General features: G+C 70.5%; 99 protein-coding genes, 1 tRNA gene, 1 other RNA gene and 3 pseudogenes (2 of these 104 cut by a window edge). 41 read left to right on the top strand and 63 right to left on the bottom strand.

The genetic code is table 11. The annotated features are described in order from the left end of the window. The 5 genes from IPI43_16240 to IPI43_16220 all read left to right on the top strand — a co-directional run. Positions 1 to 752 carry the 3' portion of an MCE family protein gene (locus IPI43_16240; protein MBK7775655.1) on the top strand. The gene continues 253 nt to the left of window position 1, outside the view, so only the last 752 of its 1,005 coding nucleotides appear in the window; its start codon lies beyond the left edge, outside the window; it ends in the stop codon at positions 750 to 752. Between the two features lie 125 nt (positions 753 to 877). After that, on the top strand, positions 878 to 1,633 hold the full coding sequence (locus IPI43_16235) for a hypothetical protein (GenBank protein ID MBK7775654.1): 756 nt from the start codon (positions 878 to 880) through the stop codon (positions 1,631 to 1,633). A gap of 13 nt (positions 1,634 to 1,646) precedes the next feature. Continuing rightward, positions 1,647 to 2,393 (top strand): orotidine-5'-phosphate decarboxylase, encoded by a 747-nt coding sequence (pyrF, locus tag IPI43_16230; protein ID MBK7775653.1) that lies wholly within the window; start codon positions 1,647 to 1,649, stop codon positions 2,391 to 2,393. Next, positions 2,390 to 3,121 (top strand): 23S rRNA (guanosine(2251)-2'-O)-methyltransferase RlmB, encoded by a 732-nt coding sequence (rlmB, locus tag IPI43_16225; GenBank protein MBK7775652.1) that lies wholly within the window; start codon positions 2,390 to 2,392, stop codon positions 3,119 to 3,121. Before pyrF ends, rlmB begins: the two co-directional genes overlap by 4 nt. 32 nt (positions 3,122 to 3,153) lie before the next feature. Beyond that, complete coding sequence (locus IPI43_16220; GenBank protein MBK7775651.1) at positions 3,154 to 3,378, top strand: hypothetical protein; 225 nt, start codon at positions 3,154 to 3,156, stop codon at positions 3,376 to 3,378. 6 nt (positions 3,379 to 3,384) lie between these two features. Here IPI43_16220 and IPI43_16215 read toward each other — a convergent pair whose 3' ends face one another. Next, positions 3,385 to 4,128 (bottom strand): competence/damage-inducible protein A, encoded by a 744-nt coding sequence (locus IPI43_16215; protein MBK7775650.1) that lies wholly within the window; start codon positions 4,126 to 4,128, stop codon positions 3,385 to 3,387. A gap of 39 nt (positions 4,129 to 4,167) precedes the next feature. On the opposite strand from IPI43_16215, the gene IPI43_16210 reads away from it, so the two are divergent. After that, entirely contained in the window at positions 4,168 to 4,890 is a 723-nt protein-coding gene (locus IPI43_16210; protein ID MBK7775649.1) for a hypothetical protein, read from the top strand. Positions 4,891 to 5,131: 241 nt separating this feature from the next. On the opposite strand, the gene IPI43_16205 is transcribed toward IPI43_16210, so the two are convergent. From IPI43_16205 to argE, 3 genes are read right to left on the bottom strand one after another with little or no spacing between them, the layout of a single operon-like run. Further along, a complete protein-coding gene (locus IPI43_16205) occupies positions 5,132 to 5,515 on the bottom strand; it encodes a PEGA domain-containing protein (GenBank protein ID MBK7775648.1) in 384 nt (127 codons plus the stop codon). After that, a complete protein-coding gene (guaA, locus tag IPI43_16200) occupies positions 5,515 to 7,059 on the bottom strand; it encodes a glutamine-hydrolyzing GMP synthase (protein MBK7775647.1) in 1,545 nt (514 codons plus the stop codon). The genes IPI43_16205 and guaA overlap by 1 nt, the downstream gene beginning before the upstream one ends. Before the next feature lie 15 nt (positions 7,060 to 7,074). Further along, positions 7,075 to 8,235 (bottom strand): acetylornithine deacetylase, encoded by a 1,161-nt coding sequence (gene argE / locus IPI43_16195; protein ID MBK7775646.1) that lies wholly within the window; start codon positions 8,233 to 8,235, stop codon positions 7,075 to 7,077. 44 nt (positions 8,236 to 8,279) lie between these two features. On the opposite strand from argE, the pseudogene IPI43_16190 reads away from it, so the two are divergent. The 5 genes and pseudogenes from IPI43_16190 to IPI43_16170 all read left to right on the top strand — a co-directional run bounded on the left by IPI43_16190 (position 8,280) and on the right by IPI43_16170 (position 13,609). Beyond that, positions 8,280 to 8,753, top strand: a pseudogene (locus IPI43_16190) (NYN domain-containing protein). 603 nt (positions 8,754 to 9,356) lie between these two features. Beyond that, positions 9,357 to 10,007, top strand: coding sequence for an ATP-dependent Clp endopeptidase proteolytic subunit ClpP (clpP, locus tag IPI43_16185; GenBank protein MBK7775645.1), 651 nt, complete (start codon positions 9,357 to 9,359; stop codon positions 10,005 to 10,007). Next, positions 10,004 to 10,207: pseudogene (locus IPI43_16180) on the top strand (histidine phosphatase family protein). The gene clpP and the pseudogene IPI43_16180 overlap by 4 nt, the downstream one beginning before the upstream one ends. An 864-nt stretch (positions 10,208 to 11,071) precedes the next feature. Further along, entirely contained in the window at positions 11,072 to 11,911 is an 840-nt protein-coding gene (locus IPI43_16175) for a hypothetical protein (GenBank protein ID MBK7775644.1), read from the top strand. Positions 11,912 to 11,953: 42 nt separating this feature from the next. Then, the gene (locus IPI43_16170; protein ID MBK7775643.1) at positions 11,954 to 13,609 is read left to right on the top strand and encodes a sigma 54-interacting transcriptional regulator; all 1,656 of its coding nucleotides are present in this window, start codon (positions 11,954 to 11,956) and stop codon (positions 13,607 to 13,609) included. Here IPI43_16170 and IPI43_16165 read toward each other — a convergent pair. Continuing rightward, positions 13,602 to 14,438, bottom strand: a complete 837-nt coding sequence (locus tag IPI43_16165) for a hypothetical protein (GenBank protein ID MBK7775642.1) — start codon at positions 14,436 to 14,438, stop codon at positions 13,602 to 13,604. The two genes, IPI43_16170 and IPI43_16165, sit on opposite strands and share 8 nt — an antisense overlap. A gap of 187 nt (positions 14,439 to 14,625) precedes the next feature. Here IPI43_16165 and ssrA point away from each other — a divergent pair. Continuing rightward, positions 14,626 to 14,985, top strand: a transfer-messenger RNA (tmRNA) gene (gene ssrA / locus IPI43_16160). A 1,132-nt stretch (positions 14,986 to 16,117) separates the two neighbouring features. On the opposite strand, the pseudogene IPI43_16155 reads toward ssrA, so the two are convergent. Together IPI43_16155 and IPI43_16150 are read right to left on the bottom strand one after the other, a co-directional pair. Then, a pseudogene (locus IPI43_16155) lies at positions 16,118 to 17,389 on the bottom strand (type II toxin-antitoxin system HipA family toxin). Continuing rightward, the gene (locus tag IPI43_16150; protein MBK7775641.1) at positions 17,386 to 17,754 is read right to left on the bottom strand and encodes a helix-turn-helix transcriptional regulator; all 369 of its coding nucleotides are present in this window, start codon (positions 17,752 to 17,754) and stop codon (positions 17,386 to 17,388) included. Before IPI43_16150 ends, IPI43_16155 begins: the two are co-directional and overlap by 4 nt. 331 nt (positions 17,755 to 18,085) lie before the next feature. Between IPI43_16150 and IPI43_16145 the strand changes: the two genes are divergently transcribed. Beyond that, positions 18,086 to 19,360, top strand: coding sequence for a transposase (locus tag IPI43_16145; GenBank protein ID MBK7775640.1), 1,275 nt, complete (start codon positions 18,086 to 18,088; stop codon positions 19,358 to 19,360). Between the two features lie 289 nt (positions 19,361 to 19,649). Here IPI43_16145 and IPI43_16140 read toward each other — a convergent pair whose 3' ends face one another. The 5 genes from IPI43_16140 to IPI43_16120 all read right to left on the bottom strand — a co-directional run bounded on the left by IPI43_16140 (position 19,650) and on the right by IPI43_16120 (position 24,589). Then, a complete protein-coding gene (locus IPI43_16140; protein MBK7775639.1) occupies positions 19,650 to 19,793 on the bottom strand; it encodes a hypothetical protein in 144 nt (47 codons plus the stop codon). Next, positions 19,784 to 20,179 carry a hypothetical protein gene (locus IPI43_16135; GenBank protein MBK7775638.1) on the bottom strand — a complete coding sequence of 132 codons (396 nt, stop codon included), beginning with the start codon at positions 20,177 to 20,179 and terminating at the stop codon, positions 19,784 to 19,786. Before IPI43_16135 ends, IPI43_16140 begins: the two co-directional genes overlap by 10 nt. Then, positions 20,176 to 20,673: a hypothetical protein gene (locus IPI43_16130; protein MBK7775637.1), complete on the bottom strand. Its 498-nt coding sequence runs from the start codon at positions 20,671 to 20,673 to the stop codon at positions 20,176 to 20,178. Before IPI43_16130 ends, IPI43_16135 begins: the two co-directional genes overlap by 4 nt. A gap of 170 nt (positions 20,674 to 20,843) precedes the next feature. After that, positions 20,844 to 21,284, bottom strand: a complete 441-nt coding sequence (locus IPI43_16125; GenBank protein MBK7775636.1) for a hypothetical protein — start codon at positions 21,282 to 21,284, stop codon at positions 20,844 to 20,846. Next, a complete protein-coding gene (locus IPI43_16120; GenBank protein ID MBK7775635.1) occupies positions 21,281 to 24,589 on the bottom strand; it encodes a hypothetical protein in 3,309 nt (1,102 codons plus the stop codon). Before IPI43_16120 ends, IPI43_16125 begins: the two co-directional genes overlap by 4 nt. Positions 24,590 to 24,689: 100 nt before the next feature. Between IPI43_16120 and IPI43_16115 the strand changes: the two genes are divergently transcribed. Further along, the gene (locus IPI43_16115) at positions 24,690 to 26,696 is read left to right on the top strand and encodes a DUF559 domain-containing protein (GenBank protein MBK7775634.1); all 2,007 of its coding nucleotides are present in this window, start codon (positions 24,690 to 24,692) and stop codon (positions 26,694 to 26,696) included. A 43-nt stretch (positions 26,697 to 26,739) separates the two neighbouring features. On the opposite strand, the gene IPI43_16110 is transcribed toward IPI43_16115, so the two are convergent. The 4 genes from IPI43_16110 to IPI43_16095 all read right to left on the bottom strand — a co-directional run bounded on the left by IPI43_16110 (position 26,740) and on the right by IPI43_16095 (position 31,206). Continuing rightward, positions 26,740 to 27,279 carry a hypothetical protein gene (locus IPI43_16110; GenBank protein MBK7775633.1) on the bottom strand — a complete coding sequence of 180 codons (540 nt, stop codon included), beginning with the start codon at positions 27,277 to 27,279 and terminating at the stop codon, positions 26,740 to 26,742. A gap of 95 nt (positions 27,280 to 27,374) precedes the next feature. After that, positions 27,375 to 28,664, bottom strand: a complete 1,290-nt coding sequence (locus tag IPI43_16105) for an NAD-binding protein (GenBank protein MBK7775632.1) — start codon at positions 28,662 to 28,664, stop codon at positions 27,375 to 27,377. Positions 28,665 to 28,876: 212 nt separating this feature from the next. Continuing rightward, positions 28,877 to 29,959 carry a hypothetical protein gene (locus tag IPI43_16100; protein ID MBK7775631.1) on the bottom strand — a complete coding sequence of 361 codons (1,083 nt, stop codon included), beginning with the start codon at positions 29,957 to 29,959 and terminating at the stop codon, positions 28,877 to 28,879. Positions 29,960 to 29,982: 23 nt separating this feature from the next. Further along, positions 29,983 to 31,206, bottom strand: a complete 1,224-nt coding sequence (locus IPI43_16095) for an FAD-binding protein (protein ID MBK7775630.1) — start codon at positions 31,204 to 31,206, stop codon at positions 29,983 to 29,985. 148 nt (positions 31,207 to 31,354) lie between these two features. Here IPI43_16095 and IPI43_16090 point away from each other — a divergent pair, with 148 nt between their 5' ends. Beyond that, entirely contained in the window at positions 31,355 to 31,873 is a 519-nt protein-coding gene (locus tag IPI43_16090; GenBank protein MBK7775629.1) for a hypothetical protein, read from the top strand. 5 nt (positions 31,874 to 31,878) lie between these two features. On the opposite strand, the gene IPI43_16085 is transcribed toward IPI43_16090, so the two are convergent. After that, positions 31,879 to 32,412, bottom strand: a complete 534-nt coding sequence (locus IPI43_16085) for a TetR/AcrR family transcriptional regulator (protein MBK7775628.1) — start codon at positions 32,410 to 32,412, stop codon at positions 31,879 to 31,881. 72 nt (positions 32,413 to 32,484) lie between these two features. Here IPI43_16085 and IPI43_16080 point away from each other — a divergent pair, with 72 nt between their 5' ends. Beyond that, complete coding sequence (locus tag IPI43_16080; GenBank protein MBK7775627.1) at positions 32,485 to 33,885, top strand: cytochrome P450; 1,401 nt, start codon at positions 32,485 to 32,487, stop codon at positions 33,883 to 33,885. On the opposite strand, the gene IPI43_16075 is transcribed toward IPI43_16080, so the two are convergent. Genes IPI43_16075 through IPI43_16060 form a run of 4 tightly spaced genes read right to left on the bottom strand, consistent with a single transcriptional unit; the run spans position 33,865 to position 40,348 of the window. Then, positions 33,865 to 35,394: a hypothetical protein gene (locus IPI43_16075; GenBank protein MBK7775626.1), complete on the bottom strand. Its 1,530-nt coding sequence runs from the start codon at positions 35,392 to 35,394 to the stop codon at positions 33,865 to 33,867. The genes IPI43_16080 and IPI43_16075 overlap by 21 nt on opposite strands. Before the next feature lie 20 nt (positions 35,395 to 35,414). Continuing rightward, complete coding sequence (locus IPI43_16070) at positions 35,415 to 36,725, bottom strand: Stp1/IreP family PP2C-type Ser/Thr phosphatase (GenBank protein MBK7775625.1); 1,311 nt, start codon at positions 36,723 to 36,725, stop codon at positions 35,415 to 35,417. 33 nt (positions 36,726 to 36,758) lie between these two features. Further along, positions 36,759 to 39,401: a hypothetical protein gene (locus IPI43_16065; GenBank protein MBK7775624.1), complete on the bottom strand. Its 2,643-nt coding sequence runs from the start codon at positions 39,399 to 39,401 to the stop codon at positions 36,759 to 36,761. A 5-nt stretch (positions 39,402 to 39,406) separates the two neighbouring features. After that, the gene (locus IPI43_16060) at positions 39,407 to 40,348 is read right to left on the bottom strand and encodes a hypothetical protein (GenBank protein MBK7775623.1); all 942 of its coding nucleotides are present in this window, start codon (positions 40,346 to 40,348) and stop codon (positions 39,407 to 39,409) included. Positions 40,349 to 40,454: 106 nt separating this feature from the next. On the opposite strand from IPI43_16060, the gene IPI43_16055 reads away from it, so the two are divergent. Genes IPI43_16055 through IPI43_16045 form a run of 3 tightly spaced genes read left to right on the top strand, consistent with a single transcriptional unit; the run spans position 40,455 to position 42,431 of the window. Then, complete coding sequence (locus tag IPI43_16055) at positions 40,455 to 40,871, top strand: hypothetical protein (protein MBK7775622.1); 417 nt, start codon at positions 40,455 to 40,457, stop codon at positions 40,869 to 40,871. After that, entirely contained in the window at positions 40,861 to 41,481 is a 621-nt protein-coding gene (locus IPI43_16050; protein MBK7775621.1) for a hypothetical protein, read from the top strand. The genes IPI43_16055 and IPI43_16050 overlap by 11 nt, the downstream gene beginning before the upstream one ends. Further along, on the top strand, positions 41,478 to 42,431 hold the full coding sequence (locus IPI43_16045; GenBank protein MBK7775620.1) for a site-2 protease family protein: 954 nt from the start codon (positions 41,478 to 41,480) through the stop codon (positions 42,429 to 42,431). The genes IPI43_16050 and IPI43_16045 overlap by 4 nt, the downstream gene beginning before the upstream one ends. On the opposite strand, the gene IPI43_16040 is transcribed toward IPI43_16045, so the two are convergent. From IPI43_16040 to IPI43_16030, 3 genes are all read right to left on the bottom strand, one after another. Next, complete coding sequence (locus IPI43_16040; protein MBK7775619.1) at positions 42,403 to 44,148, bottom strand: hypothetical protein; 1,746 nt, start codon at positions 44,146 to 44,148, stop codon at positions 42,403 to 42,405. The two genes, IPI43_16045 and IPI43_16040, sit on opposite strands and share 29 nt — an antisense overlap. A gap of 65 nt (positions 44,149 to 44,213) precedes the next feature. Further along, positions 44,214 to 46,217 carry an OmpA family protein gene (locus tag IPI43_16035; GenBank protein ID MBK7775618.1) on the bottom strand — a complete coding sequence of 668 codons (2,004 nt, stop codon included), beginning with the start codon at positions 46,215 to 46,217 and terminating at the stop codon, positions 44,214 to 44,216. 136 nt (positions 46,218 to 46,353) lie between these two features. Then, positions 46,354 to 48,030: an FHA domain-containing protein gene (locus tag IPI43_16030; GenBank protein MBK7775617.1), complete on the bottom strand. Its 1,677-nt coding sequence runs from the start codon at positions 48,028 to 48,030 to the stop codon at positions 46,354 to 46,356. A 229-nt stretch (positions 48,031 to 48,259) separates the two neighbouring features. Between IPI43_16030 and IPI43_16025 the strand changes: the two genes are divergently transcribed. The 6 genes from IPI43_16025 to IPI43_16000 all read left to right on the top strand — a co-directional run bounded on the left by IPI43_16025 (position 48,260) and on the right by IPI43_16000 (position 54,644). Then, on the top strand, positions 48,260 to 49,663 hold the full coding sequence (locus IPI43_16025; protein MBK7775616.1) for a hypothetical protein: 1,404 nt from the start codon (positions 48,260 to 48,262) through the stop codon (positions 49,661 to 49,663). Next, the gene (locus IPI43_16020; protein ID MBK7775615.1) at positions 49,660 to 50,058 is read left to right on the top strand and encodes a PDZ domain-containing protein; all 399 of its coding nucleotides are present in this window, start codon (positions 49,660 to 49,662) and stop codon (positions 50,056 to 50,058) included. The genes IPI43_16025 and IPI43_16020 overlap by 4 nt, the downstream gene beginning before the upstream one ends. Before the next feature lie 57 nt (positions 50,059 to 50,115). Then, positions 50,116 to 50,973 (top strand): S-methyl-5'-thioadenosine phosphorylase, encoded by an 858-nt coding sequence (gene mtnP, locus IPI43_16015; GenBank protein ID MBK7775614.1) that lies wholly within the window; start codon positions 50,116 to 50,118, stop codon positions 50,971 to 50,973. A 40-nt stretch (positions 50,974 to 51,013) separates the two neighbouring features. Then, the gene (locus IPI43_16010) at positions 51,014 to 51,916 is read left to right on the top strand and encodes a sugar kinase (GenBank protein ID MBK7775613.1); all 903 of its coding nucleotides are present in this window, start codon (positions 51,014 to 51,016) and stop codon (positions 51,914 to 51,916) included. A gap of 309 nt (positions 51,917 to 52,225) precedes the next feature. Beyond that, complete coding sequence (locus tag IPI43_16005) at positions 52,226 to 53,824, top strand: hypothetical protein (protein MBK7775612.1); 1,599 nt, start codon at positions 52,226 to 52,228, stop codon at positions 53,822 to 53,824. 583 nt (positions 53,825 to 54,407) lie between these two features. After that, positions 54,408 to 54,644 carry a hypothetical protein gene (locus IPI43_16000; protein ID MBK7775611.1) on the top strand — a complete coding sequence of 79 codons (237 nt, stop codon included), beginning with the start codon at positions 54,408 to 54,410 and terminating at the stop codon, positions 54,642 to 54,644. Positions 54,645 to 54,715: 71 nt separating this feature from the next. Here the strand turns inward: IPI43_16000 and IPI43_15995 are convergent. The 5 genes from IPI43_15995 to IPI43_15975 all read right to left on the bottom strand — a co-directional run bounded on the left by IPI43_15995 (position 54,716) and on the right by IPI43_15975 (position 59,640). After that, positions 54,716 to 54,798, bottom strand: a tRNA-Leu gene (locus IPI43_15995). 13 nt (positions 54,799 to 54,811) lie between these two features. Further along, positions 54,812 to 55,219 carry an aspartate 1-decarboxylase gene (locus IPI43_15990; GenBank protein MBK7775610.1) on the bottom strand — a complete coding sequence of 136 codons (408 nt, stop codon included), beginning with the start codon at positions 55,217 to 55,219 and terminating at the stop codon, positions 54,812 to 54,814. 92 nt (positions 55,220 to 55,311) lie between these two features. Continuing rightward, complete coding sequence (locus tag IPI43_15985; GenBank protein ID MBK7775609.1) at positions 55,312 to 57,546, bottom strand: tetratricopeptide repeat protein; 2,235 nt, start codon at positions 57,544 to 57,546, stop codon at positions 55,312 to 55,314. A gap of 124 nt (positions 57,547 to 57,670) precedes the next feature. Further along, a complete protein-coding gene (locus tag IPI43_15980) occupies positions 57,671 to 58,750 on the bottom strand; it encodes a hypothetical protein (protein ID MBK7775608.1) in 1,080 nt (359 codons plus the stop codon). After that, positions 58,747 to 59,640 carry a hypothetical protein gene (locus IPI43_15975; GenBank protein ID MBK7775607.1) on the bottom strand — a complete coding sequence of 298 codons (894 nt, stop codon included), beginning with the start codon at positions 59,638 to 59,640 and terminating at the stop codon, positions 58,747 to 58,749. Before IPI43_15975 ends, IPI43_15980 begins: the two co-directional genes overlap by 4 nt. A gap of 72 nt (positions 59,641 to 59,712) precedes the next feature. On the opposite strand from IPI43_15975, the gene IPI43_15970 reads away from it, so the two are divergent. Further along, positions 59,713 to 59,973, top strand: coding sequence for a hypothetical protein (locus IPI43_15970; GenBank protein MBK7775606.1), 261 nt, complete (start codon positions 59,713 to 59,715; stop codon positions 59,971 to 59,973). Between the two features lie 22 nt (positions 59,974 to 59,995). On the opposite strand, the gene aroC is transcribed toward IPI43_15970, so the two are convergent. From aroC to IPI43_15945, 5 genes are all read right to left on the bottom strand, one after another. Further along, entirely contained in the window at positions 59,996 to 61,102 is a 1,107-nt protein-coding gene (gene aroC, locus IPI43_15965; protein ID MBK7775605.1) for a chorismate synthase, read from the bottom strand. Next, positions 61,103 to 61,933 carry a chlorite dismutase family protein gene (locus IPI43_15960; GenBank protein MBK7775604.1) on the bottom strand — a complete coding sequence of 277 codons (831 nt, stop codon included), beginning with the start codon at positions 61,931 to 61,933 and terminating at the stop codon, positions 61,103 to 61,105. Between the two features lie 42 nt (positions 61,934 to 61,975). Beyond that, complete coding sequence (locus IPI43_15955; GenBank protein MBK7775603.1) at positions 61,976 to 62,224, bottom strand: hypothetical protein; 249 nt, start codon at positions 62,222 to 62,224, stop codon at positions 61,976 to 61,978. Between the two features lie 25 nt (positions 62,225 to 62,249). Further along, positions 62,250 to 62,915: a hypothetical protein gene (locus tag IPI43_15950; GenBank protein ID MBK7775602.1), complete on the bottom strand. Its 666-nt coding sequence runs from the start codon at positions 62,913 to 62,915 to the stop codon at positions 62,250 to 62,252. Between the two features lie 72 nt (positions 62,916 to 62,987). Continuing rightward, positions 62,988 to 63,773 (bottom strand): hypothetical protein, encoded by a 786-nt coding sequence (locus IPI43_15945; protein MBK7775601.1) that lies wholly within the window; start codon positions 63,771 to 63,773, stop codon positions 62,988 to 62,990. A gap of 57 nt (positions 63,774 to 63,830) precedes the next feature. Here IPI43_15945 and IPI43_15940 point away from each other — a divergent pair, with 57 nt between their 5' ends. From IPI43_15940 to IPI43_15930, 3 genes are all read left to right on the top strand, one after another. Beyond that, on the top strand, positions 63,831 to 64,502 hold the full coding sequence (locus tag IPI43_15940; protein ID MBK7775600.1) for an SDR family oxidoreductase: 672 nt from the start codon (positions 63,831 to 63,833) through the stop codon (positions 64,500 to 64,502). After that, positions 64,496 to 65,491: a fatty acid desaturase gene (locus tag IPI43_15935; protein ID MBK7775599.1), complete on the top strand. Its 996-nt coding sequence runs from the start codon at positions 64,496 to 64,498 to the stop codon at positions 65,489 to 65,491. The genes IPI43_15940 and IPI43_15935 overlap by 7 nt, the downstream gene beginning before the upstream one ends. A 128-nt stretch (positions 65,492 to 65,619) precedes the next feature. Then, positions 65,620 to 67,947 carry a hypothetical protein gene (locus tag IPI43_15930; GenBank protein ID MBK7775598.1) on the top strand — a complete coding sequence of 776 codons (2,328 nt, stop codon included), beginning with the start codon at positions 65,620 to 65,622 and terminating at the stop codon, positions 67,945 to 67,947. Positions 67,948 to 67,963: 16 nt separating this feature from the next. Here the strand turns inward: IPI43_15930 and recR are convergent, their stop codons facing one another. The 13 genes from recR to IPI43_15865 form a co-directional block, all read right to left on the bottom strand. Then, a complete protein-coding gene (gene recR / locus IPI43_15925) occupies positions 67,964 to 68,560 on the bottom strand; it encodes a recombination protein RecR (protein ID MBK7775597.1) in 597 nt (198 codons plus the stop codon). A gap of 7 nt (positions 68,561 to 68,567) precedes the next feature. Then, a complete protein-coding gene (locus IPI43_15920; protein ID MBK7775596.1) occupies positions 68,568 to 68,888 on the bottom strand; it encodes a YbaB/EbfC family nucleoid-associated protein in 321 nt (106 codons plus the stop codon). A gap of 64 nt (positions 68,889 to 68,952) precedes the next feature. After that, positions 68,953 to 71,079, bottom strand: a complete 2,127-nt coding sequence (gene dnaX, locus IPI43_15915) for a DNA polymerase III subunit gamma/tau (protein MBK7775595.1) — start codon at positions 71,077 to 71,079, stop codon at positions 68,953 to 68,955. A 41-nt stretch (positions 71,080 to 71,120) separates the two neighbouring features. After that, entirely contained in the window at positions 71,121 to 72,371 is a 1,251-nt protein-coding gene (locus IPI43_15910) for an HlyC/CorC family transporter (protein ID MBK7775594.1), read from the bottom strand. Positions 72,372 to 72,521: 150 nt separating this feature from the next. Continuing rightward, positions 72,522 to 73,556, bottom strand: a complete 1,035-nt coding sequence (locus IPI43_15905) for a hypothetical protein (GenBank protein ID MBK7775593.1) — start codon at positions 73,554 to 73,556, stop codon at positions 72,522 to 72,524. 31 nt (positions 73,557 to 73,587) lie between these two features. Then, positions 73,588 to 75,420 (bottom strand): molecular chaperone DnaK, encoded by a 1,833-nt coding sequence (gene dnaK, locus IPI43_15900; GenBank protein ID MBK7775592.1) that lies wholly within the window; start codon positions 75,418 to 75,420, stop codon positions 73,588 to 73,590. A 40-nt stretch (positions 75,421 to 75,460) separates the two neighbouring features. Continuing rightward, positions 75,461 to 77,185, bottom strand: coding sequence for a DnaJ domain-containing protein (locus IPI43_15895; protein ID MBK7775591.1), 1,725 nt, complete (start codon positions 77,183 to 77,185; stop codon positions 75,461 to 75,463). A 17-nt stretch (positions 77,186 to 77,202) separates the two neighbouring features. Continuing rightward, positions 77,203 to 78,117 (bottom strand): ornithine carbamoyltransferase, encoded by a 915-nt coding sequence (gene argF / locus IPI43_15890; GenBank protein MBK7775590.1) that lies wholly within the window; start codon positions 78,115 to 78,117, stop codon positions 77,203 to 77,205. Then, positions 78,114 to 79,256, bottom strand: a complete 1,143-nt coding sequence (locus tag IPI43_15885; protein MBK7775589.1) for an acetylornithine transaminase — start codon at positions 79,254 to 79,256, stop codon at positions 78,114 to 78,116. The genes argF and IPI43_15885 overlap by 4 nt, the downstream gene beginning before the upstream one ends. A gap of 776 nt (positions 79,257 to 80,032) precedes the next feature. Continuing rightward, positions 80,033 to 80,902 (bottom strand): acetylglutamate kinase, encoded by an 870-nt coding sequence (gene argB, locus IPI43_15880; protein ID MBK7775588.1) that lies wholly within the window; start codon positions 80,900 to 80,902, stop codon positions 80,033 to 80,035. Positions 80,903 to 80,924: 22 nt separating this feature from the next. Continuing rightward, complete coding sequence (gene hslU / locus IPI43_15875; GenBank protein ID MBK7775587.1) at positions 80,925 to 82,373, bottom strand: ATP-dependent protease ATPase subunit HslU; 1,449 nt, start codon at positions 82,371 to 82,373, stop codon at positions 80,925 to 80,927. Continuing rightward, a complete protein-coding gene (hslV, locus tag IPI43_15870) occupies positions 82,370 to 82,930 on the bottom strand; it encodes an ATP-dependent protease subunit HslV (protein MBK7775586.1) in 561 nt (186 codons plus the stop codon). Before hslV ends, hslU begins: the two co-directional genes overlap by 4 nt. 34 nt (positions 82,931 to 82,964) lie before the next feature. After that, a complete protein-coding gene (locus IPI43_15865; GenBank protein ID MBK7775585.1) occupies positions 82,965 to 84,239 on the bottom strand; it encodes a hypothetical protein in 1,275 nt (424 codons plus the stop codon). Positions 84,240 to 84,312: 73 nt separating this feature from the next. On the opposite strand from IPI43_15865, the gene IPI43_15860 reads away from it, so the two are divergent. Both IPI43_15860 and IPI43_15855 read left to right on the top strand, forming a co-directional pair. Then, positions 84,313 to 85,299, top strand: a complete 987-nt coding sequence (locus IPI43_15860; GenBank protein MBK7775584.1) for a tyrosine recombinase XerC — start codon at positions 84,313 to 84,315, stop codon at positions 85,297 to 85,299. A 12-nt stretch (positions 85,300 to 85,311) separates the two neighbouring features. Beyond that, positions 85,312 to 86,472 carry a metallophosphoesterase gene (locus IPI43_15855; protein MBK7775583.1) on the top strand — a complete coding sequence of 387 codons (1,161 nt, stop codon included), beginning with the start codon at positions 85,312 to 85,314 and terminating at the stop codon, positions 86,470 to 86,472. On the opposite strand, the gene trmFO is transcribed toward IPI43_15855, so the two are convergent. From trmFO to IPI43_15840, 3 genes are read right to left on the bottom strand one after another with little or no spacing between them, the layout of a single operon-like run. Next, the gene (gene trmFO, locus IPI43_15850) at positions 86,444 to 87,814 is read right to left on the bottom strand and encodes a methylenetetrahydrofolate--tRNA-(uracil(54)-C(5))-methyltransferase (FADH(2)-oxidizing) TrmFO (GenBank protein MBK7775582.1); all 1,371 of its coding nucleotides are present in this window, start codon (positions 87,812 to 87,814) and stop codon (positions 86,444 to 86,446) included. The genes IPI43_15855 and trmFO overlap by 29 nt on opposite strands. Continuing rightward, complete coding sequence (topA, locus tag IPI43_15845; protein MBK7775581.1) at positions 87,814 to 90,345, bottom strand: type I DNA topoisomerase; 2,532 nt, start codon at positions 90,343 to 90,345, stop codon at positions 87,814 to 87,816. The genes trmFO and topA overlap by 1 nt, the downstream gene beginning before the upstream one ends. A gap of 11 nt (positions 90,346 to 90,356) precedes the next feature. Further along, complete coding sequence (locus tag IPI43_15840; GenBank protein MBK7775580.1) at positions 90,357 to 91,271, bottom strand: DNA-processing protein DprA; 915 nt, start codon at positions 91,269 to 91,271, stop codon at positions 90,357 to 90,359. On the opposite strand from IPI43_15840, the gene IPI43_15835 reads away from it, so the two are divergent. After that, on the top strand, positions 91,270 to 92,262 hold the full coding sequence (locus tag IPI43_15835; GenBank protein MBK7775579.1) for an acyl-CoA thioesterase: 993 nt from the start codon (positions 91,270 to 91,272) through the stop codon (positions 92,260 to 92,262). The genes IPI43_15840 and IPI43_15835 overlap by 2 nt on opposite strands. On the opposite strand, the gene IPI43_15830 is transcribed toward IPI43_15835, so the two are convergent. Both IPI43_15830 and IPI43_15825 read right to left on the bottom strand, forming a co-directional pair. Beyond that, positions 92,241 to 92,906 (bottom strand): DJ-1/PfpI family protein, encoded by a 666-nt coding sequence (locus IPI43_15830; protein MBK7775578.1) that lies wholly within the window; start codon positions 92,904 to 92,906, stop codon positions 92,241 to 92,243. The genes IPI43_15835 and IPI43_15830 overlap by 22 nt on opposite strands. Position 92,907: 1 nt before the next feature. Beyond that, entirely contained in the window at positions 92,908 to 93,888 is a 981-nt protein-coding gene (locus IPI43_15825) for a DJ-1/PfpI family protein (protein MBK7775577.1), read from the bottom strand. A gap of 1,027 nt (positions 93,889 to 94,915) precedes the next feature. Here IPI43_15825 and IPI43_15820 point away from each other — a divergent pair. The 3 genes from IPI43_15820 (at position 94,916) to IPI43_15810 (ending at position 97,240) form a co-directional block, all read left to right on the top strand. Further along, on the top strand, positions 94,916 to 95,482 hold the full coding sequence (locus IPI43_15820; GenBank protein ID MBK7775576.1) for a hypothetical protein: 567 nt from the start codon (positions 94,916 to 94,918) through the stop codon (positions 95,480 to 95,482). A 14-nt stretch (positions 95,483 to 95,496) separates the two neighbouring features. Continuing rightward, entirely contained in the window at positions 95,497 to 96,081 is a 585-nt protein-coding gene (locus IPI43_15815) for an SRPBCC family protein (protein MBK7775575.1), read from the top strand. Between the two features lie 217 nt (positions 96,082 to 96,298). Then, positions 96,299 to 97,240, top strand: a complete 942-nt coding sequence (locus IPI43_15810) for a putative metal-binding motif-containing protein (protein ID MBK7775574.1) — start codon at positions 96,299 to 96,301, stop codon at positions 97,238 to 97,240. 51 nt (positions 97,241 to 97,291) lie between these two features. Here the strand turns inward: IPI43_15810 and IPI43_15805 are convergent, their stop codons facing one another. Then, entirely contained in the window at positions 97,292 to 98,188 is an 897-nt protein-coding gene (locus tag IPI43_15805) for a 1,4-dihydroxy-2-naphthoyl-CoA synthase (GenBank protein MBK7775573.1), read from the bottom strand. 25 nt (positions 98,189 to 98,213) lie between these two features. After that, on the bottom strand, positions 98,214 to 99,581 hold the full coding sequence (gene purB / locus IPI43_15800) for an adenylosuccinate lyase (GenBank protein MBK7775572.1): 1,368 nt from the start codon (positions 99,579 to 99,581) through the stop codon (positions 98,214 to 98,216). 109 nt (positions 99,582 to 99,690) lie between these two features. Between purB and IPI43_15795 the strand changes: the two genes are divergently transcribed. From IPI43_15795 to IPI43_15785, 3 genes are read left to right on the top strand one after another with little or no spacing between them, the layout of a single operon-like run. After that, on the top strand, positions 99,691 to 100,146 hold the full coding sequence (locus tag IPI43_15795) for a MaoC family dehydratase (GenBank protein ID MBK7775571.1): 456 nt from the start codon (positions 99,691 to 99,693) through the stop codon (positions 100,144 to 100,146). Then, a complete protein-coding gene (locus IPI43_15790; GenBank protein MBK7775570.1) occupies positions 100,146 to 100,877 on the top strand; it encodes a hypothetical protein in 732 nt (243 codons plus the stop codon). The genes IPI43_15795 and IPI43_15790 overlap by 1 nt, the downstream gene beginning before the upstream one ends. A 42-nt stretch (positions 100,878 to 100,919) precedes the next feature. Next, positions 100,920 to 102,215 carry a sel1 repeat family protein gene (locus IPI43_15785; GenBank protein MBK7775569.1) on the top strand — a complete coding sequence of 432 codons (1,296 nt, stop codon included), beginning with the start codon at positions 100,920 to 100,922 and terminating at the stop codon, positions 102,213 to 102,215. On the opposite strand, the gene IPI43_15780 is transcribed toward IPI43_15785, so the two are convergent. From IPI43_15780 to IPI43_15770, 3 genes are all read right to left on the bottom strand, one after another. Next, positions 102,179 to 102,988 carry an ABC transporter substrate-binding protein gene (locus IPI43_15780; GenBank protein ID MBK7775568.1) on the bottom strand — a complete coding sequence of 270 codons (810 nt, stop codon included), beginning with the start codon at positions 102,986 to 102,988 and terminating at the stop codon, positions 102,179 to 102,181. The two genes, IPI43_15785 and IPI43_15780, sit on opposite strands and share 37 nt — an antisense overlap. Before the next feature lie 15 nt (positions 102,989 to 103,003). Further along, on the bottom strand, positions 103,004 to 103,774 hold the full coding sequence (locus IPI43_15775; protein MBK7775567.1) for an EAL domain-containing protein: 771 nt from the start codon (positions 103,772 to 103,774) through the stop codon (positions 103,004 to 103,006). Positions 103,775 to 103,841: 67 nt separating this feature from the next. Then, a complete protein-coding gene (locus IPI43_15770) occupies positions 103,842 to 106,559 on the bottom strand; it encodes a 1-acyl-sn-glycerol-3-phosphate acyltransferase (protein ID MBK7775566.1) in 2,718 nt (905 codons plus the stop codon). 241 nt (positions 106,560 to 106,800) lie between these two features. On the opposite strand from IPI43_15770, the gene rplM reads away from it, so the two are divergent. Both rplM and rpsI read left to right on the top strand, forming a co-directional pair. Beyond that, positions 106,801 to 107,229, top strand: coding sequence for a 50S ribosomal protein L13 (gene rplM / locus IPI43_15765; protein ID MBK7775565.1), 429 nt, complete (start codon positions 106,801 to 106,803; stop codon positions 107,227 to 107,229). Positions 107,230 to 107,272: 43 nt separating this feature from the next. Next, complete coding sequence (rpsI, locus tag IPI43_15760) at positions 107,273 to 107,665, top strand: 30S ribosomal protein S9 (GenBank protein MBK7775564.1); 393 nt, start codon at positions 107,273 to 107,275, stop codon at positions 107,663 to 107,665. 771 nt (positions 107,666 to 108,436) lie between these two features. Here rpsI and IPI43_15755 read toward each other — a convergent pair. The 6 genes from IPI43_15755 to IPI43_15730 form a co-directional block, all read right to left on the bottom strand. Continuing rightward, entirely contained in the window at positions 108,437 to 108,877 is a 441-nt protein-coding gene (locus IPI43_15755; GenBank protein ID MBK7775563.1) for a 23S rRNA (pseudouridine(1915)-N(3))-methyltransferase RlmH, read from the bottom strand. 12 nt (positions 108,878 to 108,889) lie between these two features. Further along, positions 108,890 to 109,288, bottom strand: coding sequence for a ribosome silencing factor (gene rsfS, locus IPI43_15750; GenBank protein MBK7775562.1), 399 nt, complete (start codon positions 109,286 to 109,288; stop codon positions 108,890 to 108,892). A 116-nt stretch (positions 109,289 to 109,404) separates the two neighbouring features. After that, on the bottom strand, positions 109,405 to 110,673 hold the full coding sequence (locus IPI43_15745; GenBank protein ID MBK7775561.1) for a glutamate-5-semialdehyde dehydrogenase: 1,269 nt from the start codon (positions 110,671 to 110,673) through the stop codon (positions 109,405 to 109,407). Positions 110,674 to 110,733: 60 nt separating this feature from the next. Further along, the gene (locus IPI43_15740; GenBank protein MBK7775560.1) at positions 110,734 to 111,648 is read right to left on the bottom strand and encodes an OmpA family protein; all 915 of its coding nucleotides are present in this window, start codon (positions 111,646 to 111,648) and stop codon (positions 110,734 to 110,736) included. Between the two features lie 37 nt (positions 111,649 to 111,685). Then, on the bottom strand, positions 111,686 to 112,828 hold the full coding sequence (gene proB / locus IPI43_15735) for a glutamate 5-kinase (protein ID MBK7775559.1): 1,143 nt from the start codon (positions 112,826 to 112,828) through the stop codon (positions 111,686 to 111,688). Then, positions 112,828 to 113,574, bottom strand: a complete 747-nt coding sequence (locus IPI43_15730; GenBank protein ID MBK7775558.1) for a hypothetical protein — start codon at positions 113,572 to 113,574, stop codon at positions 112,828 to 112,830. The genes proB and IPI43_15730 overlap by 1 nt, the downstream gene beginning before the upstream one ends. An 83-nt stretch (positions 113,575 to 113,657) precedes the next feature. Between IPI43_15730 and IPI43_15725 the strand changes: the two genes are divergently transcribed. Further along, a protein-coding gene (locus tag IPI43_15725) for a prepilin peptidase (GenBank protein MBK7775557.1) crosses the window boundary here: on the top strand, positions 113,658 to 114,094 show its beginning. Its footprint extends 598 nt past the window's final position; 437 of the gene's 1,035 nt are visible here — the first part of the coding sequence; the start codon lies at positions 113,658 to 113,660; its stop codon lies off the right edge, out of view.

Here is a 114,094-nt window from a genome sequence, read left to right as displayed (position 1 = left end):
GGCTCGAGATCCAGGCCTCGTACTTCGACAGCATCCACGAGGACGCACGCGTGTACGTGACCTCCACCAGCATCGTGGGTGAGAGCCTCATCGCCATCGATCCCGGCAGCCAGGACCGGCCCGTGGTGGCGGACGGTCACATCCTCGTGGGCATCGACCCTCCGCGCATGGACCAGGCGTTCGCCATGATGTTCGAGCTGCTCGAGAACATCCACGGCCTGTTGCGCGACAACCGCGAGGAGCTGGACTCGCTGCTCTCGGCGGCCGCCAACATGGTGCGCTCGCTGGACGGCATCTTCACGCGTCACGGCGACCGCATCGACCGCATCATGCAGAACATCGAGACGGCCACCGACCAGACCAACGACCTGCTGGGCAACGCCAACGAGCTCATCACCGGGCCCCGCGTGCAGCGCACCCTGCGCAACGTGGACGGCATCACCAGCAGCATCAACCGCGAGATCGACCCGCTGCTGGCCGACGCGCGCAGCATCGCCACCAAGGTGGACGACCTGCTGGACATGCTGGGCGAAGAGCAGCAGACCCAGATCCAGAGCACCATCCGCGACGTGTCGGACATCGCTCACCGCGGCACGGGCATCACCGAGGACGCCGAGGAGATCGTCACCCACATCCGCCAGGGCCGCGGCACCGTCGGCGCCATGCTCATGGACGAGGAGATCTACGACGACGTGCAGGAGATGCTGCGCGACCTGAAGCACAACCCCTGGAAGCTCTTCTGGCGAGAGTGACCTGGCCCCGCCTCTGGCCACAGCCGCGGCCGGCAGCGCCCGAACGGGCGTTGACATCACGCATCCCCCCCTGCTAACTAATTGAACGGGTCGACGCGATCTCGACCCACGGAGCAGCACCACCGATGTCCGATCAGAAGGAATCCTCCGTCCTATTCAACCTCAAGGAGCTCATGAACCTTGAGGAGGACCGCATCCATTCGGAGGCTGAAGCGGCTCAAAAGGCAGCTGAGGCCGAGCGGGCGCGCATTGCCGCCGAGGTGGCGGCGCGCAAGGCCGCGGAAGAAGCCCGTATCCGTGCCGAGCAGGAGGCCGCCGCGGCCGCCGAGCGTGCTCAGCGCGAAGAAGAAGAGCGCCTGCGTCGTGAGGCCGAAGAGGGTGCGCTGCGTGTGCGCCTCGAAGCCGAAGCGGCCGCGCGCGCCGAAGAGCAGTCTCGCCTGCTGGCCCACGAGCAGAAGCTGGCCACCATCGAGGCCGAGAAGAAGAAGGGCGTGCACCCGGGCATCATCGTGGGGCTCATCCTCCTGGTGGTGGGCGGCGGTGTCGGCGCCTACTTCGGCTTCGTGAAGCCGCAGCTGGACGAGCGCGACCAGGCGGCGCGCGTCGCAGCCGAGCAGGCCGAGCACGAGCGCCTGGCCCGTGAGGCCGAGCGCACCCGCCTCAACGCAGAGGCCGAGACGGCTCAGGCCGAGGCCCGCGCCGCTCGCGAGGCAGCCGCAGCCGCCCAAGCCGCCGCTGCAGCCGCCGCGGCTAGCATGAGCACGGGTGGCAGCACGGGTGGTGGCGGTCGTCGCCCGCGTCCGGGCACGTCGTCGCCCGGGTCGGACACCAGCACCATGATGGGCGGCAGCAGCAACCCGCTCAGCGGCCTCGACTTCTGAGCGGAGGCCGAGCATGAGCCAAGTCCATGGCAGCCCTCACGCGCCGAGCGCGCGTGAGCGGCTGGTGCTTCCTCTCGATGTCACGGACTTGCTCACCGCCCGTCGCTGGATAGACCAGCTGGCAGGCGAAGTTGGCGTCTTCAAGGTGGGCCTCGAGCTGTTCACGGCGGCGGGGCCCGACGCCGTGCGCGCTGTGCACGACGCTGGGGCCGCCTGCTTCCTGGACCTCAAGCTGCACGACATCCCCGCCACCATGGCGAAGGCCACGGCGTCTGCGGCGCGGTTGGGTGTGCGCTTCCTCACGGTGCACGCGGTGGCTGGGCCGGCGGCGCTCCGCGCCGTGGCCGCCGAGGCGGGGGACACCACCTTGCTGGCCGTCACGGTGCTCACCAGCATGGACGACGACGAGCTGGAGACCGTGGGCCTCGCGGGCCCTGCCGACCGTGCTGTCGAGCGCCTGGGCGGGCTGAGCGTGGCGGCCGGTGTGGGAGGCCTGGTGTGCTCGCCGCTGGAGGTGGCCATGCTGCGTGAGCGGCTGGGCACGGCGCCCACCCTGATGGTGCCGGGTGTGCGGCCAGCAGGGGCGGCGCACGGTGACCAGAAGCGCATCGCCACGCCCGGCAGCGCCATCGAAGCCGGCGCAGACTTCCTGGTGGTGGGGCGCCCCATCCGCGACGCCGCAGACCCCGTGGCCGCCGCGCGCGCCGTGGTGGACGAGATGCAGGGCGCGCTCGCGCGGCGCAGCCAGGCCTTCGCGTGAAACGCATCCTCACGGGGCCGCGCTTCGTGGCCGAGGCGCTGCGCGGTGGCGCCCGGCAAGACGTGCACGTGGTCTACGTGCACGAGGGCGACAGCGAGTCGCTGCGCGAGGTGCGCGAGCTGGCCGAGCGCGCCAAGGTGCGCGTGGAAGAGCGCTCGCGCGAGGCGCTGGACGGCCTGTCCAAGGGCGTGAAGCACCAGGGCGTGGTCGCCATCACGGGCGAGTACCCCTACGTGGAGGTCGCCGAGCTGCTGGCCAGCGGGGGCCCCTGCCCGCTGTTCGTCGCGCTCGACAGCCTGACCGACCCGCACAACTTCGGCGCCATCGTGCGCAGCGCAGTGGCTTTCGGGGCGCATGGCATCCTGGTGCCCAAGCACAACGCGGTGGGCGTCACGCCCGTGGTGGTGCGCGTCTCGGCCGGCGCCACCGAGCGCGCGCGCATCGCCCGCGTGACCAACCTGCAGCGCACCCTCATGACCCTGGCCGACGCGGGCATGCAGGTGGTGGGCCTCGACGGTGACGGCGACACCGACATCTACGCCCTGCCCGAAGCGCCGCAGGGCCGCGTGGTGGTCATCGGCTCCGAGGGCGAGGGCATGCGCCGCATGGTGCGCGAGCGCTGTACGCTGATAGCGAAGATCCCCATCTCGGACGAGGCCGAGTCGCTCAACGCGTCGGTCGCTGCTGGCATTGCGCTGTCCCAGGCGCGCCGCCAGATGTCCGCCTGAACAACTCACCTCTCGAACGAACGGATGCGACGATGGAAACGTGGATGATCATTCAGGGTGCGGGCGGTGTGGGCGCGCTGCTGTGCTTGGTCGGCGCCGTGCTGGCGTGGAAGCGCGGCAAGAAGCCCCTCGCCGTGCTGGCCGTGCTGCTGGCGGGCGTGTGCGGGTTCTTCGTGGTGAACGCCACCGCGTTCGTGACCACCGACGCCGAGGCCGAGATCGAGGCCCAGATCGACGACTTCGACGCGCCCCTCTGACGCCGCTCAATCAGCGACGGGGGTGCGCCGCACCAGCTTGTCGGTTGGGAGCGCGGCGGCGAACGCGTCGGCAGCCGCTCGGCTCGCCGCGGCCTCCACACAGTCGAACGTGACGCGCACGCGGTAGCCGGGGTCGCTCAGCACCAGGTAGCTGCCGATGGTCACCGTGGGGTGCGCAAACGTGAGCTCCGTGAGCAGCGCGGCGATCTCGCCCTCGTCGCAGTGCGTGTACACCGTCTGGTTGAAGAAGCGCTGCCCCTCGTCCAGGCGCTCGCGCAGGGCGTCCAGCTTGCGCTCGAAGATCTCGGGCACTCCCGGCAGGATGTACACGTTGCCGCACAGCACCGTGGGCCAGCCGCTCTTGGCGTTGCGCACCAGCTCGGCGCCCTCCGGCATGTTGGCCATCCGCAGGTGCGCGGGGGTCACGATGTCGCCGAAGTGCGCGCGGATCATGGCGGCGATCTCGGGCGACTCCACCACGGGGCGCCCGAACGCGGCGGCCACCGCATCGATGGTGATGTCGTCGTGCGTGGGCCCCACGCCGCCGCTGGTGAACACGATGTCGTGTCCGGCGCGCAGCTGGTTCAGCTCGCGAACGATGATGTCCATCTCATCGGGGCAGACCACCACCTGCCGCAGCGCGATGCCCAGCTCGAACAGCCGCTTCGCCAGGTAGCGCGTGTTGGTGTCTTCGATCTTGCCCGTGAGGATCTCGTTCCCGACCATCAGGGCGGCGGCTGTCTTTGGCACGCCGCGAGAATAGCGTGTAGCGTGGCCGCGAGGAACATCATGGAAACGACGGCAAACGGGTGGAAGGTGCTGGACCGCGCGGCAGGGGTGCTCATCTACGAGTACAGCTTCGCCAAGCAGGGCTACGCGAACACGTTCGTGGCGCGCATGGCCAACGACAAGCTGCTGGTGGTGAGCCCCGCCACGCGCATCAGCGACGCGGCTCTCGATGACCTGCGCGAGTTCGGCGAAGTGGGCGCCGTCATCGCACCGAACGGGTTCCATCACCTGGGCGTGGCGGAGTGGCGCACGAAGTTCCCCAGCGCGCGCTTCTTCGCGGCGCCCGAGACCGTGCTGCGCGTGCGGCAGAAGAACCCCGGCGCGGGCGCCTTCGAGCCCATCAGCCTGGTGCCGCTCGTGGCTGGCCCGCGCATCGGCATCGGCGAGGTGGAGAACACCAAGTGCGGCGAGACCTGGGTCTGGGTGCAGGTGGACAGCGGCCACATCTGGTTCGTGTCGGACATCCTGGCCAACATCCCCAAGCTGCCCAGCAACCCCGTGGCCAAGCTGTTGTTCTGGCTCAGCAAGAGCGCCCCCGGCTACAGGGTGTTCCACTTGGCCATGAGGTTCATGGTGAAGGACAAGCGCGCCACGTTGCGCGCGTTGTCGGACGAGATGAAGCAGCGCCCACCCAGCATGGTGGTGCCTGCGCACGGCGTGCCGCTCGAGGGGGCCGACGTGGCGGAGAAGACTCAGGCGCTGCTGGCCGCGAACATGGGGTGAGAGCGGGCGACCGCAATGGCTCGAGTCTGCTGCAAGCGACAATGGGCACCCCCGGCTGGAAGCCGGGGGCAGCAGACCAGGCCTCGGCCTACCGAAAGTCCGCCCTTGGGCGGACTACGTGATCGACAACAGGGTGTGTTCTACCAGGGTGGCCGGACGCCGTGTCTGAGTACCTTGGGTAGGGCAAACCCTGCTGGCAGCCACGTAGTCCGCCGCCGAAAGGCGGGGGACTTTATGCCCATCAGCCACCTGGTTTGCTGCCCCCGGCTTCCAGCCGGGGGTGCCCATTGGACCTTGCAACAAGGCGAAACCGTTGCCGCGAAGGGCTACCGCGGGATGGGCCGGAGCGTGATGCGCAGCGTGGTGGTGCCCGGCGGAGGTCCAGCTCCACGTCGTGGGGGAAGTAGCCGTCGGCCTCCACGCTCACTTGGTGGCGCCCGGCGGTCAGGCGTGGCGGCCGCGCGGCCAGCACCCTTGCGCTGCCCGCGTCGCGGTCATCGATGCGCACGCGCGCGTTGTCGGGCTCGGCCACCACCATGAGGCGCGTGGGCTCACCCGGGTGCTGCTGAGCACCGCAGGCAGCGAGCGCGCCCACCAGGAGCGTGCCGAGGACCAGCCGCACCATCACTCCCACTCGATGGTGGAGGGCGGCTTCGACGAGATGTCGTAGCAGACGCGGTTGGCGCCGCGCACCTCGTTGATGATGCGCGTGGAGGTCTTGGCCAGCACCTCGTGGTCGATGCGCGCCCAGTCGGCCGTCATGCCGTCGCGCGAGGTCACGGCGCGCAGCGCGATGACGTACTCGTAGGTGCGCTCGTCGCCCATGACGCCCACGGTCTTGACCGGCAGGATGACCGCGAAGCTCTGCCAGATCTTCTCGTACAGGCCCGCCGCGCGGATCTCCTGCTCGAAGATGGCGTCGGCCTCGCGCAGGATGTCGAGCTTCTCGCGCTCGATGGTGCCGGGGCAGCGCACCGCCAGGCCGGGCCCCGGGAACGGCTGACGCTGCAGCACGTCGTGCGGCATGCCCATGGCCTTGCCCACCTCGCGTACCTCGTCCTTGAACAGCAGGCGCAGCGGCTCCACCAGCGACAGGTTCATGCGCTCGGGCAGGCCGCCCACGTTGTGGTGGCTCTTGATGACGGCGCTCGGGCCCTTGAACGAGACGCTCTCGATGACGTCCGGGTAGAGCGTGCCCTGCACCAGGTGCTTCGCGTCCTTGATCTTCTTGGCCTCGCGGTCGAAGACGTCGATGAACACCTTGCCGATGATCTTGCGCTTGGTCTCGGGGTCACTCACGCCCGCGAGCGCGCCCAGGAATTCTTCAGACGCGTCCACGTGCACCACCTTGAGGTGCAGGTTGTCCGCGAACATCTCCATGACCTTCTTGCCCTCGTCCTTGCGCAGCAGGCCGTTGTCCACGAAGATGCAGGTGAGCCGGTCGCCGATGGCCTTGTGCACCAGCATGGCGGCCACCGACGAGTCCACGCCGCCGGACAGGCCACAGATGGCGGCGCCCTCCCCCACCTGCTGGCGGATGGCGGCCACGCTCTGCTCCACGAAGTTGCCGGGCGTCCAGTCGGCCACCACGCCGGCCGTGTCCACCAAGAACGCGCGCAGCATGTCCACGCCGCGCGGGGTGTGCACCACCTCGGGGTGGAACTGCACGCCATAGATGCGGCGCGCCTCGTTGGCCACGGCGGCGAAAGGGCTGTTGCCCGAGGTGGCCACCACCTCGAAGCCCTCGGGGAGCGCAGCCACGCGGTCGCCGTGGCTCATCCACACGTCCACGTCTTCGCCCTCGCTGAACGCCGCCAAGAGGCCCACGGCCTTGTGGATGCGGATCTGCGCGGGCCCGTACTCACGCTCGGTGGCGGCCTCCACGCGCCCGCCCAGCAGGTGGCTGGTGAGCTGCATGCCGTAGCAGATGCCCAGCACCGGCACGCCCAGCTCGAAGACGCCCTTGTCCACCGTGGGGGCTCCGGGGGCGAACACGCTGGCGGGCCCGCCGGACAAGATGACCGCCGCCGGAGACAGCGCGCGCAGCGCGTCGAGGGTCATCGTGCAGGGCTGGATCTCGCAGTAGATCTGCAGCTCGCGCACCCGACGCGCGATGAGCTGGGTGTACTGAGAGCCGAAGTCGAGGATGATAACGGGGGACCGCGCCATGATGGCCGAGGCGTATCACGCAGAGCAGAGGCGCGCGAGCAGCTGCGTGTAGAGCCCTGTGGCGTGCTCGAGGTCTTGCACGCGCAGGGTCTCGTCGGGCTGATGGGCCACCGAGATGCTGCCTGGCCCCATGACCACCGTCTCCATGCCCAACTCGGTGAGGTACGGCGCCTCGGTGCCGAACATGACGGCGATGGACGCTGCCCCGGTGACCTCTTCGCAGGCGTGCACGAAGGGCGAGTCCGCCGGGGTCTCGAAGGGCGGCACGCCGTCCACAAGCGCCCCGCACTCGGCGCTCAGGCCCAGGCCCACGATGGCCTCCTGCACGGCGCGCGAGAGCTCCGCGCGGATGGCCTCGGGCAGCATGCCCGGCAGTGGGCGCACGTCGTAGTACAGCTCGCAGCGCGCGCAGATGCGGTTGGGGCTGTCGCCGCCGAACACCTTGCCCAGGTTGAGCGTGGGGCTCGGCACGCTGAAGCTCGCGTCGTGGTAGCGCGCCGCGAAGTCCGTGCGCACACGGCCCAGCGCTTCGATCACGCGGCCCATGCCCTCGATGGCGTTGCGGCCGAGCGAAGGGTCGCTCGAGTGCCCCGCGCTGCCCTCCAGCAGCACGCGCTCCATCATGACGCCCTTGTGCTTGCGCACGGGCCGCATGCCGGTGGGCTCACCGATGATGGCGTGCCGCCCGAGGCGCCGCCCCTCGCTCACCAGCTGCTGCGCGCCCCACATGGTGCTCTCTTCGTCGGCGGTGGCCACCAGCACCACCGGCTTCCGCAGCGCTCCCGCGCCCAGCGTGCGAACGGCGTGCAGCGCACAGGGGAAGAAGCCCTTCATGTCCGCCACGCCCAGGCCATAGAGCGAACCGTCGTCGCGCTGCGTGAGGGTGAACGGGTCCGTGTGCCACTGGTCCCGGTCATAGGGCACCGTGTCGGTGTGCCCCGAGAACACCAGGCCCCCCGGCTGGTCGGCAGGGCCCAGCGTGGCGATCAGGTTGGCCTTGTGGGGCGAGCGCTCGAGCGGCACCACCTCGACGCGGAAGCCCAGCTGCTCGCAGAGCTCGGCCAGGTGGTCCACCACGGCGCGGTTGCTCTGGTCAAAGCTCGGGTCGGGCGAGCTGACCGAGGGCGTGCCCACCAGGGTGCGCAGGATGTCCACGTGAGAGGGCAGCGTCGGCATGCTCGGCATCGTACTCCTCATCGCACTGGTGTAGGCTGCGCGCCATGAGTGACCCCTCCTCCGTCATCAACCTGGCGGTCTTCTGCGATTTCGAGAACGTCGCCCTCGGCGTGAGGGACGCCCGCTACGACGCGTTCGACATCCAGCTGGTGCTGGCCCGCGTGCTCGACAAGGGCAAGGTCGTTGTCAAGAAGGCCTACGCCGACTGGGACCGCTACAAGGCGGCCAAGCGCCCCATGCACGAGGCGGCGTTCGAGCTCATCGAGATCCCGCACGCGCGCATCAGCGGCAAGAACTCGGCCGACATCCGCATGGTGGTGGACGCGCTCGACCTCTCGTACACCAAGACGCACGTGGACGGCTTCGTGCTCATCACGGGGGACAGCGACTTTTCGCCGCTGGTGAGCAAGCTGCGCGAGAACGACAAGGTCGTCATCGGCGTGGGCGTGAAGAACAGCACCAGCGACCTGCTGGTGGATAACTGCGACGAGTTCATCTACTACGACGACCTGGTGCGCGCGCAGCAGGGCCGCAGCATTCGCACGGTGGCCAGCCGTGGACGCGGGAAGAAGGGCAGCAGCCCCAACAACGCGGCGAGCGCTCCCGGGCCCACGCCCAGCACGCCGCCGGCCGCCGCCGCAGGCGCCGCAGCCTCCACGGGCACCGCGCGCAAGTCGGACCCGGGCGCCAAGGACGCGCCAAAGGACGCCCCGAAGGACAAGGACGCGGCCAAGCCCGGCAAAGAGGCCAAAGACGCCAAAGACGCGGCGCGCGTGGCACAGCCCACCCCCGAGGCCCCCGGCACGCCCGAAGAGGCGCTCGAGATCGTGCTCGAGACCGTGGAGTCGCTGTTCGCCGACCGCGACGGCAACCTGTACGCGTCCATGGTGAAGCAGGTGCTCAAGCGCAAGCGCCCCAACTTCTCGGAGGCCTACCACGGCTACCGCACGTTCAATCAGCTCATCGAGGACGCGGGCGCCCGCGGGCTGCTGGAGATCCAGAAGGACGAGCGCTCGGGCGGCTACGTCATCCTGAGCTTCGGCCCGGAAGCCTGAGCAGGCCCGCACGGCCTCGACCACGGTGGGGTTGTTGCGCGGCCCGGGGAGCGTTACAAGAGCCCCATGACCGCCTTCCTCGACCCTTCGCTCCGCCCCCAGGCCATCGGGATTCCCTCCATCGTCGAGACGACGCACCGCGGCGAGCGCGTGTGGGACATCTGGAGCCGTCTGCTCAAGGACCGCATCATCTTCCTGGGCACGCCCATCGACGACCACGTGGCCAACCTGGTCATCGCGCAGCTGCTGTTCCTCGAGAGCGATGATCCGGACAAGGACATCACCATCTACATCAACAGCCCGGGCGGCATCGTCACGGCCGGCCTCGCCATCTACGACACCATGCAGTACGTGCGCTGCCCGGTGGCCACGGTGTGCATCGGCCAGGCGGCGTCCATGGCGGCCCTGCTGCTGGCGGCCGGCTCGAAGGGCATGCGGCGCGGGCTGCCGCACAGCCGCGTCATGATCCACCAGCCGCTGGGCGGCTACCAGGGCCAGGCCACGGACATCGAGATCCACGCCAAGGAGATCCTGTCGCTCAAGCGCCGGCTCAACGAGATCATGGCCGCGCACACCGGCAAGAGCTTCGAGCAGGTCACGCACGACACGGAGCGCGACAACTTCCTCAACGCCGACGAGGCGCAGGCGTACGGCATCCTCGACGAAGTGATCAACACCCGGAAGTCGGGCGTGGAGAAAAAGAAGAAGAGCAAGTGAGCGAGCGCGCGCCCATCGAGCTGACCCTGGTTCGCCACGGCGAGTCGACCTACAACGTCACCGGTCGCTGGCAGGGTCAGGGCGATGCGCCGCTCAGCGAGCTGGGCAAGCAGCAGGCAGCCCGCGTGGGCGCCCGCCTGGCCGGCGAGACGTTCGACAAGGTGGTCAGCTCGGACCTCACGCGCGCGCACCACACGGCGCTCGCCACGGGCCACCCGGTGGACGTGCGCCGCGAGTGGCGCGAGATCGACGTGGGCCGCTGGGAGGGGCTCACGCGCGAAGAGGTGGCCGAGCGCTACCCCGATGAAGTGCACGGCGCGTTCTCGGGCGAAGACGTGAAGATTGGCGGGGCAGAGTCCTGGGCCGACCTGAGCGCGCGCGTGGACCAGGCCATGCTCACCCTGCTGCGCGAGCTGCAGCCCGGTGCGCGCGCCGCGGTGGTGGCGCACGGTGGCGTCATCGCCAGCCTGCTGTCGGGCATCTTGGGGCTCACCGAGCACCGCCCGCGGCCCATTGGGCGCATCTCCAACACCGCCATCAGCCGCCTGCACATCTGGATGGACGCCGCGCACCAGGCCCCCGCGCACGCGCGCCTGGTGGGCTTCAACGACGCCACGCACGCCTTCACCGTGCCGGCCTGGGCTGCCGAGATGCAAAAGACCGGGCACGTGCTCACCACGCTGGTGGCCGACGGTGCAGCGCCCCCGCTGCACGCCTTCCCGCGCGTGGACGAGGCCGCCGCCGAGCACGTGAGCCGCGTGGCCGGCGCAGGCGACGTGGCCCGCGGCCTGGCCGACGCGCTGGGTGTGCCCTTCGAGCCCATCACGCTTACCGCCGGCGCCGAGCGCGCCATGGCCGCGCTGCCCATCGCGCCAGGGCGCCGCGTGGTGGTGCTGCCCCCCGCCGACATCGCGCGCCTGGCGGGCGAGCGCATGCGGCACGCGCCAGACGGTCCGTCGTCGGTGGCCCTGCCCCAGCCGGGCAGCAGCACCAACGTGGTGGTCACGAGCAAGGGCCTCACCTTCGCCGACTACAGCGCCGTCCCGCACGAGGGCTGAGCGAGCATGCCGGCGCCCCCCGCGCACACGGCCCCGGAGCGGCTCCCCGCCAGCTGGCGCGCGCTGCTGGGGGCGCTCCTGCTGAGCAGCGCGCTCTTCGCGCTGAGCGTGCCGCTCGCGCCGCGCTTGCCCGTGTCCACGCTGCTGGGCGCGCTGCTGGCGTTCTGCCTGGTGTCGCTGGTCATCACGGCCGTGGCGGTGCTCACGCCCACCGCCAGCGTGCGTCAGCTGGTGGGCCTGCTGGTGCCGCCGCTCGTGCTGGCCGGCCTGGTGCTGGCGCGCCCGGCCCTGCCCACGGCGGTGGAGGCCTGCGCCATCAACGTGGCGCTGCTCGGCTTCGGGGCCTTGCTGGGCGGCGCCGTGGGGGGCCGCGTGGACCACGCCGGGCACCTGGTGCTGCTGGCCTGGGTGGCCTCCGTGGTGGACGTGCTGAGCGTGTTCGCGCCCGAGGGCCCCACCGCCCAGATGGTGCAGAGCCCCGAGGTGGCCCTGCCGCTGGTCACGCTGAGCTGGCCCATCTTCGGGACCGCCAGCGTCGAGCCCTTGATTGGCGTGGGCGACGTGACCATCGCCACGCTGTACGCGGCCGCAGCGCGCGCCACGCACCTGCCGCGGGTGCGCGTGATGCTGGGGCTGCTGCTGGGCTTCGCGCTCACCTTCGCCGCCCTGGTGGTGTTCGAGCGCGCCCTGCCCGCCCTGCCCATGCTGAGCTTCGCCGTGGTGCTGGCGCTGGCCCCGCACTCACTGCGCGTGCCCCCCGCCGACCGCAACAAGGGCTTCGCCTTTGCGGCGCTGGTCACGGTGCTGGCGGTGGCCCGTTTGGGCGCCTGGGCGGCCACCCCATAAATCCATAGACCGGCGGGCGCACCAGGGTCATAGTCTGCGGCGATGGGTGCTTCTGAGCGTGCACAGCCGGCCGAAGAGCTGACTCCCTTCGTGGTCGTCAGCACCGCCGAAGGCCTGCGTGTGGTCGAGCTGGAGGCCGGCCGCATGCTGCGGGTGGGCAGCTCCCCCAGCGCCGACATCGTGGCCACCGGCCAGGGCGTGCTCCCCGAGCACCTCACCCTGTTCTGGCTGGATGACGGCGTGTCCTTGGCTTGCGCACCGGGCGCCGAGGTGTTCATCGGCGGTAAGCCGGCCGAGCCCACGCAGGCCCTCGAGCCCGGCGAAGACGTGGTGGTGGGTGACACGCAGCTGGTGCTGGGCATCCCGTCGCCGCTGGACGCGGTGCGGCGCCGCACGCTCACCCACCAAGAGTTCCGCGAGCGCCTCTACGAAGAGCTGGCGCGCGCTGGGCGGCAGTCCCGCCCCACCACGCTCATCATGGTCCACGCGCCCTCGGGCGGCGGCAACCTGGTGGCGGAGCGCGCCCTCGAGAGCTTTCGCGCCGGCGACGTGGTGGGCATCTACGCTCAGGACGAGCTCGAGTTCCTGCTGCCGGACACCGCTCTCGGCACCGCCAGCACCGTGGTGGAGCGGCTGCTCGAGGGCCTCGAGGGTGTCAGCGTGGGCTTGGCCGTGGCCCCGCACGACGCCGACCAGCCCGAGCGCCTGATGTGGTCGGCCCGCAGCGCCCTCGAGCGCGACGCGGCCCGCAACCGAGTGACGCGCGCGGGTGACCTGGCCGCCGAGGGGCCGGACGACCTGTCGCTCGAAGAGGCCACCGAGACGCTGCGCGGCGCGCTGGACGCCGTGCCTGGCGACGACAGCTGGCTGCTGCTGGCGGGCGAGATCAGCACCGGCAAGGGCCTGGCCGCGCGCATCCTGCACGAGCGCGGCCCCACGCCCAACGGCCCGTTCGTGACGCTCTACTGCTCGGAGCTGTTCGACGCGGACCGCGTGCGCATGGCCCTGGGGGACGACGAAGCCCCCGAAGAGAGCGCCCGCATCGACGCGGCGCGGGGTGGCACGCTGCTGTTGGACGAGCTGGGCGACCTGCCGCGCGACGCCCACGTGGCCATGCGCAAGGCCCTGCTGGCGCGCCGCAGCGCCTTCCGCGTGATTGGCACCACCCAGCGGGCCATCGCGGGCCTGGTGGCGCGCGGTGCCTTCGACGCCGAGCTGTTCTCGCTGTTCTCGGGCCCGCCCGTGGAGCTGCCGCCCCTGCGCACGCGCACGGCGGACATCCTGCCTCTCGCCACGCGCTTTGCGCTCGAGGCCGGCTCGCCCGCGCCCGTGCGCTGGTCTCCGGGCGCCGTGGCGCGCCTGCGCAGCTACCCCTGGCCCGGCAACGTGCTGGAGCTCAAGAACGCCATGCACCGCGCGGTGCGCATCGCCGGCACCGGCGAGCTGCTGGGGGAGCACCTGCCCAACGAGCCCATGCCCATCGCCTCCAACCGCGGCCGCCTGCGCGAGCACGTGGACGGCATGGAGCGCGACGCCATCATCAAGACGCTGGCGGACTGCAACCACAACCAGACCCACGCCGCCAAGGCGCTGGGCATCTCGCGCCGCGCCCTCATCTACAAGATGGAGAAGTTCGGCCTGAAGCCGCCTCCACGCAGCGGGCGCCGCATCACCACGCGGCCCGACGCAGCTACTTGATCAAGCGCAGGTGAGAGCCGCGCGGCCCAGGAGCCGAGGGCTCGGGGTCTTCGTCGCCGTCGGTGTCGGCCGCCTGTGCGGGCTCGTCCACGGCCTTGTCCGAGGCCTTGTCGGCCGCCTGACTGGCGCTGTCGGCGCGGCCCTCGCTGCTGGAGTCGCGCAGCTCGCCGGTGCCCTCCACCAGCTCGAGCGTGTCGCGCTCGCGCACGAACTCTTCGGCCTTGGCCGGTGCCAGCGCGGGGGCCAGGGCAGGAGCCAGCGCGGGTGACCCGTGCGGCGGGGCGTCGGTGTTGCTGCGCTTGCCGGCGGTGCTGAGGCCACCCTGCAGGGCGCTCAGCTTGGGCTGCAGGCGGATGACGTTGCCCGGGCGGCCCTTGCCGTTCTTGGCCGGCACGTCGTCGTAATCGTCTTCTTCGTCGTCGTAGTCGTCGTCATCGGGCAGGTCCGCCACCGCCGTGAGCCCCACGGGCCCGCGCCGGCCGGCCTCGCGCTCCACCTCGGCCAGGATCTCGGGCGGCATGGACTCGGGCCACACCATGCCGCGCCCGTCGTCGCCGCTGAGCGCGAAGATGGCGTCCCAGCCCACGATGCACGTGAACGGGCTGCGATTGAACGACAGCGTGCCGTACACCCCGTCGCGGTCGATGCGCAGGTCCACGATGGGCACCACCATGTCGAGCCCCAGCTGCAACACCAGCTGCGGCTGCTTGCGCAGCCACGGGGGCACCACCACGCCCTCCACCCGTGGGTCGAGGTGCACGAACATGCTTCCCCGAAGCAGGAGCGAGCGAGCGACCTCGCGTTTGTCGGGCGGCGCATCCTTCGACATCAGGCTGCCCTCTTACCTCAGACGCCCCGGCCGGGCCACCCGGGGGTGCTATCCACCAAGGTGACACGCGGCCCTTGCGCCTGCCCACTCGCGTCCGCATAGTCGGCGTGACCTTTGACAACACGAGTTTCCCCTCGCGCGGCTGCACCGCCTCGCGAGCGCTCGTACCCTTGGTCCACAGACCTCAGGGGGCGATCGGTTTCGACGGGGACGCAGAAGGATTGGTTGCGTGACCGTCGGCCTGAGCACGACGTAAATACGTTCAGGAACCCATAACAGCCAACGATAACGCTGTTGCTCTTGCGGCCTGAAAACCCTTGAGCCGTCGAAACCGCGAGCCCGTCAGCGCTTTCGGAATAGACGTCATTTGAGCTGACTGGCTTCCCCGGGCGTGACCCGACGGGGAGGTGAGACAAAGGGACACTAGCGGTTGGGCGAGCCTGTTCGTGGGCGCAAGCTTCTGCGAAATCTCAAATCACGAAATACGCACGTAGATGCCTCTCTGGAACGTTCTCGGACGCGGGTTCAATTCCCGCCGCCTCCACCACTGACGTCGGCTTTCGAGCCGTCACCCGACAGAGAGCCGCAGCACGCACCCGCGTTCTGCGGCTCTGCTGTTTGCGGGGGACGCGCTGCCACGAGCGCCCGGAGGCGACGACCGCCAGCCCTCGCGGCCCGGGGCGGCCGGGGCCCCCCCCCCCGCGCGGGGGGGGGGGGGGGGGGGGGGCGTCCGTGTGGCCCCTCCGCGCCCCCCGCCCCCGCCAGCGCCGCGCCGGGGGCGCTCCGCGCGCCGGCCGGGGGCGCGGCCCGGGGCCGGCGGGCGGGGCCGGCCCCCGGCCCCGCGCCCCCGGCGGCCGCGGCGGCGCCCGCCGGGGGGCCCGGGGGGGGGGCCGCGCGGGCGCGCCCGGCGCGCCCCGCCCCGCCCGCGGCGAGCCCCAGAACGCCAGCACCCGTCGCCCGCCGCGCAGCCCACGCCCCCGCGCCCTTCGCCCGCCCGCCCCCCCCCGCGCGCCGCCGCGCGCCCCCCCGCCGCGCCCGGGGGCCCTCTCGCCCCGCGCCCCCGGGGGCCGGCCGCGGGGTCCCCGCCGGCGGCGCCCCGCCCGCCCCGCGGCGGGGGGCCCGGCGGGGCGCCCGCGGCGCCCGGGCGCGCGGGGGGGGGCCCGGCGGGGTCCGCGCCGGGCGCCGCCCCCCCCCCCCCCCCCGCCCCCGCGGCGGGGCCGGGCCCCTTCGCGCTGGTGCGGGTGGGGGTCGTCGGGGGGCGGGGCGGGCTCGTTGGGGTCGGGGGGGGCTCGGGGTTCGCTCCTGCTGTGGGGTGCTGCGGGCCTTCCTGGGGCTGGGCGCCCCCGGCCCCTCTGCCCGCGGCCGCGCGCCCCCGGCGCGCGCCCCCCCCCCCCGTCGCGTGGGGCCGCTGTCGCCTGGCTCGGTGGGCTCCCCCCCCCCCCCCGCGCCCCCCCCGCCGCCCCGCGGCCGCGCGGGGGCCGCGCCGGGGGGGCGCGGCCCCCCCCCCGCGCGCCCCCCGCCGGCGGCCCCCCGGGGCGCCGCGTGCCGGCCCGCGGCGCCCGGGCGGCGGGGGGGGGGGGGGGGGGGGGGGGGGGGCCGGGGGGGCCGGGGCGGCCGGCCCCGCCGGCCCGGCGCGGCCCCGCCCCCCCGCCGTCAGTCCGCGCTCGCCAGCCACGCCGCGCGGCGTCCATCTGCTCGTGCTCGAAGGCCGCGGCAAAGTCCACGAGCTCGTGGCGCAGCAACCCCACCTCGGGGCTCTGCGCCACCTCTCGCCATGCCAGCACCGCACGGTGAACCTCGGCCAGCACGGCGCGCGCCTCACCTGCGGACAGCGAGAAGTACGCCCTTCGGTCCATGAGCACACCCACGTCCGTGATGGGACCGTCCTCCTCCGACAGCCACGTCTTCGACTCCCGCTCCTTGTCGGGAAACGGGTTGAGGTCGAACGCCGGTGCCAAGCGCCAGAGGCCATGCTCCACGTGCAGGAGCCCGTGGTTCTGGAGGTGGTCGTCCACGTTCGTGATCAGCAGGTTGAAGAGCATGCGCCGGAAGAGCTGCTGCACATCCCGCTTCGGTTCGTGTCCGTGCGCGCGAATCGCATCGGCGATCTCCGTGTAGGCGCGCTCTTCCTCTCTCGATGCCTCGAGCAACGAAGCGGCGGAGATGTAGGGGATCCGACCGTGCGCGACGTCGCGATCGAAGCGCTGGATGACGGCGACCGGCACCCCTTCCAGGTCGACGATGCGGGCTTCTGCAGCATCGATGCCTGCGCGACGGGCGAGCCGGAGCGCCAGCACCTCACCGCGGGTCACGGCGCGCGTGTCGCCCACGCTCGGGAACTTGCCGATGGCCAGCCGCCCGTCTTCGTCCAGCACCGTGCACTTGGGGCGCATGCCACCGAGAGACGTGCCCTTCCCTTGCAGGTAGCGCAGGTCCGCCGCGCTCTCTTGGCCCAGCTCCACGGCTCGGCTGGCTTCGTACACACGGCGGAGCGCGACGAGCGGCGGCGTACGGCGCCTGCCCTCTTCCACGGTGCGGGAGTACGGCTGATCGGCGACCGAGAAGCGCAGCGCCCCCACGCGGCTGAAGTCGTCGACGGCGAGGAGGTAGTCCATCTCTGTCAGCGGCTCGAGGGGCGTTCCTCGGCTGCGGCGCTTGGCGTGGTCGCGTGCGATCACCCGTCGCCCCCAGGCGTCAGGTGCCGTGTCGGCGATGGCCCCATGGAACACGGAGTCGTGGGGCGAGGCCGCCTTTCGCGTGCGATAGCCCGCCGTCAGCGAGAGCTCGGGGGAGACGGCAAAGCGGTCGGGGCTGGCCAACCAGCCCTCGGAGTACGCGAACGCAGTGTTCTCACGGCGCCCCTGCTTCACGTAGACCAGCGTTCCGATGGCCGCGTCCGAGGTGCCGAGGTGGACCTGTGCCTCTCGACGAGTGGCTGCGCCTGGCTTCATCGAGCCCCCGTCGCCCCCGGCTTGCTGCGCACCCGCTGGGGCAGCTGTTCATCCATGAGCGTCAGGCCGATGTCGTCGCGCGGCGTGTCCAGCAGGTCGGCGAGCGCCGCCAGCTCGCCGAACACGTAGAGCGCGCGCGCGTAGAAGTGGATGGGCACGCGTGGGTCGCCCTTCTCCATGCGCCGCACCGTCGAGAGTGACGCGCCGGTTCTCTCTGCGAGCGAAGCCTGCGAGAAGTGCCGGCGGCGACGCGCGAGCGAGAGGTCGTTGCCCAGCTTGCGGATGGCGCGTTCCACGGGGAGGGGGAGCGGGAGTGGCTCTTTGTCGTCCCCAATGGCACCTTTATTCAGCCTACCCGTTCCCATGGGGACTATAATGATGCACCGCAGGTTTCCGCACAAGGCCCCTTGCGGCATGCACCCACGCGCGGCCCAAACCAGGAGAGACCCAGTGCCGCGTCGTAGAAGCGCGCGCCCACGCTCACCAGACCGGTGTTCGAGTCCGTCTCGTGGCCCGAGAACACGCTCCGATTGTGGGTGGTGCCCAGCTGCTGCCGAATGCCACCGAACAGGTCCAGCCGAGACGACACCGCCGCGGCGACTGCCGACTCGAATCTCAATGATCCCAGACCGACATCACCACACGCCGCGCGTGCCCATGACGACAGCCCGCCGAACCTACGATCATCGGCTCCGCGTGGCCATCGCGGAGGCCGGTGACCCGCTGCTTTTCGGGGAGACGAACATCCCCTCGTCCACCCGCCGCTCCTGGGTCACTCGCCCTGTGCCAAACGTGGTGGCCCTCCACCCCGAGGACCGAGAATTGGTCCAGCTCCAGGTCGCCCTCGCCCAGGCGCGGCAAGCGAACGCCAAGCTGCGAGCCGTGCTCCGTCTGCTGCTCGCACTCGTGGCGACCCTCGGTGGCCGCCTGACAGAAGCGCGCGTCCCGAGCGCGAGGCACAAGGCTCGACTCCTCGCTGCCCTCCGCCGTAGCGGGAAGGTCCTCGGCCGGCCAGCGGCCCTGCGGGTCCTGGGCCTCACCGCCGCCCGCGTGCGCGACTGGGAGCGCAGGTCCGTGACCTGCACCCTCGCCGACGCACCCTCGTGCCCCAAGCACACACCCCAGCAGCTCACGCTCGCTGAGCGCCGCACCCTTCGCGACTTCGTGCAGGACGTTGCGCTGCGCCACCTCTCCATCGCGAGCCTCGCGCTGCTCGCCGCTCGTCGCCACCTCGTCGTCGCCAGCGCCGCCACCGGGTGGCGTGAGATCCGTCGTCAGCGCCTCTCTCGCCCGCGCACTCGCCTCTATCCCGCGAGACCCAAAGTTGGCATCCGCGCCGCGCGGCCCAACGAGCTCTGGCACATCGACGCCACCCGCATCCGCCTCATGGATGGAACCGCGAAATGGATCCACGGCGTCATCGACAACCACTCCCGCAAGCTCCTCGCTTGGACCGTCGGCGACTCCTGCCGCGCCGCTGCCACCGAGATCTTGCTCCGCGAGGCCGTCCCCCTCATCGCGCCGGGCACTGAGCCCGTCACCGTGCTGACCGATGGCGGCTCCGAGAACGTGCCCGTCGAAGCGGACGAGTTCGGCGCCCTGCTCCGCCGGGTGCGCGCCCAGGTGGACGTCCTCTACTCGAACTCCATGATCGAGTCGTTCTGGTCCCAGCTCAAGCACCGCTGGCTGTTCCTCCACCCGCTCGACACGGAGGCCACGCTGGTGCGCCTCGTCGCCGAGTTCGTGCAAGACCACAACGCCCTGATCCCCCGCGCCGCCCTCGGTGGACGCACCCCCGATGAGGTGTTCCTCGGTGAGGGACTCGATGTGCCCGAGACGCTCACGGCCGCTACCGCGAGCGCACGAGCCGAGCGTGTCGCGGCAAATCGCGCGCTTGCTGGCTGTGGCGGTTGCGGTGGCGTCAGGGGTGTTCACGTCGAGAGCCTTGTGGACAGCAGCAGCGTGCGGTGACAGGGTCGAAATCGCGCTCCGGCACTTGCCTGGAGCGGTTCGCGCACTTGCGCGCTTTCCGTGAGGGGAGGTTGTGAGACGACGCAGGGCGGTTGTAGCCGCGCTCGCCGCCGAGCTCGAACTCGTACCGCGTCTCCTGCACCGCGCTCGGCGCGGGGTTCGTGCCCGTCTCCCGGCGGTGTAGCCGCATCCGGTCGAGCGCGTCGTACGCGTAGACGTTGCGCTCCGTGGAGGCGCCCTCCGTCACCGTCTCGAGCGCGTGCGGTTCCCGTTGTGGTCGTAGGCGTACTCAGCCCAGGAACGCCGTCCCGCCGCGTGTGCTCGGAGCCCCGTGAGCCGCCGCGGCCGCGTCGTACCCGAACGCCACGCTCGTCCTGTTCGGGTTCGTGACGCTCGACACCAGGTCCTCGTGCGTCACGTAGCTCACGTCCACGCGGTCCCGTCCAGCTCCGCCCAGTCGATGCGCCCCAGCTCGTCGTACTGGTACAGCGTGCTCCCGTTGCTGCTCGCCTGCGCCATCTGCCGCAGGTCGTCGTTGTAGGTGTACGTCACGTCGCGCCCGCGCTGCCCGTGCCGCGTCAGCCGACCGAACGCGTCGTGGTCCCACTCGAGCACCTCCTCGAACGTGGCCCCCGCACCGGACGGCGCGCGCGTCTCCGTGACGCTCGTCACGTAGTCCCCGCCGTCGTACCCGTGTGCGTGGGACACCAGCCGCGCCAGGCCCTCCGACACGTCCCCGCTACGCTGCGGGTACGTCGCGTCCGTCAGGCGCCCGAGGTCGTCGTAGGCCAGCGTGGTCTCCCTGACCCAGCGGGTCACGCATCCTGCGCGTTGCCCTCCCCGTCGTAGTCCAGGTACGCCGTCACCAGCGTGGGCTCGCCGTCGCCCATGTGCTGGATCATCTGCGTGACCCGACCCAGCGTGTCGTACGTGGCCTCCGTGTGCCGCCCCTCCGGGTCGTACGTGTGCCGCAGCAGGTCGCCCGCGTCGTACGTGTAGCGCGTGGTCAACCCCGCCTCGGTGACTTCGGAGAGGCGGTTCAGCGCGTCGTACTCGAACGTGCGCGTCTGTCCCGCGTGCAGCCCACCTGCTTGCTGCTCCGGCCGCGTCAGCTCGGCCGTGAGCCCCGCCGCGTTGCGGCGCACCGTGGTGGTCTCGCCACCGAACGTCACCGTCTGCGTCCGCTGCGCGTCGTTGTACGCGATGGTGGTCACGCCGCCCGGCGCTGTGATCTGCGTCGGCCGCCCCACCCCGTCGTACACCGTGGTGGTCTGCCGGCCGTCTTGCTGCGTCTCCAGCCGCGGCAGGTGCATGGCATGCCCGTCGACTCGTGATCGCGGTCAGACAGCACTTTCACGAGGGTCGGTCGACGCTTCGACCGCCCTCTGCGCCTTGCTTCCTTATTCGATTCTCAATGAGCCCAGACCGACGTCACCGCACGCGATGCGTGCCCATGACAACAGCCCGCCGAACAGAGCGCCACCTATTGTCGCCCTCCAAGTGTCCTTGCCCATTCGGACAGGAGTCCGACAGCAACGAGACGGTCGGGACGGCCATTCTCGATTCTTCCGACATACAAGCCTCCCAGCTGAAGCTCCACCGTGAGATTCAGAGCTGCGGTGAACGCACTCAGCTGTTCAACCACATGTCTCACCGAGTCCAAATCTTCGGCGTCTTCCTGCGCTGAGACCCCCACTCGCGGGTCCCGCAGGGGCACGGTGCCACCAACAGTTCGAATCGGCGAATCCTCAGGTCGTGTGCAGGACGATTCGTCAAGATCGTCAACGAATTCGGGCTTGCCTGCTGGCCAGCGCCCCTTCTTGCTCAGGTGCTGAACGAACAAGAGCACACGCATGACCACGTCTTCCGTGAACTCCCCGACGAGATAGAAGTCAAGTGCGTAGTGGTGTTGCCGTTCGGTCATCCGGAAGTTCCAGGTCCGCCGGGGTTGTTTCGGAAACCGCCTGGCATGTGAGCGTCGAGGTGCCTCGACTCAGGTAGCGGGACGTTGATGGGGCTACCGTCGATATGGTGAATGGGGATCGGCTCACCGCGCAAGGCTTCGTCACCCGGGAACCATTCGATCCACGCGTCATCTACCGTGGGTGTCCGTCCGGCAGCGATGTCTGCCCTATTCCTCGGGCTCAGGATGGTCTCGTGCCCGGTCTCGTCCCAGAGATCGCGCCAACGCCGCCATTCGCGAGGGTTGTTGCGGACGATCCCGCGACGAGTCGTGCCAGAGGCGCGCGGTGATGCCCCGGGAGAGCGCTGCCAACGATTCGGCCCCGTACCACCGTTCGACGGGAGCAGGGCCTCGACGACGTTGTCACCGCGGACACGAATGGGCGTGTGAGGTCCGACAGTTCCGCCACCGAGGGGCTCGCCGACGCTCGACGGCACCTCGTCGGCGCCCCGCGCCACTACCTCGGCAACGTCATCGCTGAGACTCACTGCCATGTCCCCGGTTGCGTCCACTGCCTCGGTCGCCATCCGCGCGCCGCGCGTGGCCATGGTCGCGGACCCCGCCACCATGGTACCCACCGCCACCGTTACTTGGACGGTCGTCACAACGGTGCGGAAGTCGCCACTCGCGAGCTTGTCGCCATAGTTCGTGATTCCTCTCGCGATCACATCCATGTCGTCGAGGTCGCCCTGTAGCGCCCCACCAACCACCGAAGCGCCGCTGGACACGGCGGTCACCACAGCAGCACCCGACTTCTGGTGCTGACTCATCCGTGCGCTCGCGATCGCGGCGAAGTGATCAGCGGTACGGTCGTCGCCGGCGGCGAGCGCAATTCCGTGCGCCACCATCATCGAGCCCGTCTCGACCCCCTCGCCCAATAGACCGATCGTAGCGACGCCGCCCATCACGGTCTCCTGCAGGGCACCAAGAAACACCTGGTGCGCCGCGCCGAGGTAGTCACCCGAAGCGCGGGCCTCATTGTAGTCGTGCTCCGTGACGGCCATCGATCGCTCAGCTCGGGCCCGCGCACGCGATGCCCAGTTCGCCACCGAGGCACCCAGGCCGCTCGTCGGAGCCCCTGGAATCAGGCGGGAGTCCGCCCTGCTCTCATTCGCGTTGTAGCGTTCTGCTGGTGTCTCCGGGCCCGAGATCACGCTGAATGTGCCGCGCGGGCTGGGCGGAGCTCGGCGCGGCTGCACGGCCGGTGTGATGGGCGCCCCAGGTGAAGGTGATGACCCCCCAACTATCGTCATTCCTTCGAGTTCAGTCGGCCGAGTCGGCTCCAAGTCGGCGAGGCGCGGACCTTCACGCTGTGGTTCGGATGCCTCGCTGGCCACGCCCCCACTGCAGAGGATGTCACCTCCACCCTGCATGCACGCGGGCGCATGCCCCGTCGGGTCCCAGTAGGTCGCCGGGTTCCCGAGCGCATACGCATACCGGTTCTGCGTGCCCGGGTCGCCGCCCCTGCCCATCCACGAGTCCTGCGTCACGAAGCGACCCGTCTCCGGGTCGTAGTGACGGGCGTTCATGTAGATCAGACCCGTCTCCGTGTCGGTCTCATGCCCCGTGTACAGCTGCCGGTTCACGGGGTCGCTGCCGCTGCGCACCGCGCCGAAGGGGTCCAGGCGGTAGCTCGTGAGCAGGTCACCCGGTGCGTCCGCGCCGCCGCTGCCAGCGGTGAGCGCGCCGGTGTTGCCGCGGCCGTCTAGGTGGTAGTAACGCTCTTCGCCGCCGCCTTCGTCGAGCCGCGCGAGGCCCAGCGCGTAGTGGTAGTGCGCCAGGGGCGTGCCTGCGCCTCCGCCCGTGATGTCGTGCTCGTCGAGCGTGGACAGCCCGTCGTAGACGGTCTCCACGTCCCCGCGCGTGGTGCCGCGCTGGCGCACGCGGCGGCCCGTGGCGTCGTACTCGTACTGCCCGCGGCTCACCTCCGCGCCGGGGGCGCCGTGCAGCACCTCGGTCAGCTGGTCGAGCGCGGTGTAGCGGTAGAGCGTGTGCTCGCCGCCCTCCGCGCTGTCCGCGCGGCTGAGGCGGTTGCCGTTCGCGTCGTGCTCGTAGCTCACGGTGCGCGCAGCCGTGCCCGTCTCGCTCAGCTCCGTGAGGCGGTTCGCGCCGTCGTAGTCGTACACGCGGCGGGCCTGCTCGTTGGCGCCCCCGTCCTGCACCACCTCCACGCGGCGGTTGTAGCCGCGCTCGCCGCCCAGCTCGAACTCGTACCGCGTCTCCTGCACCGCGCTCGGCGCGGGGTTCACGCCCGTCTCCCGGCGGTGCAGCCGCATCCGGTCGAGCGCGTCGTACGCGTAGACGTTGCGCTCCGTGGACGCGCCCTCCGTCACCGTCTCGAGCGTGCGGTTCCCGTTGTGGTCGTAGGCGTACTCGTAGCCCAGGAACGCCGTCCCGCCGCGCGTGTGCTCGAGCCCCGTGAGCCGCCGCGTGGCCGCGTCGTACTCGAACGCCACGCTCGTCCCGTTCGGGTTCGTGACGCTCGACACCAGGTCCTCGTGCGTCACGTAGCTCACGTCCACGCGGTCCCCGTCCAGCTCCGCCCAGTCGATGCGCCCCAGCTCGTCGTACTGGTACAGCGTGCTCCCGCCGCTGCTCGCCTGCGCCATCTGCCGCAGGTCGTCGTTGTAGGTGTACGTCACGTCGCGCCCGCGCTGCCCGTGCCGCGTCAGCCGACCGAACGCGTCGTGGTCCCACTCGAGCACCTCCTCGAACGTGGCCCCCGCGCCAAACGGCGCCCGCGTCTCCGTGACGCTCGTCACGTAGTCCCCGCCGTCGTACTCCGTGTGCGTGGACACCAGCCGCGCCAGGCCCTCCGACACGTCGCCGCTGCGCTGCGGGTACGTCGCGTCCGTCAGGCGCCCGAGGTCGTCGTAGGCCAGCGTGGTCTCTTGGCCCAGCGGGTCACGCACGCGCCGCGCGTTGCCCTCGCCGTCGTAGTCCAGGTACGCCGTCACCAGCGTGGGCTCGCCGTCGCCCATGTGCTGGATCATCTGCGTGACCCGACCCAGCGTGTCGTACGTGGCCTCCGTGTGCCGCCCTTCCGGGTCGTACGTGTGCCGCAGCAGGTCGCCCGCGTCGTACGTGTAGCGCGTGGTCAGCCCCGCCTCGGTCACCTCGGACAGGCGGTTCAGGGCGTCGTACTCGAACGTGCGCGTCTGTCCCGCGTGCTGCCCGCCCGCTTGCTGCTCCGGCCGCGTCAGCTCCGCCGTCAGCCCCGCCGCGTTGCGCCGCACCGTGGTGGTCTCCCGCGGCTCCGCGTGCACGCGAGTCGTAGTCGTACTCCCCGAGGTCCGCCTCGGCGCCTTTCCGGCCACTCCGGCGAGCCGTCGCGAATTGCGCGGGATGAGACGCTACACTCCACCCATGCCGGTCAAGGCGAGTAGCGCGACCCGACTACGCAAGAGCGGGTCTCTTGCCGGGCGACACCCTGACATCGCGCGTGAGTGGGACGAAGCGCGCAACGGCATCCCGGCCTCTATGATCACGCCAGCTTCGAGTAGCCGCGCGCACTGGACGTGCCAGACGTGCGGACACGAATGGCAGGCAACGGTGGCGAACCGGACTGGACGGGGTTCGGGGTGCCCGCCGTGCGCACGAGCGGGACGCGGCGAGCGATACCGGCAAGCCGTCATCGACAAGCGCGGGCATCTCGCCGAGTGCCATCCTGAAATCGCCGCTGAGTGGGACCGCCAGGGCAACCCCGGCGGTCCGGAGGACGTCTCGCCAGGCTCGGACCGGAAGGTGGCCTGGACCTGCCGCAGATGCGACCACCGTTGGACGGCAACCGTGAGCAGCCGCGTGCACGGGAGCGGGTGCCCTGCATGCGCGCCGGCTGCTCGCTCCAAGCGTCGCCGAGACACGTTGGTGCGGAAGGGTGGCAGCCTCGCCGACCACCATCCCGCACTCGCCGCAGAGTGGGACGCGGTTCGGAATCCCCAACGCGCGTCGGAGGTCACGCTGGGCTCCTCGGTTCGAGGGCACTGGATGTGCTCCGCGTGCGGCCGTCGCTGGCAGGCGACCGTCGCGTCTCGAGTTGAGCGCGGGGGCCACTGCCCCACGTGCAACCGGCGTCAGGGAGCCGAGCGCCGCGTCAACGACCTGTTGCGGGACCGCGAGAGCCTCGCCCAGGCACATCCGCACATCGCCGCCGAGCTCGATGACCCAGAGGTCGACGCCAGCCGACTTCTCGTGCACTCGGAGGAGCTGCTGCGTTGGCGCTGCGCGACATGTTCCCACCAGTGGACGGCCTCGGTGGCCTCTCGGACGCGGACTCGGACCCACTACTGCCCAGCCTGCTCGCGGACAGGGACATCCTATGTGGAGACCCTCCTGCTCGTAGAGTCCTGGCGAATCTGGGGCCGGTCGCGCGTGAGACACCAGTCTACTGTCGAGGGGTTCGAGGTGGACATCGCGGTGCCACACCTGCATCTCGCGATCGAAGTCGATGGCTACTGGCACGCCAAAGAGGGCAAGGTTGCGGTCGACGTCCGTAAGGGCGAAGCGCTGAAGCGCGCCGGGTGGACGGTGGTGCGCCTCAGAATGGGCGATCTGCCGAGGGTCGACGATGGAAGCCATGCGTTCGCAGTGAGTCGAAATCCGGACGACACGGAGCTGATTGGGTTCCTGCGCTGGCTCGCCGACATCACGGGGGACGTGCGAGCGCGCACCCAGGTCGCGGGGCCGCTGCTGGCAGGCCACTCCGAGGCGCGGGCCCTACTGCGAGAGCACCGATTCCATACGCACGCGCGCCTCACCGCGGCCCAGGTACTGGATGTGCGAACACGCTTTGCGGAAGGGGGCATCGCGCTGAATCAGCTGGCCGCTGAGCACGGGTGTTCCGCCGCCACCATCCAGCACGCCGTCCGCGGCCAGACCTACAAGACTGCCGGAGGGCCGATCGCTGGGCGTGACTACGACCCCAGCGAGCTCGAGCGTACCGTGCCCCGCAATGCGGTGTTCAAGTCCGAAGACGTGCTCGCGCTGCGGCAATCATACTCACTCGGCCAAACCACCATGAACGGGATAGCGGTGCGCTACGGCGTGTCGACAGGCGTCGTCGAGAGGACGCTGAAGGGCCGATCGCATGCCGAAGCCGGAGGACCCATCCTGGGACGCGACTACTCGAATCGCGACGTGACGATGCGGCGTCGTAGTGGCGGCATCGCCGTTCGCGGAGCCACTCAACTCACGGCGGAGGAGGCCGTGGCCATCCGGGACGCCTTCGCTCAGGAACGCGCCAGCTACGCTGCTCTGGCCGGACGCTTTGGCACAACGCCCTCCAACATTCGCTCCATCGTGACCGGAACGTCGTGGAGGCACGCCGGCGGCCCGACGTCCGCCTCGAGGCGTGGACGCCGCCCGTCCGAGTAGCCTCGTCGAAGCAACCACCTGACTTTGTCCGAACCGTGCGCGTCTAGGGTTGCTGAAAGTTCCACTCCGGGCTGAGCGGCGCCTCGCGTAGGTCGCAGAAGTAGAAGTTGTCTTTCACGGTGCAGCGTTCGCCGCACGCGTCGCAGCGACGGAAGGGCACGGAGACGGTGAACCCCTCGGGCGCCACCGCGCCTGCCACGCGAAGCGCGCGTAGGACTGCCGGGAGACACGCCACGTCGGGGCAGTAGCCAGACGAGTTGTTGCTGAGGAACTGCACCTCACCGTCCTCACCGTCCAAAGCGAACTCCACTTCACCGGCAGCCAACACGCTCTCCCCACCCGCGCAGGCGACGTGCTCAGTGCGGCGGTGGGCCAGCCGAAGCGTGCCCCCGAGGTCCACCACGTAGGTCGCCCAGCCGGGAGAGTCGTCGTCGTGATGGTGGGCTGTATGCAGCCACGCAAGCAGGTCGCCGCGACACCGTATGGGAGCACCAGCCGGTGCATCCCGAACGGCTTCGAGAATGTGGGCAGGGCCCACGTAGGCGTAGCTGCGGGCGGCAGCAGGATGGTAGGTGGCGCTCATCAGGAACTCTGCGGAGGGGGCGCCGGCTTCCTTTGGTCAGCCGCAGCTTCGTCAACGGGGTGAGCCGCAGTTCCGCTGGCGCGCGCCAGTCCCCCTCACCCGCGGAACGTCTGCTCCAGCTTCGCCCGCAGTAGCTCCGCCACGCTGTGCACCGTGATCCCTCTCAGGCCCTGCTCGCCCTCGTGCAGCGGGTTGGTCATGCGCAGCACAATCTCGATCTGCTCGCCTCCCGCGGCCCGCAGCAACGCCGCGCAGCGCAGGTTCAGCGAGTCGTCGTCGGTGCAGAAGAACACCAGCGTGGGCAGCGCGGTGAGGGCCCCCGCGGTCCACGCCTCGGCGTCGCGCTGCGCGGACACGGTGAGCTTCCAGCCGGCCGCTTCGGCGTCGCGACCAGCATGCGGCGCGCGAGAGGTGCCCAGGCGGTCGATGACCTCCACGGTGCGCGCAGCCGCGCCAGTCACCGGGTGCTCGCACACCGGCGCGGCCAGCAGGGCGCGGAACACGGCGCGCCCGAAGCGACCGAAGCCCACGATGGCCACGTGCATGCCCCGCTGGTCGCAGCGGCTCAGCATGGCGGCCACGTCGGGGAGGCGCATCAGGTGCTCGGCGGCCGAGTCGAACTGCCGGAAGGCCTCGATGCCGCGGTCGCCCAGGCACTGCAGCAAGAGCTCCTCGGCCAGGTCGTCGTCCACCATGGGCACCAGGGCGCGGGTGCCCGGGCGGTCCGGGGGCACGCTCTCGCGCGCCACCACGGCCGCCTTCAGGTTGGTGAGCGGGTCGCCCGCGGTGAACCAGATGGCCTCCGCGCGCTCGCAGCCGGCCGCCCTCAAGATGGATGCGGACGTCATGTCGCCCACGATGACGGGCAGCTTGCGCCCCTCCACCACGATGGCCTCCACGTCGGGGACGTTGCGCTCCACCACCACCACGTCGCGCCCGGCGCGCACGGCGTACTCGGCCACGATGCGGCCGTGCGTCCCGAAGCCGCACACCACCACCGGGGCATCCATGGCCGCGATGCGCGTGTCGGCCGACTGCACCATGCGCCAGAAGCGCAGCAGCACCTCGAACACGGCGCCGAGCGTGAGCGCCGGGTCGGCGAACAGCACGAACCACACGAGCGCATTCTCGAGGTCCACGCTGGAGCGCGGGAAGAAGCCCTCGCCGTCGAGCGCGAAGAAGCGGAACGCGTAGTACAGCGCCTGCGCGCGCGGCAGGCCCTGCGGCGCCGCCAGCGTGGGCACCTGCACCAGCGCGTACACCGTGAGGCCGTACAGCACCGCCAGCGGCAGCAGGCGCGCCCAGAACCCCCAGCGCTTGGTCACGCCCACCACGGAGAGCACACGGCGCTGCCAGCGAGGGCGAATGATCCGAGCGGTGGACATGCGCCTCGCAGGTACCGCGGCGGACCGAGCGCCGTCAACCCCCCCTCCGGGGCGGGTGGGCGGCGGTGGGGGCCCCGGCTCTGGCCCCCCTCCGCCCTCCCTCCCGCCCCGGCCCGCTTCGCCCGTCTTGCATCTACCCTCCCGCGGTTCTCCCCACCCCCCCCCGCCCGCAATGCCGCCGGGTGAGCAGCGCCGCGGACAGCCGTCGCGGGTCACAGCCCCAGGTGGGTCTTCCAGTAGTCGGTCAGGAACACGTTGCCCGGGTCCATTCGCTCGCGCGCGGCGCGCCACGCGTCCCACTTGGGGTAGCGCGCCATGAGCGTGGCCGGCGCCAGCTGGTCGGGGCGCGGCAGGAACTTGCCCCAGTGCAGGCGGTACTCGAGGCCTTCGAGCGCTTTCCAGAAGCGCGGGTAGAACTCGTCCACCGGGCTGCCGCCGTTGTAGCCGAACCAGAACACGTCCACGCGGAACACGTCCTTGTCGCCGTAGGCCGGGTCCAGGAAGAAGGTCTGCCCCGCCTTGGTGGCGTAGAGCTCGATGCTGAAGGGCCCCGTGGCCGCGTAGCAGCCCTCGGCCGTGCCGTCGGCGTCGAACAGCTTGCGCAGCGCCGCGATGGCCTGCTGCACCTCGCCGCCGGCCTCGGTGAAGGGGATCCAGATCTCGGTGAAGTAGGTGGGCATGAGCAGGTCGTCCATGCCGTTGTCCATGGGCAGGCCCAGGTACCAGCTGTCCTGGAAGTGCTGGGTGGCGGGCGCGCCGTCCTTCCCCAGCGCCACGAAGGGCGACAAGATGGTGTCGATCAGGTGCGGCGCAGCCCAGCCCAGCAGCTTGGCCAGCGGCTCGAACAGCTCGCTCGAGAGCGCGCCGGCCACGAGCGTGTCCAGCATGTGGGCCAGCACCTCGGCCACGCGCACCCACGCCGAGCCCAGCGTGATGGCGGGGTGCCGGTTGCCCAGCACGGCCTCGGCCAGCGAGGCCAGCCACGGGTGCTCCTCCTGCGGCACCACGGGGAAGCTCGGGTCGGGCGGCGGCGCGCTGCGAATGGCCTCCACCAGCGCGCGCGCGGCCGCGCCGAAGTCGTGGCCCAGCTGCTCCATGCGCTGCACCTGATCGGCGATGCGCGAGGGGTCGTCGATGTTGCCCAGCACGGTGTACAGCAGCGACGCCGCGGTCTGCTTGATGACCGACCAGCTGCCCACCTCTTCATACGGCTTCGGCACGAAGTCGGGCGTGGGGGCCACGCGCGCGGCCTGCCACACCACCAGGCGGTCGAAGTTGCGCTGCGGCCACCACATGAGGCGCGCGTAGTCGGTCTGCTTCAGGAAGCCTGCCAGCGACGGCCGCTGCGCGTCCCCGGGCCGTAGAAGTCGAGATCCGGCGCGCCGGTGGCCAGGCTCACGGTCTCGCGCCCCACGATGTTGTAGCGCGGCACCGTGCGCAGCGTGACGCTCACCACCACGCCCAGGAGGCCGATGCCCGCGCCCACGCTCGCGAACGCGTCGGGGTCCGGACCATCCGCCGTGAGCGTGCGCACGTTGCCCTGCCCGTCCACCACGCGCAGCGCCACGATGGCGTCCAGGAACGACCACTTGCAGGTGCCGCCCGCCGAGCCGGTGGACAGGAAGCCACCCACGGCCTGGTGCGTGATGCCGCCCAGGTCGGGCAGCGCGAGGCCGCGCTGGTCCAGCGTGTAGTTGAGGCTGTGCTCCCAGTCGGTGTTGCGCGTGACGTTGGGCGTGCGCGGGTCACGCGAGGCCGTGGGCGACAGCGGGTTGGCAATGGGGTGGCGCGGCGACTCACCGAGCGCGCAGCCCGCCTCCACCTCCACCAGCGTCACGCTCGGGTCCTTGGGGTCCGGGCGGAAGCCCAGCACGCGGTTCATGCGGTCCAGCATCATCAGGCGCTCGTTGGTGTCGGCGTCCGGGTCGAAGCCCTCCGGGATGATGGCCTCCCACACCGAGTGACCGCTACCCACGGCGCGCACCTTGCCACCGAGCGCGTGCGCCTTGCGCACCAGCGACACCACCTCGGCCTCGCTCTGCGGGTGATAGCAGCCGTCCTTGCCCAGCATGGGCACCTGCACGCCCGGGTCGCGCTCGAGCGGCTTGCCGCCCCCGAGGAACAGCGCCACGGCCCACTCGTAGGCGGTGTGCAGCGGCGGGTAGATCTGCGACAGCCCGCCCACCGTGTCCCAGTAGTCGTACTGATAGTAGACCTTCCCCTCGCGCGCGATGAACAGCGTGGCCGTGGGCGTGGGCATCGGGTTCCCCACCGCGATCTCGATCGTCATCGTGTAGAACAGCGCGAACGACGCGTCGTCGCCGATGCACTTGAAGTCGGTGAACGTGAACGCCTTGTACGTCTTGAACGCGGCCTCCCAGCTGCCCTGGAAGGCGTGGATGCCGTCGCGCTCCTCGATGGGGCTCACGAACTGCACGTCGTCCGTGTAGAGCTCGGGCAGCTGCCGGAGCGCGGCCTCGTGGTCGACGTTCAGCTGCTCGTAGAAGGCCTGCATGCGCTCGGGCAAGGACTTGGTGCTCATCGGTGCTCCCTCGGAAGGTGGAGCGGCGACGCTACTCGAAGCGCGTGCAGCTCGAATAGTTCGCCAATCGGCACCGCAGGGAACCGTGTTCGGAGTCAGACAAAGCGCCTATATGGAAGCCCGTTCGCTTCGACTATGGTCCGCGACCATGGTGAGTGATCCCCCCGTCATCACATACGCGGACGAGGCCTGCATGATGGCCACTTGGCGCTCCGTGGTGTTCCCCGTCATGGGTCATCGTCCCAGCACGGTGGTGGCCACCATGACCCAGGCGCGCGGCATCGAGTCGCACGGGCGCGCCGTGGGCCGTGGCAAATTGATCGAGGTCAGCATCGTGGACCGCGAGGGCGGCATCCCCGACGCCGAGGTGCGCGCGGCGCTCGACAGCATGGCCCCGGTGGTGGCGCCGTACTACGCGGCGGTGGCCTGCTTGTTCGAGGGCGAGGGCTTCCGCGCCGCCATGATCCGCGGAGTCATCTCGTCGTTCCAGCTGCTGAGCCGCGCCAAGTATCCGCAGAAGGTCTTCTCGAACACCGACGAGTGCGCCGCCTGGCTGGCGCCGAAGGCCCCCGAAGCGGGCATGCGGCTCCGGGGCACCGACGAGCTCGCGGAGGCCATCGCGTTCGTGCGCGGCGAGGCCATCCGCCGCGGCATCCTCACCGCGTAGAGCCGTCAGCCGAGCACGGTGTCCAGCACGCGCTCGAGGTTGGCCTCGAACACCTTCTGTGCGCGCGCGGGCGTGCCGTCGGCGTGGCTCATGGTGATGGCGCCCAGCGTGAAGCTCATGAGCAGGTGATACGACTGCTGCGCCTGTCGCGGAGTCTGCCCCGCGGCCACCAGCTGCGTGAGCAGCGCCTCCATGACGCCGAGTGAGGCCTTGCCGCGCGTCTCCGGCTGACCCAGCAGCGCGATGATGCCCGGGTGGTCGTGCAGCCCTTGGTACATGGTGCGAAACGTCTTCTGGACGCGCGCGCGCAGCGTGCCGCCCTGCCCCGGGTGCACGTCGTACTGGTCCACCACGTGGTCCACGAGCTCGGCCACCACGGCCGCCTTGCTGGGGAAGTGCCAGTAGATGGCCATGGGCGACACACCCAGCGCGGTGGCCAGCAGGCGCACCGTCAGGCGCTCGATGCCGTCGCGGTCGGCCAGCGTGAGCGCGCTCGCCAGCACCTTGTCGCGGTCCAGCGGGGGACGCTTGCCTGCCATGCGCGGGAGTATGGCGTGCGTGGCCGCGGGCGCCTACTTGTACTTAGTACAGTTAGGATCCACAGTGAGCTCATGCCACGCACCGAACAGGACTTCCGTCGCAAGGCCGCGCGCCTTGCCGTGCGCTCCATCGCGCGCGTCCAGTCGCTGTCTGCCGAAGACATGCTGCCCCACCTGCCGGCCCCGCTGCGGGCGCGCCTCGCGCCGTGGCTCACGCCCACGCGGCCTGCGGGCATCGACGGCTTCGATGCGTTCGCGCCCGAGACGCTGCGCGACCCGTACGCGTTCTACGACACGCTCCGCCGCAAGGCCCCGGTCTACAAGGTGCCGGGCGCCGACTACTACTGCGTGAGCACCTATGACTTGGTGCGCGAGGTGGCGCTCGACACCAGCACCTACTCGTCCAACTTGGTGGCCATCCTGCTGGCCAGCGGGAAGCGGGGCGCCAAGACGTGGCAGCTGCCCAGCGGTCAGGGCCCCGTGGACGTGCTCGCCATCGAGGACCCGCCGGTGCACACGCGCCACCGCAAGCTGGCCACGGCGGCGCTGTCGTCGCGCTTCCAGAAGAGCCTGGACGACGACATCCGCGCCATGGTGGACGAGCTGCTCGCGCCCGCGCTGGCACGCGGCACCTGCGAGTGGATGCACGACGTGGCCAACGTGGTGCCCATGCGCATCGCGCTCCGCTTGGTGGGCTTCCCCGAGGAGGACCACCGCCGCGTGAAGTTCCTGTGCGACCACGCCGTGGCGCTCCTGAGCGGCGTGAACACGCCCGCGCAGCTGGCCGAGCACGTGGACTTCGGGATCGAGCTCTTCGCCTATGTGCAGCGTGAGTTCCAGCGGCACGTGCGCGCTCCGCAGGACAACCTCACCGGCAGCCTGGTGCAGGCCATCCACGCGCAGGGCGACGACGCGCTGAGCGAGGCCGAGGCGCTGAGCATCCTCCTGCAGATCCTGATCGCGGGCAGCGACTCGTCCGCCAGCGCCCTCGGCAGCTGCGTGGCGCGCCTGGCCCGTGAGCCCGAGCTCCAGGCTCGCCTGCGCCGCGACCCGGACGGCATCCCCGCCTTCGTGGAGGAGATGCTGCGGCTCGAGGCGCCGTTCCAGGGCCACTTCCGCGTGACCACTCGGCCGGTCTCGCTAGGGGGCGTGTCGCTCCCCAAGGGCGCGCGCCTGATGCTGCTCTGGGCCAGCGCCAACCGCGACGCCGCGCGCTTCGAGGAACCCACGGAGCTGCGCACGGACCGGCCCGGGCTGCGCCAGCACATGACCTTTGGCTATGGCGCGCACCTGTGCCTCGGGGCGCACCTGGCGCGGCGCGAGATCCAGATCGCGCTCGCACAGCTGCTCGCGCAGACCGAGGCTTTCGGGCCCGGCGTGGGTGGCGCTGCGCACCGGCCCAGCGTCTTCACGCGCACGCTCACGCAGCTCCCGCTGCAGCTCACGCCGGCTTCAGCTGCCGCGGCGTCGTAGCGGAACCAAGATGGCCACAGCGGCCAGCACGAAGGCACCCAGCGGCCACTCGCCAGACGGGCTGCGGGGCACCTCGCAGGCGCCACCGATCAGCTCGAGGGGCCCGTTGGCGCTCTGGCAGTCCATGCGGCAGCGCTCCGGTGTGTCGTCCGAGTTGAACGGACCGTCGTCGCAGAACTCGCCCGTGTCCACCACGCGGTCGCCGCAGCGGGGCAGCTTGCAGTCGTCGCGGCACGCGTCCGCCGAGCCGGCCGAGTTGTTGGCGCCGTCGTCGCACTCTTCGCCGGTGTCGATGACGTCGTCCCCGCAGCCAGCGGCCTGGCAGTCGGCGCGGCAGGCGTCCACGGCGGTGTCCGAGTTGGCGGCGCCGCTGTCGCACTCTTCACCGAACACCCGCACTCCGTCGCCACAGATGGCGAACGTGCAGCTGGTGCGGCACGCGCCCAGCGTGGTGTCGGAGTTCATGGCGCCCATGTCGCAGATCTCGCCCGTGTCCAACACGCCGTCGCCGCAGCCTGCGTCGTCGCAGTCGAGGCGGCACCGGTCCACCACGGTGTTGGAGTTGGACGCCCCCAGGTCGCACTCTTCGGTGCTGTCTTCGATGCCGTCGCCGCAGGTGGGCGCGATGCAGCCTGGCCGGCAAGCATCCGGAACGACGGCGCTCATGTTGGGGCCGTCGTCGCAGGCCTCGCCCGGGTCGCGCCAGCCGTTGCCACAGCCCACGGGGCGCACCAGCTCGTTCTCTTCGGAGGTGACCTCCACGTCCGCCAGGCTGAGGGTGCCCATGCCCGACATGCTGCTGAGGTCCAGGGTGGCCAGCGCCACCTCGCCCAGCGTGGCGCCGATGAGCGCCACGTGGTTGGCCTCGAGTGAGCTGTCCGTGATGGTCACCGAGCCCGCCACGACGCGCAGGTCCCCCGTGAGCGTGATGCCGGCATCCGAGATGACCAGGGAGCCGCCCGGGCCGGCCAAGAAGCCGAGGTGCGCGGGCGCCGTGTTGGGCAGGTCTTCACTGGCGATGGGCGGCACCTGGAAGCGGTCGCCCGAGGACGCGCGCACGTAGTCGGCCGTGGTCAGCACCAGGTCTCCCGTCACCGTGAAGACGCCGCCTTCGGTGACCGCGAGGCCGGCGGGGCTGGCGATGATGAGCGACGCATCGGCGATGCCGAGCGTGACGGTGCCGCCGAACTGAGCCGTTGCGCCTCCCGTGACGCGCACGACCACATGCTCCACGTTGGCCGGGCCGTTGATGGTGAGCGTCTCGTCCACGCCCACGACGAGCGTGGTGAAGGACAGGTAGAGCGTGTCGCCCACCACGCTGCCGTGGCTGGCGCTCACCACGTAGTCGGGCCCCGTGATGGTGGCCATGGCGCCGAGGGTGTCGTCCACCACCACATCGGCGTGGGCCGTGCGGACCATGGTCAGCGAGGCCGCCGAGAGCAGGATGAACGGGAGGAGCGAAGGCCAGGCCGAACGGAGCCGGGCGCGTGTCGAGAGCGCGAGCAACATGGCGCGAAGATACACCTTTTCTACCCCTCGGTCGGCGTCTTGGGAGGCGGCGTGGGGGGGGGCACGCTGGCCCGTGCCACCAGCACACGGTGCAGTTCGTCACGCGTCTCACCCAGCTCGCGGCTGGTGGTGCGCAGGCGCTGGTTGAGCACGCCCAGGAAGCTCCACAGCAGCTTCACCGCGATGTCGTGGTTCTTGCGCACCAGGTCGAAGAAGCCGCGGCGCCCGATGATGAGCAGGCGGCTCTCTTCTTCGGCCGTGACGCTGGCGCTGCGCGGCGCCTTGTCGATGAGCGACATCTCGCCCAGGTGCTGGCCGGGCCCGAGGTGCGCGATGAGCGTCTCGCCGGTGTGGATGCGCACCTTGCCGGAGAGCACCAGGAACATCTCCTCGCCCTCGTCGCCCTCGGTGACCACCGTCTCGCCCGCCGCGAAGGTCTTCACGTCGGTGATGTTCACCACGCGGACCAGCTCTTGGTACGTGACGAAGCGGAAGAGCGGCATCTTGTGCAGCATCTCCAGCTTGAGGTTGACCTCGCGCACCAGCTTGTCCACGCCGCTGGTGTCTTCCGGGACGCGCACCACCAGGGCGGTGATGTTGTCCTTGCCGCCGCCGTCGTTGGCGAGCTGCACCAGGCGCTGTGAGAGCTCGTCCTCCGGGATCTCGTCGAACATGCGCGCGAGCACGCTCTCTTCGAGGTAGTCGTGGAGCCCGTCGCTGCAGAGCAGGTAGCGGTCGCCCGGCAGCACGTCGAAGTCGAACACGTCGGCGTCCACGCTCTCGTAGACACCCACCGCGCGGGTGACCGCGTTCTTGTAGTTCATCTTCCCGATCTGCTCGCGGGTCAGACGACCTCGCTTGAGCAGCTCGTTGATGAGCGAGTGGTCCTCGGTGAGCTGGTGGACGGCACCCTGCCGGTACAGGTAGATGCGCGAGTCGCCCACGTGGCAGATGAAGCCGCGGTTGCCGATGATGGTGAGCGCCACCAGGGTGGTGCCCATGCCGCGCTTGCTCTCATCGCGCACACCCTCTTGGTGCACGGCCGAGCAGGCCCGCTGGCTGGCCTTCTCCATGAGCTCGAGGATGGACTGGCGCGATGTCTCGTTGCCCTGCTCGTAGCTCAGCAGCAGGTCCTGCTCCTCGGCGAGCGTCTCGCGCACCACGCGGGCGGTCATGGAGCTGGCCACCTCGCCGGCCGCGTGTCCGCCCATGCCGTCGCAGACCACGAAGAGATTCAGCTTCCTGTCCACCAGGAAGCTGTCCTCATTGTGGTCGCGGACCTTGCCTACGTCTGTGAGTGGCCAGAATCGAAGGCCATCGCTGCCGGACATGCAGCACGGGGTACTATGGCGGGGCGACCCCCGTCAATGACCCTCGCGCGGGAGGGCCACGCAGACCGTGCCCGGGGCCTCGAACCAGATCGCGCCCCCCTGCGCTTCGACCAGCGCGCGTGCGAGCGACAGCCCGAGGCCGAGCCCTCCTGCATGCATCCCGGACTCGCGCCGGCTGAAGCGGAAGGCCTCGAAGAGCTGACTCGGATCGCTGGGGGCGTCCATGCCGGGGGCGTCCACGAAGATCCGCACCTGCGCCTCGGGCCCGGGCGGCCCCTTGGCGCGGCTGGCACGCAGGGCGATGGGGCTCCCTGGCGCCGACGTGTGGGCCAAGTGCAAGACCAACCCCAGCAGCGCCTGCTGCATGCGAGCCGCGTCCACGAACACGGGGGGAACGCCGGGCTCCACGCGGGTGTCCAGCTCGATGCCCAGGGTCTCGGTGGTGCGGCGTGCGCCCCCCATCACGGCGCTGATGAGGGTGGCCACCGGCACGTAGCCCGAGACCAGCTTGAGCTTGCCGGCCTCGAGGCGCGCGGTGTCCAGCACCTGGGTCACCAGCCGCAGCAGATCGTCCGCCGCGTGGCGCACCGTATCGAGGCTCTCGCGCTGCTCGGCGTTGAGCGGGTCCGAGCCCGTGACCAGCAGGTCCGTGAAGCCCAGGATGGCGTTCAGCGGGCTGCGCAGGTCGTGGCTCATGTAGGCCATGAAGCGCGTCTTGAGGCGCTGCGACTCGGTGATGGAGGTGCGCGCGTCCCGCTCCTCTCCGAGCTGCCGCCGATGCGTCTCCACCAGCGACTGGATTCCGCGGACGATGCGCAACCCTTCGCTGGTCTCCACCACGGGCGAGGTCACGACGGGCGTGACCAGCGGGCTGGGGCCGTCCTGCATGCGCATCACGCGCACCCGCGCGACGTCCACGTCGCGCTCGAGCGCGCGGCCGTAGCGATAGAAGAGCGCCGCGGCGGCTGGCGCCAGCAGGCCCAGCACCAAGAGGCGCGGGGTCAGCGCCACCTCGGTCAGCGTCAGGAGGATGGCGCTGGTGGGGAGGATGGGCGCGAGCGCCAGCCCCGCCCACGCGGCCAGCTCCAGGGCAAGCCGGGTGCGCAGCTCGGGGGCGTGATCGCCATCCAGCGGCGCGCGCATGTGGAGTGCGCGAACGGCGGCGGCCTGCCCGGAGATCCACACGGCCAGCGCGCTCGGCGCCGCCGTGGCCACGCCGAAGTGCAAGAGCAAGTGCGCTTGGGCGTGCCCCCAGTCCGCACACGCAGCGCCGATGAACACCGCCGCGTGGACGGCCACCAGCACCCCGGCCATGCGCCGCGGCGCCGCCATCAGGGCGCGCGCCGCCGCCACGCGCCCGAGCAACGTCTTCGCCCTGCGTTGCTGGCGAATGGGGTGCCGGACCAGCCCATAGAGCAGCGGCAAGGCCAGCGTCCACGCCGACGCGGACGCCGCGATGGCGCGCAGGAAGAAGCCACGCTCTGGGGGGCGAAAGCCCAGCGTCACCAGCCACGAGCAGCAGGCCAACGCGCCGCTGGCCACCACGCCCACGAGCATGGCACGCGCCATGGCCACCAGGTGCGGGCGCAGGTAGTCGGCCTCGGCGCCGGGCAGGTCCGACTCGCGCGTCACGCGCTGCCCTTCGGGCCGCGTGGCAGGAACACGCGAAAGAGCGAGCCCTTGCCCACCTCGCTCTCCACCTCTACCCGCCCGTGGTGCAGGTCCACCAGCTTGCGCGTGATGGCCAGGCCCAGCCCGGCGCCTTCGATGCTGGGGTCGTCGTCCGTCGCGCGCTCGAACTCCGCGAAGATCTGCTGGAGACGCCCGCGGTCGATGCCCTGCCCGCTGTCGCGCACCGCGATCTCGATCTCGTCGCGCCCCGCCGAGCGCACGGTCACGTCCACGTTGCCTGCGGCGGTGAACTTCAAGGCGTTGTGCGCCAGGTTCCCGAGAATCTGCTGGAGCCTCGTCGGGTCCGCCCAGACGGTGTCGAGCTCCGCGTCCACGTGCCAGCGCACGGTCACGGGGCGGCCCGCGCGCGCGGCGTCCACCTCGGTGACCACCTCTTCGATCAGCGGGCGCAGCGCGACCAAGGCGCGGCACCACAGTGAGCTGCGCGGACGACGCCGCCGCGAGATCGATGACGTCGCGGAACAGGTTGCTCAGGTACGTGCCCGCGCGCCGGACGTGCTCGAGGTCCTCGCGCTGCGAGCGGGTGAGCGGCCCGTCCAGCTCTTGCAGGAGCACGTCCGTGAAGCCCAGGATGGCGTTCAGCGGCGTGCGAAGTTCGTGGCTGACTGCCATGAGGAACGCCGACTTCTCGCGGTCGATGTCCTCCACCGACGCGCGGATCTCGCGCTCGCGCGCCAGGCTCTCGTCCAGCACGCGGCGGAAGTCGTTGACCACGGCGCCGAGCGCGGTGGCGTCGTGACAGTCTGCCCAGTCGAGCGCGACCCGCGGCGCAGCGAGGCGCGCCGGCAGCTGCGTGAGCTGCCGCGTGCGCGCGCTCACCACGGCCCGCAACGCCATGACGCACAGCAGCGTGGTGAACACGAAGGCGATGCGCGCCCCGAGCGGCCAGTCCGTGCCCACGGACACGGCCAGCATGCCGGCGGCCACGGTGGCCACGCTGAGCGCGAGGGTGCGTTCGAGCGACGTGTGGGAGACCTCGGGCACGTTCGTCAGCGCCGCGTGGGAGCCAAAGCGCGGCGACGACGGGTGCGCACGACGCCTAGCGCGAAGGCGCCGAGCGCACCGAAGAGCGCACCGTGGGGCATGGCGGGAGCACCACTCGGCGGGCCGGCGCTGCACAGCCCAGCGAAGTTGGCGCCCTCGACCGGGTCGAAGCAGAAAGGGCTGCTGGACGCGACGTTGCCGATGCCGTCGGTGGCCATCAGCTGCACGCAGATGGGACTGCCGACGAAGCGCTCGTCCAGCAAGAAGGAGATGGGCACGCGGGCATCGGGCTCGGAGGTGAAGTTGCGGAGCCGGGCCACCTGCAGCGGAGCCTCGAGGCCCTCGGCGCGGGCCAGGTAGAGGTGGTACTCGATGCTCCCAGCGGCGCCGTCGTCGAGCGACGCCGAGAACTCGAGGTCCACGCGGTAGCCGCCATTGGGCAGCTGGCACGAGGCGTCCACGCGTGTGGAGCCGAGCGAGCTGAGCGGCGACACGGTGGGCGATTGGTCGTCGGTGGTGGTGCTGGTCCGGAAGGTGAAGGGCAGGTTCACTTCGCCGAACGCGGTCCCGCTGTAGAGCGTGTCGGCCTGCCAGCCGCCGGACGGAACGAAGAAGAGCACGTCGTCCGTGGCGAGCTGCACCTCGCCCGCCACGGTCAGGTCGTCGGGCCCGCGCACCTCGAACGCGTCGTCGGGCAGCGGCGCCGCAGGCGAGCCGAAGTAATCCGCCGTGAAGAGGATGCGCAGCGGGTGGTCGAGCGGCACCCCCGAGGCGCCGGCCGCCGGCGTCACCTCGAGCGGCCCACGCACGCCCGGCGGCTCGCACTCGTCATCCTGCGCCGCGGCACGGTGTGGCGAGAGCGCCACGAGCCCCACTTGCAGCGCGAAGGCGACCAGAGGCGCCAGGCGTCGCGAGGGGTGGGGGAGAGCGAACCGAGGTGTCGGCATGTGTGCATTATGCACGCGCCAGCCCGCGGCACCCAGGGCCGATGCGCCAACGGGCTGCCGAGCGCGCGCGTGGCCCGGCGGCCGGTTGTGGTGCTACGTACTGCGCATGGAGCGCCGTGCAGCGACCCCTTTCCCTCTCGACGAGGTCCGCGATGGCTTCGAGCTCGCGCACGCCGTGCTGGGGCCGCGGGCGGGGAGCGACCGTCCCTTCGCGGTGCTCACCGCAGCGCTGACGGCAGGGCTGACGGCCGCCGACGCCGAGGGTGCACGGCGGGCCGCGACGCGCATGAAGACGCGCCTGACTCCGGCGGACACCCGTGGCCTCGACCCGCGCCAGAAGGCGCTGCTGGCCGCCGAGGTGGGTGGCGCCACGGGGCGCCGCTGGCTGGCCGAGTCCCCTCCCCGTCCAGGGTTCACGGCGCACTCCGGTATCCGTGCGTGCGTGCGCGCGCTGGCCATCGGGCGCGTTGGGGCCGCGCATGGCGCCGTGGTCCATGGCGAGGACGACACACATGCCCTCTAACATGATCCGAGCGCAGTTCCCCCATGTGCGCGCGCGCGCCGTGCTGGACGCCGAGGCCGCCGCCGCCGAGCTGCTGCGCGCCGCGCACGAAGAGGCCGATGGCATCCGCCGCGCCGCCGAGGAGGAGTACGAGACCTGGCGCGCGCAGGCCGTCCGCGAGGGCGAGGAACAAGTGGCGCGTGACACCGCACAGGCGCAGCTCGCCGCCCTGCAGGTGGAGACACGTGCGCTCGACGCGCTGCGCGAGGCCACCATCCCGCTGGTGCTGCGCGCCACCGAGAAGCTGGTGCGCGCCACCTTCGACGCGCGCCCCGAGCTGGTGCGCTCGGTCATCACGGACGCCATCGGGCAGCTGCGGCTGGCCAGCGAGCTGAGCGTGGACGTGCACCCGGATGACCTGGCCCTGGCTGAGGCGCTGCCCCCGCAGGAGCGCCCCGTCGCGTTCCGGGCCGACGCCACGCTGGCCCGCGGCGAGTGCCGCGTGAGCTCGGACGTGGGGGCTGTGGACGCCCGCTTCACCACGCAGCTGAGCGCGCTCGAGGCAGCCTTGCGCGGGGCCGCGCCGAGCCTCGCAGGGCCTGCCCAAGAACCTGGAGCGCAGCGCGCGTGAGTCGCCGCCCTCTGCTGGACGGCTGGCCCTTGGCGCTCGTTCTGATGGGCGTCACCTGGTACAGCGTCTTCTCGGCGGGGCAGGGGCACGAGGGCGCCGACACGCTCGCCGCGGGCTGGACGTTCGCGGTTCCGCTCATGGCCATCCTCACCGCGCACGAGTTCGGGCACTACATCGCTGCGCGTCTCCACGGTGTGGACATCTCGCCGCCGTACTTCATCCCCTTCCCCAACTTCTTCGGGACCATGGGGGCCGTCATCGCCATGCGCGCCCGCATCCCCTCTCGGAACGCGCTGCTCGACATCGGCGCTGCGGGCCCGCTGGCGGGCATGGCGGTGGCCATCCCGGTGCTGGTCGTCGGCATGCTGGAGAGCCCCATCGCGCCGTCACCGCCGCGAGGCACGCTCGGCCCGGCGGGCGCACTCGGCATCCCCGAGGTGGTGGGCGGCTATCTACAGGAGGGGCACAGCCTGTTCTACGACCTCATGCTGCTGCTGGTGCGCGGTGGCATCCCGGAGGGGCACGACATCCACCTCACGCCCACGGCGCTGGCCGGCTGGGCGGGTCTGCTCGTCACCATGATCAACCTCCTCCCGGTGGGACAACTAGACGGCGGGCACGTGGCCTACGCGCTCCTCGGGCCCGCACAGGATCGCTACAGCCGCTTGGTGCTGCGCGCGCTCCCCGTGCTGGCGGTGCTCTCGAGCGCTCTGCTGGTGCTGCGTGGCTGGCTGCTGAACCATGGGCCTGGGTCGCTCGTGGGGAACGTGATGGCGGGCTTCCCGTGGCTGGTCTGGTGGGTGGTCCTGAAGCTCATGCTGCGCGGCGACAACGCCAATCACCCGCCCACGGACGACGACACGCTCTCGCCCGGGCGGCGCAAGGTGGCATGGCTCACGCTCGCGCTCTTCCCGCTGCTGTTCATGCCCGCGTGGCTGCGCGCTCAGTGACGCTGCGTCGCGGCGGGCGCACTCCGTCGGCGCGCAGCACCTGCGTGGCGCGCTCGGTGGCCACGGCGTCCACCACCACGCCCAAGCGGTGCAGCGGCAGGGTGCGGGCACGCCGGCCCCCGGGCGCGCTGCGGAACGGCAGGTCACCGAGCGCCAGCGCCACGCGCGCCTCGGCCTCGCTCTCCTCGCGCGTCACCACCAGCACCACCGGCTCGCGCACGTAACGGCCCAGCCTCAGGTAGTCGGCGATGGCCACGTCCAGGCGCACCAGCCCGGTCACGCGATGCGCCGTGACGATGCGCAGCCGCGCGTCCTGGCCGCGCCCCTGCGCGTCGCGGTGCAACACGAGCTGGAGGGCGGTGGGCACCGACGCCACGCTCACTGGGAACGTGCGCGCGAGCGCCACCAGGTCACACAGGCGCTCGGCCACGGTGGCTGGCAGCTGCGCGCGCGTGGTGCTCAGCATCAGGCACACGAAGGGCACCAGCGCGTGCAGGATGGTGGCGTAGCCGGGGGGCGTCTGACGCGGCAGCGACGCATTGGCCACGCGATCCACCGCCACCAGCGCCAGCACCACGCCCAGCAGCGTGAGCAGCCCGGGCACGGAGGACGCATCCAGCCAGCGCTCCGCGCCGTAGCGGCCCAGCTTGGCGCGCGCGCCTGCCCACAGCCGCTCGCGCGGGCCAGCCGGGGCATACGCACCGAGACGCGGCGGCCGCTCCACCTGCGGCGCACGCTCGAGCACGAACAGCACCACCACGCCCAACGCCGCCAGGCCCGCGTCGGTGCGCAGGTGGTAGAGCCAGGCGCTGGCTGCGGAGAGCGCCACCACGGCGCCGGCGCGAACCAGCGGCGGCAGCGGCAAGAGCCCGCGCGGCGTCACACCCAGGGAGAGCGCTGTGCGGCGGTGCAGGGCGAGCTTGGCCGCGCCGAAGAGCGCCATGAAAAAGCACAGCACCGGAAACACGGGGTCCATGCGGCGGCTGGGCGTGGCCGTCCACGACATGGGCGAGAGCGGCGTGCTCACGCTGGCCGCGCGGAGCTCGGCGGGAACCAGCGTGTTGGGCAGCGTGAACGCCACCTGGAACGGTACCGTCCGCGGCAGGTGCGCGCGCACGAAGCGGAAGAGCACGCGGCCATCCGGGAGCACCTCGCGCTCGCGCGTGATCATGGTCTCGCCCACGCGCAGCTCGTCATCCAGCTCCGCGCTGGCGGGCGCAATCACCTCGACGCGCACGTCGTCGAGCCCCGAGCGCCAGCCCGGCAGGATCCACTCATAGCGCGAGCGCTCTCCCTCGAGCGGCTGCACGGCGCCTGGCGCGAGCACCGCGCGGTAAGCCAGCTCGAGCGCATACTCCCCTCGGCGCGGTGCGTCGCGGCGACGAAACGCGAGCCCGATGGTACCGGGCTGGCTCGCGTCGACAGCCGGAAAGAACTGCTGTCCGTCGGCGGACACCAACACGATTTGCTGCGCCGGGTCGAGCGTCAGCTCCGGGTCGAGCCCCGCGATGTCGAGCCCCTCGAGCCACCCACCCTGCACGTGCACCGCGAGCCGCATGTGCACCTTCACCTCGCCGCTGGCCTGCACCTCCACGCGCGCGTGGGCGGACTGCACCTGCGCCTCGGTCCACGCCAGGACGCGCGCCGGCGCCCAGAGGTCCGAGAGGACCACGAGGCACACCATCGCGGGGGTCGCGAGCACGGAACGGGGCAGCACCCTGCGAAGCTATCCGGCGCCGCGTGGGACGCCGAATTTCCTACAAGGTGCGCCCCAGACGCCGCTCAGCGCTGGTGGAGGTTGGCGGCCGCGTCGCAGGCCACCTGGACCCCGGTCGGGCCCTCATCCGTCTCGATGACCTTGAACTCCACGCGACGGTTCTCTTCATAGGCGGCCCGGTTGCTGGCCGGGTTCACCGGGCACAGCTCGCCGTAACCCGCGCTGCGCAGGCGGTCGCGCGGCACGTTGCGCTGCACCAGCGCCTCCACCACGGAGGCCGCACGGTCCTGCGTCAGCTGCAGGTTGTGGGCGTCGTTGCCGCGCTCGTCGGCGTGACCCTGCACCTCGATGAGCCGGATCTGCGGGTTGCCGATGAGCGTGGCCGCCACGGCGTCCAGGATGGCGAACGAGCGGCTCAGGATCTGGGCGCTGTTCGTCTCGAAGTAGATCTTGTCGAGGATGATGAGCGAGTTGTCGTCGAAGATGACCGACCCCTCGTCCGGGCAGCCGTCCTGGTCCTCGGTGCCGTTGTAGACCTCGGGCTCGTCCGGACACTGGTCGTCGTTGTCCAGGATGCGGTCGTGGTCGTTGTCGAGATCCGGGCAGCCGTCCGCGTCATCGAACGCGTCGATGTCCTCGGGGTCGTTCGGGCACAGGTCCTCGGTGTCGAGGATGCCGTCTTCATCGTTGTCGAGGTCCGGACAGCCGTCGTCGTCCTGGAACTGGTCGCGGTCCTCGGCTTGGTCCGGGCACTGGTCCACGTCGTCGGTGATGCCGTCGCCGTCGCGGTCGCTGTCGTTGCCCTCGGGGCAGCCGTCGTCGTCGTTGTCGCCGTCCTGGTCCTCGGGGATCATCGGGCAGTCGTCAACGTCGTCCAGGATGCCGTCGTTGTCGTTGTCCAGCTCGGGACAGCCGTCTTCGTCCAGGAACTCGTCGAAGTCCTCCGGGTCGTTCGGGCAGTCGTCGATGTCGTCCATGATGCCGTCGCCGTCGCGGTCACCAATGGGCGGCTCGTAGATGAAGGCCAGCATCGCGCGCCACTGCGCCGACTGGAACCCACGCCCGTCCGGGTTGGTGGGGATGCCCGCGCCGCCGCCGAGCATCAGGTAGCTGTGGGACTGCACGAACAGCTTGAAGCCCACCAGCGCCTCGAGCGACAGCGCGCCCCGCGTGCCAATCTCGCTGGCGATCTGGGTGCCGTAGACCTCGGTGACCAGGTCGAGCGTACGGGCGAGACGGAAGCTCGCGCCCGCGCCGAAGGTCATCAGGTCGTCGTAGCGGAGGTTCGTTCCGGAATCGAGGACGTAGTCGGACACGAGACCGTTCGTCATGCCGCGGACGTTGGTCTCTCCATAGATGGGGAAGCTGGCCCCGTCACCGAACACCGCGCGGTAGCCGAACTCGAGCGAGAAGCGGATGCGCGACAGCCCGTTGAAGCTCTGGTCCGGGCTCGTGCGCGCCTCCATGACCACCGAGGGCCACAAGCTGACGCTGGGGTCGCCTGCGAAGCGGCTGTCGTTGCCCGTGGGCAAGCCGATGCGCGCCACCACGGCCAAGCCGACCGGGTCGCGCTCGGCGCGCAGCAGGCGCACCTTGCCGTGGATCGAGATGTCGCCCAGGCCCTGATAGCTGAGGCCTCGGATGGGGTTGCTCGCCGGATCGGCCCAGCCATACGAGCCAGGGATGGAGACGGCTTCGCCGTTCATCACCTGAATGGGCACCTGGATGCCGACCACCGCCCAGTTGGCGATGCCCACGTTGACCAGGATGGTCCCGGTGATGGCCTGGTCGACGATGTGGTCGGTGCGACCCCCCTCCTCGAGGTTGTCGTTAACGCCGCCGTCGAACTGCAGGACGTTGAAGCCCGCGTCCAGCACCAAGCCGAAGCTCAGCCGGTTCTCCGGCATGATGTCGGTGCCGTTGATGGTGAGGTGGCCGCGCGAGTCGATCGCGGGGCGGAACATCTCGAGGTTCATGCCGCCCGTGCGGAGACGGCTCGACTGCGCCGAAGCGAGACTGGGGAGAAGAGACAGCGAAAACAGGGCGACGAGTGCGAGTTGGCGCAACATCAGGCGACTCCTAGGGGGGCTCGAGGGGAGACCTCGGGCGATTATCCACACAACACCACCCCGGGGCAATGTTTCCTACCTGACCGTACAGCACCACGCGCCGAAGACGCGACCCGTCACCGGGCGGGCGCGACGATCAGTTGCCGAGCGCGGCGGAGTAATTGGAGGTGCGACGGTCGTCTGGGTAACGGCTGACGAAGGTCCGCATGTGGCGCCGCGCGGCCTCTTGGTTGCCCATCTGCCGATACGTCTCGATCAACAGCGACAGCGAGGCGGCGCTGCGGGCACGGCCGCCCTCGAGCGCGGCCACCACGCAGGCGTTGTCCCCGGCGCGCATGCACTCGCGCGCGGTGTCCATGGGGTTCTGCTCTTCGGCCGCCGGGTCTGGAGTGGGCGGGGTGGCCTCCTCCGGGTCCCGGCGCACCACGGCTCCGCCAGGCGGGGTGGCGGCTTCGGTGGAGCCAGCGGCCATGCGGCGCTGCGCCACGGTCAGGATGCGCTGGGCGTCCGCCAGCACGGTGCGCGGCACGTCCGGCGTCTGGATGACCATCTGCGCCTGGTTGGCCGCCTCTTCGGGGTTGTCGGCCAGGGCATCACGCGCCAGGGTGACGTGCTGCCGCGCAAACGCGAGCTTGGCGGCGGCGAACTCCGGGGCAGCGCGCAGGTCACTCTCCGCTGAGAGCTGCTCCATGGTGAAGTACGCGGAGTCGATCTCGTTGGCCTCGAGCTGCGCCTTGCCGCGAGCAAACACCTCGAGATCCGCCAGCAGCTGCGCTGCGTAGAGCTTGCACTCTTCGGCGCCTTCGATGCCCGGGGCCAGCTGGAGCGCGCGCTCGGCGCCGGCCAGCGCGGCCTCCAGGTTGCCCGCGTCGAGGCCGTCATGGCAGCTCTCGAGGGCCGCTTGTGCTTCCTGGAGCTCGGCCGCCGTGGGGGCGCGCCGCGGCGGCGGCCCGGCGTCGACTTCGTCCAGCCGGTCAGGGGTGGTCTGCACGGTGGGGCTGGGATCGCCCGCAGGCGCGTTGGAGCCTGGACCGCTGCTGCTCGAGCCCGACGTGGCGATGGCTGCCGCGAGGCCGATGGCCGCACCCAGGATGAGCACGGCGGCGATGATGGGCAGCCCCTCGCGCTCTTCCTCTTCTTCTTCCGCCGGCGCCGATGCGCCCGTGAGCGCAGCGCTCTCGCCGGACTCGAAGGAGAACACCTCGCCCAGCTCCACGTAGCGGAAGCGCACCTGGCCCAGCTCCACGATGTCGCCCTGCTTGAGCGCGGCCTCGAAGACCTCCTGCCCGTTCACCCGCACACCGTTGGCGCTGTCCAGGTCGTGGATGTCGAACGAGACGACCTCACGGTCCCCTTCCGTGCGAATCTTGCGGGTGATCTTGGCGTGCTCGCGCGAGATGGAGCGGTGGTTGACCCACACGTCCATGACCTCTTCGCGGCCGATGCAGATCTCGTCCTTGCTGAGCGCGAACTCCGCGCCAGGCGCCGGCTGACTGAGCATCACCAGCCGGGCGGGCGGAACCAGGTCGTGGGCACCGGACAGGTTGATGTCCAGCTCGCCAGAGGCTACGTCGGTTTGCTCGGATTCGAGCGCGATGCGGTAGTCACCAATGACGATCTGGTCGCCCGCGCCGAGGTCCACTTCGGTCCCCATCCGGGAGCCGTTGACCTTGATTCCGTTGTACGAGCCGATGTCTTCGAGCACGAAGCGCCCGTCCACGCGGGACAAGCGGGCATGCTTGCGCGAGACATTGCGTTCGGTCAGGCGGATCGTGTTCCCCTCTTCGCGGCCGATGGTGATTTCGTCGCGCACGAGCGGAACGACGGTCGTTCGGCCCTCATCATCTGAGATGACGAGTTTGTACATTCCCTAGGGGTCCTGCTGCTCTCGGTTGGCGGCCAATGGCCTGAGCCGGTAAATATCCGGCAATCTCGCGATGGTACTGACGGGGCGCGGGGTGTCAATTCCGATGTCGTCGTGGGGGTCAGAAACTCGCTGGACATGGTCATCCTGGCGGCTTCGTGGCACGAAGGAGCGGTCCATGCGCTGCGTGCCCCAGACCTCCCAGGCACCGACACCCCGCGCGAGCGGCTGGTGGGCGTGCCCCACCGCGCTCGCCATCGGGCTGGTGGTCGGATTGCCGAGCGGTTGCAGCAACGGTCCTCCGCCCGCCCCGGGGACGCTGGATGGCTCGGTCTCGCAGGACGGTGGCCCAGGTGCAGACCAGGCCAGCCCCAACCCCCGCCCCGACGGCGGCCCCCGGCTCCCACCGGCCGAGCGCGAGTTCACGCTGCCCTTCATGGGGCCCACGCTGCAGGTGCCGTTCTCGCTGGTGGCCACCCCTGCGCGCCTCGACGTGCACTTCTCCGTGGACACCACCGGCAGCTTCGGCGCCGAGATCGACGCCATGCAGCGGGACCTCGAGGAGCGCCTCATCCCCGAGATCCGGGCGCGCGTGGCCGATGTGGCCTTCGGCGTGTCCCGCTTCGAAGACTTCCCGGTCGGGATGTTCGGCGACCCCGGCGACACCCCCTTCGAGTTGCTGAGCCCCATCACGACGGATGTGGCCACCGTCCGCGCGGGGGTGAACGCGCTAGACCGGCCTCTCGGCCAGGGCGCCGACATCGCCGAGTCGGGCTACGAGGCGCTCTTCCAGATCGCCACGGGCGCCGGGCTCACCAGCGACGGGGTCGAGTGGGTCACTCCTTATATGGGCACCGGCCTCGGGGGCGTGGGCTTTCGCGAAGGAGCCCTGCACGCCATCGTGCACATCACGGACGCGCCCTCCCACGTGCCGGAAGACTACGCAGCAGTCGGGCTGAGCACCCACGGCGAGGCAGACGTCGGAACCGCGCTGGCCCAGCTGCCCGCGTTCCTGCTGGCCGCCGTCGGCTCGTCGGTCGCCCGCGAGTCGCTCCGCGATCTGGTGGTGGGCAGCGGTGCCGTCGTCCCGCCGACGGGGGGGGCTTGCCGCACGGGGCTGAACGGCGCCACGCGTCCGCCCGAAGCCGGCCAGTGCCCGCTCATCTTCGACATCGCCACCGACGGCACCGGCCTCTCGGACGTGATTGTGGACGCCATCACGGACTTGGTGGAGACGCTGAGCTATGGCGAGGTGAGCGCCGAGTTCGACACCGATCGCCTGGGGTTCATCGAGTCGTTCGAGGCTACCTCGGCCACCACCCTGCCCGGCGTGGACCAACCCACGCGGGTGGACACCGCCCCCATGGACGGCGTGTTCGACACCTTCGAGGATGTCCGGGGCGGCACCGAGCTGTTGTTCACGTTGGGGCTGCGCAACGTGCTGCTGACCGAGCAGGACTACGAGCAGGTCTTTCGCATCACCATTCGTGTCGTCGGAGACGGCGTGGTCCTCATCGAGGAGACGCTGCGGGTGATCGTGCCGGCTGCCACGCCCATCCCGGCGGGAGACGCTGGGCCGTGACCACCCGGCCGTTCGTCTTCGCCGCGCTGCGGGTGCTCGTTCTGGCTCTGGTGACGGGGCTCGTGGGGATGGGGCTGCTGCTGAGCCTGTCCGTGGGCGGGTGCAGCATGTTCGGCGGCAGCGACGAGGTGGGCGGAATCCTGGTGCGCTTGGGCTACTCGGAGACCAGCGGGCTGCGCGTGGCCGAGGTGCCGGCGGGCCCGGCCATGCGCGCCGGGCTGCGCGAGGACGACCGCATCACGCGCATCGACGGCGACGACGTGTCCCGCATGCCCATGCGCGAGATCGTGGAGCGCCTGCGCGGCCCCATCGGCAGCACGGTCGAGATCGAGGTCGTCCGCGACGGGGAGTTCCAGACCTTCACGGTGGAACGCTCCGCCTATCAGCGGGACTGACGGGCGCGGGCGGTTGCCCAGGGCGCAGGTGGGTTCTACAACCGCGCGATGTCCACCATGCGAACCCTCGGCGTGCTCGGCGGCAGCGGGCTGTACGAGCTGGAAGGCCTCGAGAAGGTCGAAGAGCTGCGCATGGAGACGCCCTTCGGATCACCCAGCGACGTGCTGGTGTCGGGCATGCTGGGTGGCACGCGGTTGATCTTCCTGCCGCGCCACGGCCGGGGCCACCGCATCCCGCCGCACCGCATCAACTACAGGGCGAACATCCTGGCGCTGAAGATGGCCGGCGCCGAGCAGCTGCTCAGCGTGTCCGCCGTGGGCTCCATGAAGGAAGCCATCGAGCCGGGGCACTTGGTGGTGGTGGACGACTTCATCGACCGCACGCGGCACCGCACCGACACGTTCTTCGACGACGACGGCGTGGTGGCGCACGTCAGCTTCGCCGAGCCCATCGACGCCGCGCTGGCCGGCGCCGTGCATGCGGCCTGCGAGCGCAGCGGCGCGACCGTCCACCGGGGTGGCACCTACCTGTGCATGGAGGGGCCGCAGTTCTCCACGCGGGCCGAGTCCCTGCTCTACCGCTCGTGGGGCGTGGACGTCATCGGGATGACCAACATGCCCGAGTGCCGCCTGGCCCGAGAAGCCGAGCTGCCCTACGCCACGCTGGCGCTGGCCACCGACTACGACTGCTGGCACCAGGGCCACGACGCCGTGACGCTCGAGGGCGTGCTGGCCGTCATGCACCAGAACGTGGCGCTCGCGAAGCGCGTGATCCGCGAGCTGGCCACCCAGCTGCCCGATCCACGGCTCAGTCCGGCGACCTCGGCGATGGCCACCGCCATCATCACGGATCGCACCACGATCAGCGCCGCTGCGCGCCAGAAGCTCGCGCCCTTGGTGGGCCGCTACCTCTAACCCCCCGACGGTTCGCCGTCACTCACTGCTCGGTCCACTCATGTCGCCCATCCTCGTCGTCGGTTCCGTGGCGTTCGACACGCTACACAACGCCCAAGGCTCCTTCCCGCGCGTGCTCGGGGGGTCGGCCGTCTACGCCTCCATCTGCGCCTCGCTGCTGAGCCAGGTGCGCCTGGTCGGCGTGGTCGGCAACGACTACCCGGAGAGCGCCACCAGCATGTTGAGCGGCCGCGGCATCGACCTGACCGGCCTCGAAGTGGCCGCGGGAGAGACCTTCCACTGGGAGGGCCGCTACACGGACGACCTCACCAGCCGCGAGAGCATCCGCACGGAGCTCAACGTCTTCGCCGAGTTCCAGCCGAAGATCCCCCCGGCCTTCGCGGAGAGCCCGTTCGTGATGCTGGCCAACATCCAACCGGACCTGCAGATCTCCGTGCTGGACCAGATCCGGGCGCCCCGGCTGGTGGTGGCCGACACCATGAACCTGTGGATCGACATCGCCCGCCCGGCGCTCGAGCGGCTGCTGAAGCGGGTGGACGTGCTCATCATCAATGAAGAGGAGGCGCGCCAGCTCACCGGGAGGCACCACCTGGTGGAGGTCCAGCGGGCGCTCTTGGAGCTGGGGCCCACCACCGTGATCGTGAAGCAGGGCGAGTACGGCGCCTGGCTGTTCCAGCCCGGCATCGCATTCCATGCGCCCGCTTTCCCGCTCGAGTCCGTGGTGGATCCCACGGGCGCCGGCGACTCGTTCGCGGGCGGCTTCCTCGGTTACCTGGCGCGCGAGAACGACATCACCCTACCCACCCTGCGGCGTGCGGTGGTGGTCGGGTCGGCGCTGGCCTCGTACTGCGTGGAGGGCATCGGGCCCAGCCGGCTGGTGGAGGTCACCATGGCCGACGTGGACGCGCGGGTGGCTGCGTTCGGCGACCTGGTCCGCGTCTGACGGCACAAAGTGCCTCCTCATGCGAGATGCTTGTTCCCTGATGCCATCATCGGGTATCATGTCGGCCAGATCCTTACTCGTCGCGTGGCGCCTCTGGCCCACGAGGCATGATTTATCGACGCTCAAGACAAGACGGTGAGCCGAGTGTTCAAGAAAATGCGTGTATTTGGCCTGCTGATGGCATGGCCTCTGGTGCTTTCGGTGGCGGGTTGCGACTGCGACGAGGGTCGCGCGGCGGACGCTGGTCCTCGCGATGATTCCATGGTCCTCCCCTGCCCTGGAACCGACGGAACCAGTATCGACTGCGACGTGAACGCGAACACGTGCTGCGTGAACAGTGCGGGCGCTCCCCTGTGTGTGCCCAACCCCTTCTGCGGCTCGCCGTTCCTTTGCGACTCTCTCGAGACCCCCACCACAGCGAACAACTGCACGTTCAGCGCGCCGCTCGATCCGGGTCAGCTGGCCACGCACTTGGACGTGGCGGCTGCGGCCGACGAGACCGTCATGCTCAGCGGCTACGCGCCGGGGCGCGCCACGCGCACGCGCTATGGCGATCTGGTCATCGGGCTCGTGTCCAACGGTGAGGTCGAGTGGTCGATCGTGGACGGCGTCCCTGCGGGCCCTCCTGTCGTCAGCAACGACATCAACCCCGACCCCGACGGCTGGCGTGGCGGCATCACCGCAGCCGGCGACAACGTGGGTGAGTTCAACTCCATCGCGTTCAGCCCTGCCGGCGTGGTCGCCGTCAGCTACTACGACCGCACCAACGGCGACGTGAAGTTCGCCTACAGCCGCGACGGCGGGACCACTTGGTCCATCCAGACCGTCTTCACCGACGGCGACTCCGGCCGCTACAGCTCGCTGGCCTTCATGGTCGACGGCCGTCCGGCCATCTCGTACCTCTCCATGATGCCGTCGGAGGATCCGATGCAGCCGCCGCGCAGCCTCGTGCGCGTCTCGGTGTCTGCGGTGCCGCTCACGGCCGACCAGGCGCCTGCCGCTGGCACGGACTGGGTCACGTACCCCGTTGTGGCTGAGCCCGGCACGGCCATGGCTTGCCGCTCGGACCTGTGTGGCGGAGGCCTCCTCTGCCGGGTGACCGGCGCGTGCGCCACGGAGTCTGCTGACGCGGACGTGGACTGCAGCCACGTGGACGAGGACGCCGTCACGCAAGTGGGCTGCCCCGGCACGTCCTGCGTGGCCGTTCCAGTTTCCATGACGGCCCCCACGGGCTTCGAGTGCGCGGAGATCATCGAGGACGACTTCATCGAGGACTCCCCCGAGGCCAACGGTCTCTACACCTCGCTGCGAGCCACCAACACCGGCCTCGCGCTGGTCTGGCACGACCGCGTGCGCCGTACCCTCATGGGTAGCGCCTTCGACGCGACCACCAGCGCCTGGCGCGCCCCCTTCCGCATCGACGGGTTCGACGCGGTGGGCTCGGGCGACGCGGGCTACAACGCCGACCTCTTCATCGACGCGGCCGGCAACTGGCACGTCGCCTACGTGGACGGTGCCTTCGAGGAGCTGCGCCACGTGGCCATCGACGGAACCACCATCGTCAACGCCAACCCCACGCTGGTTCGCAGCCGGGTGGACGACGGAACGCGCCCCCCGCGCGAGCGCAGCATCGTGGGCTCCGACGCCGACATCGTGGTGCTCAACAGCGGCGAAGTCCGCATCGTGTACCAAGACTCCACGCAGGCGGAGGCGCTGGTCGCCATCCGCGAGGCAGGCCAGGGCAGCTGGCTGCTCCAGGGTGGCAACGCGGGTGACCCGCTCGACACCGAGGACTCCACCGGCTTCTGGACCTGCCAGACGCTCATCGGCGACACGTCGCACATGGCCACCTGGTGGTTCAACATCACCGAGAGCGTGAACGGCACCCGCGTGTTCACCCTGCCCTGAGCCTCGCGCTCTCTCCATCGGACAGGCCACCCTCGCGGTGGCCTTTTCGTTTCCGTCACTCGAGTGCGCCGAGTACCCCGTCGCAGTGACTCTGACAGGTTGGCGGCGGCGCCCGGACGCCTCATCCACGTGAACGTGGTTGTTGCGGCGACCGGCACGGGTCTTCGCGGCGGGGGGACCGCGGCCATTTCTGGCCGACTCTGGCTGGTGAGGAATCGGGGCTGTTTCGGAATGGCGCCCCGGCTTGACCGGGGGCGGACCTTGGCCTCGCTCCGAACCTCCCCTGCTGGGGCAGGAGTTGGCCAGGCGGCGGGAGTGGCTGCCCCGGGTCAACCCGGAGCCCAAAGTCCAGAAACGCCGGCCCGTCCCGGAGAGCCGACCCGCCCCGACTGGCCTCGGTGACCACTGACCGACTTGTGATGAGTCGCCCGCCGACAACGTTCACGACAACGCCCACGTGCGGCAGCGTGGACCAGTCAGCATCACCGCGACGAGGTACTAGCCGCTTTTTTGACAGCGGCGCCCGACTTCAGGCAGCAGTGGGGAACGCGCCAATAGGTTGATGCGCGACAGGAGGTCCGCCATGACGACAGACGAGCTCAAGGACACGCTTCGCGGGATGCTTCGAGACATGTTGCAGGCGCGCTTCGAGGGTGGCCGCTACGCCGACCTGGCCCGCGCCCACGGCTACGCCGACGGCTACATGCGGGCGCTGCTGGACACGGGCCTGGTGGACCAGGCCGAGCTGTTGCAGCTGGTGAGCCGTGAGCGCCGCCGCTTCGTGGACGAGGCGCCGGCCGCGCACAGCGCCGTGGCCTGAAAGCCCGCAAGCTCCCCCTCGGGGCCCCAGAAAGCAAAACGCCAGCGCCTCCGTGAGGAGAGCGCCGGCGGTGCCGGGAGCGGGACTCGAACCCGCAAGATGTCACCATCGAGCGATTTTAAGTCGCCTGCGTCTGCCGTTTCGCCATCCCGGCGGAGACGTGGTGGTCAGTTGGCGAGCTCGTCGATGTGACGCGGCATCATGGGGCCCGGGCGCTCCTTGGCCATGTCGGTCATGCGGTTCTGAGCGTCCACCAGGACGACCTTGGGCGTGTGCTCGCGCGCCTCTTCGTCGGTCATCTCGCCGAACGTGGCGATGATGGCGATGTCGCCGGGGCGCATGAGGTGGGCGGCTGCGCCGTTGACGCAGATGACGCCGGAGTCACGAGGGCCACGCAGCGCGTAGGTGGCCAGGCGCGTGCCGCGCGTGACGTTCCAGATGTGGACCTCCTCGTGCTCGAGGATACCGGCGGCCTCCAGCAGCCGCTCGTCCACCGTCACGCTACCTTCGTAGTCGAGATCGGCGTGCGTCACGGTGGCCCGGTGGATCTTCCCGAGAAACATGCGTCGGCGCATCTGCGTTCCTTTCTGATGACCGTGGCGTCCTCTTGGGTACACCCGGTGCGAGTACAGTAGCGGTCGTGGGACGCGCCCGCAAGGGGCGAGATTCAAGGCCGCCGCATGACCACCCGCGGGACGGGCAAGCGGTCGCGGGCGCAGGTGGGGTCTGCCTCCTCGCAGGTGCGCAGCATGTGCGGCGCCTCGTCGGGCACCCGGTAGGTCAGCGATGCATCGCGCGCCTCTCGCGCGTGGGCGTGTCCGTCCGGCAGGGAGAGCGCCTGCGTGCGGAGCATGTCGGCGTCGCGCGGGGCGCGGGCGAGGCCTTGTCGGCTGGCCAGCACGGCCTGCTCATCCTGCCGAGCGCTGCCGAGCGCGCGGGTCCACTCGCGGAGCGCGATGGTGTCGCCTGGCGAGAGCCGCACCACCTCCCCAAACGCAGCGGCGGCCTCGGGCCAGCGCCAGACCTGCGCCAGCGCCCGTCCGCGCGAGCGGTGCGTGGCGGGGTGGTCGGGCGACAGGCGCTCGGCGCTGGCCGCCTCACGCAGGGCTTCGTCTGTGCGGCCCTGAGCGCCGGCCACCCGTGCCCGCAGCAGATGGATGGCCGCGCGCCTTCGCGGGTTGCCTGCGGCACCCAAGGCCCGTTGAGCCGCGTCCAGGCTGGCGCGCGCGTCGTCCAAGTGCTCTTGCAGCTCGCGGGACAGCCCGAGAGCGTGGTCGAAGAAGCGCTCGGCGAGGGGCGCGGTGGCGCCGCCCTCCCCCGCTCGCGCGGTGCTGCCCGCACCGAAGAACACCACGGCCCGCGCGAGGTTGGTGATGGGCTCGGGCGTGCACGGGTCCACGCCATCTGGCGAGAGGGCGCGGAACGCCTGCCCGGCCTCGGTGCGCGACGCCTCGCAGGCGATGCGCGAGAACTCCATGGGGTGCCGCCGGTGGCGCAGCAGCGCCTCCACCCGCAGGGGCCAGGCCGCGCGGCTCAGCTCGGGCAGCGTGACCTCGTAGCGCACCACCGTGGCGTCGCGCGCGGCGAGCGAGCGGTCGAAGCCTGCCACCACGAAGTCGTGCACGTCGTGCAGCTCTTCCGGGAGGGCCTGCGCGTCCAGCGGCACGGCGCGCAGCCCGAAGGCGGTGGGGTCGTCGCCGCTCTCGGCGTGCTGCGTGCCGGCCTCCGCCACCAGCGCGCCCGAGGCGTCCACGATGCGCAGCTCCACGAAGGTGTCCTGGAGGTCGCGGGTGCCACCCGGAAAGCGGTGACCCACGCCCAGGTTGCGGATGACCACGTCCAGCGTGACGCGCGAGCCCGAGCGCGCCGGAGAGCCCTCGAGCGGCAGGCGGCGCCGCCCATCCACGCTGCCCGCTGGAATGTCGATGCGCACCACGTCCTGCAGGCGCGCCCGGACGGCCGCGTGCTGCGCCGGATCGGTGGTCAGGCTCAGGTGTGCGCCGGCGAAGCGGTGCGACGGCACGCTGCCGTTGTCGGCCGCCATGTCGTGCGTGGCGGGCTCGCGCTGCATGTGACAGCCCCGGCAGGTGCTGGGCTCGACGTCGGCCTCGAGGCTGTCGCCGTGGGCCCCGCCGAACGCCGACGTACCGAACGCGCCCAGGTCGTCGATGCCGTTGAAGTGGTGCGGACTGCCAATCTCGTGGCCCGCGAACGAGCGATGACACGAGCCACACAGCACCGTGCTGCGCAGCACGTCGGTGCCCACGCGCGCGCGGTGGGCGGCCACCTGCACAGGGTCGGCCGGGTCGGGCAGGGGGATGGGCTCGGCGCTCCACACGTAGCTGCCGTTGCCGTCGGCGCGCGCCTCGGTCACCCCGTGGCAGAGCCGGCAGGGGATGCCCGCGCTGGCGCGCTCGTCGGCCGGGATGGTGGGCTGGTCGATGACGCCGGAAAGCAGCAGCGCCGGGTCGTGGCATCCCGCGCAGAAGCGGCTGGCTTCTTCGCCGCGCGCCGCCCGGAAGCGCTCGATGGAGGCGCGGTAGAACGGGTTGTCGAAGCTGGAGCGGGCGTGTGCGCTGCTGGCCCACGAGGCCGCGATCTCCTGGTGGCAGGCCGCGCAGTCCTCGGTGCGCATGAACTCGGCCAGGGCGTCGGGCGAGAGCGGCACGCTGCCGTGCACCTCCACGTGCGACGGGCCGAGGGCACCTGGGGGGCGTGGCAGCGAGACGCCCGCGTCGGGGCGCGCGGACACGAGTGGCGCCGCTGCCGGCGCGGCAGGAGGCTCGTCGGCGAGCGCCTCGGGACGCTCCGCCTCGGGGTCGGGGGCACCGCACGCCAGCAGGGTCAGCCAGAGAAACACGCTCGGGAGCGCGGCGCGGGGCAGCGAAGAAGAAAGGCGCATGCAGAGACCTCGACCCGTCAACGCAGAAGCGCCTTGGTCGCTTACGCCCCCCGAGGGGGAGACACGCCTCACGCTCGGCGGAGCGGCCCGCGGTGCGGCAGCAGCACCCGTGAGTGGCGCGTGCTCACGGCCGCGCGCCCGCACGTGGCCTCGTGGTGGACGGGCGCGTGTTCCGCCCAGCAGGTGCCTCGGCCGTCAGCGTGGCCAGCTGCTCTTCGATGCGGCGCACACGCGCCTCGACGACCCGGTCCCAGGTGGCCGGCGTCTCCACCTCGGCCAGGTAGGTCTGGAACGACCGCAGCGCGCGCCGCAGCGCGGTGAGCCGCTCCTCGTGGTCGCCCGCGGTCTCGGCCATGGCCAGCGCGCCGAGGCCCTCGTACCAGTGGATCTCGCTCTCGGGCTCGAAGAAGACGCCGTTGGTGCGCAGGAGGGCCATGGTCCCACCGCTGGCGTTCAGCGCGGCGCCCGCGCGCTCGACCGCCGCGCTGCCCTCCCCCAACCGGTCGCTGGCCACGGCGCTGCCCCACAGCGCCAGCGCCAGGCTCAGCGAGTCGCCGCTGTACTGGCGCGCGATCTCGGCGGCGCGCTCGTAGTGGCGGAGCGCCAGCGCGGCGTCACCGTTGAGCATGATGACCTCGGCCATGTTGGCGTGCGCCGACACCGTGGAGCGCGGGTCGAACGCCCGGAGGATGCCGCGCTCGTACTCGTCTACGGCGCGCCCGTACTGGCGCAGGCGCGTGTACAAGAGGCCCAGCTCGAAGGCCACGGACTCCGCCTCGTAGTCCTCGTCCAGCGCGCGGAGCTGCTCGTACAGCGCGATGGCCTCGCGGATGGCCGCGCCCGCGTCCGGCTGACGTTGCACCAGTTGGCGCTGCGAGCTGGCGAACGCGAGGAAGTACAGCACGTCGAGGTCTGCCGGAGCCCGCTCGTGAGCACGGCGCAGGCGCGCCACGGCGCCCCCGAGAGCGGCCTCGCGCTGCGACGGGTCATCGCTGCGGAGCGCCTGGGTCAGCTGCCGGAGGCCGTGCCGCAGCAGCGTGCTGGCGCGCCGCACGCCCGGTGTCTGCACCTCGCGCCAGAAGTCGCTGACCGTGACCTGCGCGCGGCTGGGCTGGCGCTGGGCGGCCGCTGGCGTGCCCAGGGCCCCGAGCGCCAGCGCAACGAACACCACCGCCCCAGCGCAGCGCGACCGCTTCCGGATCATCGCGGGCCCCGCCGTGGACCCCGTGCCGGCGCGGGGCTCGGGGTGCCTTCCACGCGAGCGCGAGCGGCCGTGAGCCACTCTGGGAACACCGTGCCCTCTTGGGCCTCGGCATAGGCCGCGCGGGCCGCCGCCGCATCGCCCCCCACCTCGGCCACCAGGGCGGTGCGCGACGCTCGCTCCGAGCGAGGCACGGGCAGCCCCGCGATGAGCTGGTCCACCGGGCCGGGCGCCACGGCGCGACGCAGCAGCAGCTGGGCCTCGGCGTGCTGCCCGCGGCGATGCAGCGCGAGGCCCAGGCCCAAGATGGTGCGCGAGTCGGCCGGGCCGCTCTTCAGCGCCACGCGGTAGGCACGCGCCGCCTCGTCCAGGTGGTCGGGCCCGAGCGACTGCGCCACGTCGCCCAGCAGGGTGTAGAGCTGCCGGCGCATGTGCGTGGGCGCCATGGTGGCGAGCGTGCGCCGCAGCACGCGTGCCGCGAGCGCGTGCTCCCCCCCGGTGGCCAGCAGCAGCGCCACGCGCGCGCCCCACACCGGGTCGTCATACACGGCTTCGTTCAGCGAGAGCGCCAGCGTGGCCTCGCTGGTCATGCCCGGCACGTCGCCGCTCTCCGCCAGCGCGATGGCGCGCAGCGCGTGAGCCTCGGGCTCGTTGGGCAGCGCCTGGATGGCGGCCGCCGTGGCGTCGAGCGCGTCGGCCGTGCGGCGCGCCGACAAGGCCGTCTCCGCGCGGCGGACATGCGCGCGGTAGGCGGAGTGCCCCGGCTGCCGCACCTCGTCCCAGAAGTCACCGGCCACGGCACGGGCCGGGTGCACGACCGCCGGCCCCAGCAGCGCGAGGGCCAGCGACCCCGCGAGGATGGCCCATGGGGCCCGTGGTGTGCTGCCGCTCATCTCGCCGCCAATGTAGCAGGCTGAGCCGGAATGCGCGCTGCATCACGCGCCCAGACTTGGTACGGTGGGCCCATGGGAAAGAGCCGCCCGAAGAAGTCCGGTACACCGAAGAAGCGCGAAGCGAGGCACCACGCGGCCACCCCCGTCAGCGCACCCGAGCGGGCGGACGAGCCCATCGAAGGCGTGAACGGGATGATGTCCGGCATGGTGGGCGGCTTCAAACGCGCCATCGGCGCCGAGCGGCCCGCCCAGAAGACCTGGATCGACGGCGCCCTCTTGTGGGTGCTCTTCGCGTTGGTGCTGGGCGTGGTGGCCTGGCGCTACTGGGGCTGACAAGCGCCACTGCGCGGGCTGGCTAGAACGCGCGCGTCTGGCCCTGGTGACGCAGCCAGTGGTCCGCCAGCACGATGGCCACCATGGCCTCGGCCATGGGCACGAAGCGCGGCAGCAGACACGGGTCATGGCGGCCGCGCGTGGCGATGGTGGCGGCCTGGCCGTCGCGCCGCACCGTCTCCTGCTCGCGCGAGAGGCTGCTAGTGGGCTTCACCACCGCCCGCAGCACGATGGGCATGCCGCTACTGATGCCGCCCAGCATGCCGCCGTGGCGGTTGGTGCGGGTGCGCGTGACGTCTCCCTCGCGCACGAAGGTGTCGTTGTTTTCGGAGCCGCGCATGGTGGCCGCGCGGAAGCCGATGCCGTACTCCACGCCCAGCACCGCCGGCAGCGAGAACAGCGCCGCGCCGAGGTCGGCCTTGAGCTTGCCGAAGGCGGGCTCGCCGAGGCCCGCGGGCACGTTGCGCGCCACGACCTCGGCCACGCCGCCGATGCTGTCTTGGTCTTTGCGGACCGCCTGGATGAGCTCCACCATCTGGGCACTCACTGCAGCGTCGGGGCAGCGCGTGATGTTGGGGCTGCCGTCGGGCAGCTGCTCCACCGCGTCGAGCGTGACCGTGTCCGGGTCCACCTGGGCCACCAGGTCACCCACCTGCACCACGTAGCCCAGCACCTCGCCGCCGAACGCGCGCGCGATGAGCTTCTTGGCGATGACCCCAGCCGCCACACGGGCCACCGTCTCGCGCGCGCTGCTGCGCCCGCCACCGCGGTAGTCACGCGCGCCGTACTTGGCGTCGAACGTGAAGTCGGCGTGGCCGGGGCGATAGAGGTCCGCGATGTCCGAGTAGTCCCGGCTGCGCTGGTCCTCATTGCGCACCAGGATGGCGATGGACGTGCCCGTGGTGAGGCCCTCGAACACGCCCGCCAGGATCTCGGGGGTGTCCGACTCCTTGCGCTGCGTGACGATCTTGCTCTGACCCGGCTTGCGCCGGTCGAGGTCCACCAACAGGTCGTCTACGCTGAGCGGGATGCCCGGCGGGCAGCCATCCACGATGACGACATTGCCCGGCCCGTGGCTCTCGCCAGCCGTGGTGATGCGGAACGCCTGGCCGAAGCTGTTGCCCGCCACTCAGCCCTCCGAAGCCTGGGGCGCGAGGTCGCCCGCGAGCGGATGACGCGCGCAGACGTGCCCCACGAAGAAGGGCCCCATCTGCGAGATGTACGTGGAGGTCTGCTTGGTGCCGCGCATGGTCTGCACCACGTGCGAGAGCGGGTGCAGCGTCTTGCCCACCAGGCCGATCACGAACTCGTTGTCGTTGGTGTCGAGGCCGTGGCACGCGAGGCGCACGTCATGGGCCAGGTCGGCGCCGCCGTAAGCGCGACCGATGGTGGCGTGCTCGCGCAGGATCTCACCCTTCTCGCGACCGGGAAGCAGCTCGAACGCGCCGCTGCGGCGCAGCGGATACCACACGGCCCAGTCCCAGCCGTCGTGCTGCACGGTGTGCCGCGGGCGGTCCAGGATCCAGTGGCCCAGGTCCTGCTCGTAGCCGCTGCTGTAAGTGCGGCCCAGCATGGTGAACTCGGGCCGCAGGGTGAGCGCCGAGAGCTGCGACTGAGCGAGCGCAGGGCGCACGTGGGTCACGAACTGCGTGGCGTCTTCGCTGTAGGTGAGCACGGCCAGGCCGCGCGGGTCGTTGACGTCCTCGTAGACCACCGCCCCGACGCCACAGCCCGCGAGCGCCGAGGACAGCAGCATGGTCAGCTGCGCAAGGTCGGCCCCCTCGCGCGCGTGGAACACCAGCAGCTGCATGTAGAGCCGCCGGTCCATGGTCTGCGGCACTCCGTCGATGCTGGCGCCCTTCTCGAACACGTCGATGTTGGGCAGCGCCGCCTCACGCGGGCGACCCGGCTCGGCGGCAGGAGGGCGGAGGGACGGGTTGAAGCTGTCGGGGTCGGACATCCCGGCGAGCATAGCCCGCATCGGTCGGGACGGTAGTCCTCTTCAGCGCGCTTTGGCCCGGGCGTCGCCCCGCGCGCGCCGCCGCTCGGCGAGGACCGCGACCACCACGGCGCGCACCGCACGCTCGTCCAAGCCCACGATGCCGCTCGCGTGATCGGCGAGGCAATTGAGGCCCAGCTCCATGAGGCGCCGGCGCTCGAGCGGGAACGGGATGTGCCCTTGATAGACGAAGCGGATGAACGTCTCGAGGTCTTCGTCCGGGACCAGGGTCAGGCCGATGGCAGACTGCATGGCGGAGTCAACTCTCTCTGCGTGCTCAGCGGGCCGCAGGGCGCGGGGCCGCGAGCCGCTCGGCCGACTCGGGGTTGCTGGAGTGCGCCCAGGGGTTCAGCACTTCGCTGCCGTAGTAGTAGCGGTCCACCGCGATGTTGATGTCGCGCGCGGGCTCGCCCTCGAACGGGTCCGCGAGGTCCGGCAGCATGTGGATCTCGCCTGGCGCGGACGGCTGCACGCGCTCGAGCAGCCACGGGTCCAGCACCTCGCTGGCGGGGGTCATGTCGCCCCAGCGGTCCAGCGTGCGCACGGCTGCTGCGGCCGGCTCGGCGATCCAGCGGCCCTCGGCGTCGGCCCCCCGGCCGGCCACCACCTCCACCAGCACGGCCGCCTGGTCACCCGAGGTGCGGCGGAAGTAGATGTGGGCGTGGCGACCGTCGGCCTCGAACACGATGGAGAGCGTCCCGCGAGCGCGGTTGGCGCCCGGGTCGGTCAGGCGCAGCACCGGGGCGCCGAGCGCCGCCGCGATGGCCTCGCGCACAGCCGCCGCGTCGGTGCGCCGGAACTCGGACTCCACCACGACCACCACGGGGTCGGGGGCCATCACCCGGGCGCTGGCGGGCCCCGCGGGGAACGCGAGCGTCGCCAGCCATGCGGAGACCAGCAGCCGCGTGACGAGCAGGCTGCGGAGGCGAGTGGGCGCGTTCATGCGAGAGCATTATGTCGCCAAGCGGGGCGCGGGGCGAAGGCTTTTCTCGGCGCGCTCGCGCGTTGAGCTGGCTCAACGCACCAACGCGGCGAAGGGATCCTCGGCGCCGACCAGGTCGGTCAGCGTGGCCGCGCCCCGCACGTCCTCGAGGCGGAAGCCCAGGAGCCCCTCCCCATGCTCCGTGGCAACGCGGGCCCCCGTGGGCAGCGTCACGAACCCACCCCAGGGCGTGGGGACGCCGCCGATGGGCAGAACGCTCACCCACATCCGCCACTCGTTCGGGGTGCCGTCGTCGTCGACCAGCCACAGGTAGGCGTCGCCCGGGGTCACGCCGCCGGACGAGTACTCCACCAGCAACGCGTCGCGGCCGTCCACCTGCACGATGGAGCGCGTGGTGCCCGGGTCGAAGAGCTTGACCAAGGGGTTGAGCCAGAACGAGTCGTTGCAGAAGTAGCCCCAGGCGCTCTCGAGGGCCTCGCGCAGCTCCTCGCCATGCAGGGCCTCGCCACCGCGGAAGGCCACGCCCGTCTGGTCGCTGGTGCGGAGCAGCACCCGCAGGTCACGCTGGCGCACCTCCACGAAGCCGCGCTCTTTGTCCCACAGGTGGTGGTTCACGAAGAAGGTCCACTCGATCGCGCCCGTCTCGGCCCAGCGGTCGGCACGCACCGCGGCCTCCATGCGCCGGGCCAGCGCCTCGGCCTCGGGCCCGGGGGTCCCCACGGGGCGAGGCTGGTCGAGCACCAGGCCGGCCACCACGCCCAACATGGCGCTGACCAGCAAGAAGCCCAGGAGCCCCAGCCCCAAGCGCTTTCCCCAGATGCGCGCCCGGGAGCGCGGAGTCGGCACGGTGGGCTCCATGGGGCGGCAGTGTAGCGTCCAGTCGACATCCGCTGCCAGCACCGCAATCATACCCGCATGCCTCACGCACTGGTGGTTGGTGGAAACCGTGGCATCGGCCTCGAGCTCGTTCGGCAGCTCCTGGCGCGCAGCGCTCCGTCATGGCGGGTCAGCGTGGTGTGCCGCAGCGCCACCCCCGAGCTCGCCGCGCTCGCGGCAGAAGTGCATGCCGACATCGACGTGACCAGCGACGCTGGGCTCGCGGTGGCCGAGAGCGCGCTCGCCGGGCAGCCGGTGGACCTGCTGGTGGTGGTGGCCGGCCTGCTCGAGCGCAACACGCTGAGCGCGCTCGACGTGGACTCCGTGCGGGCGCAGTTCGAGGTCAACGCGCTCGCGCCGCTGCGCCTGGTCGCGGCCTTCGCGGGGCAGATCCCCGAGGGTGGCAAGGTCGCGCTGCTCACCAGCCGCATGGGCTCCATCGCGGACAACGACAGCGGCTCGCACTACGGCTACCGCATGAGCAAGGCGGCCCTCAACGCGGCGGGCAAGTCGCTGGCCATCGACCTCGCGCCACGCAAGGTGGCCGTGGGCATCTACCACCCGGGCTACGTGCGCACGCGCATGACGGGCAACACGGGCCTCATCGACGCCGACGAGAGCGCCCGCCTGTTGCTGTTGCGCATCGACGAGCTGAGCCCGGCCGAGAGCGGGGTCTTCCGCCACGCCAACGGGGAGCGGCTGCCGTGGTGAACACGGGCCACGGTCACGCCGGGCGACATCCGGCGTTCATCTACGAGGCCATTCGCGCCGGGCAGCCCTATCACTTCCGCACCAAGGGCGCGCTCGCGCACAACACCATCAACCTGGTGTGCACGGCGGCGCTGCTGGCAGGGCTGGGCCTCACGCTGTGGGCGGGCACGGTCATGAACCCGTGGGTCTACGTGCCCATCGCTTCCGTCGTGTTCGGCTGGCTCTACTTCTCGCTCTTCATCCTGGTGGTGCACGAGGCCTCGCACGCCATGTACCTGGTGGCCGAGAACCGCACGCTGCACACGTGGATCAACCGCGTCCCGGGGTGGATGGTGGCCACGGTCTTCGCGGTGCACTACGGCAAGCACTGGGAGCGCGGGCACCTCGAGCACCACGTGCGCCCGCTCGAGGTCAACGACCCGCAGCAGTTCAACACCGGCATCGGCCGCAAGCTGGCCAAGGGCGTGGCCATGAACGTGTTCATCCCGGGCTGGCTGTTCCTCGAGCGCATGGTGTTCCGCACCAAGCGGGCAGGCGGCAAGTCGTCCAGCAGCAAGGGCGTGCTGGTGGCGTTCGTGGTGATCTGGGCAACGGGGCTCACGCTCAGCGCCGTCTACCTGGGCGGGCCCGTGGCGCTGGCAGGCTTCTTCGGCATCCACGTGCTGAGCGCCTGGAACCTGGTGAAGGGCGCGCTCGAGCACGGTGGCGCGCTGGCCGACGAGAAGGACCCGTTCTTCCGCTCCCGGACCACGCTGTTCTTCGGGCGGCGCTTGCTCATGCCGTTCAACATCACGCTGCACTTCGAGCACCACCTGAACTTCTGCGTGCCTTGGTACGACCTGCCGCGCTATCAGCGGGACCTTCGGTCCATCGTGCCGGCCAGCGTGTTCCGCGACATGATCAACCCGAGCCCGTGGCAGCAGCTGGCCGGCAACCTGGGCGGGCTCAGCGCCGAGTCCACGCAGCTCGTCAGCGCCGCCTCGCAGTAGGGGGTCGTCCGGGGGCTGTCGCCATCGCGGGGCGGGGAGCGTATCGTCTCGGGGCCATGCGACGATGCCTGCTGTGCTTGTGGTTGGTCGGGTGCGCGACTGCGCCGGCGGTGCCGCCTCCCTCTGCCGTGGAAGGGGTCCTCGCCGAGCCGCCTGCCCCTCCCCTGGTTGCCCAGGGCGAGGTGGTGTTCCAGGCCCCACACGACTCGCCCATTCGCACGCTGCTGGCCGAGCCCGGCTGGGCGCACTTCATCACGGAGTCCGGTGGCGTGGTGGCCGTGCACGACCTGGCCACCGGGGCCGTGCGGGCCTGGCGTCGCCCATGGCCGCGGGCGGACGTGGCCATCGCACACGACGCGTCGGGCACCCTCCTGATGTTGACCCCCATGAGCTCGTACGAGCACACGGCGTTCTTGTGGTCGCTGCAAGACGACCGCATGTACCTGGTGAGGGGCGGGAACGACCAGGACCATCCCGGCGACGAGCCCCGCCTCGTGGTGGGTGGCCAAGAGGGCGCGTACACGCTGAGTCTGGAGGAGGGCGGCACTCGACGCGTGCTCGCAACCCGCAGCTACGTGGGGTACCCGCGCGCCGAGTTCAGCCTGGATCGGCAGACCGTCGTCCTGGCCGAAGTCGCGCCGGGTGGAGGTCGCGCCGACGTCTCGCTGCTGGACGCCGAGACTCTGGATCCCCGCGCACGGCTCGGGACCACGACCCTTCCGTCCGTGCTGCGACGGTCGAACGCGCTGCTGCTCAGCACCGCCGATGGCATCGAGCTGCGCTCCACGCGGGACGGCAGCCGGCTCGGGCTCATACCGCCGGATGAGCATCACGGGGTGTCGATAGGGAGCCCGGACGAGGCGTACGACGGCAGCTGCCTGTCCATGCCCATCTCGGAGACGTACCGTGTGCGCCTGTACCGCGCGACGGATCTCACGTTCGTGCACGAGGCGGACACCCGGGGCTTCGGCACCTACGCGGTGTTGCCCGGCTGTGCTGGCGTGGTGGGACAGTCGCCCGAGAGCGAGCTGCGCTCGTTCGGCCCCGGCCTGCCCAGCGAGGGGGCGCTGTTCGGAACCGCGGGCGCGCTGCGCCATCTCTTCGAAGGCGAGTTCATCCGGCCGGTGTCGCTCGTGGGACCGGACAGCGCCATCACGGCGAACGGCATCTCCGTGGCGTGGGTCGCGCGGGGGTCGATGCCCCGCTTCGTCATCGCGCCAACGGACGTCGTCCGAGCGCCCTCTCCCTGGGCCTATGGGTTCCTCACGTCGGGCGCCGTCTTCGTGATGGGGCGCGGCTTCGTCCACACCGTGGGGTCGAGCGGGCTCGCGCCGGCCGTGTGCGAAGGACCGGCGGACGTGATGGTCTCGCCGAGCGGAACCACCAGCCTCGGTACGCGCTCCACGTTCTGCGACCTCGAGCGCCAGCGCAGCGAGCGGTGGGAGGTGCGCAGCGAGACCCAGGTGGGGCGTTTCGTCATCGTGCAGGACCAGTCGTCCGTCGTGCGCGTGCTCGACATCGAACAGGGAACCACCACGCCCATCGCGGCCGGCGTCGCCCCCTACCGCTCGCCCGTGGCCATCTCCGAGAACGGCCGCGTGGTGGCCTACGCGCACTCGAGCGGCACGTCGGTCCGTCTCATCGAGGGTGCAGAGAGGGCGAGCACGGCCACGACCCTCGTGCTGCGCCATCGCGCCACGCGGCACACGCTCTACGACACCATGCTCGCCGTAGAGAGCGAGGGCCGCATCACGCTCTACGCGTTCGACGGGAGTGTGCCGGTGGACCAGGAGGTGGTCCCCACGCGCTACGTCCCGCCGACACCCACGCGCTCGGTGTTCCTGATCAGCGACGGAACGCGCACAGACGTGATCGAGGCGCGCACGGGCGCGACGCTGGCCGCCTTCGACGGCGCGCCGGTCCCGGAGATGTACGAGGGAGACCTCTTTACTCCGGACCCGCGCTTGCCCCTGCCCGTCATCCGCCACGGGGACGCCACCGCGTTCGTGAGGGTCGTGGACGGTCAGGCCAGCTTGCTGCCGCTCGGCGACGCGCGTGTGCTGGGCAGTGACCCGCTCGAGCGCTTCTTGGCCGTCTGTCGCGCCGGCGCGCTGACGGTGCTCGCGGTAGCCACGCAGGAGTCGCGGGCGTTCGGCACGTGCCTCGACTCGGACCGCGTGCGCGTGCGCGGAGACGGCGACGCGCTGCTCATGGTGCGCGGCGTGCAGTTGACGCTGCGCACCCCGCGTGGCGAGACGGTGCTGAACCTGCTCGACCGGGGAGGCGTTCCGCTGCTGTTCCTCAGCAACACGGCAGGGGCGTACACGGGCTCGGCGGAGCTCGTGCCAGGCTTTCGGTTCCGACGCGCCGGGCCACTGCTGAGCGCACCGCTCGAGCCGCTGACGGCGGGTCTCGAGAGCCCTGCGCTGCTGCGGGAGTTCAGCCTCACGCCTTGAGGCGCTTCACGCAGGCCTAGACCGTCCGCCGCCCGGACAACGCACGCCCCAGCGTGACCTGGTCCGTGAACTCCAGCTCGCCACCATGAGGCATGCCGCTGGCGATGCGGCTCACCGCCACGCCCTCGGACGCCAGGACCTGGGCCACGAAGAGCGCCGTGGCCTCGCCCTCCACGTTGAGCGGTGTGGCCACGATGACCTCACGCGTGCCGTGACGCCGCACGCGCTCCACCAGCGCATCGAGCGGGAGATCGGCCGGGCCCACTCCGTCGAGCGGCGCCAGCAGCCGGTGCAACACGTGGTAGCGCCCGCGGAAGCTCCCGCTGCGCTCGATGGCGTGCAGGTCCGGGACGCGCGCCACCACGCAGATGACCCCGTCGTCGCGGCGCGGGTCTTCGCAGATGGCGCAGCGCTCGGCCGCGCCGAAGTTGCCGCACTCCACGCAGCGCCGCACACGCCGGTGCAGCGCGCTGAGGGCGCCACCCAGCGCGTCGGTGTAGCCCGGATCCCCCGCCAGCAAGTGGAACACCAAGCGCCCTGCGCTCCGCTCGCCGATGCCGGGCAAGCGGGCGAAGAGGCGAATGAGCTCGGCGATGGGATCGGGCTCGGCCACGGGTGGCTCAGGTCATGCCGGGGATCTTGAGCCCGCCGGTGACCGTCTCGAGCTCGCCGTCCACGTGCTCGCGGGCCTTGGTGAGCGCCGCGTTGCACGCGGCCACCACCAGGTCCTGCACCATCTCGAGGCCCTCTTCCTTCAAGAGCGCCGGGTCGATGGTGATGCGGACGATCTCGGCGTTGCCCGTGGCCACCGCCTTGACCTGGTCGTTGCCGGCGCCGGCTTCGAACTCCTCGAGCGCGAGCTCCTCGCGCCGCTTCTCGATCTTGCGTTGCATGCGGCTTGCCTGCCGCATGAGCTCGTTCATTCCACCGCGAAACTTCATGTCGCTCTACCTCGTGTTGACTCGCTGCTGCTCTGGCAGACCGTGGATGGGGCGTGGCTCACGCTCACGCCTCGAACCGAACGACCGCTTTTCCGCGCGCGTCCGGGAAAATATCGAAGGCTTCTAGCACCATCGGGTGGGCCAGCGCCTCGTGTTTTCGCTTGTTCTTTGCCGCATCGCGCCGCGTGGCGCTCACGGTGGCCAGCGATTGGGCGCCACCATCGCCGTGGCCCAGCCGCTCGAAGCTGAGCTGCGGGCGGGTCTTGAAGTGGTCCTCGGCCGCCGCCAGGAGGATGGCCTGCCCCTGCTGCACCAGCGACTGGGTGAACTCGCTGACGAACGCCAAGACGATGCGGTCGGCGTTGACCAGGCGCGGCACGGCCTCTTCGAGGGCCCCGGCGAGCGCGGGGGAGGCGTACTCGATGCGGCTGACCAGCTGCTCCCACTCGAGGAACGAGGACCTCCGCAGGGTCCCTTGCGGCGGCGTGACGGCTGCCGGCCCCTCCGGGCGAGGTGGGGCGAGCTCCGCGCCGGATTGAGGGACGTCTGCGGGAGCTTGCGCCGGGGTGTCCACGTGGTCGTGGGCAGGAGCCGGCGCGGCCGGACGCTCGCTGCTGCGCTCGGCGTACGCCAGCGCGGCGGCGAGAGCCGAGCGGCGGGGCGCCGCAGCCGGAGTGGGCGCCGCCGAGGGCGCGTGCGGGGCAGCCTGAGGGGCCGCCTGACCCGTTGGTTCCTGACGGGCCGTGGACAGCTGGGGCGCCTGTGCGCCCGCTGCGGGCTCCGATGGCGCGGCCACGGGGGCGGGCTCCCGCGGCGGAGCAACCGCATGCACCGCTGGGCTGGACACGTCTCGGTGAGTGGCGCCCGTGGGCAACGCGTCCCCAGCCGGCACCGGCAATGCCGGGTGAGCCTCTTCGTGCGCAGCGCGGGGCGGCCCATCCGCGCGGCGCGTCCCGCTCGCTCCGCGTGGCTCCGCTGACCCACCACGGCCTGCGTCAGGCCCGGCCCCGCCACCCAGCGGCCCACGTCCACCGCCGTCCCAGTCCGCGAGCGACTTCTGCACGGCGCCGAGGCGCGCCAGCAGCGTGGCCACGTCTTCGAGGGGCGGCCGCGTGGCCACGCGCACGAGGCCCATCTCCAGCACGCGCATGGGCTGGCTGGAGGCCGCCACATCATCCACCAGCTTGGACACGGCCGCGAACACGCGCTGCAGCTCCAGCGCGGAGACCTTCTCGGCCAGCTCACGCGCGCGCTCGCGCTCTTCGTCCACGAAGTCCACCAAGTCGTCGGCGCCCTGCGCCACCCGCAGCACCACCAAGTCGCGCAGCAGCTGCACTAGCTGGCGGCTGAGGTGCCCGGTGTCCACGCCCTGCTCCCCCAGGGTGGCGAGCGCACGGAGCACCGCGGCGCCGTCCCCCATGAGCGCGGCCTCCACCACGCCGAACAGCGACTCGCGCGCGGCGATGCCCAGCGTCTCGGCGACCTCTTTGCCGAGCAGCTTGCCGCCGCCGAAGGCCACGATCTGATCCAGCAGCGTGAGGGCGTCACGCATGGAGCCAGCGGCTTCGTTGGCCACCAGGGCCACCGCCGCGTCGTCCGCTTCCACGCCCTCCGCCGCCAGGATCTTGCGCACGGCCTGGGCCACCACCGCCTGCGGGATGAGCCTGAAGTCGTAGCGCTGACAGCGCGAACGGATGGTGACCGGCACCTTGTGGCTCTCGGTCGTGGCGAAGATGAACTTCACGTGCGGCGGCGGCTCTTCCAGCGTCTTCAGGAAGGCGTTGAAGGCTCCGGTGGAGAGCATGTGGACCTCGTCCACGATCACGATCTTGTAGCGGTCACGCTGCGGGCGATACGGCAGCGACTCTTGCAAGCGGCGCACGTCGTCCACGCCGTTGTTGGACGCCCCGTCGATCTCCTGCACGTCCACGTCGACGCTGGCCGTGATGTCCACGCAAGGTGGGCACACGTTGCAGGGCGTGGCCGTGGGGCCCTTCTCGCAGCACAGGCACTTCGCGAGGAGGCGCGCGCTGGTGGTCTTACCCACCCCGCGCACCCCCGTGAACAGGAAGGCGTGGGCCACGCGGTCCGTGGCGATGGCGTTGCGCAGCGTTCGCGCGACGTGCTCCTGACCGACCAGATCCTCGAAGGTCTGCGGGCGGTACTTTCGAGCGAAGACGGTGTAGGACATGGAGGGCGGAGGGTAGCAGGCGCCAGCGACGCCGTCTCGCCTCAGCCGGCGGCTTCGCGTTCCGCCGGGGCCGTGCGCGGCGACAGCTGCAGCAGGCTCACACGGCGGCCGTCGACCTCCATGACGGTGAGGTCGAACTCGCCCACCTGCACCACGTCACCCACCACCGGCACGCGGCCGGCGAGCTCCACCACCAAGCCCCCGATGGTGTCGGACGACGTCCCCTCGCGCAGCGTGGCGTCGAGCTCGGTCTCGAGGTCGTCCACCAGCATGGCCCCGTCCACGTTGTACTGGCCCGGGGTGACCTCGGAGATGCGCGCCACGTCTTCGTCGTCGTCGTACTCGTCCTGGATCTCGCCCACGATCTCCTCGAGGATGTCCTCGAGCGTGATGACGCCCGACGTGGCGCCGAACTCGTCCTTCACGATGGCGAGGTGCGAGCGCCGCGCCTGCATCTCGCGCAGCACGTCCACGATCTTGGCTTCGTCGCTCACCATGAAGGCCGGCTTGCGGATCAGGTTGTGGAGCTCGAGCGTGGCCGGGTCCTTCACGGTCCGCACGGCTTGAAAGAGGTCCTTCGCGTACAGCACGCCCTCGACCTGATCGGGCCCATCGCCGTAGACGGGGTAGCGGCTGTGGCCCGACTCGACCACGCCAGCGAGCAGCTCGTCTATCGCGGTGGACAGCGAGAAGGCCACCACCCGCGGCCGCGGCACCATCACCTCGCGGGTCACCGTATCGCGGAAGTCGAGCAGGCTGCGCAGCATCTCGGCGTGGCCCTCCTCGATGGAGCCCTGCTCCTCGCCGGCGTCGATCATGTGCTCCACCGCGAGCGCCGTGATTTGCGCGGGGTTCTCCTCGGCGGCGGTCTCCACCCAGCGCTCGGTCAGCGAGCGCAGCATGACCATGGGCAGCGCGATGGGCGCCATCAACAGCTCGAGCGGACGCATCAAGCGAATGAGCGGCAGGGCCACCCGCGCGGCGCGACGGCGCACGACCGACGACGTGAGGTCCGCCAGCAGCCCGTAGACGATGGCCGTGGGGATGAGCCAGGTGATGGCCGACGCGGTGTCCCCCGCGGCGACGAGCGCCAAGACGCTCATGGCCACGATGGACGTGAAGCGCCCGACGACCAGCCGCGCCCGCAGCTGTGGCAAGCGCGCGATGACCTCTTGCGCAGCGCGTCCGCGCGTGTCGTCCTCCTCGGCGATGGCGTGCAAGCGTGCCTCACCGAGGGCACCCAGGCCCGCGCTAGCAGCAGAGAACGCGACACCCGCGAGGGTGACCGCCACGAGGGCGAAGAGACTTTGAGGAGGGTCGTCCAAAACTCGGTCGTCGCCAGCCAGGTGCACGGCTCGCTCCGCTCCCTGAGCGTGAGCAGAGCTTCTAGGCTAGCCGTGAAGATTCGGCGTCGCAAGCAGCCACGGGGAAGGTCTCGGCCGTCAGCGCGGTATCACGATGGCCCCGGCGTCCACCAGGCTGAGCACCGTCTTGAGCGCCTCGAGCCGCGGCATGCCGCTGAGGTCCAGCAGCTCTTCGAGCGTGGTGAAGCCGTCCACACGGGAGAGCAAGAACCCGGCGCGGTGGTCGAGCCCCAGCCAGCGGATGTCGGTGTCGGGGACGTCCACGCGGGGGGTGGCATCGAGAGGACCCACCTGGGACGTGTAGAGCAGCTCGAGGCGCTGGCGACACGTGCTGGCAAACTGCTTGGCTTCGGCGTTGTGGGCGTCTGCCCCCAACAGGAGTTCGGCCATCTTGAGCGCGCCCGTGAGGTCGTCCAGCGCATAGCGGGCACGCACCTCGGCCATGAGGTCCAGGGCCGGCTCGGAGGGGCGACTGCGGTCCACCAGCGTGAGGGCGCCGCCGTCCATCTCGGGCAGCCCCATGGGCAGGGGCGAGGCGTTGTCGGCCCGCAGCGGGGCCTGATGGGCGGAGACCCACTTGTGCTGGAGTGCGGGCGCGGCGGCGGACCCTGGACGAAGAGTTCCCCCTGGGGCCATCGCCATGCCCGCGATGGGCGGCAGGGTGCTCCGGCGCTTTCGCTCCCTCACCCACGCATCGTGGTCATCGCTGGCATCCTCGGGCTTGTCCTGCGCCGGCGCACTGGCACTGGCACTGGCACGGGCCGGAGCAATGGGCGCATGCCGGGCCGTGTCGCTGGCGGGAAGCGCCGGGGACGGCGGCGCGCTGGGGATCCCTGGGAGCTCCAGGGGAGGGCCGCTGAAATTGATGGTGACCCGGCCGCGCTCGCGCTGCCCGAGCGCATCGCCCCGCGCGAACTCCACGCTCTCGTCGAGCGTGACGGCACGCGAGCGGTCCACTGGCTGCCCCGGCGCTGCGTCTCGCAACGCTATGCCGCCGGGGGCTGGCGGGACGTAGCGCCTCGCTGGGGACTCGACCGCAGGCGCGGGCGTGGACGGTTGACGCCGTCTGCCCGGCGGCCGCGTCTTCTTGTCGTCACGAGGTGGGTCGGCCATGGGACTGTTCCGCGGCGAGCCGTCGCCCAGTTCAGGCGGACTTGCCGACAACCCCCTTGAACATGCGGCGGGTGCGGTTGAGGGCGTCGATCTGCTCGGTCAGCGCCGCGGAGTCGCCGCGCTCCATCAGCTCCCGAGCGCGCGCCACGACGGCGCGGGCCTTCTCGATGGCGTCGCGCCCGAAGTCGCTCCCAGCCACCACGGCCTGCACCTCGGGGAAGAGCCCCTCGATCTCGGCGATGAGCGTCTCGGCTTCCTGCTTGGCCTTCTCGGAGGCTTCGTCGGTGCGCCGAGCGACCGCGTACTCCTGAGCGTGGTCCATCATGTTGGAGACCTCCTCCTTCGTCAGGCCGCTGGTGGCGGTGACGGTGATGGACTGCTCCTTGCCGGTCTCGATGTCGCGCGCGTGCACGCTCACGATGCCGTCGGCGTTGATCTCGAAGGTGACGTCCACCTCCACCTCGCCGGCGGGCGCCCGACGCAAGCCGGTGAGCACGAACTCGCCCAGCAGCTCGTTCTCTTCGGCGCGCCGCGACTCACCCTGGAGCACCAGGATCTTCACGGCGGTCTGGTTGTCGCGCACGGTGGTGAACGGCTTCGAGCGCGCCGTGGGGACGGTGGTGTTCTGCGGGATGAGCTCCTCGAAGTACCCGCCGACGACCATGATGCCCAGCGTGTGTGGCGTGACGTCCAAGAGGACCATGTCCATCTCGCCGTCTTCGGCCACGAGCGCTGCGCCCTGGATGGAGGCGCCCAGGCCCACGACCTCGTCCGGGTGGACGCCCTTGCAGGGCTCGCGCTCGAAGAACTCGGTGACCACGCGCTGGATGGCGGGCATGCGGGTCATGCCGCCCACGAGGATGACGTCTTCGATCTCGTCGCGCTCGAGGCCGGCCTCGCGGAGCGTCATCTCGCAGATCTCGATGGTGCGGTCCGCGAGGTCACGCGTGAGCTCTTCGAGCTGCGAGCGCGTGAGCAAGCGCTGGAGATGCAGCGCCTCGTTGCGCGCGCTCGAGATGATGAACGGCAGGTTCACCTCGGTCTCGACGAGCGAGCTGAGCTCGCACTTGGCCTTCTCGGCGGCGTCCTTGAGGCGCTGGAGAGCCATGCGGTCGCGGCGCAGGTCGATGCCGTGCTCCTCGAGGAAGCCCTCCACCAGCCAGTCGATGATGCGCTGGTCGAAGTCTTCGCCGCCGAGGAAGGTGTCGCCCGCGGTGCTGATGACCTTGAAGACACCGTTGCTGGAGATCTCGAGGATGGAGATGTCGAACGTGCCGCCGCCCAGGTCGTAGACCGCCACGGTGCGGTCGATGTTCTTGCCGAATCCGTACGCGAGTGCCGCGGCCGTGGGCTCGTTGATGATCCGGATCACGTCGAGCCCGGAGATCTGGCCCGCGTCCTTGGTGGCCTGACGCTGCCCGTCATTGAAGTATGCGGGGACGGTCACCACGGCCTTCTGGACCTCGTGGCCCAGGTAGTCCTCGGCGATCATCTTCATTTCCTGGAGGATCATCGCGCTGACCTCCGGGATGCTGTAGAGCTTGTCGCGCAGCTTGATGCGGCAGTCGCCGTTGGGCCCCGGCAAGATGGTGTAGGGAGCGTTCTTCGCCGTGGACTCCACCTGCGGCGAGGCGAACTTGCGCCCGATCAACCGCTTGGCGGCGTAGACCGTGTTCTCGGCGTTGGTGACGGCCTGCCGCTTGGCGATGTGGCCGACGAGCCGCTTGCCGCCCTCCGTCACGGCCACCATCGAGGGGGTCACCTTGTAGCCGCCGCGGTTGGCCACCACGACGGGCGTTCCGTTCTCGACCACTGCGACGCAAGAGTTGAAGGTGCCGAGATCGATTCCGATGACCTTATCCATGGATCTCCTGAGAGCCTAGGCGCGTCCCGGGGACGGACGATCAGCCAAGCTCACGGAGGAGATTCTTCACGATCTCGTTCTCAGGGTCCAGCTTTGTAGCAGCCTCCAGCTCACGCTTGGCATTGGAGCGCATCCCAGCGGCGACGTAGATGCGGGCCAGGAGAGTGCGCGAGGTGACCTTGTTGGGGTCCGCATCCACGGCTCGCTGGGCCAGATCGCGGGCTTTCTTGAGGTCCAGGTTCCCCTCCAGCAGGGCGTTGGCGCAGCGCGCCGCCGCGTTGACGTCACTCGGGCGGCCCTCCACCACCCGCAGCCAGGACAGCGCCGCGGACGCCCATTGCCCTGCTTTTTCTTCGGCGACGGCCCGCTGCTCGAACACGGGGGCTTCCTCGGCCGAGCGAAGAGCCTCGAGGCGCCCGAGCTGCTGGAGGACCCGCTGGTCGTCGGGAACGAGGGCAATGGCGAGGCGCAGGGCTGCCAGCGCCCCCTTCAAGTTGCCCTGCTGCTCCGCTTCGGCGGCGGCAGCCAGATGGCGGCGGAGGGACTGCCCACTGCCAGTGACGTTGGACGCGTCACGCAGGCTCCCAGCCAGGCCGCGCAGGACATCCGCACGGGCGACACCGGGCTCCGACCCGGTGCCCGGCGCGGGGCTGCTGGGACTGGGCGCGTCGGGAGGCCCGCTCGGGTCCTGGCGCGGCCGACCGCCCGCCAGCCGCATGCGGAGCAGGTCCTGCTGCCGCTTGAGCTGCTCGGGCGAGGGCGGAATGGAGGAAGTGGCCGGCGAAGGGGCTGGCGCAGGGGGCGGCCCGGCAGGGGGAGCCACGCTGATGGGGCGCCCGACGGCAGGGCGTTGCCCAGGGGTGGCGGGCGGCAAGGGCGCGGGGGCCGCTATGGGAGCGGGGGCCGCTATGGGCGGGACGGGCGCGGGTGGGATGGGCACCGGCGGGGCGACGCGGGGACGGGCCGGAGCCGCTTCGGGCAAGCTCGCGCTCGTGCTCGGGGGTGGCGCTTCGCGGACGCTGTCGGGCACGAGGGGCGGCACCGGCACCCGGGGCGCCGCTGGCGCAGGGCGCGCTACACGCCGGGAGCGCCACTCGGCCTCTTCGGGTCCCGGTGGCGGCAGCGTCGCGTCGTACTCCGTCTTGCGGGCGCGGCGAGAGAGCACGTCATAGGCCCCCGTCGCCGCCGTGAAGATCTTCTCCATCTTCGACTTGTAGGTGCCGAGTTCCTTGCCGAACGCGGTGTCGGGGTGGAACTCCTTCGACAGCGAGAAGTACGCCTCGCGGATCTCCTCCTTGGAGGCGTCGCGCCCAATCTCCAGCAGCTCGTAATGGTTGCCCGAACCAAGTCGATAGAAGACATCGAGCACGCGCCGTTTGCGGGTGTCGTCGATGGCGACCTCCTCTTCGAGCTCCTGGGGGTCGTAGAGGCGACGCGGCGTGCCGCTGGGCGGCGGAATGGTGTGCACGCGCTGCGGGGCCTTCACCGCAGGCTTGCCAAAGCGCTTGCTGGGAGGCCGGGAGTCCCGAGGGGGAGTGGGCGCGGGAGCAGCTGCCTGCTTCAGCCGCACGGCCCCCAGTGAGACGAGCCGCTCTAGCGCCGCGAGCGCGATGTCTTCGCCAATCCCCGTGGAGTCGGCGATGTCCTTGGCGGTGGAAGATCCGTCCACGCGGGAGAAGACGAACCCCTCGACGGCAGAGAGCGGGAGCTTGCGAGCGTCCACTCCCTCGGTCAGCTCTGGAATTTCGTCGCCAGCCAATGACATGGGTGCCCGGTGGCAGCCTAGCCCAAAAGGTGAACGAGTAGGGCCTTCTGTGCGTGGAGCCGGTTCTCGGCCTCGTCCCACACTCGGCTCTGGGGCCCGTCGATGACCTCGGCGCTGACTTCCTCGCCTCGATGCGCCGGGAGACAGTGGAGGAAGATGGCATCCGGCTGAGCGAGCCGCATGGCGGCAGCGTCCACCAAGTAGCCCGAGAAGGCGCGCAGTCGGTCTTGTGTCTCCGCCTCCTGCCCCATGGACGTCCAGACATCGGTGGTGACGACGTCGACACCAGCGAGCGCCTCCTTGGGGTCCTCCGTGAGTGTGATGTCCGCGCCCAGGGCCCGCGCGTGCGCGAGGATGGCCGCCTTGGGCTGATAGCCCGCGGGGCACGCCAGACGCAGCGAGAGGCCGGTCAGCACCGCGGCGTTGATCCACGAGTGCGCCATGTTGTTGCCGTCACCCACCCAAGCCACGCGCAGCCCGTCCAGGCGACCCTTCTCGGCGCGTACGCACTGGAGGTCGGCCAGCAGCTGGCAAGGGTGGTAGTCGTCCGAGAGCGCGTTGATGATGGGCACGCTGGACGCCGCCGCCAGCGCCTCGATCTTGTCGTGTCCGAAGGTGCGGTACGCCACGCCGTGCACGAAGCGGCTGAACATCTTCGCCGTGTCGGAGAGCGGCTCGCCGCGGCCCATCTGCGTATCGCTCGCGATGAGCACCACCGGCTGCGCGCCGAGCTCGTGGATGCCCACCTCGAACGAGATGCGCGTGCGCGTGCTGGCCTTCTCGAACACCACCGCCACGGACTTCCCGAGCAGTGGCTTGTCCGCGAGCCCGGCAGGGGTGCCACGCGCGGCACGCAGGTGGTCGGCGCGGTCCAGGATGTCGCGCAGCTCGTCGCGCTCGAGATCCAGCAGGGTGCGGAAGTGACGGGTCACGCCGCCACCTCGTGGGCCTTCGTGAGCACGGAGGCCACGATGGACAGACCCTCGTCCAGCTCGGCGCGCGTGACGTTCAGCGAAGGGGTGAAGCGCAGCACGTTTCCGCCCGCGAGGGTGAGCGCCAGGCCGGCGTCGAGGGCCGCCCGCCAGGTGGCGCCCGGGTCCACGTGCGGAGCCAACACGAGCCCGCGCAGGAGGCCGAGGCCGCGCGCTTCGGTCACCGCACCCAGTTGGCCCACCAGCGCGTGCAGACGCTGGCCCAAGTAGTCGCCTTGCGAGACCACGTTGGCGAGGATGTGCTCGTCGTCGAAGATGCGCAGCACCGCGAGGCCTGCCGCACAGGCCAGCGCGTTGCCACCGAAGGTGCTGGCATGACTGCCCGGGGGCAGCCCACCCGCCAGGCGCTCGGTCACGGCAATGCCACCGAGCGGGAAGCCGCCCGCGATGCCCTTGGCGAGCGAGCACGCGTCCGGCACCACGCCGCTGACCTCGGCGCCCATGAAGGTACCGAGGCGCCCGTAGCCCGTCTGCACCTCGTCGAAGAAGAGCAGCGCACCGGCGGCATCACAAATCTCACGCGCGCTCTTCAGGTAGGCCGTGTCGCCGGGGATGATGCCGCCCTCGGCCTGAAGCGGCTCCAACAGCACCGCGGCCGTGCGCGGGCCCACAGCGGCCCGCAGTGCGTCCGCGTCGTTGTAGGGCACGAACACCACGCCCGGCAGCAAGGGCCCCATGCCCACGTGATACTTCTCCTGGCCCGTCACCGAGAGGGCGCCCAGCGTCCGCCCGTGGAAGCTCTTGTACGTGGACACGATCTCCACGCGCTCGGTCTGGCCGCGCTCGTGCTGGAAGCGCCGCCCCAACTTGAGGAGCGACTCGTTGGCCTCGGCGCCCGAGTTGCAGAAGTACACGCGCTGGAACGCCGTGCGCTCCACGATGGCGCTCGCCAGCTCGATGGCGCGGTCGTTATAGAAGAGGTTCGATACGTGCATGAGCCGCGCGGCCTGCTCGCCGATGGCAGCCGCGAGCACCGGGTGCGCGTGCCCCACGCTGTTGACCGCCACGCCGCCGCTCAGGTCCAGGTACGAGCGCCCGTCGCGGTCGAAGAGACGGCGCCCCTCCCCGCGCGTGAACACGACGGGAGCGGGAGCATAGTTACCGAGCTGGACGGCACGGGCAGTGTCCAGAAGCTCGGCCTGAGTGGCTTCATGAGAACTCATAAGGGCGCCGAGTGTAGCAGTGTCCCCCACGTTTTCGCACCCTTTCACTGTGGCTGTTCGTGGTGGTCTGCAGGCGTGATCGTGAGGAGGGCGACGGGCACCCTGGTCTGCGGGGCCGGTCGCGCAGGCGCTCCCTCTGATACCTCCCTGAAAGCGGCACTGCGCTGCGCTCCGTTTGCTTTCTGGGGCCCATCAACCCCCGCTGCCCAGGGCGCCCGTCGCCCTCCCCGCATACGTCTGGAGGATGCGCGCAAGCCACGGGAGAGCTGACCACGTGGGCGACGCTGCTCGGGCGCCGAGTGCTCAACCGAGCCGGCCGGAGTGCGGGTGGGCACTGAGAGTCCGACGGGCTCGACGGGGCTCGACCGACCGCGGCGCACTCCACCAGGCTCAGTCGCCCCGTCCGAAGATCCGAGTTCCCTCCACTCCGGCGAGCTCAGTTGAGCCCCCAGCAACGGAACCCGCTAGTCCACCGCCGACCAGCACGGGACTCGAGGCGTCACCGAGGAGGGCGCGGGGCGTCCTGGGCAGCGGGGGTTGGGGGGGCCCTAATTCAAGCGTCCGCAGGACGCGCCGAATTGGGGGGGCACCGGAGGGAGCGCCAGCGCGACCGGCCCCGCAGACCAGGATGCCCCGCGCCCTCCGATCGATCACGCCACCGCCTTACAACCCTTGGGGGAAAGGAGGTGGAGCTACCGGGTGATCTCGGTGCCTATGCCCCGGTCGGTGAAGATCTCGAGCAGCGCCGCGTGCTGGACGCGGCCGTCGACGATGTGGGCCTTGGTGACGCCGCCGGCGAGGGCCTCGAGGGCGCAGCGCACCTTGGGGATCATGCCGCCCTGGATGACGCCCTGCTCCTCCAGCCGCTCGATGTCTTCGGCGGTGAGCGAGCTGATGACGTTGCCGTCAGCCCCGCGCACGCCTTCGATGTCGGTCATGAGCACCAGCTTGCGGGCCGAGAGCGCGGCGGCGACGTTGCCGGCCACGGTGTCCGCGTTGACGTTGAGCGACTGACCGTTCTCGTCGGCCACGATGGGCGCGATGACGGGGATGAAGCCGCCGGTCATGAGCGTGCGCAGCAGCTGCGGGTTGACCGAGGTGATGGCGCCCACGCGGCCCGGGTCCACCACGCGACCGGACTTGGTGCGCATCTCGGTCACGCGCGTGCCGCGCACGAACCCGTCGTCGCGGCCGGTGAGGCCCACGGGGCGCCCGCCGTGGGCGGCGATGAGCGACACGATGGCCTGGTTGAGCTTGGCGCCCAGCACCATCTCGACCACGTCCATGGTGGCGTCGTCGGTGACGCGCAGCCCATCGAGGCGCTCGGACACCACGCCCATGGACGCCAGCGTCTCGTCGATCTGAGGCCCGCCGCCGTGCACCACCACCGGGTGGAGGCCCACGTACTTCATGAGCACCACGTCGCGCGCGAAGCCATCGCGCAACGCCGGGTCGATCATCGCGTGGCCGCCGTACTTGATGACGAAGATCTCGCCATGGAAGCGCCGGATGTAGGGCAGCGCCTCGAGGAGCACCGCCGCCTTGTTGATGATGTCCTGCATCGCGGCGGCGCTATAGCACCGCTCAGAGGATGTAGCGAGCCACGTCCTGGTGCGCCATGATCGGGTCGAGCGTGCGGTTCACGTACTGGGCATCCACCACGAACGCGGACTCGCCGCGCTCCGAGGCCGAGAACGAGAGCTCCTCCAGCAACGCCTCGAGGATGGTGTGCAGGCGCCGCGCGCCGATGTTCTCGGCCCGCTCGTTGGCCTGCTCGGCATACGACGCGATGGCCTCGATGGCGTCGTCCGTGAACGTGAGGCTGACACCCTCGGTCTCCATGAGCGCTTGATACTGGCGCGTGAGCGCGTTGCGCGGCTCTTTCAGGATCTGCACGAAGTCGGTCTTGGTGAGCGGCTTGAGCTCCACGCGGATGGGGAAGCGCCCCTGCAGCTCGGGGATCAGGTCGCTCACCTTGCTGACGTGAAAGGCGCCGGCCGCGATGAACAGCACGTGGTCGGTCTTCACTGGGCCGTGCTTGGTGCTCACCGTCGAGCCCTCCACGATGGGCAGGAGGTCGCGCTGCACGCCCTCGCGGCTCACGTCCGCGCCCTGGTGCCCCGGCCGCGCCCCCACCTTGTCGATCTCGTCGAGGAAGATGATGCCGTCCTGCTCGGTGCGGCGCAGCGCGTCGCGCTTGACCTTGTCGTGGTCGATGAGCTTGTCGGTCTCTTCCTTGAGCAGCAGCGCGAGCGCCTCCGGCACCAGCAGCTCGCGGCGCTTCTTGGCAGCGGGCGGCGCCTTGAATCCGGGGATCTGCCCCAGCATCTCCTGCAGGTTGATCTCCATCTCTTCGCCACCACCGCCGCCGAAGATGGTCATGAACGGGTTGCCGGCCGACTGCTCCACGTCGAGCGGCACCTTGCGCGCGTCATAGGAGCCATCGCGCAGCATGCGCCGCATCTCGCCAAGCTCGGCGTCGGTGGGCTCGGGCCCCTGCGGCGGTGGCGGCGGCGGCGGACCCATCATGAAGGGCCCGAACATGTTGGGCTTGGCCGGCATGTTCCCCACCGGCGGGGGAGGTGGCGGCGGGGGAGGCGGCGGCGGGTGCTCGATGGCCCAGAGCATGCGGAGGATGCGCTCCTCGGCCTGCTCTCGCGCGCGGTTGCCCACGGCTTCGCGCTCTTCGGCCTGGCAGATCTGGATGGCGTTCTCCACCAGGTCGCGGACCATGGACTCCACGTCGCGGCCCACGTAGCCCACCTCGGTGAACTTACTGGCCTCCACCTTCACGAAGGGCGCCGCCGCCAGCTTGGCCAGGCGCCGCGCGATCTCGGTCTTGCCGCAGCCGGTGGGCCCAACCAGGATGATGTTCTTGGGCGAGATCTCGTCGCGCAGATCACCCGGCACCTGCTGCCGGCGCCAGCGGTTGCGGAGCGCCACCGCGACGGCGCGCTTGGCTGCCTGCTGTCCGATGATGTAGCGGTCCAGCTCGCCGACCGTCTCGCGTGGGGTGAAGGCGGAGCGGGTCATCCTGCGATCTCCTCGACGATGATCTCGCTGTTGGTGTAGACGCAGATCTCGGAGGCGATGAGCAGCGACTCGCGCGCAATCTCTGCGGCCGAGAGCGTGGTGTTGCGCATGAGTGCCTTCCCTGCGGCGAGCGCGTAGCTGCCGCCCGAGCCGATGGCCAGGATGCCCTCGTCGGGCTCGATGATGTCACCCGTGCCGCTGAGCAGCAGTGTGTGCTCGGCGTCCATGACCACCAGCAGGGCCTCGAGGCGGCGCAGGTAGCGGTCCGTGCGCCAGTCCTTGGCCAGCTCGACGGCCGCGCGCTGGAGGCCACCGCGGCTCTCGTTGAGCTTGGACTCGAAGCGCTCCAGCAGCGTGAACGCGTCGGCCGTGGCGCCCGCGAAGCCGGTGACGATGCGGCCGTCCGCGATGCGGCGGACCTTGCGCGCGTGCCCCTTCATGATGGTCTGCCCGAGGGAGACCTGACCGTCGCCCGCCATGGCAGCGCGACCGTCGCGGCGGACCGCGACGATGGTGGTGGACCGGATGCGCGAGGATTCGTCTTGGGATGAAGTCACAAGGGGCCGAAGCTAAGAACGCACTGGCGGGGTGTCAATGCCGGGTCTCGGCGCCCTCGGGGGCATCTGCGGGCCCCTCGACGGTGAAGCCACCCCCGGGTGGGAGCCGCAGGAAGTGCTGGCTGCTGAGCCCGTAGCGCCCGAACTCGGCCTCCGTCACCGGGTGGAGTGTGAGCGTGCGTGCCGGGACCCGCAGCTCCACGGTGTAGGTCTCTCCGCGTCGCTCGCGCTCGCGCTCCCCGTCGCCGACGCCCTCACCGAGACGCACGTCCTCGGGCGCCGGCCAGCGGACGAGCTCGCTGCCCGTGCCCTCAGCGCGCACGGTGCGATGGGCGACCCAGGTCCACACGCGATAGCCGAACCACTCGGCCGTGCGCGGCTCACTCCGGAAGCGCGGCACCTGGCGCGTGCGCGGCTCGTCCACGAAGCGCGGCACCTGGCGGGTGCGCGACTCGTCGCAGTAGCGCGGGCTGCAGTCCTCCCCGCCGCCGCTGCACTGCTGCTCGCACGTGGCGAAGCCGTTGCCGTTGGGTGTGCACACCTCCTGGCAGTGCTGGGGGCGCGCCGTGCAGGTCTGACCACACTGGACCCGCTCCGTGTAGGACTCGGTGTCGAAGCCCGACTGGACGCGCTCGGTGTAGTGCTGCGTCTCGAAGCCGTCCGGCACCTGCTCGTCGTGGTGGTGGCGCTGCCCTCTGGCTTCACGCTCGTAGGCATCTGCCGGGATGGATTCGGCGAAGCCCTCGCGTGACACGCTCTGGTAGCGCTCCACCGTGATCACGCGCTCCCAGCGCCGCGCGGTCACCTCTGCGATGAAGTGCGTCTTGGGCGTGGTGGTGTCGATTACGTTGGCACCGTGGCCTGCTCTGAAGATGGACCCGATTCCGCAGAAGCCGCAGCACGAAGTCACGATGGCGAGCAGCGCCACGAGGGGGCCGAGACGCTTGCCCGGCCCCGCTACCGCCCTGGCGACGTGCTGACCCGCCAACCCTGCGGACTTGCCCTCTGGTCCCGTGTGGAGCGGCGCATCCTTTCCCGCCGCCTGTGCCGCGCCGCACTGCGCGCACGCGCCATCGAAGCGGCGCTGATGACTGCCGCAGTACGCGCACTGCCAGTTCACGCCGGCTTCGGCCATGCGCAGCAGCCCCGGGTCGGTCACGCTCGCGGCGCTGGCCGTGTCGCCCGGCATCACGTAGGCCTCGCTCGCGTCCTTGGGGTTGCCGCAGCGCTGACACAGCGCGTGGCGTCCCAGGTTCTGATGCCCACACGACGAGCACGACCACACCATCTCGATCTGTCGCTTGCTCATCGCGTTGGGATGCTACCCGACTTGGCGCTGCGCGAAACCTGCGCCCGCTTCCCCCAGACGCTAGGCTGTCCGCTTGGACGACCTCACCCGGCAGCTCGAAGAGTTCCGCTCGCACCTGGCCGACGAGCGCCGGGCGTCGCCGCTCACGGTGAGCACGTACATGCGGGACCTGCTCGCCCTGCACACCTACTGCATGGACCACGAGCTGCCGCTGGACGCCCGGAAGCTCCGCACCGGATCACTGCGCGCCTTCCTGGCAGCGAGCTTCGACGGCCGCACGGCGTCCACCATGGCGCGCAAGGTCAGCGCGGTGCGCGCCTTCTTCCGCTTCCTCGAAAAGCGCGGCCATGTCACCGACAACCCCGCCGCCAGCCTGACGCGCCCCAGGGTGCCAAAGCCCCTGCCCGAGTTCGTGACCGTCGAAGACGCCTTCCGGGTGGTCGCCGCGCCGGGCAAGCACGCACCCGACGCCGTGGATGAGCAACGCGCCGAGGCCATCGCGCTGCGCGACGCCGCCATCCTCGAGCTGCTCTACAGCAGCGGCGCGCGCGTGAGCGAAGTGGCTGGGCTCTCACTCGGCTCGCTCGACCTCGCTGGCCACCACGCACGCGTGCTGGGCAAGGGCCAGAAGGAGCGCTTGGTGCCGCTCGGGGCCGAGTGCATCGCCGCCCTGCAGGCCTATCTGCCGCGACGTCCGGACCTGGTGGACAAGGACGGCCAGCAGCACGGCACGGCGCTCTTCGTGGGGCGCTTCGGCACACGCCTGGGCGCGCGTCAGGTGCAGAACGTGGTGCAGCGCTACGGCATGTTGGGCACTGGGCGCCCGGACCTCCACCCCCACACGCTGCGCCACACCTGCGCCACGCACCTGCTGGATGCGGGAGCAGACCTGCGCAGCATCCAGGAGCTGCTGGGGCATGCCAGCCTGGGCACCACCCAGCGCTACACCCACGTAACGACCGACCGCATGATGACGACGTATGACCGGGCTCACCCGCTGGCGCGGGTGCGGCGTGGCGTGCTCCGCGACGACCTGGGGCCCGACGCCGGAGACGACTGAGTGCTGCGCTTCATCCTGATCATCACGCTGTTCCTCGCGCTGCCGCACCTCTACTTGGCCGCCCGCGTGATCCGCCCCCTCACCGTGAGCCAGCGCGCCAAGCGCGCGCTCTATGCGCTCCTGGCGGCAGCGTTCCTGCTGGGTCCGCTGAGCTTCGCCGTGGGCCGCGACGCCACCGGGCCCGCTGTGCTGGTGCTGCGGTACCTGACCTGGACGTATCTCGCGTTCTTCAGTGTGCTGTTCGCGTTCACGCTCCTGCGTGACCTCGGGTTCATGGTGGCACAGGCAGCGGGCGCGCTGCGGCGCCGCATGAACCCCGAGGCCGCCCCGGTGGACCACGCGCGGCGTGCGTTCCTCACCGCCAGCAGCAGCTTGGTGGCCGTGGGGGCCAGCGGTCTGCTCACGGGCGCCGGTACCGTCCAGGCGCGCCTCGGGCCCGCGGTGAAGCAAGTGGAGGTGCGCATCCCCAACCTGCCCGCGGCCTTCGACGGCTTCCACATCGTGCAGATCAGCGACGTGCACGTTGGCATGACCATCGACGCCGGCTTCATCACACCCATCGTGGACCAGGTGCTGGCGCTCCAGCCGGACATGATCGCCGCAACAGGCGACTTCGTTGACGGCAGCGTGCTGAACCTGGCGCAGGACGTCGCGCCCCTCGGCCGCCTGCGCGCCCCCGACGGCGTCTTCTTCGTGACGGGCAACCACGAGTACTACTCGGGCGCCGATGAGTGGTGCGCCGAGTTCACGCGCCTCGGCATGCGTGTGCTCGAGAACGAGCACGTGGTGCTCACGCGCGACGGCGAGCAGCTCGTGGTCGCCGGCATCACGGACTACAGCACACGCGGTGAGCGCGGGGCGAAGGCCAGCAGCCCGCGCAACGCGTTGCTCGGCGCGCCCGCAGGCGCTCGCAAGATCCTGCTCGCCCACCAGCCACGCAGCGCGTTCGCCGCGGCGGCCGCAGGCTTCGACCTGCAGCTGTCGGGGCACACGCACGGCGGGCAGTTCTTCCCGTGGAATCTCTTCGTGGGCCTCGTCCACCCGGTGTCCAAGGGCCTCGGCGCGGTGGACGGCATGCAGGTCTACGTGAACCAGGGCACCTGCTACTGGGGTCCCCCGGTGCGCACCCTGGTGCCCCCCGAGATCACGTCGCTGCGCTTGCGTCGGGCGTGACCGTGGGGTCGGGCGTGAGCCCGATCGCCGCCAGCCAGGCGCCCAGATCCGCGAGGGCGCGCTGCCCCATGCGCTCCTTCTTGAGCTTCTTGTCACGCAGCTCGGGCCCCGCGAGCTCCGGGAACATGCTCCACACCACGTTGCTGGGTTGGAAGTTCGGGCTCTCCCGGCGCAGGTGGCCACGCAGCGCGCCGAGCGCGGTGGTCTCGGGCACCGGCACGCTCGGCAGGCCCTGCACGTCGCGCGCTAGCTGCACGCCCAGCAGGAGGCCCAGCGCGGCGCTCTCGATGTAGCCCTCCACGCCGCTGACCTGCCCGGCCAGGTAGACGCCCGGCCGCGCCCGCAGCGACAACGAGTCGTCCAGCACCGCCGGCGCGTTCACGAAGGTGTTGCGGTGCACACTGCCGAGCCGCTCGAACTCGGCGTTCTCGAGGCCCGGAATCATGCGGAACACGCGCTTCTGGTCCGGCCACTTCATGCGCGTCTGGAAGCCCACCAGGTTGTACGCCGTGGGCGGGTCGTTCTCGGCGCGCAGCTGCACCACCGCGTGCGGGCGCCTGCCCGTGCGCGGGTCCGTGAGCCCCACCGGCTTCATGCAGCCGAACGACAGCGTGCGATAGCCGCGCTCGGCCATGACCTCGATGGGCAGGCAGCCCTCGAAGTAGCGAATCTTCTCGAAGGTCTTGGGCTCCACCTTCTCCGCCGCCAGGAGCGCGGCCACGAAGGCCTCGTACTCCTCCTGGTTGAAGGGGCAGTTGCCGTAGGCGTCGTCGCCACCCTTGTCGTAGCGGCTCTGCCGGAACGCCACGTCCCAGTTCACGCTCTCGGCGGTGACCACGGGCGCGATGGCGTCGTAATAGGCCAGGTGGGCTTCACCGATGGCCCCTGCCAGGTCGGCCGCCAGCGAATCACCCGTGAGCGGCCCGGTGGCCAGCACTACGGGGCGCTCCTCCGGGATGGCCAGCACCTCGGTGTCCACGCGCTCGATCAGCGGGTGGGCGTCGATGCGCCGCGTCATCTCGGCGCTGAAGCGCTCACGGTCCACGGCGAAGGCACCGCCCGCCGGCACCTGCGTCTCGGTGCCCACGCGCATGACCAGCGAGCCTGCGCGCCGCATCTCTTCCTTGAGCAGCCCGACGGCGTTGCCCAAGTCGGCGCCGCGGAACGAGTTGCTGCACACCAGCTCGGCCAAGAGGTCGATCTGTTGCGCGGGGGTGCGCTTGGTGGGCTTCTGCTCCAGCAAGCGCACGGGCACGCCGCGCTCGGCCAGCTGCCAAGCGCACTCGGTGCCCGCGAGGCCACCGCCCACTACCGTGACAGGGCCACGCGGTGAGTCGCTCATCAGGAGCCGGTCTTCTTCTTGGCCACCTTGGCGGGCTTCGGCGGCGCGTCGTCCTGGTCGTCCTCCGCCTCGGCCTCGGCGCTGGCCAAGGCGCTAGCGCGGCGCTCATCACGCGCGGCGGCGCGGCCTGCCTCTTGCTCCGCTTCGTAGCCATCCGGATCGAAGGGCGTCTCGAAGTCGCACGTGGGGTTCACGCACTTCAGCGTGGGGCTCTTCTTGCCACCCATCCACACCAGGAACTGCGAGTCGCACTGCTCACACGGCACGCCGATGGGCTTCTGCCACGAGCGGAAGTCGCACTTCTCTTCCGAGTTGTAGTTGGTGCAGCCGTAGAAGGTCTTTCCGCCCTTCGAGCGGATCTCGATGATGTCGCCCACCTTGCACTTGGGGCAGACGAAGCCGAGCGGCACGGGGCGCGTGGCCTTGCACGTGGGGTAGCTGGAGCAGCCCAGGAAGAAGCCGTTGCGGCCCCAGCGCTTCAACATCTTCGCGCCGCACTCGGTGCAGTCGTAGTTGGTGAGCTCGGGCTCGCGGCTCTGGTCCTCTTCACCCTCCTTCGGGATGTTCCGCGTGTGCTTGCACTCCGGGTAGTTCTCGCAGCCGATGAACACGCCGTTGCGGCCCCAGCGCTGCATCAGGCGACCACCGTCATCGGGGCAGGTCTCGCCGATGGGGAACGGCTCGGGCCACCACTTGGCCTTCGACTCCGAGGCCTTCGCGATCTGCGCTTGCAGACGCGCGTGGAAGGGCGCCAGCACGTCGAGGCGCTTGGCCGAGGCCTCCGCCACGGCGTCGAGGCTCTCCTCCAGCTTGCGCGTGAAGCCGATGTCCGCGAGGTCGAAGCCGTCTTCCGTCAGCTTCTCGATCACCAGGCGGCCGAGGTCGCTCGGGCGCAGCTGGTTGCCGTGCTTCTCCACGTAGTCACGCGCCTGCACCTTGCTGATGATTTCGGCGTACGTGGACGGGCGACCGATGCCCTCTTCCTCCAGCTTCTTCACCATGCTGGCTTCGTTGAAGCGCGGAGGCGGCTCGGTGGCCTTGTGCGTGAACTGTGCGCCGGGCGGGTCCACCAGCTTGAGCGCCTCACCGTCATCCAGGATGGGCAGCGTGCCGGACTCGGCCACGGCCGTGCCATCTTCCGCGCCTGCTTCGGGCTCCACCGCCTCGGCGGCCTCGGCAGCGTCAGCCGCCTCGGCATCTTTGTCCGAGCTCGTGAGCCAAACCTCGCGCCAGCCGGCCTTCTTCAGCACGCTGCCGGCGGCGCGCAGGCCGTAGACGCTCTTCCCGCCCTTGGCCTCGATGTCCACGCTGGTCTGGTCGTACACCGCCGGCACCATCTGCGACGCCACGAAGCGGTTCCAGATGAGGCGGTAGAGCTTGAGCTGCGGCTCCTTCAGGTACTTGGCCACCGAGTCGGGCGGGTGGTCCATGCTGGTGGGGCGAATGGCCTCGTGAGCGTCCTGGACGTTGGCCTTCTTCTTGGCCGTGAACTCATTGGGCTTGGGCGGCACGGCGTCCTTGCCGAACGTGCTCGTGATGAACTCGCGGCACGCCGTGATGGCGTCATCGGACACGCGCGTGCTGTCGGTACGCATGTAGGTGATGAGACCCACGGTCTCGGCGTCCTTGCCCTTGCCGAGCTCGATGCCCTCGTAGAGCTGCTGCGCCACGGACATGGCGCGCTTGGGGGCCATCCCGAGGCGCGTGCTGGCGTCCTGCTGCAGCTTGCTGGTGATGTACGGCGCGGGTGCCTTGCGGCTCGACTGGCGCCGCGTGATCTCGCGGATGCGGTAGGTGGCAGCTCGCAGGTCGGCCACGTAGCTCGCCGCGGCGGGCTCGCTGGTGGCGGCCGGACGAGAACCCACGCGCTCGAGCTTCTCCCCGTTCACTTCCACCAGGTTGGCGGTGAAGGCGACGCCGCTCTTGCCCACCACCTGGGCGTCCACCAACCAGTAGTTCTGCGGGACGAACGCCTCACGCTCGAGCTCGCGGTCCACGATGATGCGCAGCGCCGGCGTCTGCACGCGGCCCGCCGAGAGCCCGAAGGTCAGCTTCTTCCACAGAAGGCTGCTGAGCGGGTAGCCGCCGATGCGGTCCAGCACGCGACGGGTGCGCTGCGCCTCGTAGAGGTTGGCGTCCAGCTCCCGCGGGTCGTCCAGCCCGGCGAGCACGCCCTTCTTGGTGATCTCGTTGAAGAGCACCCGCTGGATCTCCACGTCCGGATTCACCTCGCGGACGATGTCCCGAAGGTGGAACGCGATGGCCTCGCCCTCGCGATCAGGGTCGGTCGCGAGCAGCACCTTGCCCACCTTCTTGGCGCTGGCGCGGATGGCCTTGATGATCTCGGCCTTGCCCTTCTCCTCGAGGAGCTCGTAGCTCTCCTCGAAGCCGTTCTCCATGTCGACCCCGCCCTTCTTGGGGAGGTCCTTGATGTGGCCCTTGCTGGCGAGCACGTCGTAGTTGGCGCCGACGTACTTCTTGATGGTCTTGGCCTTGGCGGGAGACTCGACGATGAGGAGCGCTTTGGACATTGGCTTCCTTACTAGGGGCGTCTTTGGTGGCCAACGATTCCGTATCGACCACCACTGCGTCCTTCGATCCAACCACCCACCTCGAGGCTCGTGAGAACCGCGAGAGCCCGCGGCGCCGGCCATCCGGTCGCCTTGCACAGCTCGTCGAGGGTGCGGCCGCGCCCCCCTAGAGCGGAGAGGCAGAGGCGCGCAGCGTCATCGAGACTGCCGAGATCATTGGTGTTTTGTTGCGAAGGGGCGCTCCGGATCCGCACATCGCGGGTCTCCGGAGCGAGCACCGATAAGACATCTCCGGCCGATGTGCAAATCCTCGCCCCCTCGCGGAGCAGCCCGAGCCCCCCTTGCGAGCGGGGATCCCACGGGGCTCCGGGCACCACCCAAACGGGTCGCTTCAGGCGGCGTGCGTCCTCGGCCGTGGAGAGGGTTCCAGACCGTATGGGGGCCTGAATCACGATGGTCCCGGAGTGGCCGAGCGCCGCGATGAGCCGGTTCCTATGAAGGAAGCGGAACCCCTCGAACGCCCCCTCGTCGGGGGCCTCGGTCAAGAGGGCACCCGATGCCGCAATTTCTTCGAACAGGGGTCCGTGGCTGGGCGGGTACGGCTTCGCGAAGCCGCTGGCGAGCACCGCCACGGTCTTGCCGTTCGCCGCGAGCGCGCCCCGATGGGCTGCGGCGTCGACTCCGAGCGCCCCCCCCGAGAGGATCACGATCCCCGCGCTGGCCAAGTCACGCGCCAGGCCATGGGCGAAGTCGAGCGCCTCGGGGTCGGCGCGACGCGTCCCCACAATGGCCACGGCGCGCTCGAGCTCGGGGAGCACGCCTGCGACACGGATGGGGCCGTGGTCCTTCAGGGCGCGCAACGCGGCGGGGTAGCGAGGGTCGAGGGGCAGCAGCTCCTCGGGATGGGGCAGGCGCATCTTGGGCATGCCCGCTTATCGACCCGAGCCCGGGTCCAGTTTCGAAAACGACACGCTCAGCGTGACGGGCGCGCGCATCGCGCTAAATCTCGGGGTGCTCGAGAGCCCCCTCCCCGCCCCCGATGTTCCGGACGCCCAGCGTGTCCGGGCCGACTTCCTCCTCCGCTATGCCGACGTCGATCAGACGGGCGAGCTGAAATTCAGCGCGCTGCCGCTGGCGCTCGAACGCTGTGGGTGGGACCACGTGATGCGACCGGGCGAGCCCATGGAGCGGCTCGCGCGCGAGCACGGGATGCTCGCGATTCTGACGCGCTTCCGCATGCGCTGCGGCGGCGGGCCCGTCTCCGTCACGGAGACCGTGGAGGGCACGGGGGTCCATCAGTGGTCGCACACGGTGGACGAGCACGACGTGGTCAACCGCATCGTCTTCCAGATCCACGCGTCGCTACACGGCCGCGTGGGGCGCACGCATGGGGCGGCGCCCGCCAACGCGGGGCAGCCCGTGGAGCTGGGCTCCATCGTGGCCGAGCACGTGTTCACGCGCCCCTTCGTGGACGCTTCGGACCGCCGCGTGGTGGCGCTCCCGCCCGACTGCGGCCTGCCTTCGGTCCCCGAGGCTCGCACCACCTGGGGCGTGCCAGCGCGCCTCGCCACGCCGCCGAACGACGCCCGCCGCTTGGACCGTGAACCGCGCCTGGCGCGCCGCGTGCTGTTCGGGCTGACGCACACGGACAGCAACCAGCACGTGAACTCGCTGGTCTACCCGGCCCTCTTCGAGGACATGGCCCTCGAGCGCCTGCACGAGCTGGGCGTTCCCACGGCCGACCTCAAGGTGCGTGACCTCGAGCTGGCCTACCGCAAGCCGTGCTTCGCGGGCGAGCGCGTGGAAGTGGTCATGCAGGCGCTCCGCACGGAGGACCGCTTCGGGGTGGTGGGCGCGTTCGTCCCGCTCGACCGCGAAGACCGCCGCCCGCATTGCTACCTGCAAGCCTGGTTCTGAGCCGTTCGAGCCGCTCGCCGGGCCGCGTTCGCGGACCGCACGCGCTCCACCAGCTCCGGGGCCGCGCTGCGCGGGTGACCGTCGTGAAAAGGCGGCTCGGGGTCGTACTCGATGGCCAGCTGGATGCCGCGCGCGACGTCGTCGCCCGCGAGCTGGGCAGCCAGCGCGAGCGCCATGTCGATGCCGGCCGAGACGCCTGCTGCGGTGACCACGCGCCCCTGCCACACCACGCGTTGGCTCACGGGCGTGGCGCCATAGCGAGCCAGCGCTTCGAGATACGCCCAGTGCGTGGTCGCCTCGAGCCCCTGCAGCAGGCCCGCCGCGCCCAGCACCAGCGCGCCGGTGCACACGGAGGTGGTGAAACGCGTCTTCGCGTCCAGCCTGCGCAGGTCCGCGAGAATCTGCGGGTCCGCGATCAGGGCGTCCACACCGTAGCCGCCGGGTACCAGCAGCACGTCCGCGTGGTGCACGTCCGCGAGCGCGACGTCCACCTGTAGCCCGAGCGCGCGGTTGTCGGTGCGCGCCAAGCCAGCCCGTGGCCCCGCGAAGACGACCTCGGCGCCGGGCACGCGGCTCAGCACTTCGTAGGGGCCCACCACATCGAGCGCGGTGATCCCATCGAACAACACCAGTGCGATCTTCATCTCATGTCTCCTTGGCTCGAGAACGCGGCTGGAAGCGCCGCCGGTAGTCGCTGGGGCTGACGCCCAGGCTGCGCTGGAAGCTGCGCCGCAAGGTCTCCACGCGGCCGAAACCCGCGCGCGTGGCGACGGACTCCACGTCGTCCCGCGTCGTCTCGAGCAGGCGTCGCGCTACCTCGACCCGCGCGCGCTCCACGAAGGCGGCGGGGGTCACACCCACCTCGGCCGCGAACGCGCGGGCGAAGTTGCGGGGGCTCATGGCGGCGCGGGCCGCCAAGCGAGCGACCGAAAGGTCGGCGGTGGGGTTGTCCGCGATGAAGGCCTGCAGCTCACGCAGGGGTTCGCGCTCCGCCAGCTGAGAGGCCAGCTGCGCGCTGAACTGAGACTGCCCGCCCGGCCGATGGACGAACATCACCAGCTGGCGCGCCACGGCCAGCGCCACCTCACTCCCGAGGTCGTCCTCCACCAGCGCCAGGGCGAGGTCCATCCCCGCCGTGACGCCCGCCGAGGTCCACACGCGACCATCTCGAACGTAGATGGCATCGTCCGCGACGTTCACGTCGGGGAAGTCGCGCGCCAGCCGGCCGCAGTACGCCCAGTGCGTGGTGGCGCGCAGCCCCGCGAGCACGCCGGCGGAGGCGAGCACGAAGGCCCCGGTGCAGACGGCGGCCACGCGGCGAGACAGGGGCGAGACCCGGCGCACCCAAGCCTGCACGCGGCGCTCGTGCGCAGCAGCCCGAGCCCCCTCCCCACCCGCGATCACCAGCGTGTCGATGGCGCCCCGAACGGACGAGAAGGAGCGGTCTGCCAGCAGCTGGAGCCCGCTCGACGTTTGGAGCACGTCCGTGCTCTCCGCGACGACCTCCACGCGGTAGCCCCGCCCACTTCCGAGGTGCCTGTGAGCGGCGTGGAAGACCTCGAGCGGGCCCACCAGGTCGAGCGCCTGGATGCCCGGAAACACCGCGATGACGACGCGTCGGTCCATGAGCACAGGGTGCTCGCGCACGACTCTGGCAGCAATGACAACTACCGGGCGTTTTCTGCCAACCCGCTGCGCAGCGGAACGCAACACCACGGGTGAACCGCGCAGGAGCCGCCGCACGATGACGGAATAGAAAACGGGGAGGTCTCGAGCGTTGGCAAGAGACCACCCCGTCGGTGGAAAGTCACTGGCGATTCCTGCGAATTAACTCAGGGCCGCCTCTGCGTGCACCACGGTTTCCCGCGAGCACGCCACGAGCGTTGCTTGTCGAGCTCCACGACCACGGCCCCTCGAGGGCGCGACGTTGCCGCCGCTCCGCTCGCCTCTCGCAGCCCCTGGCCAGAGCCAGAGAGCCGTGCTGCACACGAGCCGAGGCTCGTGCACCGCTGAGTCTCGTGCACCAACCGAAGTCAGTGCGCGCTACCCGAGAGCGGGTGTGTTGTGGGAACCAGGGTGTTTCACCTAGCCCGATGCGAGACGCCACCCCCTGCAGCCCGTGTTTAGCGTTCTGCTGGGACGACACCCGCATGACATGCCTCTGCCGCCGGATGACGAGCACCCGGTGGCTATCCGCGCCGCACCCGAAGGCGACGTCGCCGATGCAGGCTCTCGAGGTGATGTCGACGCGTCCGGCTAATCCACGAGGGACTGCTTCGCCACGTCCACGCCCGAGCGCGCTGTCGAGATCATGTCTGCAACTCGTATTCGATTTTCAAGCTTCGCTTTGTCACAGCCGGCCAGAGACCCGCTGCTTCGTGTTTCGCGACCTTCCAAGACTCAAGATGCCAGAGGCCGGAGCGTGCCGTCAATACAATTCGACATGAGGCGCCGATTTTTCTCCATGGCCCACCACTAGAGTTATCCACAGCTTATCCACTCAACCCATCGCCATAGCGTGATTCCAACGACACCAAAACGCTCAACCACCCCACACCGAGCCATTTTATTGCTTTGATTATCGCGATTCTTTTCATATTGAGTCACGCGACGCGGGAGCGATGTCACACCTCCCTGCTATAGAGAACCACTGATGTTTTCGATTCCACGAACCCTCCATCAAATCTCGTTGACGCCTGCTTTTCTCGGCGTTCTCCTCGCGCTGGGGCTCCTGGGCTTGGGCGTGTGGGCGCGCCGCCTGCTCCGCAGCCGCGTGGCCCACCGCCGAGCACGTCGTGCGCTCCGCGGGGAGAAGCGAGCCGCCACGCTGCTGCGCGACCATGGTTACCGCGTGCGCGACGCCCAGCTCGCGACGACCTACCACCCACGCTTGGCAGGCCAGAGCTGGCCCGTCGCCCTGCGCGCGGACTACCTCGTGAGCCGCCGGGGCAAGCACTACGTGGCCGAAGTGAAGACTGGCGACCGTGCCCCCTCGCTGGCGCACCCGCCCACCCGCCGCCAGCTGCTGGAGTACTCCGTGGCTTTCGACGTGGACGGCGTGCTGTTGGTGGACGTGGAAGCGGGGCTCGTGCAGGAGGTCGAGTTCCCCCGCCGCGTCCTCCGCGGTCCTGCACCCTCCGCGTTCACGCTCGTCCTGCTGAGCGCCGTGGTGGCCCTCGCGCTGCTCCTCGCGGGCCGCTCGGGCCTGCTGCCGCATTGAGCTATCTTCCCAGCATGGCTTCTCGGTTCGGACGCGGGGTGAGCGTGGTGCTCACGGTGTTGCTGGTGCTCGCCCTGGTGAGCGGCGGTGCTGGGATGTTCCTGGACAACTCCTACGAGGTGCAGGTGAGCGTCGTGGTCGACGCCCCCATCGACGCCATCCACCCGTTCGTCGCGAGCCCCCGGCAGCACGTCGCGTGGCTCGGCTGGAACGACGACGCGGACCCCACGCTCCGGCGCACGTACGCGGGCCCGAGCGCGGGGCGGGGGGCGCGTGTCGATTGGCGCGGGGACGGCTTCGGCACGGGAGGGCTGCGCATCACGAGCGCCAGCGCGCAGGGCGTCACCTGGGAGCAGACGCTGCCAGCCGGCGTCCGCTCGGAGGGCCAGGTCCGCTATGCTGCCGTCACGCCCGCGCGCACCCGGGTGACCTGGACCGAACGGGGCACCATCCCACGGCCACACGGCCCCTATTTCGCCGAAACGCTAGCGCGCGTGCTGCAGCCACATGCCGAGCAAGCCCTTGGTTTCCTCGCGGCCGCCGCCGAGGGCCGCCCACCGCCTCCGCGTGGTGGCGCGTCCGCGACTCCTCCTCTCTGATTCGGCGCCTTTGTCGGCCCCAGACTGGCCATACGGTGCCGATGCAGGTATCAATCTGATTCTAGGCGCGCGCGGCGCAGCCTGCCCCTCTTCCACGTTGCTCACGGTATCGATGGCGACCACAACTCCCTCGCGGTCACGCACGCTCCCCATCCTCCACGCGCTGGCTCTGCTCGGCCTGGGGTCAGCCGGCTGCGGCTCCGGAGGCGGAACGCCCATGGACATGGGGACCGACTCGAGTGACGGAGAGGACATGGGCCAGGACCAAGGGACCGTGGACATGGGGCGCGACATGGGCACGCTCTCGTGTGATGGCGTGGTCTGCGACCAGCCGTTCTTCCGCTGCTCCAACGGCGCCTGCGTGGAGTACCCGCGCTGCTTTACGTCTGCGACGTGCCCACAAGGGAGCACCTGCACCGGCCTGCACTGCGTCCCAGGTGACGTGGACGTCGATGGCGATGGCTACCCGGCTGGCACGGATTGCGACGAAGCCAACCCGGCGGTAAACCCGGGCGCCAGCGAGGTCTGTGGCCTGTCGGACGAGAACTGCAGCGGCGGCGTGGACGAAGGCGACCCGACCGCGTTGTGCCCCGGTGACCCCACGGACGACACTTGTATTGCCTCCGTGTGCTGCGCCGTCGGGACGTACAACTACGACGCCGACCCGGGTAACGCGTGCGAGTGCGCCGCCTCTCCCGCTTTGGGCGTCGGCGCCTCCTGCGCGGGTGCCATTGGGCTCGCACCCGTGCCGGACGTGGGGGGCGAGGCGCAGACCATCACCGTCACGGACAACGCGCTGTCGGCCGGCCGCGAGGTCTGGTACCGCTTCTCCGCGACGGACTCGTCCGATGTCTCCTGTGACAACTTCCACGTGCGGGTTCGCTTCCTCCAGAACCCGGGGAACCGTTACCGCTTCAACGTGTACCGGGGGTGCGGCACGGTGCTCTGTGACGGAAGCACCGGCTACACCGACACCAACTGGGCGCTCGACTCCAACAACTCGGGGCGCCGCGGGCAGTGTCCCTGCGGGGCCAACGATGGCACGCTGAACTCGTGCGCCAACGACACGCAGGACTTCATGATCCGCGTTAGCTGGGCCGACACCTCTGCGCCGGACTGCGACCCGTACGTGCTCGAGATCACCAACGGCGTCTTCTGATGCGTGGCACCGAGGAGGCGGCGGCCCTCCTCCTCGGCAGCCTGGAACCGCTCAGTAGTGCCAGGGGAACTTCGAGTAGTCCTGCGGACGCTTCTCCAAGAAGGCGTCGCGGCCCTCGATGGCCTCGTCGGTCATGTACGCGAGGCGTGTGGCCTCGCCGGCGAAGATCTGCTGCCCCACCAGACCATCGTCGATCATGTTGAACGCGTACTTGAGCATGCGCATGGCCGTGGGGCTCTTGCCGTTGATGATGCGCGCCCACTCGAGCGCCACGGTCTCGAGCTCGGCGTGGGGCACCACCTTGTTGACCATGCCCATGGCAGCACCCTCTTCGGCCGTGTAGTTGATGCCGATCATGAAGAGCTCGCGCGCCTTCTTCTGACCGATCTGCCGCGCGAGGAGCGCCGAGCCGAAGCCGCCATCGAAGCTGCCCACGTCCGGGTCGGTCTGCTTGAAGACCGCGTGCTCCGCGCTGGCCAGCGTCATGTCGCACACCACGTGCAGCGAGTGACCACCGCCCACGGCCCAGCCGGGCACCACGGCGATGACGATCTTGGGCATGAAGCGGATGAGCCGCTGCACCTCGAGGATGTGCAGACGACCGAGCTTGGCGGGGTCGGCCGTGTGCGCCTCGGCCCCCTCGTACTTGTAGCCGTCCTTGCCGCGGATGCGCTGGTCGCCACCGCTGCAGAAGGCCCAGCCGCCGTCCTTGGGTGACGGCCCGTTGCCCGTGAGCAGCACACAGCCCACGTCGCTCCAGCGGCGCGCGTGGTCGAGCGCCTCGTGCAGCTCGTCCACCGTCTTGGGGCGGAACGCGTTGCGCACTTCGGGCCGGTTGATGGCCACGCGCACGGTGCCCTGCGTCTTGGCGCGGTGGTAGGTGATGTCCTCGAAGGCGAAGCCGGGGACCACGTCCCACAAGGTGGGGTCGAAGATGTCGCTGACCATGATGCTGTCTCCTGACAAGGTCGTTTCAGATGCGGCGCGCTTGATCGGCGGCGTTGCCCACGTAGGTGGCGGGGGTGAGCAGAGCGAGGCGGGCCTTCTCTGCGTCGGGGATGTCCAGGCTGTGGATGAACTCGACCACCTCGGGCGCGGTGATGCGCTTGCCGCGGGTGAGCGCCTTGAGCTTCTCGTAGGGCTTCTCGATGCCGTAGCGGCGCATGACGGTCTGGATGGGCTCGGCCAGCACCTCCCAGTTGTCGTCGAGGTCGGCCGCCATGCGATCCGGGCGCGCATCCAGCTTGGCGAGACCCTTCATGGTGCCCTGATACGCGAGCAGCGCGTGGGCGAGCCCAACGCCCAGGTTGCGCAGCACCGTGCTGTCGGTGAGGTCACGCTGGAAGCGCGAGACGGGCAGCTTGCTGGCCAGGTGGCCCAGGATGGCGTTCGAGAGCCCCAGGTTGCCCTCCGAGTTCTCGAAGTCGATGGGGTTCACCTTGTGCGGCATGGTGGACGAGCCGACCTCGCCCTCCACCACGCGCTGCGCGAAGTAGCCGAGGGAGATGTAGCCCCACACGTCGCGGTCGAAGTCGAGCAGCACGGTGTTGAAGCGCGCCACCGCGTCGAAGAGCTCCGCAATGTAGTCGTGCGGCTCGATCTGCGTGGTGTAGGCGTTCCACTCGAGGCCCAGGCGCGCGACGAAGGCCTGCGCGTGCGCCTCCCAGTCCAGGGTCGGGTACGCGCTGAGGTGCGCGTTGTAGTTGCCCACCGCACCGTTGATCTTTCCGAGCAGCGGGACCACCGCCACCAGGTGCCGCTGCCGGCGAAGGCGCGCCACCACGTTGGCGAGCTCTTTGCCCAGGGTGGTGGGCGAGGCCGGCTGTCCGTGCGTGCGGCTCAGCATGGGCACGTCTGCGTAGCGGTGTGCCAGCTCGCGGATGGCGCCGATGGTGGCATCCATGGCCGGCAGCAGCACGCGGTGGCGTGCCTCGGCCAACATGAGGCCGTGCGAGAGGTTGTTGATGTCCTCCGAGGTGCACGCGAAGTGCAGGAACTCGGTCACCGCCTCGAGCTCGGGCTGGCCGGTGATCTTCTCCTTCAGGAAGTACTCCACCGCCTTCACGTCGTGGTTGGTGCCGCGCTCGATGGCCTTCACGCGCTCCGCGTCGGCCTCGCTGAACTCGCTGACGATGCGCTCGAGGCTGGCCAGCGCCTCGGCCGAGAACGCCGGCACCTCGGGGATGCCCGGGTTGCTGGCGAGCGACTCGAGCCAGCGCACCTCGACGCGCACCCGGTGATGAATCAGCCCGAACTCGCTGAGATAGGGACGAAGGGCATCCACGCTCTTGGCGTAGCGGCCATCGAGGGGAGAGAGCGCGGTCAGCGTCGAGGACTCCATGCGCGGGGCTTATCAGCGAAGGGCCTCCGTCGCAACGCCGCGACCCGGGTTGCCAGGCCCGTGCGCACGTCCCGCTCGCAGGACCCGCGCGCGCTGCTACCTTCGCGCCATGCCGACCGTATTCGCGACACAAGAGGCCCTGCGGGGCGCCGCCGGAACCGACCTGGGCGTCACCGACTGGCTGACCATCACCCAAGAGCGCATCAACCAGTTCGCCGACGCCACAGGCGATCACCAGTGGATCCACGTGGACCCCGAGCGCGCCAAGGAAGGGCCCTTCGGCACCACCATCGCCCATGGATACCTGACGCTGTCGCTGTCGAACTTCTTCCTGCCGCAGCTCATCGAGGTGCAGGGCATGAAGCTGGGCGTCAACTACGGCTGCGACAAGATCCGCTTCCCCGCGCCGGTGAAGGTGAACGCGCGCGTGCGCGGCCGCGGCGAGGTGAAGGAGGTCATCGAGGTGAAGGGGGGCCTGCAGGCCACCACCGTGATCACCATCGAGATCGAGGGCGAGGACCGCCCCGGCTGCGTCATCGAGTCGCTCAGCCGGTACTTCTACTGATGGACCCCGTCTCGGTGATGCTGGGCGCCGCGCCCAAGGCGCTGGACGTGGCCATGAAGCTCGCGGGCGCGTGGCGCACACACCATGACGCGCGCGAGGCGGAGCTGCGCCTGCTCCGCGTGCTGTACTTCGAGGTCTGTCAGAACCTGGGGGTGCTCTCGCGCTTCCACATCGCCGACCGCGCTGGCATTCCCTCCAACGACCAGGCCTACGAAGGCATCGCGAAGCTGCTCTCGGTGGACGCGCACCTGGCCGTGGTGCTGGTGCGTGGCGAGACCGAAGCGGAGCTCGAGTCGGTGCGCGCGCTGCGTCTCGCGGCGGCCGCCCAGCGTGACCAGTCTCTCGCGGAGCAAGAGCGCAGCGCCGCCGACGAGTTCAAACGCGCCGAGCGGTTGGCTGCGTTCCGTTCGGTCTGGGGCGACCTGTGCGACGAGAGCTGGGAGCTGGTGGACGTGCGCGACGCGCGGGACGACGACGCCGAGGACGCCGGGGCAGCCCACGAGCCGGCGGCCGCCCCGCGCCCCAGCAAGATCACGACCGTGCTGCGCTCGCTCGCGTTCGTCAGCGTGAAGGTGCCCACGCTGCAGACGCTCGCCGGTGTGGACGAGGCCACGCGCAGCGTCATGCGCGACGTGCGCACCGCCGTGCGGCTCGAGCAGATTCGCCAGCACGAGAGCGCCCTCAAGCGTCACCTCGAGATGCTGCCCGCCATCGCCCCTGTTCGCGTCTGACGAGGGTTGTCACGCGGCCGAAGTGCGGGCTTCATAGGGCGCATGAACTCGAAGCACCCTACTCCTCCGGCACTCTGGTTCGCGATCGCGCTCATGGGCTGTGGCGGCGCGCCGCCTCCCGAGACGACGACGCCCGCCGAGGTCACCCTCACGTGCGAGGCCTTCCAAGCGCCGCGTGACGGGCGTTGCGTGTACGCGCTGAGCGAAGAGCAGCAGTGCATGGACGGGCAGGAAGCCGCGTGCACCGTGGCAGGCCACGCGTACCTGTCGGGCGACGCGGTGGCAGCCGACGAGCCGCACGCGGCCGAGCTCTACGACCGCGCGTGCCGCGGAGATGACGCCGAGGGCTGCGCGAGCCTGGCCGAGCTGCGCGAGCAGGGTCGCGGGGGCCCCGAGGATGTCGCGGAGGCCGCGCGGCTCTACTCGCTTTCGTGCGAGCTGGGCGACGGGCAGGCGTGCGCCAACTTCGGCATCATGCTCGGCGAGGGCCGCGGCGTAGAACAGGACATCCCGCGCGCCGCGTCGCTGCTGGAGCGGGCCTGCGCCGAAGGCGCCATGGACGGCTGCGTGTACCTCGCGATGGCCTACGCGGCGGGCAACGGCGTCGCGCGAGATGCCGCGCACGCGCTCGAGCTCTACACGCGGGCCTGCGACGCCAACTCCGGCATCGCCTGCAACAACCTCGCCTCGCTGTACGAGTTCGACGTCGCCATCCCCGTGGACACCGCGCGGGCCATGCAGCTCTACGAGCGCTCGTGCTCGCTGGGGGAGCCGTGGGGCTGCTTCAACCTCGCGCGCACCCACGGCGAAGGCAACATCGTGCCGCCCGACCTCGAGCTGGCGCGCTCCGAGCTCCGTGCCGCGTGTGAGCAGGGCGCCGGTCCCGCGTGCCGCCTCGCCCAGTCGCTCGACGCCCCCGCGCCGACCGCCGAGCAGACCGCCAGCAGCTGCACCCAGCCAACCGCCCTCACGCTGGGTCGCGAGGTCACGGGCACCACCGAGGGCGCGACCAACGGCCTGACGGCCTCGTGCGGGCTGACCGCCGCGTCGCCGGAGCGCGTGTACACCCTGCGCGTCACGCGCCCCACCCGCGTGAAGCTGGACCTGTTCTCGTCGTTCGACGGCGTCCTGCACGTGCGGAGCGCTTGCTCGGTGGACCCAGCCACCCAGCTGGCTTGCAACGACGACGTGCGCGGCGATGCGGCGGCCGGGGGTGAGCGGCACTCGGCGCTCGAAGTGGACCTGCCGCGCGGCACCTACTTCGTGGTGGTGGACGGCTATGGGGCGAGCGTGTCCGGCACCTATCGCTTGCTGGTGGACCGCGTGGCCGCTCCCTGATCACGCGCTTCCCGCACGCCCTGCACCACGCGCTCGAGGGCCCGCACGCCGTCGACCATGCGTGGCCCGGGGCGGCCCAGGAACGCCTCGGTGATGCAGTGCACCTGTCGGTCGCGGATCGCCGGGAGGTCGCGCCACGCCGCGCGCTGATAGACCACATCGGGGCGGTACTTGGCCGCCGGCACCCCGCACCAGCTGATGACCACCGCGTCGGGCAGCAGCGCGCGAGCCTCTTCGTCCGTGATGGGAGACGACTCGACGGGTCGCTCGCCCATCGGGTTGACCCCGCCGGCAGCGAGCAGCTGCTGCGTCACCCAGCTGCGTGCCCCGGGCACGATGACGGGGCGAGGCCACCACTCGACCAGCACCCGCGGATGGAAGTCCGCTACGGGGCGTGCGTCCAGCACCGACTGCATCTCGCTCACCAGCCGGGCTGCCTCTGCGGTGCGCCCGAGCAGCTCCCCGATGCGCAGCGTGTCGGTGTAGACGTCCGCCACCGACTTGGGCTCGAAGACGGCCACGGGCAGCCCCTCGGCCAGCAACGCTTCGAGCACGCGCTCGTGTCCCGGGACAGTCAGCGAGGCCAGCACCAGGTCCGGCCGCAGCGCGGCCACGGCCTTCGCATCCACGCTGAGGTCGGGCCCCACGCGGGCCAGTGACGCCACCACTTCCACCGGGTAGTCGCTGTGGTCGTCCACGCCCACGAGGACGTCGGCCGCGCCGAGCGCGCAGACGATCTCGGTGTTGGAGCAGGTCAGCGAGACGACACGCATGACGGACGCGCCGGGCTAGAGCGGAGCCGGCGCCCCGGGCCAGCGCACGCTGGGGTGCGGGTAGGCCGGCCGCGCCAGCAGGTAGCCCTGGACGTACTGCGCACCGCAGTCGATGCAGGCGTGCAGCTCGCCCACCGTCTCGACGCCCTCTGCCACGACCTTGGCGCCCAGCTGGCGACACAGGTCCACCAGGCCCTTCACCAGGATCTGCTGACGGCGCTCGCGGTCGAGCCCGGAGATGAGCGAGCGGTCGAGCTTCACCACGGCGGGGTGCAGGTCCACGATGCGCTTCAGGTTGCTGTAGCCGGCCCCGAAGTCGTCGATGACCAGGCGCGCCCCCATGCGGTCGCGCACCTCGCGCAGCACGTCCATACAGAGCTCGAAGTAGGCAAAGGCGGCCGCTTCGGTGATCTCCAAGAAGACCTCACCCTCGTAGAGGCAGAGGGGATCGTCGGGCCGCACCAGCCAGCGCTCGCTCAGCTCTTCGGGGTGGATGTTCACGAAGATGGGGCTGCCGTCGGCGTCCCGCACCGTGACCTCGCGGATCCGACGGCCCAGGCGCCCCACGCACTGCTCGGTGGTGGCCGCCTCGAAGAGCGCGATGGGGCTCTGGAACATGGGCACGTCGCAGCGCACCAGCGCCTCGTGCGCGAAGGTCTTGCGCGTGTCCACGGCGACGATGGGCTGGAAGACCACGCGCAGCTGGTCAGTGGTGACCTCACGGACACCAGAACGAACGAACGAGAGCCCGGTCTCGGGGTCGATGGTCCAGTTCTTTTGCGACACGGAGCCGAGCGTACCAGGCCCGATCCCGCGCGGATAGGTCCGGATGCAGCGCTGTGCAAAATTGGGGCTACTTCAGGAAAGGCAGCAGCTTCTTCTCGAGCGCCTGCAAGGTGGCCGCGTCCGTGAGCACCCGCCCTGGCTGAAGGTCTTCCCCCGAGGTCTTCACCAGCTGGTAGTCCTTGAGAGCCTTGAGCGCCGTCTCGAGCTTGGGCTTCGAGATGCTCTCGCGGCGCACGATCTCGCCCGCGAGGTACATGCGCTGCCCGAGCGCCAGCGCCTGCTTCATCCAGTCTTTGCGAGACACCTCACCACGCTCGAGCAGCATTCCGGTGCTGCGTAGCGCCAGCAGGTAGGCCTCGAAGTAGGAGCGCAGCAGCGAGGCGTACGTGTCCAAGATGGCCCCCGCACGACCCGGCGCCGCCGCCACGTGGTCGTCCTCGAGTACCAGCTCGCCGAACTTCATCATGCTGGCCAGGGCGTCGTCGAAGATCTCCTCGAAAGACGCGTCCGCCCGGAAGTTGAACTCGTACTTGAACAGCTTGGACAGCTGCCGCACGCGCTCGCGCAGGGTCTGGACGGTGATGGCCTTGCCGTCGCTGAGCTGGAGGGCCGCCGCGATGAGCGCGCTCGGCACGAAGAAGTGCAAGACGTTGTTGTTGTAGTACTCGAGCGCGATGCGCCGCTCGCTGGGGATTTTGTAGATGGCCTCGTCACCCTCGCCGTGCCGCTGGATGAGCTTGCCGTCCAGGAAGAGCTCCACGGCCTCGTGCAGGGTGTCCGAGCGGATCTGGCCGTCCTCGTCGCGCAGCTGCCCTGCCGTGCGGGCGTTCTGACGCTCGAGCGCAGACAGCAGGCTCTCGGCGGCGTGCAGCAGGTCGGTGTGGGTCATCCCCCGCTGCCGGTGCGCCAAGAGCGCCATGGCCACCAGCGCGGCCGGCGTCACCACCGTGACGCGATCGATCTGATAGGTGACGCGGTGCGCCAGGCGCTGGATCATGACGCGCCGCTCGCGCGGGCTGAGGTCTTGGCGGTCGCGCGCCGGGCGACGGGCTGCGCGCGGGGTGTCGGGCGCCAACACGTCACCTGCGGAGCTCGGCTTCAGCGCCACGCTGCCCGAGAGGATCGCGGCGGCGTCGAACTCGCCGGTTTCTTCGGCCAGGGGCTCGACCAGCGCGTCGTGCAAGAGATCGTCGAAGGACAGGATCTCGCCGAAGTGCACGTAGAGCCGGCCGTACTTGGAGCGCAGGATGTTGGACGAGCGCAGCAGCCCGCCCACGTTCTCCTTCTGCTTCTCGCCCCCACCCAGCTCGTGCACGAACGAGCGCTCCTCGATGATGCGCTCGTAGCCGATGGAGATGGGCACGAAGTAGACCTTGCGCGCGCGCAGCAGCAGCGACGCGTCCACCACCATGGAGAGCAGGCCGTACTTGGGCGGGAGCAGCTTGCCGGTGCGCGAGCGGCCACCCTCGATGAAGAACTCGATGGGGAAGCCCTCCACCAGGAGCCGGCGCATGTATCCGTCCACCAGCGCGGCATAGAGCTTTTTTCCCTGGAAGCTGCGCTTGATGAAGAACGCGCCGCCGCGCCGCAAGATGGGCCCGAGCGGAAAGAAGCCCAGGTTCTCACCGGCCGCGATGAGCGGGGGCAGCAGCTGACGGCTGTAGAGCACGGAGCTCAACACCAGGTAGTCCACGTGGCTCTTGTGGCTGGGGAGCAGCACGATGGCGCCGTCGCGCGCCTTCTCGCGCAGCCGCTCGATGCCGTCTTCGTCGATGACGATGCCGTCGTAGATGCGGTTCCAGACCCAGTCGAGGAAGCGCGCCAGCTTGGCGACCACGTAGGGCTGCTGGTTGGCGCACAGCTTGCTGAGCTCTTTGCGCGCTTCCTTCTCCACCTTGGCGATGCTGCGGCTCGAGCCGCGCGCCTCGTTCTCGATGTGCTTGCGAATGCGCGGGCTGCGCAGGAGGTCGTCCTGGATGCGGCCGAGCGTCTTCTTGGTGGGCCCGAAGACCAGCGTGCGCTCGCGCTCCATGCGCCGCAGCAGGGCGTAGCGCACCTTGTCGGCGAGCTCCGCGTCGGTGAGCTCGGGGTTCTCGGCCAGGAACGCCTGCAGATCGAACGGCTCCCCCGAGCGCAGCAGCGCGTTCCGGTAGTTGAAGAGGAACTGCAGCAACACGCGCACGCGCCCCGGCCACTCCACCGTCCCGAAGACACCGTCCACCAGCCCGCGCCGCGCCTGGGGTGGGCGCTTGGTCCAGACGAAGGTCTGCGGCACCAGGAAGACCGGCTGCTGAAGGGTGCGCTGGTTCTCGATCAGGGTGCGGATGAGATCGGTGTCCATCTCCTCGCCGCGACGCCTGGGGCTTCCGAGGCGCGGAGGCCGCCGCAAGAACAGCAGCGCGCTGAACTGGCTCTGCAGCACCTCGGTGAGCGCCTGCTTCTCGGGGATCTGGCGACGGAGGCGCAGGCGGCGCTCCCCCTTCCCGAAGGGCTCCAGGATCCACAGCCCCAGATCGTTGACGAAGCGCACCAAAGGGAGCCCGAAGCGCTTCACCAGGAAGTCGAGGCAGAGGAAGTCCAGCAGCGACAGCGAGCGCATGACGTAGACCACCACGCCCTTGCGCGCGGCGTCGCGGACCACCCCGCTCCAGCGCTCGTCCACCTGGATGTGGGTGAAGAAGCGCTTGTAAACCCAGCGCAGGAGCCACGGCGGCTCGTACGGCCGGGCCGTGTCCAGGGCCGTCCCGGGCGCGTCCCCGTTTGCGGTCGGCTCGCTGGCGCTCATGGGGCCGACCCTAGCAGCGTCTGCCTTCGTTCGCACTCTGGCTCGTGGGCTCGGGAGCGATTGTGCTGGCGGGGGGTTCCCGCCTGCGCTAGACCCCGTTCGCTGTCGACGGGTCCCCCATCGACGACCGCGCGGAGCCCTGCTCGGAAGGGCCAGGTTTCGCACGCCTTGACACGTTGCCCCCAGGGGGCTACTAAACGCGCCCCCCAGTGCGGAACTCCCGTCGGGAAGAGGTTTTGTCATGCGCACGCTTAGCGCCAAAGAATCCGATATCGATCGCAAGTGGTACGTCGTGGACGCTACCGACCAGCCCGTCGGGCGACTCGCCTCGCGCGTGGCCACCGTTCTTCGCGGCAAGCATCGCCCGAACTACACGCCCCATGCGGACGTGGGTGACTTCGTCATCATCGTGAACGCAGACAAGGTGCGCCTCACGGGTAACAAGGCCGACAAGTCGGTCCACTACCGTCACTCCGGCACGCCGGGCGGGCTCACCACGCGCACGTACGGTCAAGAGATCGCCACCGCGCCAGACCGCTTCGTCGAGCGCGTGGTCAAGGGCATGCTGCCCAAGACCAGCCTGGGCCGCCGTCAGCTCACCAAGCTGAAGGTGTACGCTGGCGCGGCGCACCCGCACGCGGCGCAGCAGCCCACGCCCTTCACTTACTGATCCCGCGAACCGAGACCGAGATACGCAGATGTCCAACGCCAAGATCATCCACGGCCGCTTCTACGGCACCGGCAAGCGCAAGAACGCGGTTGCCCGCGTGTTCCTCTCGCCCGGCACCGGCACCGTGACCGTCAACGGTCGCACCTTCGAAGACTACTTCCCGCGCGACATCCTGCGCATGATCATCGAGCAGCCGTTCGGCGTGATCGAGCGCAACGGCCAGTACGACGTGCGCATCAACGTGCACGGCGGTGGCATCGCGGCGCAGGCCCAGGCGGTCCGTCACGGCATCTCGCGCGCCCTCATCGGCAGCGAAGCCACGCTCCGCCCCGCCCTCAAGCGCGCCGGCTTCCTGACGCGTGACGCGCGTGAGAAGGAGCGCAAGAAGCCCGGTCAGCCGGGCGCGCGCAAGAAGTTCCAGTACTCGAAGCGCTGATCTCAGCGGCTTCGCAGCCAGGAAACGGGCCACCTTCGCGGGTCCCCACGCGCCGTGCTTGCGGGCCGGGCTGGGGGGGTGCCGGGCCCCGCCGCGACTCCGGCCCCCGCGCCGGCCCCGCCCGGTCTCCCCCGGGGGGCCCCCCGGCGGGGCCGGCGCCGCCCCCCTTTGCGACTTCGGAGCCGACGCAAGGGCGATAGTCGGGCCCTTGCGGATGCCGCCCTCGCTTTCGCTATCGACCCTTCATCGCCGGCGTCAGGACGCGGATAGCCGCAGCACTCGCCGGCCGATTCGTTCGCGGCCGTTCTGCCGCGGTCAAGGACTTCCCGTTTTAGAACCCGCCGTTCCTGGCAGCCCGACGGGCCCACATCCGCCTGCCGCCTCGCTCGGAGACCGTGGCGGCTCGAGTGGTCGCTCGAGGCCTCAGACCTAACGGGGCTGTGACTAGCTCGAGCACCGGCTGCGCGCTCTGGCCACCCGCGCGCGGTGTCTGCTCGCGGACGCGCCGCCCGGCCGGCCCCGCCGCCCCCGCGCCCCCCCCCCCCCCCCCGGGGGCGCGAGGCGCCCCCGCGGGCGACGCGCTGCCCCCCCCGCCCTCGGGCACCCCTCGCGGCCCCTCTTGGCTCGGCGCTCGAGCCGGGGCGCCCCACGCGGCTCGCCCTTCCGCGTCCCCCCCGCGGGGCGCCCGGGGCTGACCTTCGCCGCATGAGTCGGTTTACGCTGGGGCCCCCCTTTCACGGCGGGGTGCCCAGCCTTGTCGGTTCCCCACCCTCAGTGGCTGTACGGCTCGTTCCGCAGGATCGTGAACCCCCGATACACCTGCTCGGCCAGCAGCAGCCGCGCCAGGCGGTGGGGCAACGTCATGGCCGACAGCGACAGCTGCACGTCAGCCCGCTTCGAGATCACCTTCGGCAGCCCATACGACCCGCCGATCAGGAACACCGCGCTCTGCACGCCCTCCCCCTCGCAGCGGCCCAGGTGCTGCGCCAGCTGGTCGCTCGACCAACGCTGGCCCAGCACCTCGAGGGCCACCACGCGTGAGCGCTCGGGGAGCGCCCGCTCGAAGCGCTCGGTGACCTCCTCTTCGGTGCCGTCCTTGAGCTCCACCTCGTCGAAGCGCGCGTAGCGGTCGATGCGGCCGTAGTAGTCGCGGAGCAGCTCCTGGGTGGGCTTCTCCTTGATCTTGCCGACCGCGATGATCCGTACGCGCACCGACGGGCTAGCTCACTCGTCGTCGACGCCGTCGTCTTCGAACTCGTCGAAGGCGGCCAGCGGCCCGTCCACACGGGTGCGCTCGGCCCCCGGAACGGTCACGCGCGCGGCGTCGATCCACAGCGCCTCGAGGTCGTAGTAGCCCCGCATGTCGTGGTGGAAGACGTGGACGACCACGTCACCGAAGTCGAGCAGCGCCCAGTGGCCCTGCTGCAGGCCCTCGGCGCCGAGGCAGCGCACGCCGTGCTCCGTGCGGAGGTCACGCTGGACCCCCTGCGCGATGGCGTTGACCTGGCGATCGCTGCGGCCGCTCATGAGCACCACGAAGTCCGCGTAGTCGACCTTGCCGCGGACGTCGATGATCTCGACGTTGAGGGCCTTCTTGTCGAGGCCTGCCGCCGCGATGTGCAGCGCCGTCGAACGCGACGACTCCGGCTCGTGGTCGGTGTCGACGCTGGGCCGAGGAGTGCTGGAGAGCGCTCCCTTGGCTTTCGAAGGTGCTTTGGGTCGTTTTTCTTCTTGGGATGTCACTGTCGAACCTGACCGGTACCGTAGCCTACCCACTTGGTGGTGCACAGCTCGTTGAGGCCCATGGGGCCGTAAGCATGAAGCTTGGTGGTGGAGATGCCCATCTCGGCGCCGAGGCCGAGCTGGTGTCCGTCGTTGAAGCGCGTGGAGGCGTTGACCAGCACCAGGCTGGCGTCCACCTCACGCACCCAGCGCTTCCCCTTCTCGGGGTTGCGGGTGACGATGGCTTCGGTGTGGAAGCTGCCGTGCCGGGCCACGTGCTCGATCGCCGCGTCGAGGTCGTCTACGACGGCCACGTTCAGCTCGAGGGCCAGGTACTCGGTGTCCCAGTCCAGCTCGCTCGCGGCGTCGGCGCCCTCACCGAGCAGAGGCAGCGCACGAGCGTCGGCGCGCATGTGGACCCCGCGCGCCCGCATGGCGGTGGCCACCATGGGCAGGAAAGTGTCGGCCACGGCGGCGTCCACCAGCAGCGTCTCCATGGCGTTGCACACCCCGGGGCGGTGCGTCTTCGAGTTCACGGCGATGCGCACGCCCATCTCGAGGTCGGCCTCCCGGTCGATGAACACGTGGCAGACGCCCTTGTAGTGGCGAATGACTGGGACGCGGGCGTTCTCGGCCACAAAGCGGATGAGGCTCTCGCCGCCCCGCGGGATGACCATGTCCACCACGCCGTCCAGCTGGATGAGCACCAGGGTGGCCTCGCGGGCCGTGGTGGGCAGCAGCGCCGCGCAGTCCCGCGGGAGCCCCTCGGCCTCGAGGGCCGTGCCGAAGATCTCGGCGATGGCCGTGTTGCTGTGGAACGCCTCGGAGCCGCCGCGCAGGATGACGGCGTTGCCGCTCTTGATGCAGAGCGCCGCCGCGTCGGCGGTGACGTTGGGGCGTGACTCGTAGATGATGCCGATGAGCCCGAGCGGGATGCGCATGCGGCTGGTCTCGAGCCCGTTGGGCAGGCGGCGGGGCTCGAGCAGCTCGCCCACGGGGTCCGGCAGGGCGGCGATCTCTTCCACGCCCTCCGCCACGGCATCGAGACGCGCGCGCGTGAGCTCGAGGCGGTCGATCATGGCCGGGCTCAGCCCGTTCTCGACGGCGGCCGCGAGGTCACGCTTGTTGGCGGCGATGACCAGGTCGCCCTCGGGTCCACGCAGCGCCGCCGCCGCGCGCAGGAGCACGGCGTTCTTGCTGGTGGTGTCCGCGTTGGCCAGCGCACGCGAGGCCTGCTTGGCGCTCCGCGCGAGCGAGGTGACGAGCGTCTTGATGTCTTCTGCCATGATTCCGCCGAGAGGTAGCAGGGAACCTCGGTTCCCGCGAGGCGACGTCAAGACGGGGAGCTACGGCGCGCTCTCTTCGGGGCGGCCGGGCAGGCGCCGTGGGTGCGTGATCTGGAAGCCGACGCGGCGGTTCTGCTCGCGGGCGGTGGCGAGCTCGCGGCCACGCAGACCCGCGGTGGGGGCCCTCGGCTCGGTGCTGCCGGCATCGCGGGTGCTGAGCCGCGCGGCGTCCACGCCAGCGGCCACGAGGGCGTCTCTCACCGCATCGGCGCGGCGTTGACCGATGCCCGGCGGCTCGGTGTCGTCGGCGTGGCCGATGATCTGCACGGTCAGGTGGGACCACTCTTGCACCGCCAGGAGCGTGCTGATGGCCGTGACGATGCGCTCCGCCTGCTCGGCGACCGCGGCGGAACGGGGCGCGAAGTGCAGCGAGTCCAGGATCATGACTTCGCAGTTGATGGTGAGAATGGGCGTGCCGTCGGGGCAGCCATCGCCGTCGTCCGTGCAGCCACCGTCGAGGGTGCTGGGAAAGCTCTCCGCGTGGTTGGGACAGCGGTCCACGTCATCGGTGTAGCCGTCGTTGTCGAGGTCCCCGGGCGGACCATCCGAGTAGACCCGGACGTGTGCGATGGGACAGCCCGCTCGCGCGTCATCGACGTCCCTCGCGGCGGCGCTGCGCCACGCGGGCTCGTTGGGACACAGATCCTCGGCGTCGCTCACTCCGTCCGCGTCGTTGTCGGGATCGCCGCAGCCGTCCGCGTCGTAGTAGCTGTCGTAGTCCTCGATGTCGTCGGGACACGTGTCCATGTCGTCGGGGAGGCCGTCGCCATCACGGTCGGCGGCCCTCTCCGGGGGAGGCGTGGTGCCCGCACCGCTGGCAGCTGGGTCCTGCGTGCCACCGCAGGACACGACCGCAGCCAGGCACGCGGGGAGCAACCAGCGAGACGACGACAGGCGTGCTCTCGAAGACGACATGCCTCTCAGGCTCGCCGCTCCGGGGCCCCAGCGCAACTCAGGTGAGCGGGGTGTCGTCCACCATGTTGACCATGTCGTCCTTGTGGACGAGCACGTCGCCATCGTGCCGGCCGATGCGGTCGCTGATCTCGCTGCTCTTCGCGCCCGCCAGGCGCGCTGCGTGCCCGGTGCCGTAGCGCGCGAGGCCGCGGCCGATCTCCTTGCCGTCGAGATCCTGGATCGAGACCGCGTCGCCAGCCTCGAAGTCGCCGCGCACGCCGATGACGCCGCGCGGAAGCAGGCTGACCTTGCCAGCCGACAGCGCGCGGGCTGCGCCACGGTCCACCACGATGGCTCCCCGTGGCTTGAGGGTGTACGCGATCCAGTGCTTGCGGCTGGCCAGCGGCGTGCCGGTGGGCAGGATCAGCGTGCCCACGTCTTCGCCAGCCAGCAGCTTCTCGAGCAGGTCGGGGTCGCGCGCATCGCCGATGATGACCGGCACACCGTAACGTGTGGCGCGGCGGGCCGCCTCGAGCTTGCCGGCCATGCCGCCGAGGCCTACGTCGTCGGTGGGCGGGCGCACCAGGGCCACCACGTCGTTCACGTCGGCGGCCACGCTCACGCGCTTGCCCTGGTGGTCGAGGACGCCCTCCACGTCGGTGAGCAGGACGAGCAGATCGGCGCCGGTCAAGTTGGCCACCATGGCGGCGAGCTGGTCGTTGTCCGAGAAGCGCAGCTCGTCCACGCTGACGGTGTCGTTCTCGTTGATGATGGGAATGACGTTCAGCTCGAGCAGCGCGTCGATGCAGCCGCGGGCGTTCAGGTAGCGGTCACGGTCGGCCAAGTCCGCGTGCGTGAAGAGCACCTGGGCCACGTTGACCCCGTGCTTCTCGAATGCGTCTTCGTAGGCGCGCATGAGGCCGCTCTGGCCCGTGGCCGCGGCCGCCTGCAGCCTGTCCATGGCCTTGGGACGCTCGGTCATGCCGAGGCGCAGGCGGCCCATGGCCACCGCGCCGCTCGACACCAGCACCGGGTGGCGCCCGACGGCGCGCTGGCCCGACAGCTGCCGCGCGAGGGACTCATAGCGCTTGGTACCGTCCGCCATGAGCGAGCGGCTGCCGATCTTGACCACCAGCCGGCGCGTCTCGCCGAGCGCGGCGCGCGCCGCCTGACCTTGCGGAGCCTCGTTCGACATCGCCATCACACGCCCCCTCGCGGGCCGGTCACACTCCCACCATCGCTCAGGGCTTCGTCGAAGCGAGCGCGGATCGCGTCCGTGACCCCTTCCGGCGCGTCGGCCAGCGCGTCCAGCAGCGCATCGACCATGCGCTCCACCGCCGGGCGACCTTCCGGGTCTGCGCTGCGCGCAGCGTCCACGGCCGCTTTGAGCGCCACGAACGTGGACATGGGCATGCCCTTCAGCGCGTCGGTGGCGCCCTTCCCGGCCGCCCCCTTCATGGCGTGCTGAATGCGGCGCGCTTCGTCCTCGGTGAGCGGCGCGCCCGGGCGACGGTCCGCGGTGACCAGATAGTGGTCCAGCAGGGCGGCCGCCGAGAACGCGCTGAGGGCCTCCTCGGCGCGGTTCCAGATGCGCAGCGGCGCCACGAAGCGCCCGATGAGGCTGCGCACCACGCGCAGCCCCTTCTCCGTGCGCAGGGCGTCATCGCCACGCGCCAGGAGGTCGCGCGCGGCGGGCTCGAGGCGCACGCCGTGGCGCTGGGCCACGCGCCGCATGGCCGCCCCACGGGCCAAGCTGGCCAGCAGCGTGTCCAGGAAGGGGATGGGCAGCGCGGACATCACGCCGGCCGCGGCGGCGTACATGCCCACGTTGCCCTCGCCGCGAGCTCCCGTGGCCAAGGCGTGGGACCCCTGGCGGCGCAGCGCGGAGGGCGCCCCGTCACGGTCAGGGGTGGGAGAGTCGGAGGAGTCGTCGCGCGAGTCGGTCACGGTGCACGAGTGTAGCCGGAGCCGGGCGGCGCACCACCGCCCGAAGTCGTCATCCCGCAGCTGCGCTGATATGGTGCCCGACCATGTACGCCAGTGAGCTTCCAGCGTGGCTTGTGCGCTTCGTGGCGTTCGTCTTCGGCGCGACCTGGGGCAGCTTCTTCAACGTGTGCATCTACCGCTGGCCCCGGCACATGTCGGTGGTCAGCCCGCCCAGCCACTGCCCGGCGTGCAAGCAGCCCATCCAGGCGTGGCGCAACGTGCCCATCTTCGGCTACCTCTTCCTGCGCGGGAAGGCGTCCTGCTGCGGGGCCCCCATGACCCCACGCTACGTGCTGGTGGAGCTGCTGGGCGCGCTGCTGTGCGTGGGCATCGCCGAGCGCTTCGTGGTTCACGCCGTGCCCGGGGCAGAGCTGACCCCGGCGGCCGTGACCACCCTGGCCTACTTCATGTTCGCGGGTGGGCTGCTGGTGGCGACGTTCATCGACCTCGAGTGGCTGATCATCCCGGACGAGGTGAGCCT

The sequence above is a fragment of the Sandaracinaceae bacterium genome, assembly GCA_016706685.1.
GTDB lineage: Bacteria > Myxococcota_A > Polyangia > Polyangiales > Houyiibacteriaceae > JADJJE01.
The sequence above is the reverse complement of the archived record's forward strand: the minus strand, read 5'-3'. Positions and strand labels throughout refer to the sequence as shown.

Excerpts from the sequence above, each read along its gene's own strand:
- IPI43_16235 (MBK7775654.1), top strand. The coding sequence starts at position 878 with ATGTCCGATCAGAAGGAATCCTCCGTCCTATTCAACCTCAAGGAGCTC.
- pyrF (MBK7775653.1), top strand. The coding sequence starts at position 1,647 with ATGAGCCAAGTCCATGGCAGCCCTCACGCGCCGAGCGCGCGTGAGCGG.
- IPI43_16220 (MBK7775651.1), top strand. The coding sequence starts at position 3,154 with ATGGAAACGTGGATGATCATTCAGGGTGCGGGCGGTGTGGGCGCGCTG.
- IPI43_16210 (MBK7775649.1), top strand. The coding sequence starts at position 4,168 with ATGGAAACGACGGCAAACGGGTGGAAGGTGCTGGACCGCGCGGCAGGG.
- IPI43_16205 (MBK7775648.1), bottom strand. The coding sequence starts at position 5,515 with ATGGTGCGGCTGGTCCTCGGCACGCTCCTGGTGGGCGCGCTCGCTGCC.
- guaA (MBK7775647.1), bottom strand. The coding sequence starts at position 7,059 with ATGGCGCGGTCCCCCGTTATCATCCTCGACTTCGGCTCTCAGTACACC.
- argE (MBK7775646.1), bottom strand. The coding sequence starts at position 8,235 with ATGCCGACGCTGCCCTCTCACGTGGACATCCTGCGCACCCTGGTGGGC.
- clpP (MBK7775645.1), top strand. The coding sequence starts at position 9,357 with ATGACCGCCTTCCTCGACCCTTCGCTCCGCCCCCAGGCCATCGGGATT.
- IPI43_16175 (MBK7775644.1), top strand. The coding sequence starts at position 11,072 with ATGCCGGCGCCCCCCGCGCACACGGCCCCGGAGCGGCTCCCCGCCAGC.
- IPI43_16170 (MBK7775643.1), top strand. The coding sequence starts at position 11,954 with ATGGGTGCTTCTGAGCGTGCACAGCCGGCCGAAGAGCTGACTCCCTTC.
- IPI43_16165 (MBK7775642.1), bottom strand. The coding sequence starts at position 14,438 with ATGTCGAAGGATGCGCCGCCCGACAAACGCGAGGTCGCTCGCTCGCTC.
- IPI43_16150 (MBK7775641.1), bottom strand. The coding sequence starts at position 17,754 with ATGGGAACGGGTAGGCTGAATAAAGGTGCCATTGGGGACGACAAAGAG.
- IPI43_16130 (MBK7775637.1), bottom strand. The coding sequence starts at position 20,673 with ATGCACCTGCCGCGGCTGGAGACGCAGCAAGACGGCCGGCAGACCACC.
- IPI43_16125 (MBK7775636.1), bottom strand. The coding sequence starts at position 21,284 with ATGACCGAACGGCAACACCACTACGCACTTGACTTCTATCTCGTCGGG.
- IPI43_16115 (MBK7775634.1), top strand. The coding sequence starts at position 24,690 with ATGCCGGTCAAGGCGAGTAGCGCGACCCGACTACGCAAGAGCGGGTCT.
- IPI43_16110 (MBK7775633.1), bottom strand. The coding sequence starts at position 27,279 with ATGAGCGCCACCTACCATCCTGCTGCCGCCCGCAGCTACGCCTACGTG.
- IPI43_16105 (MBK7775632.1), bottom strand. The coding sequence starts at position 28,664 with ATGTCCACCGCTCGGATCATTCGCCCTCGCTGGCAGCGCCGTGTGCTC.
- IPI43_16100 (MBK7775631.1), bottom strand. The coding sequence starts at position 29,959 with ATGTGGTGGCCGCAGCGCAACTTCGACCGCCTGGTGGTGTGGCAGGCC.
- IPI43_16095 (MBK7775630.1), bottom strand. The coding sequence starts at position 31,206 with ATGAGCACCAAGTCCTTGCCCGAGCGCATGCAGGCCTTCTACGAGCAG.
- IPI43_16090 (MBK7775629.1), top strand. The coding sequence starts at position 31,355 with ATGGTGAGTGATCCCCCCGTCATCACATACGCGGACGAGGCCTGCATG.
- IPI43_16085 (MBK7775628.1), bottom strand. The coding sequence starts at position 32,412 with ATGGCAGGCAAGCGTCCCCCGCTGGACCGCGACAAGGTGCTGGCGAGC.
- IPI43_16080 (MBK7775627.1), top strand. The coding sequence starts at position 32,485 with ATGCCACGCACCGAACAGGACTTCCGTCGCAAGGCCGCGCGCCTTGCC.
- IPI43_16075 (MBK7775626.1), bottom strand. The coding sequence starts at position 35,394 with ATGTTGCTCGCGCTCTCGACACGCGCCCGGCTCCGTTCGGCCTGGCCT.
- IPI43_16070 (MBK7775625.1), bottom strand. The coding sequence starts at position 36,725 with ATGTCCGGCAGCGATGGCCTTCGATTCTGGCCACTCACAGACGTAGGC.
- IPI43_16060 (MBK7775623.1), bottom strand. The coding sequence starts at position 40,348 with ATGCCGACACCTCGGTTCGCTCTCCCCCACCCCTCGCGACGCCTGGCG.
- IPI43_16055 (MBK7775622.1), top strand. The coding sequence starts at position 40,455 with ATGGAGCGCCGTGCAGCGACCCCTTTCCCTCTCGACGAGGTCCGCGAT.
- IPI43_16050 (MBK7775621.1), top strand. The coding sequence starts at position 40,861 with ATGCCCTCTAACATGATCCGAGCGCAGTTCCCCCATGTGCGCGCGCGC.
- IPI43_16035 (MBK7775618.1), bottom strand. The coding sequence starts at position 46,217 with ATGTTGCGCCAACTCGCACTCGTCGCCCTGTTTTCGCTGTCTCTTCTC.
- IPI43_16025 (MBK7775616.1), top strand. The coding sequence starts at position 48,260 with ATGCGCTGCGTGCCCCAGACCTCCCAGGCACCGACACCCCGCGCGAGC.
- mtnP (MBK7775614.1), top strand. The coding sequence starts at position 50,116 with ATGCGAACCCTCGGCGTGCTCGGCGGCAGCGGGCTGTACGAGCTGGAA.
- IPI43_16010 (MBK7775613.1), top strand. The coding sequence starts at position 51,014 with ATGTCGCCCATCCTCGTCGTCGGTTCCGTGGCGTTCGACACGCTACAC.
- IPI43_16000 (MBK7775611.1), top strand. The coding sequence starts at position 54,408 with ATGACGACAGACGAGCTCAAGGACACGCTTCGCGGGATGCTTCGAGAC.
- IPI43_15990 (MBK7775610.1), bottom strand. The coding sequence starts at position 55,219 with ATGCGCCGACGCATGTTTCTCGGGAAGATCCACCGGGCCACCGTGACG.
- IPI43_15985 (MBK7775609.1), bottom strand. The coding sequence starts at position 57,546 with ATGCGCCTTTCTTCTTCGCTGCCCCGCGCCGCGCTCCCGAGCGTGTTT.
- IPI43_15980 (MBK7775608.1), bottom strand. The coding sequence starts at position 58,750 with ATGATCCGGAAGCGGTCGCGCTGCGCTGGGGCGGTGGTGTTCGTTGCG.
- IPI43_15975 (MBK7775607.1), bottom strand. The coding sequence starts at position 59,640 with ATGAGCGGCAGCACACCACGGGCCCCATGGGCCATCCTCGCGGGGTCG.
- IPI43_15970 (MBK7775606.1), top strand. The coding sequence starts at position 59,713 with ATGGGAAAGAGCCGCCCGAAGAAGTCCGGTACACCGAAGAAGCGCGAA.
- IPI43_15960 (MBK7775604.1), bottom strand. The coding sequence starts at position 61,933 with ATGTCCGACCCCGACAGCTTCAACCCGTCCCTCCGCCCTCCTGCCGCC.
- IPI43_15955 (MBK7775603.1), bottom strand. The coding sequence starts at position 62,224 with ATGCAGTCTGCCATCGGCCTGACCCTGGTCCCGGACGAAGACCTCGAG.
- IPI43_15950 (MBK7775602.1), bottom strand. The coding sequence starts at position 62,915 with ATGAACGCGCCCACTCGCCTCCGCAGCCTGCTCGTCACGCGGCTGCTG.
- IPI43_15945 (MBK7775601.1), bottom strand. The coding sequence starts at position 63,773 with ATGGAGCCCACCGTGCCGACTCCGCGCTCCCGGGCGCGCATCTGGGGA.
- IPI43_15940 (MBK7775600.1), top strand. The coding sequence starts at position 63,831 with ATGCCTCACGCACTGGTGGTTGGTGGAAACCGTGGCATCGGCCTCGAG.
- IPI43_15920 (MBK7775596.1), bottom strand. The coding sequence starts at position 68,888 with ATGAAGTTTCGCGGTGGAATGAACGAGCTCATGCGGCAGGCAAGCCGC.
- dnaX (MBK7775595.1), bottom strand. The coding sequence starts at position 71,079 with ATGTCCTACACCGTCTTCGCTCGAAAGTACCGCCCGCAGACCTTCGAG.
- IPI43_15905 (MBK7775593.1), bottom strand. The coding sequence starts at position 73,556 with ATGGCCGACCCACCTCGTGACGACAAGAAGACGCGGCCGCCGGGCAGA.
- dnaK (MBK7775592.1), bottom strand. The coding sequence starts at position 75,420 with ATGGATAAGGTCATCGGAATCGATCTCGGCACCTTCAACTCTTGCGTC.
- IPI43_15895 (MBK7775591.1), bottom strand. The coding sequence starts at position 77,185 with ATGTCATTGGCTGGCGACGAAATTCCAGAGCTGACCGAGGGAGTGGAC.
- argB (MBK7775588.1), bottom strand. The coding sequence starts at position 80,902 with ATGCAGGACATCATCAACAAGGCGGCGGTGCTCCTCGAGGCGCTGCCC.
- hslU (MBK7775587.1), bottom strand. The coding sequence starts at position 82,373 with ATGACCCGCTCCGCCTTCACCCCACGCGAGACGGTCGGCGAGCTGGAC.
- IPI43_15865 (MBK7775585.1), bottom strand. The coding sequence starts at position 84,239 with ATGAGCAAGCGACAGATCGAGATGGTGTGGTCGTGCTCGTCGTGTGGG.
- trmFO (MBK7775582.1), bottom strand. The coding sequence starts at position 87,814 with ATGAGCGACTCACCGCGTGGCCCTGTCACGGTAGTGGGCGGTGGCCTC.
- topA (MBK7775581.1), bottom strand. The coding sequence starts at position 90,345 with ATGTCCAAAGCGCTCCTCATCGTCGAGTCTCCCGCCAAGGCCAAGACC.
- IPI43_15835 (MBK7775579.1), top strand. The coding sequence starts at position 91,270 with ATGCCCGCTTATCGACCCGAGCCCGGGTCCAGTTTCGAAAACGACACG.
- IPI43_15840 (MBK7775580.1), bottom strand. The coding sequence starts at position 91,271 with ATGCCCAAGATGCGCCTGCCCCATCCCGAGGAGCTGCTGCCCCTCGAC.
- IPI43_15830 (MBK7775578.1), bottom strand. The coding sequence starts at position 92,906 with ATGAAGATCGCACTGGTGTTGTTCGATGGGATCACCGCGCTCGATGTG.
- IPI43_15825 (MBK7775577.1), bottom strand. The coding sequence starts at position 93,888 with ATGGACCGACGCGTCGTCATCGCGGTGTTTCCGGGCATCCAGGCGCTC.
- IPI43_15820 (MBK7775576.1), top strand. The coding sequence starts at position 94,916 with ATGTTTTCGATTCCACGAACCCTCCATCAAATCTCGTTGACGCCTGCT.
- IPI43_15815 (MBK7775575.1), top strand. The coding sequence starts at position 95,497 with ATGGCTTCTCGGTTCGGACGCGGGGTGAGCGTGGTGCTCACGGTGTTG.
- IPI43_15810 (MBK7775574.1), top strand. The coding sequence starts at position 96,299 with ATGGACATGGGGACCGACTCGAGTGACGGAGAGGACATGGGCCAGGAC.
- IPI43_15805 (MBK7775573.1), bottom strand. The coding sequence starts at position 98,188 with ATGGTCAGCGACATCTTCGACCCCACCTTGTGGGACGTGGTCCCCGGC.
- purB (MBK7775572.1), bottom strand. The coding sequence starts at position 99,581 with ATGGAGTCCTCGACGCTGACCGCGCTCTCTCCCCTCGATGGCCGCTAC.
- IPI43_15795 (MBK7775571.1), top strand. The coding sequence starts at position 99,691 with ATGCCGACCGTATTCGCGACACAAGAGGCCCTGCGGGGCGCCGCCGGA.
- IPI43_15790 (MBK7775570.1), top strand. The coding sequence starts at position 100,146 with ATGGACCCCGTCTCGGTGATGCTGGGCGCCGCGCCCAAGGCGCTGGAC.
- IPI43_15785 (MBK7775569.1), top strand. The coding sequence starts at position 100,920 with ATGAACTCGAAGCACCCTACTCCTCCGGCACTCTGGTTCGCGATCGCG.
- IPI43_15780 (MBK7775568.1), bottom strand. The coding sequence starts at position 102,988 with ATGCGTGTCGTCTCGCTGACCTGCTCCAACACCGAGATCGTCTGCGCG.
- IPI43_15770 (MBK7775566.1), bottom strand. The coding sequence starts at position 106,559 with ATGAGCGCCAGCGAGCCGACCGCAAACGGGGACGCGCCCGGGACGGCC.
- rplM (MBK7775565.1), top strand. The coding sequence starts at position 106,801 with ATGCGCACGCTTAGCGCCAAAGAATCCGATATCGATCGCAAGTGGTAC.
- IPI43_15745 (MBK7775561.1), bottom strand. The coding sequence starts at position 110,673 with ATGGCAGAAGACATCAAGACGCTCGTCACCTCGCTCGCGCGGAGCGCC.
- IPI43_15740 (MBK7775560.1), bottom strand. The coding sequence starts at position 111,648 with ATGTCGTCTTCGAGAGCACGCCTGTCGTCGTCTCGCTGGTTGCTCCCC.
- proB (MBK7775559.1), bottom strand. The coding sequence starts at position 112,828 with ATGGCGATGTCGAACGAGGCTCCGCAAGGTCAGGCGGCGCGCGCCGCG.